General features: G+C 60.6%; 96 protein-coding genes and 1 tRNA gene (2 of these 97 only partly in view). 55 read left to right on the plus strand and 42 right to left on the minus strand.

All coding sequences use genetic code 11. The annotated features are described in order from the left end of the window. From AC1UK9_RS25710 to AC1UK9_RS25765, 12 genes are all read left to right on the plus strand, one after another. Nucleotides 1-1,342, plus strand: partial view of a bifunctional diguanylate cyclase/phosphodiesterase gene (locus AC1UK9_RS25710; protein ID WP_482578718.1) — the 3' portion only. It extends 2,405 nt beyond the left edge of the window; the window shows 1,342 of its 3,747 coding nt (coding positions 2,406-3,747); its start codon lies off the left edge, out of view; its stop codon occupies nucleotides 1,340-1,342. Between the two features lie 15 nt (nucleotides 1,343-1,357). Continuing rightward, nucleotides 1,358-1,434, plus strand: a tRNA-Ile gene (locus AC1UK9_RS25715). A gap of 135 nt (nucleotides 1,435-1,569) precedes the next feature. Continuing rightward, nucleotides 1,570-2,031 carry an Lrp/AsnC family transcriptional regulator gene (locus AC1UK9_RS25720; RefSeq protein ID WP_025108603.1) on the plus strand — a complete coding sequence of 154 codons (462 nt, stop codon included), beginning with the start codon at nucleotides 1,570-1,572 and terminating at the stop codon, nucleotides 2,029-2,031. Nucleotides 2,032-2,724: 693 nt separating this feature from the next. After that, nucleotides 2,725-4,407: a flavin monoamine oxidase family protein gene (locus AC1UK9_RS25725; protein WP_025108602.1), complete on the plus strand. Its 1,683-nt coding sequence runs from the start codon at nucleotides 2,725-2,727 to the stop codon at nucleotides 4,405-4,407. Between the two features lie 12 nt (nucleotides 4,408-4,419). Next, the gene (locus tag AC1UK9_RS25730) at nucleotides 4,420-5,214 is read left to right on the plus strand and encodes a carbon-nitrogen hydrolase family protein (protein WP_482578719.1); all 795 of its coding nucleotides are present in this window, start codon (nucleotides 4,420-4,422) and stop codon (nucleotides 5,212-5,214) included. Between the two features lie 48 nt (nucleotides 5,215-5,262). Further along, nucleotides 5,263-7,680, plus strand: coding sequence for a pyrroloquinoline quinone biosynthesis protein PqqF (gene pqqF, locus AC1UK9_RS25735; protein ID WP_482578720.1), 2,418 nt, complete (start codon nucleotides 5,263-5,265; stop codon nucleotides 7,678-7,680). A gap of 168 nt (nucleotides 7,681-7,848) precedes the next feature. Beyond that, nucleotides 7,849-7,923, plus strand: a complete 75-nt coding sequence (gene pqqA, locus AC1UK9_RS25740) for a pyrroloquinoline quinone precursor peptide PqqA (protein WP_003444522.1) — start codon at nucleotides 7,849-7,851, stop codon at nucleotides 7,921-7,923. Between the two features lie 81 nt (nucleotides 7,924-8,004). Continuing rightward, nucleotides 8,005-8,916, plus strand: coding sequence for a pyrroloquinoline quinone biosynthesis protein PqqB (gene pqqB / locus AC1UK9_RS25745; protein WP_482578721.1), 912 nt, complete (start codon nucleotides 8,005-8,007; stop codon nucleotides 8,914-8,916). A 138-nt stretch (nucleotides 8,917-9,054) separates the two neighbouring features. After that, the gene (gene pqqC / locus AC1UK9_RS25750) at nucleotides 9,055-9,807 is read left to right on the plus strand and encodes a pyrroloquinoline-quinone synthase PqqC (protein WP_025108598.1); all 753 of its coding nucleotides are present in this window, start codon (nucleotides 9,055-9,057) and stop codon (nucleotides 9,805-9,807) included. Next, nucleotides 9,804-10,079 carry a pyrroloquinoline quinone biosynthesis peptide chaperone PqqD gene (gene pqqD, locus AC1UK9_RS25755; protein WP_025108597.1) on the plus strand — a complete coding sequence of 92 codons (276 nt, stop codon included), beginning with the start codon at nucleotides 9,804-9,806 and terminating at the stop codon, nucleotides 10,077-10,079. Before pqqC ends, pqqD begins: the two co-directional genes overlap by 4 nt. Next, nucleotides 10,072-11,211, plus strand: a complete 1,140-nt coding sequence (pqqE, locus tag AC1UK9_RS25760) for a pyrroloquinoline quinone biosynthesis protein PqqE (protein WP_482578722.1) — start codon at nucleotides 10,072-10,074, stop codon at nucleotides 11,209-11,211. Before pqqD ends, pqqE begins: the two co-directional genes overlap by 8 nt. Next, nucleotides 11,177-12,988 carry an alpha/beta hydrolase family protein gene (locus AC1UK9_RS25765; RefSeq protein ID WP_482578723.1) on the plus strand — a complete coding sequence of 604 codons (1,812 nt, stop codon included), beginning with the start codon at nucleotides 11,177-11,179 and terminating at the stop codon, nucleotides 12,986-12,988. Before pqqE ends, AC1UK9_RS25765 begins: the two co-directional genes overlap by 35 nt. Nucleotides 12,989-13,121: 133 nt before the next feature. Here the strand turns inward: AC1UK9_RS25765 and AC1UK9_RS25770 are convergent, their stop codons facing one another. Both AC1UK9_RS25770 and AC1UK9_RS25775 read right to left on the minus strand, forming a co-directional pair. Then, nucleotides 13,122-13,280, minus strand: coding sequence for a YqaE/Pmp3 family membrane protein (locus AC1UK9_RS25770; RefSeq protein WP_003228885.1), 159 nt, complete (start codon nucleotides 13,278-13,280; stop codon nucleotides 13,122-13,124). Nucleotides 13,281-13,476: 196 nt separating this feature from the next. Next, entirely contained in the window at nucleotides 13,477-14,760 is a 1,284-nt protein-coding gene (locus AC1UK9_RS25775; protein WP_025108594.1) for an aspartate aminotransferase family protein, read from the minus strand. A 169-nt stretch (nucleotides 14,761-14,929) separates the two neighbouring features. Between AC1UK9_RS25775 and AC1UK9_RS25780 the strand changes: the two genes are divergently transcribed. Beyond that, a complete protein-coding gene (locus tag AC1UK9_RS25780; RefSeq protein ID WP_025108593.1) occupies nucleotides 14,930-15,844 on the plus strand; it encodes a LysR family transcriptional regulator in 915 nt (304 codons plus the stop codon). A gap of 227 nt (nucleotides 15,845-16,071) precedes the next feature. On the opposite strand, the gene AC1UK9_RS25785 is transcribed toward AC1UK9_RS25780, so the two are convergent. From AC1UK9_RS25785 to bioB, 9 genes are all read right to left on the minus strand, one after another. Next, nucleotides 16,072-17,850 (minus strand): acyl-CoA dehydrogenase C-terminal domain-containing protein, encoded by a 1,779-nt coding sequence (locus AC1UK9_RS25785; protein WP_482578724.1) that lies wholly within the window; start codon nucleotides 17,848-17,850, stop codon nucleotides 16,072-16,074. Nucleotides 17,851-18,049: 199 nt separating this feature from the next. Further along, entirely contained in the window at nucleotides 18,050-19,339 is a 1,290-nt protein-coding gene (locus tag AC1UK9_RS25790) for a GGDEF domain-containing protein (RefSeq protein WP_025108591.1), read from the minus strand. 192 nt (nucleotides 19,340-19,531) lie between these two features. Then, nucleotides 19,532-21,337: a phenylacyl-CoA dehydrogenase gene (locus AC1UK9_RS25795; protein WP_025108590.1), complete on the minus strand. Its 1,806-nt coding sequence runs from the start codon at nucleotides 21,335-21,337 to the stop codon at nucleotides 19,532-19,534. 276 nt (nucleotides 21,338-21,613) lie between these two features. Next, nucleotides 21,614-21,910 (minus strand): hypothetical protein, encoded by a 297-nt coding sequence (locus AC1UK9_RS25800; protein ID WP_003228898.1) that lies wholly within the window; start codon nucleotides 21,908-21,910, stop codon nucleotides 21,614-21,616. Nucleotides 21,911-22,019: 109 nt separating this feature from the next. After that, a complete protein-coding gene (bioD, locus tag AC1UK9_RS25805) occupies nucleotides 22,020-22,700 on the minus strand; it encodes a dethiobiotin synthase (RefSeq protein WP_473013754.1) in 681 nt (226 codons plus the stop codon). Continuing rightward, entirely contained in the window at nucleotides 22,697-23,509 is an 813-nt protein-coding gene (gene bioC / locus AC1UK9_RS25810) for a malonyl-ACP O-methyltransferase BioC (protein ID WP_473013755.1), read from the minus strand. Before bioC ends, bioD begins: the two co-directional genes overlap by 4 nt. After that, the gene (locus AC1UK9_RS25815) at nucleotides 23,502-24,233 is read right to left on the minus strand and encodes an alpha/beta fold hydrolase (RefSeq protein ID WP_482578725.1); all 732 of its coding nucleotides are present in this window, start codon (nucleotides 24,231-24,233) and stop codon (nucleotides 23,502-23,504) included. The genes bioC and AC1UK9_RS25815 overlap by 8 nt, the downstream gene beginning before the upstream one ends. Next, complete coding sequence (gene bioF / locus AC1UK9_RS25820; RefSeq protein WP_482578726.1) at nucleotides 24,226-25,404, minus strand: 8-amino-7-oxononanoate synthase; 1,179 nt, start codon at nucleotides 25,402-25,404, stop codon at nucleotides 24,226-24,228. The genes AC1UK9_RS25815 and bioF overlap by 8 nt, the downstream gene beginning before the upstream one ends. A 173-nt stretch (nucleotides 25,405-25,577) precedes the next feature. Beyond that, nucleotides 25,578-26,633 (minus strand): biotin synthase BioB, encoded by a 1,056-nt coding sequence (bioB, locus tag AC1UK9_RS25825; protein ID WP_482578727.1) that lies wholly within the window; start codon nucleotides 26,631-26,633, stop codon nucleotides 25,578-25,580. 91 nt (nucleotides 26,634-26,724) lie between these two features. Here bioB and AC1UK9_RS25830 point away from each other — a divergent pair, with 91 nt between their 5' ends. The 5 genes from AC1UK9_RS25830 to rarD all read left to right on the plus strand — a co-directional run bounded on the left by AC1UK9_RS25830 (nucleotide 26,725) and on the right by rarD (nucleotide 32,679). Further along, nucleotides 26,725-27,465, plus strand: coding sequence for a phosphoribosyltransferase family protein (locus AC1UK9_RS25830; protein WP_482578728.1), 741 nt, complete (start codon nucleotides 26,725-26,727; stop codon nucleotides 27,463-27,465). Nucleotides 27,466-27,661: 196 nt separating this feature from the next. Further along, entirely contained in the window at nucleotides 27,662-28,426 is a 765-nt protein-coding gene (locus AC1UK9_RS25835; RefSeq protein ID WP_025108583.1) for a TOBE domain-containing protein, read from the plus strand. A gap of 71 nt (nucleotides 28,427-28,497) precedes the next feature. Then, nucleotides 28,498-30,399 (plus strand): PhoX family protein, encoded by a 1,902-nt coding sequence (locus tag AC1UK9_RS25840; RefSeq protein WP_482578729.1) that lies wholly within the window; start codon nucleotides 28,498-28,500, stop codon nucleotides 30,397-30,399. Nucleotides 30,400-30,620: 221 nt separating this feature from the next. Continuing rightward, nucleotides 30,621-31,595, plus strand: a complete 975-nt coding sequence (locus tag AC1UK9_RS25845; protein ID WP_025108581.1) for a serine/threonine protein kinase — start codon at nucleotides 30,621-30,623, stop codon at nucleotides 31,593-31,595. 196 nt (nucleotides 31,596-31,791) lie between these two features. Then, entirely contained in the window at nucleotides 31,792-32,679 is an 888-nt protein-coding gene (gene rarD / locus AC1UK9_RS25850; protein WP_473013761.1) for an EamA family transporter RarD, read from the plus strand. A 223-nt stretch (nucleotides 32,680-32,902) separates the two neighbouring features. Here rarD and AC1UK9_RS25855 read toward each other — a convergent pair whose 3' ends face one another. Further along, nucleotides 32,903-33,421, minus strand: coding sequence for a glycine cleavage system transcriptional repressor (locus AC1UK9_RS25855; RefSeq protein WP_007966538.1), 519 nt, complete (start codon nucleotides 33,419-33,421; stop codon nucleotides 32,903-32,905). Nucleotides 33,422-33,875: 454 nt separating this feature from the next. On the opposite strand from AC1UK9_RS25855, the gene AC1UK9_RS25860 reads away from it, so the two are divergent. Next, nucleotides 33,876-36,053, plus strand: a complete 2,178-nt coding sequence (locus AC1UK9_RS25860) for a malate synthase G (RefSeq protein ID WP_025108579.1) — start codon at nucleotides 33,876-33,878, stop codon at nucleotides 36,051-36,053. A 205-nt stretch (nucleotides 36,054-36,258) separates the two neighbouring features. On the opposite strand, the gene AC1UK9_RS25865 is transcribed toward AC1UK9_RS25860, so the two are convergent. Beyond that, nucleotides 36,259-36,711: a response regulator gene (locus AC1UK9_RS25865; RefSeq protein WP_025108578.1), complete on the minus strand. Its 453-nt coding sequence runs from the start codon at nucleotides 36,709-36,711 to the stop codon at nucleotides 36,259-36,261. 259 nt (nucleotides 36,712-36,970) lie between these two features. Here AC1UK9_RS25865 and AC1UK9_RS25870 point away from each other — a divergent pair, with 259 nt between their 5' ends. From AC1UK9_RS25870 to AC1UK9_RS25905, 8 genes are all read left to right on the plus strand, one after another. Next, nucleotides 36,971-38,905, plus strand: coding sequence for a putative nucleotidyltransferase substrate binding domain-containing protein (locus AC1UK9_RS25870; RefSeq protein ID WP_482578731.1), 1,935 nt, complete (start codon nucleotides 36,971-36,973; stop codon nucleotides 38,903-38,905). After that, a complete protein-coding gene (locus tag AC1UK9_RS25875) occupies nucleotides 38,902-39,609 on the plus strand; it encodes a 3'-5' exonuclease (protein ID WP_482578732.1) in 708 nt (235 codons plus the stop codon). Before AC1UK9_RS25870 ends, AC1UK9_RS25875 begins: the two co-directional genes overlap by 4 nt. A gap of 206 nt (nucleotides 39,610-39,815) precedes the next feature. Further along, complete coding sequence (locus AC1UK9_RS25880) at nucleotides 39,816-40,334, plus strand: RNA polymerase sigma factor (protein WP_045122847.1); 519 nt, start codon at nucleotides 39,816-39,818, stop codon at nucleotides 40,332-40,334. Continuing rightward, on the plus strand, nucleotides 40,331-41,302 hold the full coding sequence (locus AC1UK9_RS25885) for a FecR domain-containing protein (RefSeq protein ID WP_482578734.1): 972 nt from the start codon (nucleotides 40,331-40,333) through the stop codon (nucleotides 41,300-41,302). Before AC1UK9_RS25880 ends, AC1UK9_RS25885 begins: the two co-directional genes overlap by 4 nt. Nucleotides 41,303-41,545: 243 nt before the next feature. Continuing rightward, nucleotides 41,546-43,984, plus strand: coding sequence for a TonB-dependent siderophore receptor (locus AC1UK9_RS25890; RefSeq protein WP_482578735.1), 2,439 nt, complete (start codon nucleotides 41,546-41,548; stop codon nucleotides 43,982-43,984). A gap of 74 nt (nucleotides 43,985-44,058) precedes the next feature. Then, entirely contained in the window at nucleotides 44,059-45,183 is a 1,125-nt protein-coding gene (locus AC1UK9_RS25895) for a PepSY-associated TM helix domain-containing protein (protein ID WP_482578736.1), read from the plus strand. Continuing rightward, nucleotides 45,180-45,359, plus strand: a complete 180-nt coding sequence (locus AC1UK9_RS25900; protein WP_482578737.1) for a hypothetical protein — start codon at nucleotides 45,180-45,182, stop codon at nucleotides 45,357-45,359. The genes AC1UK9_RS25895 and AC1UK9_RS25900 overlap by 4 nt, the downstream gene beginning before the upstream one ends. 175 nt (nucleotides 45,360-45,534) lie before the next feature. Further along, nucleotides 45,535-46,164, plus strand: coding sequence for a glutathione S-transferase (locus tag AC1UK9_RS25905; protein ID WP_025108570.1), 630 nt, complete (start codon nucleotides 45,535-45,537; stop codon nucleotides 46,162-46,164). 205 nt (nucleotides 46,165-46,369) lie between these two features. Here the strand turns inward: AC1UK9_RS25905 and creD are convergent, their stop codons facing one another. Next, on the minus strand, nucleotides 46,370-47,740 hold the full coding sequence (gene creD, locus AC1UK9_RS25910) for a cell envelope integrity protein CreD (RefSeq protein WP_482578738.1): 1,371 nt from the start codon (nucleotides 47,738-47,740) through the stop codon (nucleotides 46,370-46,372). Between the two features lie 139 nt (nucleotides 47,741-47,879). Here creD and AC1UK9_RS25915 point away from each other — a divergent pair, with 139 nt between their 5' ends. Next, a complete protein-coding gene (locus AC1UK9_RS25915; RefSeq protein ID WP_482578739.1) occupies nucleotides 47,880-48,890 on the plus strand; it encodes an acyltransferase family protein in 1,011 nt (336 codons plus the stop codon). A 28-nt stretch (nucleotides 48,891-48,918) separates the two neighbouring features. Here the strand turns inward: AC1UK9_RS25915 and creC are convergent, their stop codons facing one another. The 3 genes from creC to rloA2 all read right to left on the minus strand — a co-directional run bounded on the left by creC (nucleotide 48,919) and on the right by rloA2 (nucleotide 51,589). Continuing rightward, entirely contained in the window at nucleotides 48,919-50,337 is a 1,419-nt protein-coding gene (gene creC / locus AC1UK9_RS25920; RefSeq protein WP_482578740.1) for a two-component system sensor histidine kinase CreC, read from the minus strand. Further along, a complete protein-coding gene (creB, locus tag AC1UK9_RS25925) occupies nucleotides 50,337-51,017 on the minus strand; it encodes a two-component system response regulator CreB (protein WP_025108565.1) in 681 nt (226 codons plus the stop codon). Before creB ends, creC begins: the two co-directional genes overlap by 1 nt. A 68-nt stretch (nucleotides 51,018-51,085) precedes the next feature. Further along, on the minus strand, nucleotides 51,086-51,589 hold the full coding sequence (rloA2, locus tag AC1UK9_RS25930; RefSeq protein ID WP_025108564.1) for a retropepsin-like aspartic peptidase RloA2: 504 nt from the start codon (nucleotides 51,587-51,589) through the stop codon (nucleotides 51,086-51,088). A 310-nt stretch (nucleotides 51,590-51,899) separates the two neighbouring features. Between rloA2 and AC1UK9_RS25935 the strand changes: the two genes are divergently transcribed. Then, nucleotides 51,900-52,787, plus strand: coding sequence for an acyltransferase (locus AC1UK9_RS25935; protein WP_473013773.1), 888 nt, complete (start codon nucleotides 51,900-51,902; stop codon nucleotides 52,785-52,787). 1 nt (nucleotide 52,788) lies between these two features. Here the strand turns inward: AC1UK9_RS25935 and AC1UK9_RS25940 are convergent, their stop codons facing one another. Continuing rightward, entirely contained in the window at nucleotides 52,789-53,346 is a 558-nt protein-coding gene (locus AC1UK9_RS25940; RefSeq protein ID WP_025108562.1) for a DUF2780 domain-containing protein, read from the minus strand. A 147-nt stretch (nucleotides 53,347-53,493) separates the two neighbouring features. Between AC1UK9_RS25940 and AC1UK9_RS25945 the strand changes: the two genes are divergently transcribed. From AC1UK9_RS25945 to AC1UK9_RS25955, 3 genes are all read left to right on the plus strand, one after another. Next, a complete protein-coding gene (locus AC1UK9_RS25945) occupies nucleotides 53,494-54,129 on the plus strand; it encodes an RNA polymerase sigma factor (RefSeq protein ID WP_482578741.1) in 636 nt (211 codons plus the stop codon). Further along, entirely contained in the window at nucleotides 54,126-54,800 is a 675-nt protein-coding gene (locus AC1UK9_RS25950; protein WP_473013775.1) for an anti-sigma factor, read from the plus strand. Before AC1UK9_RS25945 ends, AC1UK9_RS25950 begins: the two co-directional genes overlap by 4 nt. Before the next feature lie 125 nt (nucleotides 54,801-54,925). After that, a complete protein-coding gene (locus AC1UK9_RS25955; RefSeq protein ID WP_473013776.1) occupies nucleotides 54,926-55,267 on the plus strand; it encodes a hypothetical protein in 342 nt (113 codons plus the stop codon). A gap of 63 nt (nucleotides 55,268-55,330) precedes the next feature. On the opposite strand, the gene fdhA is transcribed toward AC1UK9_RS25955, so the two are convergent. The 8 genes from fdhA to AC1UK9_RS25995 form a co-directional block, all read right to left on the minus strand. Then, a complete protein-coding gene (fdhA, locus tag AC1UK9_RS25960; RefSeq protein WP_007962594.1) occupies nucleotides 55,331-56,530 on the minus strand; it encodes a formaldehyde dehydrogenase, glutathione-independent in 1,200 nt (399 codons plus the stop codon). Nucleotides 56,531-56,735: 205 nt separating this feature from the next. Beyond that, a complete protein-coding gene (purU, locus tag AC1UK9_RS25965) occupies nucleotides 56,736-57,593 on the minus strand; it encodes a formyltetrahydrofolate deformylase (RefSeq protein WP_025108559.1) in 858 nt (285 codons plus the stop codon). Between the two features lie 138 nt (nucleotides 57,594-57,731). Then, a complete protein-coding gene (locus tag AC1UK9_RS25970; RefSeq protein ID WP_034155013.1) occupies nucleotides 57,732-58,364 on the minus strand; it encodes a sarcosine oxidase subunit gamma in 633 nt (210 codons plus the stop codon). A gap of 144 nt (nucleotides 58,365-58,508) precedes the next feature. Continuing rightward, on the minus strand, nucleotides 58,509-61,526 hold the full coding sequence (locus AC1UK9_RS25975) for a sarcosine oxidase subunit alpha (protein WP_482578742.1): 3,018 nt from the start codon (nucleotides 61,524-61,526) through the stop codon (nucleotides 58,509-58,511). Then, a complete protein-coding gene (locus AC1UK9_RS25980; protein WP_473013778.1) occupies nucleotides 61,523-61,852 on the minus strand; it encodes a sarcosine oxidase subunit delta in 330 nt (109 codons plus the stop codon). Before AC1UK9_RS25980 ends, AC1UK9_RS25975 begins: the two co-directional genes overlap by 4 nt. Before the next feature lie 14 nt (nucleotides 61,853-61,866). Further along, nucleotides 61,867-63,117, minus strand: coding sequence for a sarcosine oxidase subunit beta (locus AC1UK9_RS25985; protein WP_003206307.1), 1,251 nt, complete (start codon nucleotides 63,115-63,117; stop codon nucleotides 61,867-61,869). A 20-nt stretch (nucleotides 63,118-63,137) separates the two neighbouring features. Further along, nucleotides 63,138-64,391 carry a serine hydroxymethyltransferase gene (glyA, locus tag AC1UK9_RS25990; RefSeq protein WP_482578743.1) on the minus strand — a complete coding sequence of 418 codons (1,254 nt, stop codon included), beginning with the start codon at nucleotides 64,389-64,391 and terminating at the stop codon, nucleotides 63,138-63,140. A 285-nt stretch (nucleotides 64,392-64,676) separates the two neighbouring features. Beyond that, nucleotides 64,677-65,387: a TraX family protein gene (locus AC1UK9_RS25995; protein WP_482578744.1), complete on the minus strand. Its 711-nt coding sequence runs from the start codon at nucleotides 65,385-65,387 to the stop codon at nucleotides 64,677-64,679. Nucleotides 65,388-65,513: 126 nt separating this feature from the next. On the opposite strand from AC1UK9_RS25995, the gene AC1UK9_RS26000 reads away from it, so the two are divergent. The 4 genes from AC1UK9_RS26000 (at nucleotide 65,514) to AC1UK9_RS26015 (ending at nucleotide 69,642) form a co-directional block, all read left to right on the plus strand. Beyond that, nucleotides 65,514-66,554 carry a threonine aldolase family protein gene (locus AC1UK9_RS26000; protein ID WP_025108555.1) on the plus strand — a complete coding sequence of 347 codons (1,041 nt, stop codon included), beginning with the start codon at nucleotides 65,514-65,516 and terminating at the stop codon, nucleotides 66,552-66,554. A 208-nt stretch (nucleotides 66,555-66,762) separates the two neighbouring features. Next, complete coding sequence (locus tag AC1UK9_RS26005; protein ID WP_482578745.1) at nucleotides 66,763-67,587, plus strand: SDR family oxidoreductase; 825 nt, start codon at nucleotides 66,763-66,765, stop codon at nucleotides 67,585-67,587. An 88-nt stretch (nucleotides 67,588-67,675) separates the two neighbouring features. Then, the gene (locus tag AC1UK9_RS26010; protein ID WP_482578746.1) at nucleotides 67,676-68,161 is read left to right on the plus strand and encodes an Hcp family type VI secretion system effector; all 486 of its coding nucleotides are present in this window, start codon (nucleotides 67,676-67,678) and stop codon (nucleotides 68,159-68,161) included. Then, the gene (locus AC1UK9_RS26015; RefSeq protein WP_482578748.1) at nucleotides 68,158-69,642 is read left to right on the plus strand and encodes a hypothetical protein; all 1,485 of its coding nucleotides are present in this window, start codon (nucleotides 68,158-68,160) and stop codon (nucleotides 69,640-69,642) included. Before AC1UK9_RS26010 ends, AC1UK9_RS26015 begins: the two co-directional genes overlap by 4 nt. A 619-nt stretch (nucleotides 69,643-70,261) precedes the next feature. Here the strand turns inward: AC1UK9_RS26015 and gbcB are convergent. Then, nucleotides 70,262-71,362: a glycine-betaine demethylase subunit GbcB gene (gene gbcB, locus AC1UK9_RS26020; protein ID WP_025108553.1), complete on the minus strand. Its 1,101-nt coding sequence runs from the start codon at nucleotides 71,360-71,362 to the stop codon at nucleotides 70,262-70,264. Between the two features lie 283 nt (nucleotides 71,363-71,645). Between gbcB and gbcA the strand changes: the two genes are divergently transcribed. Further along, the gene (gene gbcA / locus AC1UK9_RS26025) at nucleotides 71,646-72,941 is read left to right on the plus strand and encodes a glycine-betaine demethylase subunit GbcA (RefSeq protein WP_025108552.1); all 1,296 of its coding nucleotides are present in this window, start codon (nucleotides 71,646-71,648) and stop codon (nucleotides 72,939-72,941) included. Nucleotides 72,942-73,044: 103 nt separating this feature from the next. Here gbcA and AC1UK9_RS26030 read toward each other — a convergent pair whose 3' ends face one another. The 11 genes from AC1UK9_RS26030 to AC1UK9_RS26080 form a co-directional block, all read right to left on the minus strand. Next, on the minus strand, nucleotides 73,045-74,289 hold the full coding sequence (locus AC1UK9_RS26030; protein ID WP_482578749.1) for a metallophosphoesterase family protein: 1,245 nt from the start codon (nucleotides 74,287-74,289) through the stop codon (nucleotides 73,045-73,047). 25 nt (nucleotides 74,290-74,314) lie between these two features. Further along, nucleotides 74,315-76,183, minus strand: coding sequence for a c-type cytochrome (locus tag AC1UK9_RS26035; RefSeq protein WP_025108550.1), 1,869 nt, complete (start codon nucleotides 76,181-76,183; stop codon nucleotides 74,315-74,317). Between the two features lie 158 nt (nucleotides 76,184-76,341). Continuing rightward, entirely contained in the window at nucleotides 76,342-79,794 is a 3,453-nt protein-coding gene (locus tag AC1UK9_RS26040) for a GMC oxidoreductase (protein WP_482578750.1), read from the minus strand. Nucleotides 79,795-80,739: 945 nt separating this feature from the next. Continuing rightward, the gene (locus AC1UK9_RS26045; RefSeq protein ID WP_482578751.1) at nucleotides 80,740-81,306 is read right to left on the minus strand and encodes a GNAT family N-acetyltransferase; all 567 of its coding nucleotides are present in this window, start codon (nucleotides 81,304-81,306) and stop codon (nucleotides 80,740-80,742) included. Between the two features lie 60 nt (nucleotides 81,307-81,366). Beyond that, entirely contained in the window at nucleotides 81,367-82,290 is a 924-nt protein-coding gene (locus AC1UK9_RS26050; protein WP_482578752.1) for a YncE family protein, read from the minus strand. Between the two features lie 195 nt (nucleotides 82,291-82,485). Continuing rightward, complete coding sequence (gene etfB / locus AC1UK9_RS26055) at nucleotides 82,486-83,256, minus strand: electron transfer flavoprotein subunit beta (protein ID WP_482578753.1); 771 nt, start codon at nucleotides 83,254-83,256, stop codon at nucleotides 82,486-82,488. Nucleotides 83,257-83,271: 15 nt separating this feature from the next. Further along, the gene (gene etfA / locus AC1UK9_RS26060; protein ID WP_482578754.1) at nucleotides 83,272-84,492 is read right to left on the minus strand and encodes an electron transfer flavoprotein subunit alpha; all 1,221 of its coding nucleotides are present in this window, start codon (nucleotides 84,490-84,492) and stop codon (nucleotides 83,272-83,274) included. After that, nucleotides 84,492-86,441, minus strand: coding sequence for a dimethylglycine demethylation protein DgcB (gene dgcB / locus AC1UK9_RS26065; protein WP_473013787.1), 1,950 nt, complete (start codon nucleotides 86,439-86,441; stop codon nucleotides 84,492-84,494). The genes etfA and dgcB overlap by 1 nt, the downstream gene beginning before the upstream one ends. A 154-nt stretch (nucleotides 86,442-86,595) precedes the next feature. Then, nucleotides 86,596-88,656: a dimethylglycine demethylation protein DgcA gene (gene dgcA / locus AC1UK9_RS26070; protein ID WP_025108545.1), complete on the minus strand. Its 2,061-nt coding sequence runs from the start codon at nucleotides 88,654-88,656 to the stop codon at nucleotides 86,596-86,598. 15 nt (nucleotides 88,657-88,671) lie between these two features. Then, complete coding sequence (locus tag AC1UK9_RS26075; RefSeq protein ID WP_008083165.1) at nucleotides 88,672-89,202, minus strand: DUF5943 domain-containing protein; 531 nt, start codon at nucleotides 89,200-89,202, stop codon at nucleotides 88,672-88,674. A gap of 106 nt (nucleotides 89,203-89,308) precedes the next feature. Next, nucleotides 89,309-90,286, minus strand: coding sequence for a dipeptidase (locus AC1UK9_RS26080; RefSeq protein WP_025108543.1), 978 nt, complete (start codon nucleotides 90,284-90,286; stop codon nucleotides 89,309-89,311). 234 nt (nucleotides 90,287-90,520) lie between these two features. Between AC1UK9_RS26080 and AC1UK9_RS26085 the strand changes: the two genes are divergently transcribed. The 3 genes from AC1UK9_RS26085 to AC1UK9_RS26095 all read left to right on the plus strand — a co-directional run bounded on the left by AC1UK9_RS26085 (nucleotide 90,521) and on the right by AC1UK9_RS26095 (nucleotide 91,795). Continuing rightward, a complete protein-coding gene (locus tag AC1UK9_RS26085) occupies nucleotides 90,521-90,922 on the plus strand; it encodes a lysozyme inhibitor LprI family protein (RefSeq protein ID WP_025108542.1) in 402 nt (133 codons plus the stop codon). A gap of 103 nt (nucleotides 90,923-91,025) precedes the next feature. Then, on the plus strand, nucleotides 91,026-91,349 hold the full coding sequence (locus AC1UK9_RS26090) for a helix-turn-helix domain-containing protein (RefSeq protein WP_482578755.1): 324 nt from the start codon (nucleotides 91,026-91,028) through the stop codon (nucleotides 91,347-91,349). Between the two features lie 29 nt (nucleotides 91,350-91,378). Beyond that, entirely contained in the window at nucleotides 91,379-91,795 is a 417-nt protein-coding gene (locus AC1UK9_RS26095; RefSeq protein WP_473013791.1) for a DUF3010 family protein, read from the plus strand. 139 nt (nucleotides 91,796-91,934) lie between these two features. On the opposite strand, the gene AC1UK9_RS26100 is transcribed toward AC1UK9_RS26095, so the two are convergent. Beyond that, complete coding sequence (locus tag AC1UK9_RS26100) at nucleotides 91,935-92,879, minus strand: GlxA family transcriptional regulator (protein WP_025108540.1); 945 nt, start codon at nucleotides 92,877-92,879, stop codon at nucleotides 91,935-91,937. A gap of 207 nt (nucleotides 92,880-93,086) precedes the next feature. On the opposite strand from AC1UK9_RS26100, the gene AC1UK9_RS26105 reads away from it, so the two are divergent. The 6 genes from AC1UK9_RS26105 to AC1UK9_RS26130 all read left to right on the plus strand — a co-directional run bounded on the left by AC1UK9_RS26105 (nucleotide 93,087) and on the right by AC1UK9_RS26130 (nucleotide 98,526). Next, nucleotides 93,087-94,031 (plus strand): choline ABC transporter substrate-binding protein, encoded by a 945-nt coding sequence (locus tag AC1UK9_RS26105; protein WP_025108539.1) that lies wholly within the window; start codon nucleotides 93,087-93,089, stop codon nucleotides 94,029-94,031. Nucleotides 94,032-94,106: 75 nt separating this feature from the next. Beyond that, nucleotides 94,107-94,994, plus strand: coding sequence for a 3-dehydrocarnitine:acetyl-CoA trimethylamine transferase CdhC (cdhC, locus tag AC1UK9_RS26110; RefSeq protein WP_482578756.1), 888 nt, complete (start codon nucleotides 94,107-94,109; stop codon nucleotides 94,992-94,994). A 139-nt stretch (nucleotides 94,995-95,133) separates the two neighbouring features. After that, nucleotides 95,134-96,099, plus strand: coding sequence for an L-carnitine dehydrogenase (locus tag AC1UK9_RS26115; protein WP_473013794.1), 966 nt, complete (start codon nucleotides 95,134-95,136; stop codon nucleotides 96,097-96,099). Between the two features lie 128 nt (nucleotides 96,100-96,227). After that, a complete protein-coding gene (locus tag AC1UK9_RS26120; RefSeq protein WP_482578757.1) occupies nucleotides 96,228-96,704 on the plus strand; it encodes a thioesterase family protein in 477 nt (158 codons plus the stop codon). 23 nt (nucleotides 96,705-96,727) lie between these two features. After that, nucleotides 96,728-97,891, plus strand: a complete 1,164-nt coding sequence (locus tag AC1UK9_RS26125; protein WP_482578758.1) for a gamma-butyrobetaine dioxygenase — start codon at nucleotides 96,728-96,730, stop codon at nucleotides 97,889-97,891. A gap of 371 nt (nucleotides 97,892-98,262) precedes the next feature. Further along, on the plus strand, nucleotides 98,263-98,526 hold the full coding sequence (locus AC1UK9_RS26130) for a hypothetical protein (RefSeq protein ID WP_007962640.1): 264 nt from the start codon (nucleotides 98,263-98,265) through the stop codon (nucleotides 98,524-98,526). An 87-nt stretch (nucleotides 98,527-98,613) separates the two neighbouring features. On the opposite strand, the gene gbdR is transcribed toward AC1UK9_RS26130, so the two are convergent. Then, nucleotides 98,614-99,717, minus strand: coding sequence for a choline metabolism transcriptional regulator GbdR (gbdR, locus tag AC1UK9_RS26135; RefSeq protein WP_007949927.1), 1,104 nt, complete (start codon nucleotides 99,715-99,717; stop codon nucleotides 98,614-98,616). A 514-nt stretch (nucleotides 99,718-100,231) separates the two neighbouring features. Beyond that, complete coding sequence (locus AC1UK9_RS26140; protein WP_482578759.1) at nucleotides 100,232-101,608, minus strand: L-serine ammonia-lyase; 1,377 nt, start codon at nucleotides 101,606-101,608, stop codon at nucleotides 100,232-100,234. Between the two features lie 434 nt (nucleotides 101,609-102,042). Here AC1UK9_RS26140 and AC1UK9_RS26145 point away from each other — a divergent pair, with 434 nt between their 5' ends. From AC1UK9_RS26145 to choV, 3 genes are all read left to right on the plus strand, one after another. Beyond that, nucleotides 102,043-102,990, plus strand: a complete 948-nt coding sequence (locus tag AC1UK9_RS26145) for a choline ABC transporter substrate-binding protein (protein ID WP_025108533.1) — start codon at nucleotides 102,043-102,045, stop codon at nucleotides 102,988-102,990. A 66-nt stretch (nucleotides 102,991-103,056) separates the two neighbouring features. Then, entirely contained in the window at nucleotides 103,057-103,902 is an 846-nt protein-coding gene (gene choW / locus AC1UK9_RS26150) for a choline ABC transporter permease subunit (protein WP_007962645.1), read from the plus strand. Then, the gene (choV, locus tag AC1UK9_RS26155; protein ID WP_025108532.1) at nucleotides 103,899-105,077 is read left to right on the plus strand and encodes a choline ABC transporter ATP-binding protein; all 1,179 of its coding nucleotides are present in this window, start codon (nucleotides 103,899-103,901) and stop codon (nucleotides 105,075-105,077) included. Before choW ends, choV begins: the two co-directional genes overlap by 4 nt. Before the next feature lie 200 nt (nucleotides 105,078-105,277). On the opposite strand, the gene AC1UK9_RS26160 is transcribed toward choV, so the two are convergent. After that, nucleotides 105,278-107,218, minus strand: coding sequence for a BCCT family transporter (locus tag AC1UK9_RS26160; protein WP_482580527.1), 1,941 nt, complete (start codon nucleotides 107,216-107,218; stop codon nucleotides 105,278-105,280). A 482-nt stretch (nucleotides 107,219-107,700) separates the two neighbouring features. On the opposite strand from AC1UK9_RS26160, the gene betI reads away from it, so the two are divergent. The 6 genes from betI to mdtD form a co-directional block, all read left to right on the plus strand. After that, the gene (betI, locus tag AC1UK9_RS26165; protein WP_025108530.1) at nucleotides 107,701-108,294 is read left to right on the plus strand and encodes a transcriptional regulator BetI; all 594 of its coding nucleotides are present in this window, start codon (nucleotides 107,701-107,703) and stop codon (nucleotides 108,292-108,294) included. A gap of 89 nt (nucleotides 108,295-108,383) precedes the next feature. Then, nucleotides 108,384-109,856 carry a betaine-aldehyde dehydrogenase gene (gene betB / locus AC1UK9_RS26170; protein WP_025108529.1) on the plus strand — a complete coding sequence of 491 codons (1,473 nt, stop codon included), beginning with the start codon at nucleotides 108,384-108,386 and terminating at the stop codon, nucleotides 109,854-109,856. Between the two features lie 153 nt (nucleotides 109,857-110,009). Continuing rightward, nucleotides 110,010-111,713, plus strand: a complete 1,704-nt coding sequence (betA, locus tag AC1UK9_RS26175; RefSeq protein WP_482578760.1) for a choline dehydrogenase — start codon at nucleotides 110,010-110,012, stop codon at nucleotides 111,711-111,713. Nucleotides 111,714-112,035: 322 nt separating this feature from the next. Further along, nucleotides 112,036-113,478, plus strand: coding sequence for a TldD/PmbA family protein (locus AC1UK9_RS26180; RefSeq protein ID WP_025108527.1), 1,443 nt, complete (start codon nucleotides 112,036-112,038; stop codon nucleotides 113,476-113,478). Beyond that, nucleotides 113,478-114,815, plus strand: coding sequence for a TldD/PmbA family protein (locus AC1UK9_RS26185; RefSeq protein ID WP_482578761.1), 1,338 nt, complete (start codon nucleotides 113,478-113,480; stop codon nucleotides 114,813-114,815). The genes AC1UK9_RS26180 and AC1UK9_RS26185 overlap by 1 nt, the downstream gene beginning before the upstream one ends. A gap of 158 nt (nucleotides 114,816-114,973) precedes the next feature. Continuing rightward, nucleotides 114,974-115,343, plus strand: partial view of a multidrug transporter subunit MdtD gene (gene mdtD / locus AC1UK9_RS26190; protein WP_482578762.1) — the 5' end (the start) only. 1,058 nt of this gene lie beyond the right edge of the window; the window shows 370 of its 1,428 coding nt (coding positions 1-370); it begins with the start codon at nucleotides 114,974-114,976; its stop codon lies beyond the right edge, outside the window.

Genomic DNA, 115,343 nt, shown 5'->3' on the forward strand with positions numbered 1-115,343 from the left:
CAAACTCGATTACCAGGCACATCATGACCCGCTCACCGGCCTGCCGAATCGCACCCTGTTTGAAGGTCGTCTGCTCACCGCGCTAAACAGCCAGCAGGAAAATGGCAGTCAGGGCGCTGTGCTGTTCCTTGATCTGGACCGCTTCAAGCACATCAACGACAGCCTCGGCCACCCGGTCGGCGACCTGCTACTCAAGGGCATTGCCGTGCGCTTGAAAGAACAATTGCGCGACATCGATACCGTCGCACGCCTGGGCGGCGATGAATTCATTATCCTGTTGCCGGGCCTGCAACAGGCCAGCGACGCCGACCACATCGCCACCAAACTGCTCAATTGCTTCGGCGCACCGTTCCAGGCCGGCGAACACGAGTTCTTCATCAGCGCCAGCATCGGCACCAGCCTGTATCCACGGGACGGCTGCGACGTCGCCACGCTGGTGAAAAACGCCGACGCGGCGATGTACCGCTCCAAGGCCAAGGGCCGCAACCGCGTCGAAAGCTACACCCGCGACCTCACCGCACAGGCCAGCGAGCGTGTGGCGCTGGAACACGAACTGCGCCGCGCCATCGAACGCGACGAACTGTTCCTCTACTACCAACCGAAGATCAGCCTCGACGACCATCGTCTGGTGGGCGCCGAAGCGCTGATTCGCTGGCGTCACCCGACCTTCGGCGAAGTACCGCCGGAGCACTTCATCCCGCTGGCCGAAGAGAACGGCATGATCCTGCAGATCGGCGACTGGGTGCTCGAAACCGCCTGCCGGCAGATGTTCGAATGGAACCAGATCTACGAAAGCCTCGGCCCGTTGTCAGTCAACCTCGCCGGCGCGCAGCTGCGCCAGCCGAACCTGCTCGGGCGCATCGAACAATTGCTCCGGGAAAACCGTTTGCAGCCGGATTTACTGCAACTGGAAATTACCGAAAACTTCATCATGAGCCAGGCCGAAGAAGCACTGGCGGTGCTGCACCAGCTCAAACACCTGGGTGTACAACTGGCGATCGACGACTTCGGTACCGGCTATTCCTCGCTCAGTTACCTCAAACGCCTGCCACTGGACATCCTCAAGATCGACCAGTCATTCGTCCGCGGCCTGCCCGATGACCCCCACGACGCAGCGATTGTGCGGGCCATCATCGCCCTTGGCCGGAGCATGCAATTCACTGTGATTGCCGAAGGTGTGGAAACCCAGGCCCAACAGCAATTCCTCGCCGCCGAGGGCTGCGAACAGATCCAGGGCTACATCGTCAGCCTGCCGCTGCCGCCAGAAGAATTCGCCGCAACGTTTCTGCGCATTACCGTATCGGATTATTCGGATAGCACAGCCGAGAAACCGTCGCTATAATCCGCGACCTACTGAGGGCCTATAGCTCAGTTGGTTAGAGCAGAGGACTCATAATCCTTTGGTCCACGGTTCAAGTCCGTGTGGGCCCACCAAATTCGAAAGCCGCGCAAATGCGCGGCTTTTTCGTTTCTGCGTTTCATCCCGACTACGATAAGGGGCTTCCATATCCAGCTGGCTGACGCTGTAACATGCTCGCCCAAAGACCCGCGCCCCATGGAGCCCCGCCCTTGCCAGACATCCGCCCGCCCGTGCTCGATGAAATCGACCGCCAATTGATCGCCGCCCTGCAAATCAACGCCCGCGAGAGCGTGGCAATGCTCGCCCGGCAGTTGGGCATTGCGCGCACCACTGTCACATCGCGGCTGGCGCGACTGGAAAAGGCCAAGGTGATCACCGGCTATGGCGTGCGGCTGGGGCAGCGGGTGGTCGATGGCGGGTTGCAGGCGTATGTCGGGATCAAGGTGCAGCCGCGCTCCGGCAAGGAAGTGTTGCGCCGCTTGAGTGCGATGGCGCAGGTCCAGCAGTTGTGTGCGGTGAGTGGCGAATTTGATTACGTGGCGTGGTTGCGCACCGATTCGCCGGAACAGCTGGATCAGTTGCTGGATCAGATTGGCGGGGTGGATGGGGTGGAGAAGACCACTACTTCGATTATTTTGAGTAGCAAGATTGATCGCGGGCAGCCGGTTTAAGTGTTGGTCGTGACATTTCGGTTGGCGGATAGGGCCTCTTCGCGAGCAAGCCCGCTCCCACTTTTGACCGAGTCACGCACAGAATCTGCGCCAGCTACAAATCCACTGTGGGAGCGGGCTTGCTCGCGAAGGCGGTGGATCAGCCACTGTTGATCGCGACTGACGAGAAGCTTTCGCGAGCAAGCCCGCTCCCACTTTTGACCGGGTCACGCACAGAATCTGCGCCAGCTACAAATCCACTGTGGGAGCGGGCTTGCTCGCGAAGGCGGTGGATCAGTCACTGTTGATCGCGACTGACAGAACGCTTTCGCGAGCAAGCCCACTCCCACCTTTGACCAGGTCGTGCACGGAATCTTCGCCAGCCACAGATCCACTGTGGGAGCGGGCTTGCTCGCGAAGGCGGTGGTTCAGTCACTGTTGATGGCGACTGACAGAACGCTTTCGCGAGCAAGCCCGCTCCCACTTTTGACCAGGTCGTGCACAGAATCTGCGCCAGCTACAAATCCACTGTGGGAGCAGGCTCGCGCCTACATTTTGGTCGGTGTGCAGTCATCAATCGTCATATTGATCAGTTAATTGGCAAAACGACGACACTTTGCGTCTTATTAACGTGTTCTACGCTCCCTAGAATGGCTGGCATCTTTTCCTATACTCAGACGCGCATTCGGCGTCGGGTCGCCAGCAAGGTCAGCCATGAACAAGAACAATCGCCATCCTGCAGACGGTAAGAAACCAGTCACCATTTTCGGTCCGGACTTTCCTTTCGCTTTCGACGACTGGATCGAACACCCGGCCGGTCTCGGCAGTATCCCTGAACACCATCACGGCGCTGAAGTGGCGATTGTCGGCGCCGGTATCGCTGGCCTGGTGGCCGCGTACGAACTGATGAAGCTCGGCCTGAAACCGGTGGTTTACGAGGCGTCGAAGCTCGGCGGGCGTTTGCGTTCGCAAGCATTCAACGGCACTGACGGGATCGTCGCGGAACTGGGCGGCATGCGTTTCCCGGTGTCCTCCACCGCCTTCTACCACTACGTCGACAAGCTCGGCCTCGAGACCAAACCTTTCCCGAACCCGCTGACGCCGGCCTCCGGCAGCACCGTGATCGACCTGGAAGGCAAAACCCATTACGCACAAAGCCTGAAGGATCTTCCTGCACTGTTCCAGGAAGTGGCTGACGCCTGGGCGGATGCGCTGGAGGCCGGCTCGCAGTTCGCCGATATCCAGCAAGCAATCCGCGACCGCGATGTGCCACGCCTCAAGGCACTATGGAACAAGCTCGTGCCGCTGTGGGATGACCGCACGTTCTACGACTTCGTTGCCACGTCCGAGGCCTTTGCCAAGCTGTCGTTCCATCACCGCGAAGTGTTTGGTCAGGTCGGTTTCGGCACCGGCGGCTGGGACTCGGACTTCCCCAACTCGATGCTGGAAATCTTCCGCGTGGTGATGACCAACTGCGACGATCACCAGCACTTGGTAGTCGGCGGTGTGGAACAAGTGCCGCAAGGCATCTGGCGGCATGTGCCGGAGCGCTGCGTGCACTGGCCTGAAGGCACCAGCCTGAAATCCCTGCACCGGGGCGCACCGCGTTCCGGCGTGAAGAAAATCGCCCACGCGCCGGACGGCCGTTTCGCCGTCACCGACAACAACGGCGACACCCGCGAATACGCCGCTGTGCTGACTACCTGCCAGAGCTGGCTGCTGACCACCCAGATCGAATGCGATGAAACCCTGTTCTCGCAGAAGATGTGGATGGCGCTGGACCGCACCCGCTACATGCAGTCGTCGAAAACCTTCGTGATGGTCGATCGCCCGTTCTGGAAGGACAAGGACCCGGAAACCGGCCGCGACCTGATGAGCATGACCCTCACCGATCGCCTGACCCGTGGCACCTATCTGTTCGATAACGGCGACGACAAGCCGGGCGTGATCTGCCTGTCGTACTCGTGGATGAGCGACGCGCTGAAGATGCTGCCGCACCCGGTGGAAAAACGCGTAGAGCTGGCGTTGAATGCGCTGAAGAAGATCTACCCGAAAGTCGACATCGCCGCACGGATCATTGGCGATCCGATCACCGTGTCGTGGGAAGCCGACCCGTACTTCCTCGGGGCGTTCAAGGGCGCCCTGCCCGGTCACTATCGCTACAACCAGCGCATGTACGCGCACTTCATGCAGGACGACATGCCAGCCGAGCAGCGCGGGATTTTCATCGCCGGTGACGACGTGTCGTGGACGCCGGCGTGGGTCGAAGGCGCGGTGCAGACTTCGCTCAACGCGGTGTGGGGCATCATGAAGCACTTCGGCGGGTCGACACATAAAGCGAACCCGGGCCCGGGTGATGTGTTCAAAGACATCGGCCCTATCGCCCTGCCCGAGTAAGAGGAATCCCCGATGCGTGTAGCCCTTTACCAATGTCCACCGCTGCCTCTGGACCCCGCCGCCAACCTGCAACGCCTGCACCAAGTGGCGATGGAGGCCAAGGGCGCCGACCTGCTGGTGCTGCCGGAGATGTTTCTGACCGGCTACAACATCGGCGCCGAGGCAGTCAGCACATTGGCCGAGGTCTACAACGGCGAATGGGCGCAACAGATCGGTCGAATTGCCAAAGCCGCCGGACTGGCGATTGCCTACGGTTATCCGGAGCGCACCGCCGACGGGCAGATCTACAACGCCGTGCAGTTGATCGATGCGCACGGTGAGCGCCTGTGCAATTACCGCAAGACGCATCTGTTCGGCGATCTGGATCGCTCAATGTTCAGCCCGGGCGAAGACGATTTTCCGCTGGTCGAGCTCAACGGCTGGAAGCTCGGTTTCCTGATCTGCTACGACCTGGAGTTTCCGGAGAACGCGCGACGTCTGGCGCTGGCCGGCGCCGAGCTGATTCTGGTGCCGACGGCGAACATGATTCCGTTCGATTTTGTCGCCGACGTCACCGTGCGTTCCCGTGCCTTCGAAAACCAGTGCTACGTGGCCTACGCCAACTACTGCGGGCATGAAGGCGAGATCCACTATTGCGGGCAAAGCAGCATCGCCGCGCCGGACGGCAGTCGTATCGCCCAGGCCGGACTTGATGAAGCGCTGATCGTCGGCGAGCTGGATCGTCAGTTGATGGTCGATTCTCGCGCCGCCAATCGCTACCTCAGTGACCGCCGCCCGGAGCTTTACAACGCACTGAACAAGCGCTGACCCCACGCAATCCGCTAGCATTGGCACTTCACTGTTCTGGAAGTGCCCATGCCTGCGCCGACTCACCCCCGCCCTCACACTGAAACCCTGGCCAACGGCTTGCGCGTCACCCTGCGTCATGTGCCTGGTTTGAAGCGCAGTGCCGCCGCGTTGCGGGTGGCTGCCGGTAGTCATGACGTGCCACTGGAGTGGCCGGGACTGGCGCATTTCCTCGAGCATTTACTGTTTCTCGGTACCGAGCGGTTTCCGCCCGATCAGGCCCTGATGGCCTACGTGCAAAGTCATGGCGGCCAGGTGAATGCCAGCACCCGCGAGCGCACGACGGATTTCTTCTTTGAACTGCCGACCTCGGCTTTCGGCGCCGGGCTTGAGCGTCTGTCAGACATGCTCGCCCACCCGCGTATGAATCCGGACGATCAGTTGCGTGAACGCGAAGTACTGGACGCAGAATTTGTCGCGTGGTCGCAGGATCCCACAGCGCAGCAGGCACTTTCCTTGTACGAGGGTTTGCCGGCGACGCACCCGTTGCGTGGCTTTCATGCGGGCAATCGCGACAGCCTGAAGGTTGAGCAACCGGGGTTTCAGCAGGCGTTGAAGGATTTCCATCAGCGCTTCTATCGCAGCGGGCAAATGACCTTGAGTGTGGTCGGGCCGCAAAGCCTTGAAGCGCTGCGCACACTGGCGCAGCAGTTCGCTGCGGCGCTGCCGGTTGGGGATAACGTTTTGCAGGCCGCAACCCAGCCACTGCAAGTAACAAGTTATCAACAGGTCGGTGGGCAGCACTGCAATCTGCTGTTTGCCTTCGAAGCGCTGCCCGACACCTGCGTCGAAGCGCTGGCGTTTCTCTGTCATTGGCTGAACAGCGCCAAACCCGGCGGCCTGCTCGCCTATCTGCGCCAACAACATCTCGCGGACAGCCTGAAAGCTACACCGCTGTACCAGTTTGCAGGGCAAGCCTTGCTGCATCTGCAATTCGCTGCCCCTGCCGAATCGCTGAAGGCTATTGGCCAACAGGTGCTGGATTGGCTGAGCTTCTTCGCCGCACAGCAGGACTGGGCAGCGCTGCGCGAGGAGTACGCCAACCTGCTGGAGCGTCAGCAGCACGTCAGTGGCGCACTGCAACTGGCGCGCCTCGACAGCGAACAGCTCGAACACGGCTTGTCGGAAAACGGCGTCGTCGCCCTCAAGCAGATCCTGCGCGACATGGGTGTTGTGGATAACTTCAGCGCGCACTGGCATCTGCCTGCCGCCAATCCCTTCCTCGGATCGAGCGAACCACTGGCCAATGCCGGGCTGATTCGCGGTCAAACCAGCGCCCATCGAGGCCTGCGCACATTTGCCCAGGATCGCTCACGCAGCCGCCGCGAACGCTCGCCGATGCAGTTCACCCAGACCTCGGCGGATACCGCTGATGAAGGGGCGATTTACCTGCGCTGGCAGTTGGAAGCGGCGGCAACGACCGACCTGCACGGCAAGCTGCAACGCAGTCTGCGGGAAATCCGGGAGGACGCACGCCAAGCCGGGGTCGAGTTGTCGCTCAGTGCCAGCGGCACGCAATGGCTGCTGAAACTGACTGGGCTGCAAGAACCGATGCCCAGCGTCCTGGAACATGCGCTGAAATGTCTGGCGCAAGTCGATGCCGATTCTCCGAGCGCAGAGCCAGAAGCAGCGTTGATACCGATCCGCCAGTTGCTCAAGGCCTTGCCGGAACATTGCCTGCCAGCGGCGGTGCAATCGGACGACGCCCAACAGCTGTGGACAACTTCTCGCTGGGACGGACTGGCTCTGGGCCTTAGCGCACAGACGCAATCCGCCATGGGCCTGGCCCTGAGCCGCATTCCCGGCATCCCGGACAAGCAAATCCCGGTATCGCCCGCCAGCAATGCTCGACACGTATGGAGCCACATCGACACAGCCTCCAGCGAACATGCGTTGCTGCTGTTCTGCCCGACCGCGAGCCGCGAGATCGCCGACGAGGCCGCCTGGCGATTGCTCTCGCAGCTGTGCCAGACCCCGTTCTATCAGCGCCTGCGGGTCGAATTGCAGTTGGGTTATGCGGTGTTCAGCGCCTTGCGGCAGATACACGGCCAGACTGGATTGCTGTTTGGTGTGCAATCGCCCGATGTCGCGCCAGTGGTGTTGCTCGACGCTATCCAGCAGTTTCTCGCCAGCATTACGGGGCTGATCGAACGTCTGGATGACCACAGTTTCAAGCAACTGCGCCAGTCACTTGCAGAACAATTCAACGAGAACAATCTGTCCGCCAGGGATGCCGCCGATTTGCTGTGGCAGGCCAGACTCGCAGGCCACTCGTCGGATTATCTGGCGCAACTGGTCGCAGCCATCGCCCAACTGGAACGTCCGGCACTGCTGGCGGCAGTACAACGCTTGATCGGCGCCGAGGGCGGCTGGCACTGTCTGGCCAGCAGCGCGTCACCGGGCGCACCGTGGCAAGCGGCAAAATGATCATTACTCAGGCTGCAAGGAGCTTTCTCAAAGATTCACGGGCAATCACCTGGAAATTTTGAGTAACATAGCAGCCTAACTATTTGGAACATCCCTGCGCTGCCGTGGACTATAACTATGGACAGCGCTATCCCATCCACCGCATCACCCACTTGAAGGAGTCACCTCATGGCTTGGACCAAACCGGCTTACACCGACCTGCGTATCGGCTTCGAAGTCACCATGTACTTCGCCAGCCGCTGAGTTCTGCCTACGCAGACTTGCAGTGCAACGCCTCGGCTCGCCGGGGCGTTTTATTTTCAGCGTTGAAAGATGGGAGCGTTCATGTTCGTCCAGATTCTGGGTTCGGCCGCCGGTGGCGGTTTTCCGCAGTGGAACTGCAACTGCGTCAATTGCGCAGGCTTTCGCGACGGCAGCCTGAATGCCAAGGCCCGCACCCAGTCGTCCATCGCGATTTCCGACGACGGCGTGAACTGGGTGCTGTGCAACGCTTCACCGGACATCCGCGCGCAACTGCAGAGCTTCGCCCCGATGCAACCGGGCCGCGCCCTGCGTGACACCGGTATCAGCGCGATCATTCTGATGGACAGCCAGATCGACCACACCACTGGCCTGCTCAGCCTGCGCGAAGGCTGCCCGCATCAGGTCTGGTGCACGGACATGGTTCACGAAGACCTGAGCACCGGTTTCCCGCTGTTCAAGATGCTCACCCACTGGAACGGCGGGCTGGACTGGAACCGCATCGAACTCGACCAAAGCTTCACCGTCGCCGCCTGCCCTAACCTGCGCTTCACTCCGCTGCCACTGCGCAGCGCCGCGCCGCCCTACTCGCCGCACCGCTTCGACCCGCACCCGGGCGACAACATCGGCCTGATCGTCGAAGACCTGAAGACGGGCGGCAAGCTGTTTTATGCGCCGGGTCTGGGCAAGGTTGATGCGCCGCTGCTGGAGATCATGGCTGGCAGCGATTGCCTGCTGGTGGACGGCACGCTCTGGGACGACGATGAAATGCAGCGCCGTGGCGTCGGCACCCGCACCGGTCGCGAGATGGGCCACCTGGCGCAGAACGGCCCCGGCGGCATGCTCGAAGTGCTGGAGCAATTACCCAAGCAGCGCAAAGTGCTTATCCACATCAACAACACCAACCCGATTCTCGATGAAGATTCGGCGGAGCGTGCGGAGCTGGCGCGGCGTAATGTTGAAGTGGCGTATGACGGCATGAGCATTGTGTTGTAAGCCTTTGAGACCGCTGCGCGGTCTATCGCGAGCAGGCTCACTCCTACATTGGACGCGATCACCTGTAGGAGTGAGCCGGCTCGCGATGAGGCCCGACCAGACAACACTGAATCCAACGGTTGTTCCCGGAGAACAGACATGACTGACACGCCAATGTCCCCCACCGAATTCGAAGCAGCCCTGCGTGCCAAAGGCGCCTATTACCACATCTACCACCCCTATCATGTGGCGATGTATGAAGGCCGGGCCACCCGCGAACAGATTCAGGGCTGGGTCGCCAACCGCTTCTACTATCAGGTGAACATCCCCCTGAAAGACGCGGCGATTCTCGCCAATTGCCCGGATCGCGAGATCCGTCGCGAGTGGATTCAACGCCTGCTCGATCACGACGGCGCCCCCGGTGAAGACGGTGGTATCGAAGCCTGGCTGCGCCTCGGTCAAGCGGTCGGCCTCGACCCGGATCAACTGCGCTCTCAGGAGCTGGTATTGCCCGGCGTGCGTTTTGCCGTCGATGCCTACGTCAACTTCGCCCGCCGGGCCAGTTGGCAGGAAGCCGCCAGCAGCTCGCTGACCGAGTTGTTCGCGCCGCAGATCCACCAGTCGCGTCTCGACAGCTGGCCGCAGCATTACCCGTGGATCGACCCGGCCGGTTACGAGTACTTCCGCACCCGCCTCGGTCAGGCACGGCGTGATGTCGAGCATGGGCTGGCGATCACGCTCGAGCACTACAAGACCCGCGAAGGCCAGGAGCGCATGCTGGAAATTCTCCAGTTCAAACTGGACATTCTTTGGAGCATGCTCGATGCCATGAGCATGGCCTACGAACTGAACCGCCCGCCGTATCACAGCGTCACCGCACAACGGGTCTGGCACAAAGGAATCACCCTATGAGTTTCGATCGCAGCAAGACACCGACCTGGCGTCCCGGCTACCGCTTCCAGTACGAACCGGCGCAAAAAGGTCACGTGCTGCTCTACCCCGAGGGCATGATCAAGCTCAACGACAGCGCCGCGCTGATCGGTGGATTGATCGACGGTGAACGCGATGTCGCAGCGATCATCGCCAAACTCGATGAGCAGTTCCCCGGCGTGCCCGAGCTCGGTGACGACATCGAGCAATTCATGGAGGTTGCCCGTGCACAGCACTGGATCACCCTTGACTGATCTGCCGCCCAAGCCTGACGTCGGCCTGCCGCTGTGGCTGCTCGCCGAGCTGACCTACCGCTGCCCGCTGCAGTGCCCGTACTGCTCCAATCCGCTGGATTTCGCCGAGCAGGGCAAAGAGCTGAGCACCGAGCAGTGGATCAAGGTCTTCCGCGAAGCGCGGGAGATGGGCGCGGCGCAACTGGGCTTTTCCGGTGGCGAGCCGCTGGTGCGCCAGGACCTTGCCGATCTGATCCGTGAAGCGCGGCAGTTGGGTTTCTACACCAACCTGATCACCTCTGGCATCGGCTTGACCGAGCAGAAAATCAGCGACTTCAAGAAGGCTGGGCTCGATCACATCCAGATCAGCTTCCAGGCCAGTGACGAGCAAGTGAACAACCTGCTCGCCGGCTCGAAAAAGGCTTTTGCACAGAAGCTGGAAATGGCCCGGGCGGTGAAGGCCCACGGCTATCCGATGGTGCTGAACTTCGTCACCCATCGGCACAACATCGACAAGATCGACCGCATCATCGAGCTGTGCATCGCGCTTGAGGCCGACTTCGTCGAACTCGCCACCTGCCAGTTCTACGGCTGGGCGCAGCTCAACCGGGTCGGCCTGTTGCCGACCAAGGAACAACTGGTGCGCGCCGAACGCATCACCAACGAATACCGCGCCAAACTGGAAGCCGAAGGGCATCCGTGCAAGCTGATTTTCGTCACCCCGGACTACTACGAAGAACGCCCGAAAGCCTGCATGAACGGCTGGGGCAGCATCTTTCTGACGGTCACCCCGGACGGCACAGCCCTGCCCTGCCATGGTGCCCGACAATTGCCGGTGCAATTTCCCAATGTGCGCGATCACAGCATGCAGCACATCTGGTACGACTCGTTCGGCTTCAATCGCTTTCGCGGTTACGACTGGATGCCCGAGCCGTGCCGTTCCTGTGACGAGAAAGAAAAAGACTTCGGCGGCTGCCGCTGCCAGGCGTTCATGCTCACGGGTGACGCGAGCAATGCCGACCCGGTGTGCAGCAAATCCGAACATCACGGCGTGATTCTCAAGGCCCGCGAAGAAGCCGAGCACGCCACCCAAACCATCGAACAACTGGCCTTCCGCAATGAACGAAACTCACGCCTCATCGCCAAGGGCTGAGCCTTTCAGCGCCTCGCAAGCCGTCGCCGCCGGAATGGATTTCGCCGAACTGCAACTCGGTGCCAAGGGTTTGTTCTGGAATGAATATCGCCCGGAAGATGCCGCGTGCAGGATCTGGCAGTGGCGCGACGGCGTGGCGAAATGTCTGACGCCTGCGGGTTTCAGCGTGCGTAGCCGGGTGTACGAATATGGCGGTGGCGCGTTTGGTCTGACGCCGAACGGGGTGGTTTTCGTCAATGAGGCAGACCAGCAGCTGTATCGGCAAACACTGGAAGGCGCGCCTCAAGCGCTGACATCCGGCGAGTGCCGTTATGGCGATCTGCACGTTGCCGACGGGCAGGTGCTGGCGGTCGAGGAACTGCGCGACCAACACCGGCTCGTAGCGATTGATCTGGCTGAGGGAACCCGGTATTTGCTGGCAGAAGGCGCGGATTTTTACGCTGCGCCGATCATCAGCGCCGACGGTTCGCGACTGGCCTGGATCGAGTGGAGCCGGCCGCATCAGCCGTGGACCTCAACGCGGCTGATGGTGGCTGAGCGCCTGACTGACGGTGCATTCAGTTCCCCGCGATGCGTGGCGGGTGCCGAGATTGAAGAGTCCATTCAGCAACCGCGATTCGATGGCGAAAATCGCCTGTATTGCCTGACCGATCGCGGTGGATTCTGGCAGCCATGGGTTGAAACCTCCGACGGTTTGAGACCATTGCCAGCCGCGCAGGCCGATCATGCGCCCGCGCCGTGGCAACTGGGCGGCTGCACCTGGCTGCCTGTCGAGGATTTGTTTTTGGCTAGCTGGAGCGAAGGCGGTTTTGGCCGGCTGCTGCTCGGCAATGAAGACTTCACCGGCGCTTACAGCCGCTTCCGCCATCTGGCGCTGGATCAGCAATTCATCTACTGCATTGCCGCCTCGCCGATCAGCCCTTCGGCGGTCATCGCGATTGATCGCGCTACTCGCGAAGTCAACGTACTGGCCGGCGGCGTGGCGCCACTGCCCGCCGAACGCATCAGCCGTCCGCAAACGCTGCGCTATCCGAGCGGCTCGGGCGAGGCCCACGGCTTCTTCTATCCGGCGATGAACGACGAAGCCAGACCACCGCTGGTGGTGTTCATCCACGGCGGCCCGACTTCGGCTTGCTATCCGATGCTCGACCCGCGCATTCAATACTGGACGCAACGCGGTTTCGCCGTCGCCGACCTCAACTACCGTGGCAGCAGCGGTTATGGCCGCGAATATCGCCAGGCCCTGCACCTGAGCTGGGGCGACGTGGATGTCGAGGACGCCTGCGCGGTGGTGGCGTATCTGGCGGAACACGGCTTGATCGATGGCGAGCGCGCCTTCATCCGCGGCGGCAGCGCCGGGGGTTACACCACGTTGTGCGCGTTGGCGTTCCAGCAGGTGTTCCGCGCGGGCGCGAGCTTGTATGGCGTCAGCGACCCGGTGGCACTGGCCCGCGCGACACACAAGTTCGAAGGCGATTACCTCGACTGGCTCATCGGCGATCCCGAGCAGGACGCCGAGCGCTACGCCGTCCGCACGCCTTTGCTGCACGCGAGCAAGATTGGTGTGCCGGTGATTTTCTTTCAGGGCGAACTGGACGCCGTCGTCGTGCCGCAGCAGACCCGCGACATGGTCACGGCACTGGAGCGCAACGGCATTGCGGTCGAGGCGCATTATTACGCTGATGAGCGCCACGGCTTTCGCCGTGCAGTGAATCAGGCGCATGCGCTGGAGCAGGAGTGGACGTTTTATCGGCGGGTGATGGGGTTGGCGGACTGAGCACCGCATTTACTATTCGGAATTGCGGTGTCCCAATCGCGAGCAGGCTCACTCCTACAGGATTTGTGAACGACACCGATCCTCTGTAGGAGTGAGCCTGCTCGCGATGGCTTTGTATCAGACGCCGCAATGCTCAACGCTTGGCGATGATGTACACCGCATGCACGATCCCGGGAATGTAGCCACACAGCGTCAGCAGAATGTTCAACCAGAACGCCCCGCCAAACCCGACCTGCAGAAACACACCCAGTGGCGGCAACAGAATGGCGATGATGATACGAATGAAGTCCATGGGTCAGCTCCTGATTGGGGGTTGGCTCACTTGAGCCATACAAGCTAATCGACCCGTGCCGTTCGTCAGGGTTCAGTGCCGTTGCTATTTGATCGCCACTACCCAGGACAAAAAAACGCCCCACGTCAAAAGAATCAGGCGTGAGGCGTGCGTTATACCGCGAGACGGTTCTTGAAATCAGGTGGGAAACTTCGGATCAGACGGCAATCCCTTTGCGACACTGCAATTGCGCGGTGCGCACCCGCGAGAAGGCGCGGGTCAGGCGCAGGAGCATCTCGTCGATATTGGCCTTGCTGACGGTGAGCGCCGGCGTGAAGCGCAGGCAATTGGCTTGTGGCGCGTTGAGCAGCAGGCCTTCATGCAAGGCTGCATGGACCACGGCATCGGCAGAATCTTCGGACAGGCTCAGGCCCCAGAACAACCCTTGCCCACGCAACTCGCCATGGCCGTAACGGTGTGCCAACCTCGCGAGGCCTTCGCGCAGGTACTGGCCATGGTCGTTGACTTGCTGCAGAAACGCCCGGTCCTGCACGCTGTCGAGCACCACCAGACCGGCCGCAGTCATCAGGGCGTTGCCGTGATGGGTGCCACCCAGTTCGCCTGCCTCGAAACAGCAAGCCTTGCCCCGCGCCAGCAGCGCCGCCAGCGGCACGCCACCACCGAGACCCTTGCCGAGCACGACGATGTCCGCGCGGACGCCGTAGGACTGTTCGGCGAGCAAGGTGCCACAGCGACCGATACCGGTCTGTACTTCGTCGAGAATCAGCAGAATGCCCAGTTCGTGGCACAGCCGCTCAACGCCTTTGAGGTAATGCTCGGTGGCCGCAATCACCCCGGCATCGCTCTGGATCGGTTCGAGCATGATTGCCACGGTTTGCGCATCGACAGCCGCATGCAGCGCCGGCAAGTCGTTGAATGGCACCCGATCGAAACCCGGCAACAGCGGAGCAAAGCGGTTGTGCAGGTTGCAACTGTCCGACGCCGAAATCGTTGCCAGACTGCGCCCGTGACAGCCTTGCTTCGCCACGATGATCCGCGACGCGCCGCCACGATGCAGCTGGCCCCATTTGCGTGCCAGTTTGATCGCCGCCTCGCAGGCCTCACTGCCGCTGTTGAGCAAATAGGCCTGATCGCTTGAGGTGCTGGCACACAAACGCTCGGAGAGGCTGAGCATGCCGCGATTGTGCAGATTGAAACCGGGATTGATCAGCGCCTGAGCCTGGCTGGCAATGGCTTTGACCAGTGCCGAAGGACTGTGCCCCAGACTGTTGGCGCCGCCGGCCTGAGCGAAGTCCAGATAGGCGCGGTCATTGCTGTCCCACAGCCACGAGCCCTGGCCGCGCACGAATACCTGCTGCGGGCGTTCGACGCTGGGCATCAGGCGTTCGGCATTCAGGCTCTCGCCTGCATCGGGTGGGTTGGCCTCGAACGCAAGGTCATCAAGACTTGGCGTCTGACGCCGCAAACTGAACAGATTCATTGAAAAAAACCTCGTTCAAGGTTTTTTGAACTGCCTATGTAAACACTCTCGAAGCAAACGCTATTCATCGCGCTCTCTGGCCCTGTAAGCCTTGTGATTGCGGTTAGACTAGGCTTACAGAGGGCTTCGGGCCATTTCGATTTACCAGCATTTTCGATAAGCATTACTTATGGATTTCAAACAACTGCGTTATTTCGTCGCGGTCTACGAAGAAGGTCATGTCGGCCGGGCTGCCGAGCGTCTGTCGATCTCGCAACCGGCGCTGTCACAGCAGATCCGCCAGCTCGAACAGAACCTCGATGTCACCCTGTTCGAACGCAGCAGCAAACGCCTGCTGCCGACCCTGGCTGCACACACGTTGTACAACCACGCCCTGCCGCTGCTCGATGGACTGCAACGGGCGCGTGAGGCGCTGGGCAACTTCAAGGGCCAGGCGGTGCGCACCTTGGCGATTGGTGTGCTGCAAACCGTACACACCAGCCTCGTGCCACAAATGCTCGAGCGGGTGCGCAAGGCGCAGCCACATCTGGTGGTGCAGATTTATGAATTGACCGGACTTGAGATCGAACGACGATTGCTCAATGGTTCGCTGGACATCGGCATCAGCTATCTGCCACCCCGACAGCCCGGGCTGCATGGCGTGATGCTGTACGAAGATGAGCTGACGCTGGTGATCCCGGCAGATCATCCATTGCGTGAGTTCAAGAAGGTCTCGATGCGTCAGGCCGCCGAGTTGCCGATGTTATTGCTGGGTGAAGAGTTCCAGATCCGGCAGATCTGGCAGGCGCAACTGAGCAGCCTCGGCCGTCGTCCGCAGGTGCAGGCCGAGCTGAACAATATGGTGGGGATTCTCGACAGTTTGCCGCACACCAAGCTGGCGACGGTGCTGCCAGGGCGCTCGCAAAAAGAATACGACGATCAGGATCTTCTGTGGAAGCCACTGAGTGAGCCACGAGTGCCGCTGAAGGTTGGCCTGGTGTGTCGCGACGTGCAACGCCAGCAGGCCTCTTTGGCGCTGCTACGGACATTGCTGGAGGAGGTGATGGAACGTGAAGTGAAACCGGCGCTGGATCCCCTGGCCTGAACACTTTTCTTCAGGCAAAAGAAAACCCCGCCGAAGCGGGGCTTTGCAGACTGTTTCCCTGACATCCATTTCACTCCGCCACCCTGGCAGAATCCTACGTGTCCGTGTTGTTGCTTTGCGCTTCCTGCGCGACGTCCATGAGTTGTAGATTAGCTGTGGATCCAATCTACGCCTATGGGAGAACAGCAGCACGTCATGTAAGAAAATGCTTACATGACGTTACATCATCAGAACTGCTCAGCGCTCAGCAGGAACAGCGATTCGCTGCCAGCCTTCACCGACGCGCTCAACGAGTGAATACGCGGCAGCAGACGGGCGAAATAGAACCGTGCGGTGCCCAGCTTGCTGGCGTAAAAATCGTCCTGCGCTTCCTTGCCCAGCGAAGCTTTGGCCATCAGTGCCCACATGTAGGCGTAGGAAACGTAGCCAAACGCTTGCAGATATTCGACCGAGGCCGCGCCGATTTCGTTCGGATTGGTCTTCGCCCGATCCAGCAGCCACGCAGTCAGCTCGTCAAGCGTGCCGACGGCATCGTTCAACGGCTTGGTGAATTCGCCCAGGTCAGCGCTGGCCGTCGCGGTGAAGTGGCGAATCTCGTCAGCGAACAGCTTGTAGAACGCGCCGCCACTGCCCACGATCTTGCGCCCGACCAGGTCCAGCGCCTGAATGCCGTTGGTGCCTTCGTAGATCTGGGTGATGCGCACGTCACGCACCAGTTGCTCCTGGCCCCACTCGCGGATGTAACCATGACCGCCGAAAATCTGCTGGCCGTGAACGGTGGTTTCCAGGCCCAGGTCGGTGAGGAACGCCTTGGCCACCGGAGTCAGTAAGGCCACCAGATCTTCCGCACGTTTGCGGGTCGTGGCGTCTTCACTGAACTTGGCGGTATCGAGCTGCATCGCCACGTAGGTGGAGAATGCACGGCCACCTTCGTTCGACGCTTTCATGGTCAGCAGCATGCGACGCACGTCCGGGTGGACGATGATCGGGTCAGCGACCTTGTCCTTGTTCTGCGCGCCGGTCGGCGAACGGCTCTGCAGACGATCGCGGGCGTATTCAACGGCGTTCTGATAGGAACGCTCGCCGCTCGCCAGGCCTTGAATGCCGACGCCCAGACGCTCGTAGTTCATCATGGTGAACATCGCCGCCAGGCCCTTGTTCGACTCGCCGACCAGATAACCCACAGCTTCGTCGAAGTTCATCACGCAGGTCGCGGACGCCTGGATGCCCATCTTGTGTTCGATCGAACCGCAGGTCGCCGGGTTGCGCGCGCCCAGGCTGCCATCGGCATTGACCATGAACTTGGGCACCAAAAACAGTGAAATGCCTTTCGGGCCGGCTGGTGCGTCCGGCAGTTTCGCCAGCACCAGGTGAATGATGTTTTCGGTCAGATCGTGTTCACCGCCGGTGATGAAGATCTTGGTGCCGCTGACCTTGTAGGAACCGTCGGCCTGAGGTTCGGCCTTGGTGCGGATGATGCCCAGGTCGGTGCCGGCGTGCGGCTCGGTCAGGCACATGGAGCCGGCCCAGATCCCGGCGTACATATTCGGCAGGTACGCCGCTTTCAGCTCTTCGCTGGCGTGGGCGTTGATCGACAGGCAGGCACCGGCGGTCAGCATCGGGTACAGACCGAAGGACAGGCTGGCGGAGTTGACCATCTCTTCGACTTGCGCCGAAACGGCTTTGGGCATGCCCATGCCGCCGTAGGCCGGATCGCCACCGACGCCAACCCAGCCGCCTTCGGCGTAAGTCTGATAAGCCTGTGGGAAACCGGCCGGCGTGGTGACGGCGCCGTCCTTCCAGTGGCAACCTTCTTCGTCAGCTGCACGGCTCAGCGGCGCGATGCTTTTGCTGGTGACCTTGCCGGCCTCTTCGAGAATGGCCTCTACGGTTTGGGCATCGACGGTCTCGGCCAATGCCGGCAGTTCGGCCCAGAGTTTGGCGACTTCGAATACTTCATTGAGGACGAAGCGCATATCGCGCAGCGGCGCTTTGTAGTCAGCCATGGCAAACCTCGCAAGATCTAAACAGGTGATTCGTGGAAGAGTGTTTTCGTTGAGGCCGAGTGTACCTCAACAACTTTTGTGACACATAGGGTCAGGCAGTGACTGTTTTGTTATTTTTGGTCACCAACAGTTCAACTAAAAACAAAGCCCGCAATCAGCGGGCTTATTAGTGAAGAGCGGCCATTGAGCAGAGCGCAGTTCAGCCTGCCGCAGCGTCCATGCGTACCGCACCGCGACGGTTCTGACCGAATGCCATCACGCAGTTTCGGCCCGCACCCTTGGCGCTGTAGAGGGCCTGGTCGGCGGATTTGAGCACTTCTTCGGGGGTGCGCTGCTCAAGGCGTTCAGCGACGCCGATACTGACCGTGACCGACACACTGGACGCGCCGGAACCTGATCGCCGCTGCCGTCCTTGCTGATCATCCTGTGGACGGTTTTCCTGATTGCGCAGCTGAATGTTGTAGGAGGCAATCGACTCGCGAATCACTTCCAGGTGCGGCATGCACTCCTCAAGGGTTTTGCCTGCAAACACCAGGGCAAACTCCTCACCGCCATAGCGATACGCCCTACCGCCACCGCTGATTTTCGACAGCTTGCTGGCGACCAGCCGCAGCACCTGGTCACCCACATCGTGACCGTGGGTATCGTTGAATTTCTTGAAATGATCGACATCGCTCATCGCCAGCACATAGTTGCGCCCCAGACGCTGCATGCGCTCATTCAGCGCGCGACGTCCCGGCAACCCGGTGAGCTCGTCGCGGAAGGCCATTTGATAAGCCTCGTGCGCCACGGCAGCGGCAATCATGAGCATCACCTGGCTGCACATGATGTTCAGGGTAAACGGCAGGATGAAGGTTTTCGGCAGCATCCAGAACACGCCGAGCAACCCGACCAGTTGCGCCGCATGCAGCGGGCGCGGATTGCGCCAGTATTGCCAGGCCAGCAGCAGGAACGCCGAGAGGAACACCGGATAGGACATCTGGATCAGGCTCATCCAGGCGCCGTGCAGCGCAGGCCAGCGGATCTCCGAGAGCCACATCAGCAGCGCCTGCGGATAACTCTGCTCAAGTCCGAGGGCAACACTGCCAAAGGCCAGCAGCACGGCGAAGCGCGCGACCATGTCCTGAAACAGATGGGTACGCTCCTGCCACGCGGCGAACAGCCCGAACAGCAACGGCAGCAGCAGGCAGACCAGATGGAACACCACGGCGGCGTCTTCGCGCACTTTGCCGTTGTCGCGGTAATAGTCGGTCTGGGTGTCGAGCAAAAAGTAGGCGATGTACACCGTGAGCATCAGAAACAGTTCACGTTGACGTCGGTAAACCGCGCAGTAAGCGCCGCCCAACAGCAACACCAGAGTCGGCAGCACGTTGAACAGCGAAGTGAAGAACACATTGAGGTCTTTGACGTACGCAGCCGCCAACCCCGCGAGTAACAACAGCAGTGAAGGTAGAAAATGACTGAAACGTACAGCGGAAGAACGCGGCAAGGGTAAAGCTCCGACCCGTCATATCAAAGAGATGGCATTGTGCCTGCAATGTGGCCAGTTAAGCACACACAATGTGATCCAGATCACACGCAGTCTCTTTAACGGCAGAAAACCCGGGTTTCTGAGCGATTTTGAAACAAAAAAACCGCTACCCCCAAGGGAGCAGCGGTTTTCGTCAGACCGCGTTAAGGCTTAGTAGCCCAGCGCGAAGTCTTCTTCCTTCATGTCCATCAGGTTGTTGGCGCCCGACAGCATGGTGGCCACGTGAGTGCGGGTACGTGGCAGGATGCGCTGGAAGTAGAAGCGCGCGGTTTGCAGCTTGGCAGTGTAGAACGCTGCGTCGCCGGTGCCTTCTGCCAGCTTCTCGGCTGCCAGACGCGCCATGTCGGCCCAGAAGTAGGCCAGGCAGGCGTAACCGGAGTACATCAGGTAGTCCACGGAAGCCGCGCCGACTTCTTCGCGATCTTTCATGGCAGCCATACCGACCTTCATGGTCAGCTCGCCCCACTCTTTGTTCAAGGCCGCCAGCGGTGCGACGAACTCTTTGACGGCTTCGTTGCCTTCGTTGTTCTGGCAGAACTTGTGGACGATCTTGGTGAAGCCTTTGAGAGCCTCGCCTTGAGTCATCAGCACTTTACGGCCCAACAGATCGAGTGCCTGAATGCCGGTGGTGCCTTCGTACAGCATCGAAATGCGGCTGTCGCGAACGTTCTGCTCCATGCCCCACTCGGCGATGAAGCCGTGGCCGCCGTAGATCTGCACGCCGTGGTTGGCGGATTCGAAACCGACTTCGGTCATGAATGCCTTGGCGATTGGCGTCATAAACGCCAGCAGCGCGTCGGCCTTCTTCTTCTCTTCTTCATCGACGCCGTATTTGACGATGTCGACCTGCTTTGCGGTGAAGTACACCATCGCGCGGTTGCCTTCGGCGAATGCCTTCATGGTCAACAGCATGCGGCGCACGTCAGGGTGCACGATGATCGGGTCAGCGGCCTTGTCCGGCGCTTTCGGGCCAGTCAGGGAGCGCATTTGCAGACGGTCGCGAGCGTATTTCAGGCCGCCTTGGAAACCGATTTCGGCGTGGGCCAGACCTTGCAGTGCGGTGCCCAGACGAGCGGTGTTCATAAAGGTGAACATGCAGTTCAGGCCTTTGTTCGCCGGGCCGATCAGGAAACCGGTGGCGCCGTCGAAGTTCATCACGCAGGTGGCGTTGCCGTGGATACCCATCTTGTGTTCCAGCGAACCGCAGCTCACTGCGTTGCGTGCACCGAGGGTGCCATCAGCATTGGGCAGGAACTTTGGAACGATGAACAGGGAAATGCCTTTGGTGCCAGCCGGAGCATCCGGCAGGCGAGCCAGTACGATGTGGACGATGTTGTCGGCCATATCGTGTTCGCCGGCCGAGATGAAAATCTTGGTGCCGGAGACTTTGTAGGAACCATCAGCCTGAGGTTCGGCTTTGGTGCGCAGCATGCCCAGGTCGGTGCCGCAGTGCGGCTCGGTCAGGCACATGGTGCCGGTCCACTCGCCGGAAACCAGCTTGGTCAGGTAAGCGTCCTGCTGCTCAGGGGTACCGTGCTCGGAGATGGTGTTCATCGCGCCGTGCGACAGGCCTGGGTACATGCCCCACGACCAGTTGGCCTCGCCAACCATTTCGCTGACTGCCAGACCCAGCGACTCAGGCAGGCCTTGGCCGCCGTGCTCTACGTCATGCGCCAGGCTTGGCCAGCCGCCTTCGACAAATTGCTTGTACGCCTCTTTGAAGCCAGTCGGGGTTTTCACGCCGGACTCGCTCCAGGTGCAGCCTTCGAGGTCGCCCACGCGGTTCAGCGGTGCCAGTACCTGCTCACAAAACTTGGCGCCTTCTTCGAGAATGGCGTCAACCATGTCCGGCGTTGCGTCGGCGCAAGCCGGAAGGCTCTGATAGTGCGCTTCGTAGCCGAGCAGTTCGTCACGAACGAAGCGAATATCACGCAAGGGGGCCTTGTAGTCAGGCATAGCGATAAACCTCTGCTGATGTAACCGGGAATGAACGACCGTGTTGATTTGTTGTGACGGTCAAACAGTTGTTTGAAACATACGTTTACGCCGAAATCTTGTCAAGCATCGATCTTTTGCCGTTCGTCATCACTGCTTTCAAACCGCCGGACACAGCAAACCGCCATGCACGGCAATGCGTCATGGGCGATAGAAAAGATTAGTTGAGGGAGAAGGACTTACAACGAAAAACGCCGCGACAAGGCGCGGCGTTCAGCAAACAGGAGGCGAGAAAAATCAGGCAAACGTATCGATGATCGTCCCGAGCATTTCATCGGAAGCCTTGGCGACTTTGGTGCCCAGCTCCACTTGGAACTTGCCTTGGGCCATCTCGGCCATGGCGCTGCCCGGATCCATCTGCTGGCTGCGGTCGATACCGCGCAGACGATCCACTTGCGCCTCGGAAGACTGGCTGGTGACCGAACGCTCGATGGTGTTGTTGGCAATCTGGCTGGCGGCCTGATCGACGCGGTTCTGCCCGGTCTGAATGGTGCTCAAACCCGCATAAAAAGCTGTGTTACCGGAGATTTCCATGGGAGTTCTCATCCTTGGGAAGGATCAATGGTTGCCATTGAAGCAGACGCGCCAGAAAAACACTCGTCAAAAATACTGATGGCACAGTGCCTTGTCATAGCCAAAAACATTAATCGAGCAAATCCAGCTGCAAATGATCAGCCACTGCCTCGGCGCTGGGTGACTTCAATTTCGGCACGCGCCCCAGGCACGGTGCCGGTAGCCGTTCGGCCAGCGTCGCCAGATTCTCCTCCAGCCGCGATGTCTTCGGGTCAATGATATTGGCCACCCATCCGGCCAGTTGCAGCCCATCGCGAGCGACCGCCTCCGCCGTCAGCAAGGCATGACTGATGCAGCCCAACCGCACACCCACCACCAGAATCACTGGCAGCTTCAATGCAATCGCCAGGTCCGAGAGATTGGCCTGATCCGCCAACGGTACCCGCCAGCCACCCGCGCCTTCAATAAGGGTGAAGTCGGCATTCATGGCGAGAATCTCGCGCATCGGTGCCAGCAACGATTGCACCGTCAGCGCCACGCCCGCCTCGCGCGCTGCCAGATGCGGAGCGATAGCCGGCTCGAATGCCACCGGATTGACCTGTTGATACGTCAGCGGCACCGAACATTCGGCCAGCAGCGCCAGCGCATCGGCATTGCGCAGCCCCTTGGGCGTCACTTCGCAGCCAGAGGCCACCGGTTTACCCGCCGCCGTACTCAGTCCTGCCGTCCGTGCCGCATGCAGCAACCCGGCAGCCACAGTCGTCTTGCCGACATCAGTGTCAGTCCCGGTGATGAAATAGGCTGCGCTCATAAGGGCTTCTCCAACACGGCGTAAACCACCTGATAGGTCGCCGGCAATCCCTGTGCCTGACGGTACTGCTCATAAGCCTCGACCAGACCGAGAATCCGCGCCCGCCCGGTCAAACCACCCGGCCGACCGGGGTTCAGATTGTGCGCGCCCAGTGCCTTGAGTTCGTGGGTCAGGCTGCGCACATCCGGGTAATGCAGCACATGCGCCTGATTCTGCAGACTCACCGTGCGCAGACCACTGTCCGAGCACAACTGCTGATAACGGGCGAATTCGCGGAAGCGGTTGACGTGCACCAGGCCATCGACCTGACGCCAGCTATCACGCAGTTCGTACAACGTCCCTACACAAAGACTAGCAAACGCAAAAATCCCACCGGGTTTCAGCACGCGAAAAGCCTCACTGAGCACCGACTCGAAGTCCGCACACCACTGCACCGCGAGGCTGGAGAAAATCAGATCACACGTCGCCTCCCGCAGCGGCAGACGCTCGGCATCACCGGCGATGAAATGCTCGGCGCCACCCAACGGCCGCGCGTGTTCGAGCATGCCCTCGGCGATGTCCAGCGCCAGCCCCTGCCCCGCGATAAAATGCTCAGCCAATGCACGAGTGAAATACCCGGTTCCGCAGCCCAGATCCAGCCAACGTGATGGCACCCAACCCGTCGGCAAGCGTTGCAACAACTGCGAACCGACATCACGCTGCAACTCGGCGACGCTGTCGTAACTGGCCGCTGCACGGGAAAAAGAGGCCGCGACCTGGCGCTTGTCGGGCAAGCCGCCGGGCAGCGCAACAACAGACAAATCAGTCATCACCGCACTCATGTAGAAAAGCCTGGATCGCACCCGCCACGCCGTGGGGGTCCTCCAGAAGAAACGCATGACTGGCCTGTTCGATCAGGCCGATTTCGATGTCCGGCAGCAGCGCGAACAATTCACCCGCTGCCTCCGCAGGCACCAATCCGTCCTGCCCGGCGAACAGGTGCAACTGCGGGCCGCGAAAGGCCTGCAGCGCATCCCGCGTGTCCATTTGCGCGAGCAACTGGAGCCCGGCCATCAATACCGCCGGCGCCGTGTTCGGCGCACCGCCGAGCATCAGTCGCGACAAACCGCGCGGGTCTTGCGCACCCTGGGCACACAGCAGCGAGAAACGCTTGAGGGTAGTTTTCGGATCGGCCGTACAGCCGGCGAGAAACGCATCGAACGTCTCGCCCGGCATCGCACTCGGCCACTGCCCGTGGGCAACGAAGGATGGATTGCTCGCCAGCGTCAGCACACCGCAACAACGCTCGCCACGCCGCGCCGCCAATTCACAAGCAAGCATGCCGCCCAGCGACCAGCCACCCAGCCAGGCATCCTGAGGAATACGCTCATCGAGTTCGTCGAGCCATTCCTGCAGATCGCGGGAGTCCAGTTCCGGCAACGGCTCGATCTCGACATGCAGATGCTCGTCGAGCCCCTGCAACGCCGCCGCCAAAGGCTCCAGAGGCGAAACACCGAGCCCCCAGCCGGGCAGCAGAATCAGGCGATTACGCATGGCTTGGCTCCGACGAGAGTTGGGCAAAGCAATCGTCCAGCCCCTCTAACAATAGCTGCACCTGCGCTTCGCTGTGGGCGGCGGTCAGGGTCACGCGAAGACGCGCGCTGCCGGCGGGCACGGTGGGCGGGCGGATTGCGGTGACCATCAAACCGCGTTCGCGCAGCATCTGCGACAGGCGCACGGCGCGACCGGCATCGCCAATCAGGATGGGCTGGATCGGGGTGAAGCTGTCCATCAACTGCAGACCGATTTGCTCAGCGCCATGGCGGAACTGACGGATCAGCGTCTGCAAATGTTCTCGGCGCCAATGTTCCGTGCGCAGCAACTCCAGACTTTTCAGCGTCGCAGAGGCCAGCGCCGGTGGCTGGCTGGTGGTGTAGATGTACGGTCGGGCGAACTGGATCAGGCTTTCGATCAGTTCCTCGCTGCCGGCAACAAATGCGCCCGCGGTGCCGAACGCCTTGCCGAGGGTACCGACCAGCACCGGCACATCGTCCTGGCTCAAGCCGAAATGCTCGACGATTCCGCCGCCATTGGCGCCCAACGGGCCGAAGCCATGAGCATCGTCGACCATCAACCACGCGCCCTTGGCTTTCGCTTCCCGAGCCAATGCCGGTAGGTCGGCAATGTCGCCGTCCATGCTGAACACCCCGTCGGTGACCACCAGCGTGTTGCCGGTGGCTTTCTCCAGGCGCTTGGCCAGGCTGTCGGCGTCATTGTGCAGATACCGATTGAAACGCGCGCCAGACAACAGGCCCGCATCGAGCAGCGAGGCGTGGTTGAGCCGGTCTTCGAGCACGGTATCGCCCTGCCCGACCAGCGCCGTGACCGCGCCGAGATTGGCCATGTAACCGGTGGTGAACAACAGCGCACGCGGTCGGCCCGTGAGATCGGCCAGTGCTTCTTCGAGTGCATGGTGCGGACCGCTGTGGCCGATCACCAGATGCGACGCCCCGCCACCGACGCCCCAGCGACTGGCACCGGCGCGCCAGGCTTCGATTACCTGCGGGTGATTGGCCAGGCCCAGATAGTCGTTGTTGCAGAACGCCAGCAGCGGCTGGCCGTCGACCACCACTTCAGGCCCCTGCGGGGATTCGAGCAGCGGGCGCTGGCGATAGAGGTTTTCGGCACGGCGGGCAGCAAGGCGTGCGGCGAGATCGAAAGACATGCAGGCCTCGAAAGTCAGATCACATGGGCAGAAGGTGCACAGTTAATGTGAGAGCGGGCATGCTCGCGAATACGTACTGACATTCAACAAAAAGGCTGACTGATCCAGCGCATTCGCGAGCAAGCCCGCTCCCACAGGGTGTTGTGTTCCTTCAGTAAAACTCGGGGCGCGCTTCAGACCGCAGCGTTATAGAACTGCTCGCTGCTCTTCTGCTCCACCAGCGCCTGCTCGATCGCGGCCTGATGCACTTCATCGGAATGCTCTTCACGCGCTCCCGGTTGAATGCCCAGGCGGGCGAACAGTTGCATGTCCTTGTCGGCCTGCGGGTTGGCGGTGGTGAGCAGTTTGTCGCCGTAGAAAATCGAGTTGGCACCAGCAAAGAATGCCAGCGCCTGCATCTGCTCATTCATCGCCTCGCGGCCAGCGGACAGACGCACGTGGGATTGCGGCATGAGGATGCGCGCCACCGCCAGCATGCGGATGAAGTCGAACGGATCGACGTCATCAGCGTTTTCCAGCGGCGTGCCAGCGACTTTCACCAGCATGTTGATCGGCACCGATTCCGGATGCTCCGGCAGGTTGGCCAGTTGAATCAGCAGATTGGCGCGGTCATCCAGCGATTCGCCCATGCCGAGGATGCCACCGGAGCAGATTTTCATCCCCGACTCACGTACGTAGGCCAGGGTTTGCAGGCGCTCGCTGTAGGTGCGGGTGGTGATGATGCTGCCGTAGAACTCGGGCGAGGTGTCGAGGTTGTGGTTGTAGTAATCCAGACCGGCCTTGGCCAGCGCCGCCGTCTGCTCCTGGTCGAGACGGCCAAGGGTCATGCAGGTTTCCAGGCCCATGGCCTTCACGCCTTCAACCATCTTCAGCACGTACGGCATGTCTTTGGCCGACGGGTGTTTCCACGCTGCGCCCATGCAGAAACGCGTCGAGCCGATGGCCTTGGCGCGGGCAGCCTCTTCGAGGACCTTCTGCACTTCCATCAGCTTTTCTTTTTCCAGGCCGGTGTTGTAGTGACCGGACTGCGGACAGTATTTGCAATCTTCCGGGCAAGCACCGGTCTTGATCGACAGGAGGGTCGAAACCTGCACACGGTTGGCGTTGAAATGCGCGCGGTGCACCGTCTGTGCCTGGAACAGCAAGTCGTTGAATGGCTGTACGAAGAGGGCTTTGACTTCGGCTAAAGACCAGTCGTGACGCAGGGTGGCAGAGGTGCTGGCGCTCATGGGCAGTTCCTTGGTTATGCTTGGCTGGCGGCTGCGGGAATGGAATACCCACAGGCGCGACACGGATGTTCGGCATATTTAAGGAAGAGCCATGCGCTGTCAACCACGATACGAACAAGAGGTTTACATCTGTTTAAAAAACGCACAATCCTGCTTGCTGTGCGATGAGCCCGCAGAAGCAGAAATGCCAATCTGCGTCGCCTGCGAAACCGAATTGCCCTGGCTCGGCGACCACTGCCAGACCTGCGCCCTGCCATTACCCGGCACTGGCCTGACCTGCGGCGAGTGCCTGCTAGAGCCGCCAGCGTTCGAACAGGTCATTGCGCCGTGGCGTTATGACTTCCCGGTGGACAGCCTGATTACGCGCTTTAAACACAACGCGAAATGGCCGTTTGGTCACCTGCTCGCCGACGTTGCCGGACAATACCTGCAACATCGCTTCGAAGAAGGATTGCCGCGTCCCGACGTGTTGTTGCCGGTGCCGCTGGCAAACAAACGCCTGCGTCAGCGCGGGTTCAATCAGGCGGCGATGTTGGCGCGATGGCTGAGCCAACAGCTCGAGCTGCCTTTTGATGAACATGCCCTGCGGCGGACACACGACACCGATGCCCAGCAGGACCTCGACGCCAAGGCGCGCAAACGCAATTTACGTAACGCCTTCGCCTTGGCGCCCGACGTTGATGTCAACGGTCGGCATGTCGCGTTGATCGATGATGTGCTGACCACCGGTGCAACGGCTCAGGCATTGGCGCGACTGTTGAGGGACGCAGGGGCGGCGAGAGTCGACGTTTACTGCCTGGCCCGCACGCCAAAACCGGGAGATACCCAATAATCTGAAACCATCGCAATTCCCCCCTATGGGAACGGGCTTGCTCGCGAAGAGGCCCGCACAGCCAGAACCTATGGTGACTGACACCCCGCCTTCGTGGGCAACACCGCTCCCACAGGGGAGACAGCGTGTGGCTTGACTCTTAGGGTTCAAACCGCCAACTTCCTATTCCACCGCCACCGCGAAAAAGCGCCCATTCATGTCCCTGCCCTCCCTGTTGTCCCAGCACATCGTCCGTCGTCCGCAGCGCATTGCGTTGCTGCAGCATATTGCCGAGCAGGGCTCGATCACCCGCGCCGCGAAAAGCGCCGGGCTGAGTTACAAGGCGGCCTGGGATGCGATCGATGAGCTGAACAACCTGGCGCAGAAACCGCTGGTGGAGCGCGCCGTCGGTGGCAAGGGCGGTGGTGGCGCCAGGTTGTCCAGCGAAGGCGAACGGGTGCTGCGTCTGTATCAAAAGCTGCAAGCCTTGCAGGCTCAGGTCCTGGAGGCCGCCGAAGACGCCAGCGATCTCGATCTGCTCGGTCGGCTGATGCTGCGCACCAGCGCCCGCAACCAGTTGCACGGCAAGGTCGTGGCCATCGAAGGCGCGGGACGCAATGACTTGATCCGCCTCGAACTGGCCGAAGGCCTGTGCATCGATGCGCAGATCACCCACGACAGCACGGTGCACCTGGAGCTGCAACCGGGCACCGAAGTAGTGGCACTGATCAAGGCCGGCTGGCTTGAATTACTGGCTGCAGATCAAGCCGCAACATCCGGACACAATCTTCTGAACGGCACCATCGAGGCTATTCTCGATGCCGAGGATGGCCCCAGCGAAGTGCGCATCGCCCTGCCCAACGGCCAGACACTCTGCGCTCTGGCAGAGCCGCTGCAGCTTCGCACTCGCGGGCTGAGTGTCGAGCAACCGGTGCAGGTACAGTTCTCGCCGTCCAATGTGCTGATCGGCGCACCGCTGTAACGGACTTTCTGCAACAAAAGCTTCATCGCCCCCCATTAAGGTTGCTGCCAAAACCAAGCAGGGAGCCTGATGTGAGCCTATTAGAAGAAAACCAATCCACTGATCTGGAAAAGATGGTCGGCCTCAGCCGTCGCGGTTTCATCAGCGCCGGCGCGCTCTGCGGCGCGGCCATGTTCCTCGGCGGCAACCTGCTCAGCCGCAGCGTACTGGCCTCAAGCGTCAGCGCCGGCAACAGTCGTCTGCTGGGTTTCGAGAGCATTCCAGCCGCGACCACCGACGTCATCAGCCTGCCGAAGGGCTACCGGTCCTCGGTGTTGATCAGTTGGGGGCAACCGCTGCACAAGAACGGCCCGGCCTTCGACCCGAGCGGCAATGGCACCGCCGCTGCCCAGGAAGTGCAGTTCGGTGACAACAACGACGGCATGAGCCTGTTCGCCTTCCCCGACGACAGAAACCGCGCGTTGATGGCGATCAACAACGAATACACCAACTACCGCTACCTCTATCCGCACGGCGGCATGCCGCAATCGGCCGAAGACGTGCGCAAGGCGCTGGCCTGCGAAGGCGTGTCGGTGATCGAAGTGCAGCGCAAGAACGGCCAGTGGCAGTTCGTCCAGGGCTCGCGTTACAACCGGCGGATTCACGGCAACTCGCCGCTGCGCATCAGCGGCCCGGCCGCCGGCCACGATCTGATGAAAACTGCCGCCGACAAACACGGCAAGAAAGTCCTCGGTACCTTCCAGAACTGCGCCAACGGCAAGACGCCGTGGGGCACTTATCTGACCTGCGAAGAGAACTTCACCGACTGCTTCGGCAGCAGCAACGCCCAGCAGCAGTTCGATCCGGCGCAGAAGCGCTACGGCGTGTCGGCTGCCAGCCGCGAGATCAACTGGCACCCGTTTGACCCGCGTTTCGACATGGCGAAGAACCCCAACGAACTCAACCGTCACGGCTGGGTGGTCGAGATCGACCCGTTCGACCCGCAATCGACCCCGGTCAAACGCACCGCGCTCGGCCGCTTCAAACACGAAAACGCCGCGCTGGCCGAGACCGACGACGGGCGCGCCGTGGTGTACATGGGCGACGACGAGCGTGGCGAGTTCATCTACAAATTCGTCAGCCGCGACCGCATCAACCACCGCAACCCGAAAGCCAACCGCGACATCCTCGACCACGGCACCCTGTACGTGGCGAAGTTTGATAACGGCGACAGCAACCCCGATCACCCGAAAGGCCAGGGCCAGTGGATCGAACTGACCCACGGCAAGAACGGCATCGACGCCAGCAGCGGTTTCGCCGATCAGGCCGAAGTGCTGATCCACGCGCGCCTCGCCGCCAGTGTGGTCGGCGCCACGCGCATGGATCGCCCGGAGTGGATCGTGGTCAGTCCGAAAGACGGCCAGGTTTATTGCACCCTGACCAACAACGCCAAACGCGGCGAGGACGGGCAACCGGTGGGCGGGCCGAATCCGCGCGCGAAGAACGTCTACGGGCAGATCCTGCGCTGGCGCACCGACCGCGACGATCACGCCGCAAAAACCTTCGCCTGGGACCTGTTCGTGGTGGCCGGCAATCCGGGGGTGCATGCCGGCACGCCGAAGGGTGGTTCGTCGAACATCACCGCGCAAAACATGTTCAACAGCCCGGATGGTTTAGGCTTCGACAAGGCCGGACGCCTGTGGATTCTTACCGATGGTGATTCAAGCAACGCCGGGGATTTTGCCGGGATGGGCAACAACCAGATGCTCTGCGCTGACCCCAAGAGCGGTGAAATTCGCCGATTCATGGTCGGGCCGATTGGCTGTGAAGTTACCGGGATCAGCTTCTCGCCGGACCAGAAAACCCTGTTTGTCGGGATTCAGCATCCTGGGGAGAACGGTGGTTCGACCTTCCCTGAGCATCTGCCGAATGGCAAACCGCGGTCTTCGGTGATGGCGATTACCCGCGAGGACGGTGGAATAGTCGGCGCCTGATCCATCGACTTCGCGATCACGTCGAATCGTCACCGCCCCTCCCACAGTGAAACTCCTGCGTGGATACAGTCTTCCACACACCAGAGATCTACTGTGGGAGGGGGTTGCTCCCGAAGGGGCCCTTACCGACCATCCACTGCCCAAGGCAAAACCCTCAACCCCTACAGTCTGCGCTACCATGCTGGGCCGGACGCGGCAGCCTGCCGCGCGCAGGAGTCAGCATGGCCCACCCGTTTGAAACCCTCACACCCGATCTCGTGCTCGATGCCGTCGAAAGCATCGGCTTCCTGAGTGATGCGCGCATCCTCGCGCTCAACAGCTACGAAAACCGCGTCTATCAGGTCGGCATTGAAGACTCTGAACCGCTGATCGCCAAGTTCTACCGCCCGCAGCGCTGGACCAACGAGGCGATCCTCGAAGAGCACCAATTCACTTTCGAGCTGGCCGACGTCGAGATTCCCGTGGTGGCGCCGCTGATCCACAACGGCCAGACCCTGCACGAACACGCTGGTTTCCGTTTCACCCTGTTTCCTCGTCGCGGCGGCCGTGCCCCGGAGCCGGGCAATCTCGATCAGCTGTATCGACTCGGCCAGTTGCTGGGGCGCATTCACGCGGTCGGCGCGACCAAACCGTTCGAACACCGCGAAGCCCTCGCCGTGCAGAACTTCGGCCATGCCTCGCTGAACACCTTGCTCGAAGGCAACTTCATTCCCAAAAGCCTGCTGCCGGCATATGAATCCGTCGCCCGCGATCTGCTTAAACGCGTGGAAGATGCCTACGCCAACACGCCGCACCAGAACATCCGCATGCACGGCGACTGCCACCCCGGCAACATGATGTGCCGCGACGAGATGTTTCACATCGTCGACCTCGACGACTGCCGCATGGGCCCGGCGGTGCAGGACATCTGGATGATGCTGGCCGGCGACCGTCAGGAATGCCTGGGGCAGCTGTCCGAACTGATGGACGGCTACAACGAATTCCACGACTTCGATCCACGCGAACTGGCGCTGATCGAGCCACTGCGCGCCCTGCGCCTGATGCATTACAGCGCCTGGCTGGCCAGGCGCTGGGACGACCCGGCGTTCCCGCACAGCTTCCCGTGGTTCGGTACGGAACGTTATTGGGGCGATCAGGTACTGGCGTTGCGCGAACAGCTGTCGGCGCTCAACGAAGAACCCCTGAAACTCTTCTGATGACCCACAAATCCATGTGGGAGGGGGCTTGCTCCCGAAGACGGACTGACATTCAACATAAATGTTGGCTGACATACCGCCTTCGGGAGCAAGCCCCCTCCCACAATTTTGTCCTGTGTTCACAAATTCAAAACTCATTTGCCAACAAATCTCCTTACAATCCCTGCTTTGTCAGCTGTCTGAGCAAGGATTCTGCATGCAAGCCGCCAACCCGCGCCGCGGGTACATTCTGGGCCTGAGTGCCTACATCATCTGGGGTCTGTTCCCGATCTACTTCAAAGCCATTGCCGAAGTCCCGGCTGTCGAGATCATCATTCATCGGGTGCTGTGGTCGGCGCTGTTCGGCGCCTTGCTGTTGATGGTGTGGAAGCACCCCGGCTGGTTGCGCGAGTTGCTCGACAACCCCAAGCGCCTGGCGATCCTGGCCCTGAGCGGCACCCTGATCGCGGCCAACTGGCTGACCTACGTGTGGTCGGTGAACAACGGGCGCATGCTCGAAGCGAGCCTCGGTTACTACATCAACCCGCTGGTCAACGTGCTGTTGGGGATGTTGATTCTCGGTGAGCGTTTGCGACGCATGCAGTGGGTCGCCGTGGGGCTGGCAGCCATCGGCGTGGCGCAGCAGGTATGGCAGGTCGGCAGTCTGCCGTGGGTGTCGCTGGTGCTGGCGCTGACCTTTGGTTTTTACGGGCTGATCCGTAAACAGGCGCCGGTCAAAGCCTTGCCCGGACTGGTGGTGGAAACCTGGATGCTGGTGCCGATTGCTCTGGCCTGGCTGTTGTTCAACCCGACTGCGACCAGTGCACAACCGGCGTTCTGGAGCACTTCCCAAGCCTGGTGGCTGGTGGCGGCCGGCCCGGTGACGCTGGTGCCGCTGGTGTGCTTCAACGCTGCCACCCGACACTTGCCCTACACCACGATCGGCTTCTTGCAGTACTTCGCTCCGACCTTGGTCTTGTTGCAAGCAGTACTGCTGTTCGGCGAGCACATGTCGTCCAGTACCCTGATCGCATTCATCTTCATTTGGGCCGGTCTGGCCGTTTATAGCGTCGATGCGGTGATCAGTTTGCGTCGGCGCAGCTGATCAAAAAACGCACAAAGCTTCGCAGGCCACGGTTCTCCTGGCCTGCAACGTTCCTTCCCAAGGTTATCCACAGCGTGATCCCCGCCGTTTGTGCGCAAGTCACTGAATGCTGGCGGTTTTTTGATCAGTTCCCGGCAAGCCACGGCCAGCCTGGCGTTGCGCCCGGTCTCTACAGGTTATCCACAGGCAGGTGCACGTTAAAACTGGATAACCCGGGCGGCGCTTAAACATCTGTGCGCAACACCAGTTCGACCATCAGATCATCAGCCAGGGTTTCCAGGCGCGATTGCAGCACGTCCAGCGACAAGGTCAGTGGCACCGCCAGAATCGCTTCGGCGTGGAACAACGGCTCGCTGCTCATCGGCGCCGGACGCACTTCAGTCACCAGTCGTTCAAGGTTTACGCCTTGCTCGCTGAGCAAGCGAGTGATGTCGCGCACGATTCCCGGTCGATCATTACCGACCAGCTCCATGGCGATCGGTTTCCAGGTGCAGGATTGCTCGATGCCACTCTCGGCAATCAGTACGCGAATGCCCTGCGCCGACAGCGCCTGTAGGGAATCGACTAATTCGTCGTAAGCCTCCGCCGGTACGCCCACCCGCAGAATCCCCGCGAACTGCCCGGCCATCCGTGACATGCGACTTTCCAGCCAGTTGCCGCCGTGCTCGGCAATGCATTGGGCGATGCGCTCGACCTGCCCGGGCTTGTCCGGCGCAAAGACAGTGAGTACGAGATGGTCCATGGCGCAGCCCTCTTGTCATGACTTTTGTTATAGAAAGGCAAGTATAGGCAAGGGATGAGCGGGTGCCTCAGACGCTCGAAAACACAAATCGTGTACAACTTTTTATATTTAGCTGGAACAATCCGCTGGTTTTTTGAGAACATCCCGTTCCGCGACGTGACCGCAATGCGTCATGAGGTCGCAGAACGACGTAATTAGTCTGATTTTCACAAGCGCAACTCATCATGTAGTATGCCGCAGCGCGCACTACATAACGCTGGATCGATGTCTGCCCAAGGCACGTTCGCAACCTTGAAAGCCCCGTCAGCAAGGCCCCCAAGCCGTTGATTGGTCCCAGCCCAGCCGCCAGCAATGGCATGTACTGGTCGGAAGGTTTGTGGTTTAAATGGCCAGAGGCTTCATTGTTAAATTGAAGAGCTGAAAAGCGAAATAGCTGAGCAGAGTGAGGCAAGCAATGACTGAACACGTTCAAGTCGGTGGCCTGCAGGTCGCCAAAGTCCTGTTCGACTTCGTGAACAACGAAGCCATTCCCGGTACCGGCCTCACCGCCGAAAAATTCTGGGAAGGTGCCGACAAGGTCATTCATGACCTGGCGCCGAAGAACAAAGCCCTACTCGCCAAACGCGATGACTTCCAGGCTCGCCTTGACGCCTGGCATCAGGAGCACGCCGGCCAGGCGCACGACGCTGTGGCCTACAAAGCTTTCCTGCAGGAAATCGGTTATCTGCTGCCAGAAGCGGCTGATTTCCAGGCAACGACGCAAAACGTCGATGACGAAATCGCCCGTACCGCCGGCCCGCAACTCGTGGTGCCGGTGATGAACGCCCGCTTCGCCCTCAATGCCTCGAACGCCCGCTGGGGTTCGCTGTACGACGCACTCTACGGCACCGACGCGATCAGCGAAGACGGTGGCGCGGAAAAAGGCAAAGGCTACAACAAGGTGCGTGGCGACAAGGTTATCGCCTTCGCCCGTGCGTTCCTCGACGAGGCCGCGCCATTGGCCGCCGGCTCACACGTCGATTCCACCGCTTACAAGATCGTTGACGGCAAACTGCTGGTCTCCCTCAAGGGCGGCAGCAACAGTGGCCTGCGCAACGACGCGCAACTGATCGGCTTCCAGGGCGACGCCAATGCGCCAATCGCGATCCTGTTGAAACACAACGGTCTGCACTTCGAAATCCAGGTCGACGCCAGCACCCCGGTTGGCCAGACTGACGCTGCCGGCGTCAAAGACATCCTGATGGAAGCGGCGCTGACCACCATCATGGACTGCGAAGACTCCGTGGCCGCCGTCGATGCCGACGACAAAGTGGTGATCTATCGCAACTGGCTCGGCCTGATGAAGGGCGACCTGGCGGAATCCGTGTCCAAGGGCGGCCAGACCTTCACCCGCACCATGAACCCGGATCGCACTTACACCGCGCCGAACGGCGGCGAAGTGACACTGCACGGCCGTTCGCTGTTGTTCGTGCGTAACGTCGGTCACCTGATGACCATCGACGCGATTCTCGACAAAGACGGTAACGAAGTGCCGGAAGGCATCCTCGACGGTCTGGTGACTTGCCTCGCGGCGATGCACAACCTCAACGGCAACACCTCGCGTCGCAACACTCGCACCGGCTCGGTCTACATCGTCAAACCGAAGATGCACGGCCCGGAAGAAGCCGCGTTCACCAACGAGCTGTTCGGTCGCATCGAGGACGTGCTGGGCTTGAAGCGCAACACGCTGAAAGTCGGGATCATGGACGAGGAGCGCCGCACCACGGTCAACCTCAAGGCGTGCATCAAGGCTGCCAGCGAGCGCGTGGTGTTCATCAACACCGGTTTCCTCGACCGCACCGGCGACGAAATCCACACCTCCATGGAAGCCGGCCCGATGGTGCGCAAGGCCGACATGAAGGCCGAAAAGTGGATCGGCGCCTACGAAAACTGGAACGTCGATATCGGTCTGAGCACCGGCCTGCAAGGTCGTGCGCAAATCGGTAAAGGCATGTGGGCGATGCCGGACCTGATGGCGGCAATGCTTGAGCAGAAAATCGCTCACCCACTGGCCGGCGCCAACACCGCCTGGGTTCCGTCGCCAACCGCCGCTGCGCTGCACGCGCTGCACTACCACAAGGTCGACGTGTTCGCCCGTCAGGCCGAGCTGGCCAAACGTGCCCGCGCTTCGGTGGACGACATCCTGACCATCCCGCTGGCGGTCAACCCAAGCTGGACACCTGAGCAGATCAAGAACGAACTGGACAACAACGCCCAGGGCATTCTCGGTTACGTGGTGCGCTGGATCGACCAGGGCGTGGGTTGCTCGAAGGTGCCGGACATCAACGACGTCGGCCTGATGGAAGACCGTGCAACGCTGCGTATCTCCAGCCAGCACATCGCCAACTGGCTGCGCCACGGTATCGTGACTGAAGCGCAAGTGATGGAAAGCCTCAAGCGCATGGCGCCGGTGGTTGACCGTCAGAACGCCAACGACCCGCTGTACCGTCCGCTGGCACCGAACTTCGACAGCAACATCGCCTTCCAGGCGGCGGTCGAACTGGTGATCGAAGGCACCAAACAGCCAAACGGCTACACCGAGCCAGTGCTGCACCGTCGTCGTCGCGAGTTCAAGAAGGCCAACGGCCTGTAACCTGCGCTGATAGCCGGACATGAAAAAGCCCTGATCTTTCGATCAGGGCTTTTTGTTGGCCGATTAAAATCTTGCTACCACTGGTGAACCATTGTGGGAGCGGGCTTGCTCGCGAAGGCGGTGGGACAGTCACCATGGGTGTTGAATGTTACTGCGCATTCGCGAGCAAGCCCGCCCCCACAGAGGGGTCGGTGTTGCTTGAGCGTCAGGGTTCGATGCCCAGTTCGTGTTTGACCAGACCAAGCAACTTCGCCGTATCAATTGGCTTGAGCAGAAAATCCACCACGCTCAGGTGCATCGCCGCAATGGCGTCTTTCACATCCGCGTCACCCGAGACAATGATGATCGGCATCGCCGCCCGCACCGATTCACGTACCTGGCGGATCAGGTCGAGGCCATCGACCTTACCCTCGCCCATGCGCAGGTCAGTGATGACCAGCCCGATCGAAGGTTTGTCGTCGAGCATTTTCAACGCAGTTTCGCCGCTGGCCGCGGTCATGCAACGAATGCCATCCAACGCGAGAATCTCCGACAAAAGCTCCCGGGCGTCCTTGTCGTCATCGACGATCAATACACGCTGCGGCGGCAGATCGGGTTCGAGCATGACAGCGCTAAGCGCTTCACGCTCGGCGTCGCTCAAAATATCGTGGTCGGACATGGCGTTCTCTACGTTTTCAAATCAATCACCTGGCACAGTCGTCAGACATCGCTAAGCAGAGCTTCAATGTGCACTTCGTCGGATTTTTTTCCAAGAGGCTGACGGCAGAATTTCCGACTGTTTTTGTAGGGATCTTCCCAAATGTGCCGAACGGCAGCGCAAACCTAGACTTACGTCCAATGGGCACCCCGCACGCAGGGGCCGACCATGGCTGCAACGATCCGACAACAACAATTCAAAAAAGACTGCGGTAATGGTTATGAGTAAAGCGGACGCCTTCACCCAGGCAGGGAAAACCGCGGTGTTGCAGAACATTCAGGGCACCCTGCAATTCCTCCAGCGCTTCCCGCCCTTCAATCAGATGGAACACGCCCACCTGGCTTATCTGGTGGAACAATGTCAGCTGCGATTCTACGGCCAGGGCGAAAGCATCATCAAGCCCGCCGACGGGCCGGTCGAACACTTCTATATCGTCAAACAGGGCCGCGTGGTTGGCGAACGTCAGCACATCACCAAGCCAGGCACCGAAACCACCTTCGAGATCACCACCGGGGAATGCTTCCCGTTGGCCGCGCTGATTGGCGAGCGGGCGACCCGTACCGAGCATCTGGCGAGCGAAGACAGCTTCTGCCTGCAACTGAACAAACCGGCGTTCATCAAACTGTTCGCCCTGTCCAACAGCTTTCGCGATTTCGCCTTGCGCGGGGTCAGCAGTCTGCTCGATCGGGTCAACCAGCAAGTCCAGCAAAAAGCCGTGGAAACCCTCGGCACCCAGTATTCGCTCAACACTCGCCTTGGCGAATTGGCGATGCGTCATCCGGTGACCTGCAGCCCCGAAACGCCACTGCGTGAAGCGGTGAAGCTGATGCACGAGCAACAGGTCGGCAGCATCGTCGCGGTGGATGATCACAAGGCGCCGTTGGGGATTTTCACCCTGCGCGACCTGCGCGAAGTGGTTGCCAATGGCAACGGTGATTTCAGCGAAGCCATCGACCGGCACATGACCCGCGCACCGTTTTTCCTCTCGCCGGATCACAGCGCTTTCGATGCCGCGATTGCCATGACTGAACGGCACATTGCCCACGTCTGCCTGGTGAAAGAACAACGCCTGTGCGGGGTGGTGTCCGAGCGCGATCTGTTTTCCCTGCAACGGGTCGACCTGGTGCATCTGGCCCGCACCATCCGCAGTGCCCAGCGCGTGGAGCAACTGGTGAGCCTGCGCGGCGAGATCGGCCAACTGGTCGAGCGCATGCTGGCTCACGGTGCGTCTTCGACGCAGATCACGCACATCATCACCCTGCTCAACGACCACACGGTGTGTCGGGTGATCGAACTGACCCTCGCCGAAAAAGGCGACCCCGGCGTGCCGTTCAGTTGGTTGTGCTTCGGCAGCGAGGGCCGACGCGAGCAGACCCTGCATACCGATCAGGACAACGGCATTTTGTTCGAAGCGCGGGACGCGGCGCATGCGGCGGAGATTCGCGGCAAACTGTTGCCGATCGCCCAGCAGATCAACCACAGTCTGGCGCAGTGCGGTTTCAGCCTGTGCAAAGGCAACATCATGGCCGGCAACCCCGAGCTGTGCCTGTCTCGGGCGGAATGGGCGCGGCGCTTTGCGGCGTTCATCCGCGAGGCCACACCGGAGAACCTGCTCGGCTCGAGCATCTACTTCGACCTGCGGGTGGTCTGGGGCGACGAGAAAGGTTGTGCGCAACTGCGCCGGGGGATTCTCGATCAGGTCGGCGACAACCGTTTGTTCCAGCGCATGATGGCCGAGAACGCCCTGCGCAATCGGCCGCCCGTGGGGCGCTTTCGCGAATTTGTGCTGGCGCGCAAGAACGGCGAGAAAGCCACCCTCGACCTCAAGGTTCAAGGCCTGACGCCGTTCGTTGACGGCGCACGCCTGTTGGCCCTGGCGCATGGCATCGAAACCAACAACACTCTGGAGCGTTTGCGTCAGCTGGTAGAAAAAGACGTCATCGAACGGCTCGACGGCGCGGCGTACGAAGAGGCTTACCACTTCATCCAGCAGACGCGGATGCAGCAACACCAGATCCAGACCCGTGAGAACCTGCCCTGGTCGAACCGGGTCGATCCGGACAGCCTCAATCATCTGGACCGACGCATCCTGCGTGAATCCCTGCGCCAGGCCCAGCGTCTGCAAAGCAGCCTGGCCTTGCGGTATCAGCTATGAGCCTGTTCTCGTGGCTGCGACCGGCCAGTCCTCTGCTGTCGGCAGACCTGCAACAGCGTCTGGCACAGCTGCCAGCGATCAGCGAACTGCGCGAATGCAGCCTGCGCCAACAGCGTTGGGTGGTGCTCGATCTGGAAACCACCGGTCTGAACCTGAACAAGGATCGCGTGCTGTCGATCGGCGCCGTGGTCATCGAAGACGGCGCGATCGACTTCAGCCAGCAGTTCGAACGCACTCTGCAATGTCGGGAGCTGAAGCTCGGCCCGAGCGTGTTGATTCATGGCCTGGGGCCGAATGCGATTGCCGCCGGCAGCGACCCGGCCGAGGCGTTGCTGGAGCTCCTGGAATTCATCGGCGACAGCCCGGTGCTGGCGTTTCATGCCCCCTTCGATCAGCACATGCTCGGGCGCGCGCTGAAGGAGCACTTGGGCTACAAGCGGCAAAATGTGTTTCTGGATGTCGCGGACATGGCGCCGCTGCTGTGCCCGCAGGCGAATATCCGCGAGGCCGGGCTGGATGAGTGGATCGACTGGTTCAAGCTTGAAGTGTTCGAGCGCCACAACGCGAGTGCCGACGCGTTGGCCACCGCAGAGCTGGCGTTGATTCTGTTCAGCCGGGCGCGGCAGCAGCAGATCCATAGCCCGTTGAATCTGCTGCAGCGTTTGAGTCAGTGGAAACGTCGACAGCAGGCGCCGTCCTTCTAGTTCATCATGCCTGTACTGGCCTCTTCGCGAGCAAGCCCGCTCCCACACTGGAATGCATTCCCTCTGTGGGAGCGGGCTTGCTCGCGAAGAACGATGATGCGGTTTTACTGATACCACCCGACCAGTGGCCAATTGCTAACCATTCCCACCTCTGCGAGAATCGCGAACAATTCTCGTTGGTTAACATTTCCCAATCGGTGCGTCTGGTGTCGTCAGTCCCAAGCCCTCACAGTGAACTCGTCGGTGCGTTGTATCGCGACCATCGCGGTTGGCTGCTGAGCTGGTTGCGGCGCAACGTGGCTTGCCCGCAGCGAGCCGAAGACCTCAGCCAGGACACCTTCGTGCGTCTGCTCGGCCGCGATGAACTGCTGACGCCACGCGAACCCCGGGCGTTTCTGGTGGCGATCGCCAAAGGTCTGTTGTTCGACTACTTCCGCCGCGCCGCGCTGGAACAGGCCTACCTCGCCGAATTGATGCTGATCCCCGAAGGCGAACAACCTTCGGTGGAAGAACAGCAACTGATCCTCGAAGACCTCAAGGCTATCGACCGTCTGCTCGGCAAACTCTCGACCAAGGCCCGCGCCGCTTTCCTTTATAACCGCCTCGACGGCCTCGGCCATGCCGAGATCGCCGAGAAGCTCGGCGTCTCGGTGCCGCGTGTGCGGCAATACCTCGCACAGGGGATTCGCCAGTGCTACATCGCCCTGTACGGTGAGCCGACATGAGCCCGGCCAGCTCCAAACCGGTCTCGGCCCAGGTGCTGGATGCGGCGATCGCCTGGCAGTTATCGCTGGATTCCGGCAGTCCCCTGGAGCGTGAAGAGTTCGCCAAGTGGCATGCAGCCCATGAAGAGCACGCTCGGGCCTGGCGCCAGTTGGGCATGCTCGATCAGCGTTTCAGCGTGGCCAACGGTCCGGCTCGCAGCGCGTTGTTGCAATCACGCGAAGGCATTCGCCGCCGGGTGCGCAAGCTGGGCAGTGGTCTGGCGAGCATTGTCGCGGTGGTCGGTCTGGCACTGCTGGTCGGTGATCGTTACGTGCCGCTGGATTACTGGCTCGCCGATCAACGCACGGCAACCGGCGAGCAGCGCACGGTGCGTCTGGCCGACGGCACCCTGCTCAACCTCAACACCCACAGTGCGGTGGATGTGCGCTTCGATGCCAGGCAACGGCTGATCGTCCTGCAGGAAGGCGAGATTCTGGTAGAGACCGGCCATGGCGATGCGCGGCCCTTCATCGTCCAAACGCGCGAAGGCAGCATGCGTGCGCTGGGCACGCGGTTTCTGGTCAAGCGCGAGGAGCAAGGTACGCGCCTGAGCGTGTTGCAGTCGGCCGTGGCGGCGCATCCGCAAAGCCACCCCGAAGAGCAGATCCTGCGCGAAGGCCAGCAAGTGTTGATTCGCGACGACGGTCTCGATGCAGTCGCCACTCTCACCCCCGGCGCCGATGCCTGGACCCGCGGCATGCTGGTGGTGGATAACGCGCGACTGGAAGACCTGCTGCATGAACTCGGACGTTATCGCCGCGGGTATCTGGGCGTAACGCCGGAAGTGGCTGACTTGCGCATCACCGGCAGCTTCCCGCTGCACGACACCGACAAGGCCTTGAGCGCCCTGCTGCCGACCTTGCCGGTGCAGATCGAGCAGCACACGCCGTATTGGGTCACGGTGGCGAAGGCTGATACCAAGCCTTAAAAATTCGTTGTCCGGGAAACAGCTATCGCGAGCAGGCTCACTCCCACATTGGAATGCACTCCACTGTGGGAGCGGGCTTGCTCGCGAATGGGCCATTGGCATCACCTTGGAAAAGGGTTTGCCGAATACTTGCGCAGTCCCACTCCCCCGTTAATCGAAATTATTTTCATCCAGCCCTATCACTTTTCAATTCTCGTCCGGCACACAGGCAATTGAGAAATATTTCCATTCAGGAGCCTTCGCATGTCCCGTTCGCTAGACACCTTGTTGCGCCCCAGTCTGCTGGCTGCGGCCATCGCTTTCGGCGCACCGCTGATCAGCAGCCCGTTGCTCGCCGCTGAGCAGGCTTCCAGCGTGCGCGCCTACAACTTGCCGGCAGCGCCACTGTCGACCACGCTGAACCAGATCGCCAGCCAGGGCGGCCTCGCGCTGTCGCTGAGCCCGTCGCTGGCAGCCGGCAAGACCTCGGCGCCGGTCAACGGCCAGTACGACGCCGCCGGAGCTCTGCGCGCGGCGCTGCAAGGCACCGGCCTGCAACTGGAACAAAGCAGCACCGGCACCTACACCCTGGTCGCCGTGCCGGAAGGGACACTGGCGCTGCCGGAAACTGCAGTGATCGGCGTGGAAAATCTTGAAAGCGCCTGGGGCCCGGTCGAAGGCTACACCGCCACCCGCACCGCCGCCGGCACCAAGACCGACACCGCGCTGGTCGAAGCACCGCGCTCGATCTCCGTCGCGACCCGCCAGCAAATGGACGACCGCAGCGTGCACAGCCTCGATGACGCCGTGCGCTACATGCCGGGCATCACCGCCAGCAGCTACGGCAGCGACACCCGCGCCGACTGGCTGCGCGTGCGTGGCTTCGAGCCAACTCAGTTCCTCGATGGCCTGCCGCTGCCAAAAGGCGTGTACGCCAACCCGAAACAGGAAACCTGGAACCTCGACCGCCTCGCCCTGCTGCGCGGTCCGGCCTCGTCGGTGTACGGCCAGACCCCACCGGGCGGCCTGCTGGACATGGTCAGCCGGCGTCCGAGCAGCGACGCCAGCAGTGAAATCCAGTTGCAGTACGGCAGCGACAACCATCGCCAGATCAACTTCGCCAGCACCGGCAAGCTCGACGACGCCGGCCAGTTTCTCTACGGCCTCAGCGGTGTGGTGCGTGACAGCGACACACAGATCGATCACATCGAGAACAAGCGCTACAACATTGCGCCGAGCCTGACCTGGAACATCGACGACGACACCAGGCTCACCCTGCTGAGTCAGTTCACCCGCGACGATACCGGCGTTACCAGCCAGTTCTACCCGATCCAGGGCACCAAGATCGACATGCCGTTCGGCAAGATTTCCCATCACAAGAATCTGGGTGATCCTGACTACGACTACTACGACCGCACCTACTACGCGCTCGGCTATGCCTTTGAGCATCGCCTCAACGACGTCTGGCAGTTCAAGCAGAACCTGCGTTACACCAAGTCGGACCTGTCGTTCCAGACCGTGACCGTGAACAGCTACAACACCCAGTACGCAGGCTACACGGTTGACGATCAGGGCAACGTCGGTCGCGGCACCACCAACGTCGATGAGGACATCAGCCAGTTCGCCGTGGACAACAACTTCCAGGCCGACTTCGCCACCGGCGACATCCGCCATACGCTGTTGCTCGGCCTGGATCATCAGCGCAGCAACACCCAATACACGTCGATCTTCGGTACTGCGCCGGACATCAACGTCAACAACCCGATCTACGGCCAGCCGATCACCCGGCCGCCACGCTCCAGCGCGTTTTACGATTACGACCAGAAGACCTACCAGACCGGTCTGTACGTGCAGGACCAAATGGCCCTCGATCAATGGCGCCTGACATTGGGCGGTCGTGAAGACTGGGTACACACCAGCACCAAGTTCATCAACAAGGGCGATGCCACCAACACCCAGCGCGACAAAGCCTTCAGCGGCAACGCGGCACTCAGCTATGTGTTCGACTCGGGCTTCGTTCCGTACCTGTCGTACGCCGAATCCTTCCAGCCAACCAGCGGTGCCGATTCCACCTCCACCGGTTCGCTCAAACCGACCGAAGGCAAACAATGGGAGCTGGGCATCAAGTACCAGCCACCGGGCAGCAAGACCCTGCTCAGCGCAGCGGTGTATGACCTGACTCAGAAGAACGTCTCGGTCAACAACATCGTCAACAACGTGACCATCACCACCCAGGCCGGCGAAGTGAAAGTCAAAGGCCTGGAACTGGAAGCGGTCTCCGACGTTACCGATAACCTGAAAGTCATCGCCGCCTACACCCTGGCCAAGTCCGAAATACAAAATGGCGTGGACAAGGGCAATCGCCTGCAACTGATGCCCAACCAGCAAGCTTCGCTGTGGACCGACTACACCTGGCACAGCGGCATGCTCGACGGTTTCGGTGTTGGTGGTGGCGTGCGTTACACCGGCAACACTTATGGCGACAAGGCCAACACCTGGCTGGGCAAGGCCGATGCCTACACCGTGTTCGACGCCTCCGTGCACTACGACCTCGGCCGCCTCGACAACAGCATGAAAGGTGCCTCGGTCGCGATCAACGCCACCAACCTGTTCGACAAGGATTACATCTCCACCTGCGACGGCTACTACTGCTACTACGGCGACCAGCGCAGCGTCGTCGCCAGCGCGACTTACAAGTGGTAAGGGCGTGAGCTGAAACCGGTCCTGTCACCAAGCCGTCCTCCGTGGACGGCTTCGGTGTTTTTGAAGGTCATGAAATGAAAAGTAAAACAATTCGCCGCTGGTCGTTCATCCACACCTGGACCAGCCTGATCTGCACCGTGTTTTTGCTGCTGTTGGCATTGACCGGCCTGCCGCTGATCTTCCATCACGAGATCGAGCACCTGCTCGGCGATGCGCCGGTACTGCGCGAGATGCCAGCTGACACGCCGCACCTGAACCTGGCGCAACTGGTGGAGGCGGCAGAAAAACATCGTCCCGGCGAAGTGGTGCAGTACTTCGGTTTCGAAGACGACGAACCCGACGCCGTACTGACGATCATGGCAAAAACCGCCGGCACCGAACCGAACTCCTCACACACCTTCATGCTCGACGCGCGTACCGGTGAAGCACTGGAAACGCCTTCGGCCAACGGCGGCCTGATGCTATTCATCCTGCGCCTGCACGTGGACATGTTTGCCGGGCTGCCGGGCAAATTGCTGCTGGCCTTCATGGGCTTGCTGTTTGTGGTCGCGATTATTTCGGGGACGGTGTTGTACCTGCCGTTCATGCGCCGCTTGCCGTTCGGCACCGTGCGCCAGGACAAGTCCACCCGCCTGCGCTGGCTCGACCTGCATAACCTGATTGGCGTCGTCACGCTGACCTGGGCGCTGGTGGTCGGTGTGACCGGGGTGATCAGCGCCTGCGCCGATCTGATCATCGCCGCGTGGCGCAATGATTCGCTGACCGCCATGGTCGCGCCCTACCGCGACGCGCCAGCGCTCACCCAACTGGCCCCGGCCACCCGCCTGCTGGACATCGCCCGGGACGTGGCACCGGGGATGAACCCGGACTTCATCGCGTTTCCCGGCACACGGTTCTCCAGCGAGCACCATTACGCCGTGTTCATGAAAGGCGGCACGCACCTGACCTCGCACCTGCTGACGCCGGTATTGATTGACGCCAGCACTCTGCACGTCACCGCTGTGGCCGAGCGGCCGTGGTACATGGACGCCATGGGCATGTCGCAGCCGTTGCACTTCGGTGACTACGGTGGCATGCCGATGAAAATCCTCTGGGCGGCCCTCGATGTGCTGACCATCATCGTGCTCGGCAGTGGCGTGTACCTCTGGGTCGTACGGCGCAAAGCGGCAAAACCGCTGCCGGTGGAGGCTGCTGCATGAAGCCGCGTCAGTCGAATTTCTGGAAGGTCTTCAGTACGCCGCTGGTGATTGCGCTGTTGAGTGCAGCGGGTTTGTTTTCGGCGCTGCTGGGGGACGGAATCTGGGACGCGTTGAGCTGGGTCGGGTTGGGTGTCCCGGCATTTCTGGCCATAAGAGGCTTGTTGCGGCGCGGGTGATTTCTGTTTTGCCTGACAGGCTCGCACCCACATTGGATTGGGTTCGTTCACAAATCCCTGTGGAAGCGAGCCTGCTCGCGAAGGCGGCCTGATGAACACCACCAAATCCCTCGCCAGCCGCCCTGTATCTGACTAGGCTAACCTCCTGCTCTTCGATGACCACCGAGGTTTGCCAATGTCCGCCCCCAGCATGACCCTGTTTCACAACACGCTCTCCCCGTTCGTGCGCAAAGTGATGGTGCTGTTACACGAGACCGGCCAGCAGGATCGCGTCGCCCTGCAAGACTGCGTGCTCAGCCCGGTCAGTCCGGATCCGGCGCTCAACGCCGACAACCCGCTGGGCAAGATCCCGGCCCTGCGCCTGGCCGATGGCAGCGTCATCCATGACAGCCGCGTGATCCTCGAATACCTCGACCAGCAGCACGTCGGCAATCCGCTGATCCCCCGCGAAGGCTCGGCCCGCTGGCGGCGCCTGACCCTGGCCTCGATGGCCGACGGGATCATGGACGCCTCGGTAGCGGTGCGCTACGAACTGGTGCTGCGCGCCCCGGAAAAACACTGGGACGAATGGCTCGATGCCCAGCGCGACAAGATCCGTCGCGCCCTGGCCTTTCTGGAAAGCGACGCCATCGCCGAGCTGACCAGCCATTTCGATGTGGCGGCGATCAGCGTGGCCTGCGCGTTGGGATACATCGATCTGCGCCATCCGGACCTGGACTGGCGCACCGCCAATCCGCAATTGGCCAACTGGTATTTCGAAGTGAGCCAGCGGCCGTCCATGGTCGCCACAATGCCCAAGCCTTAAATCGGCGGCGCCAGTTCTGGCCCCTTCACGAGCAATCCCGTTCCCACATTTTTATGTATGACAGAGAAATCTGACCCAGCACAATTCCTGTGGGAGCGGGCTTGCTCGCGAATGCACTCACTCGCTTCTACAGGCAGAAACCCGATAATCCGCGTCACCAACTCATCCTTCCAGCGCTGATCCTCGCGCAGACCCAACGACCCGCTCATTGCATCGCCCCCACATCAAACTCCAGTGGTTTGGCCGATTTCTGCCCGATCCCGTACCAATCCAGTTTGCGCGTCAGCACCATGAACACCCCGAGCAAACCGAACAGCAGCAACGAACCCATCAGCAGCGCGTAATCCTCAGCGCTCAGTAGCCCATACAGCAGGCCATACAACGCCGCCAACCCGGCAGAAAAACTCAAACCGTGGCGCACGCTGTGCAGCACGTGGCACACGTAAAACCCGATCAGCAACACACAGCCACTGGCTGACAGCAGATACGCCAGGGCAAAGCCGATGTGTTCCGACAACGACAGCAACAACAGGTAGAAAAACGCCAACGCAACACCGACCAGCGCGTATTGCACCGGGTGCACCGCAAGGCTCTTGAGCACTTCGAACAGGAAGAAACCGGCGAACGTCAGGACGATGAACAGCAGCGCATATTTGATCGCCCGATCACTCTTCAGGTACTGATCCACCGGGTCGATGAAGCTCACACCAAAGCTACGCCCGCTGAACGCCTCACAGTCCTTGCCCACGACGCAGCGGTTCATCGCCTCTTGCAGGTTGGTGGAGAAAAACGAGGTCTGCCAATCGGCGCTGAAACCCTGATCACTGATCTCGCGCTTGGCTGGCAGGAAGTTGCCGATGAAACTGGGGTGCGGCCAGTTGGCGGCAAGACTGACGTGGCTGGTCTTGCCCACCGGCAATACTTGCAACGTACCGGTGCCTTGCAGACGCAAATCGAAACCGAAGCCCAACTCCGTGGTTTTGCTGGTGTCCAGTATCGGCAGCGTGACTCGCACACCTTCGCCGAGCCATCCCACCTGGGTGCCGGGCACAAAGTCCAGGCGCTGGCCGTCGAGCTCCAGTTTCAGCGCATTTTCGATGCCGCGAATGTCGCTGATGCCCACCGCCAGAAACGGCGCATCAAACTGGTAATCGGCAAAGTCTTCCTTGATGCCCAACTGCGCCGGCAACGAGAAATGCCCGGTGATGCGATTGTCGGCATGGAACAACCGCGCCTCGTAAATACCGCGATTGCGCAGCTCGGTCTGCACCTGGCCGTCGAGCTCGAAGCGCTCCGGCAAGAAGTACAACCGCCCACGCTCTTCGCCGAGTTCTTGATAGCGCTGATTGGTTTTCTCGTTGGTCTTCCAGGTGCGCACTACCTTGCGATACGGCACCACCATGACCGGCCCGCTCAGTTGCTGGCTGTAGCTGGAACTGCGGGCGATGTCTTCCAGCACGCCGTCGCGCAATTGCTGGCGGTCGTCGATGATGCCGTCGATCATCAGCAGTGGTATCAGCAACAGCAGGATCAGCAGGGCAATGGCCCCCAGTTTTATGGTCAGACTTCGATTCATGAGAACGCTCCCTTGTTGGAATGGAGCGAGTCTGAGAGCGTTGTGTGTTCCTGATATGGAGGTCGTGTGGGTTTTGTGTGGAAATACCTGTACAACGCTTCCTCACAAATCCGGCAATGTTGAAGATAAGGACAGTACGTTGCGTAACAACTCTTTTGATTTGATCAGGCACTTTGCAGCACTAATGGTGCTGGTAAGTCATCACTTTGCGCTCTGGGGACTGCCGGAGCCAGGCATTGCCGGCTTCAGCTCACTGGGGGGAATCGCCGTGACTGCGTTCTTTGCGATCTCCGGCCTGCTGATTACCCGCAGCTTCGTCAACTGCGCAAGCTTTACCGACTATCTGACCAAACGCGTGGCCCGCATATTTCCGGCATTGATCCTCTGCGCGTTCGCGATGACTTACATCGCCGGCGCCCTGTTTGCCGAGGGTTATGTCACCGGCTCAAATGCCGCGATCGACTTTCTGCGTATCTCGGTTTTCGGTCGGGCCAATATCGAACCCATTACCAATGGTTTTATTTTCAGCGAGTCCTTCAACGGCAGTCTCTGGACATTGAAGATCGAATTCGGCTTTTACCTGCTGCTGGCGGCCGCTCTCGGCCTGTATCGAAAAGCGCTGGTGCCGTGGATTCTGCTGGCGGTGTTTGCCTTGGCAACCTATATCCTGGGCAATGAAGTATCCGGCGCGCAGGCACAAAAACTGGCGACATACAGCAGTGCCGGCATCGCCTTTTTTGCCGGCTCGGTGATTGCCTTTCACAAACAGCATTTCAGCGATCGCCGCATCCTGGCGATCACGCTGGCGGTGAGCCTCGGATTGATTTACCTCAGCGTCGGCACCCCATTGGCCGCAGTGCTTGCCACGTTGGGATGTTGCCTCGCCACCCTGAGCCTGGGCCTGCTTTACGTCGACAAAAGTATCCGGGGTCGCTTTGATATTTCTTACGGGATTTATCTTTATGCATTCCCGGTACAGCAACTGGTCATCAACAAGACATCCCTGACCTTCGTACCGTCCATGCTCGTATCTGCGCTGATCGTGATCGCTCTGGCTATCGTCTCCTGGCGCCTGGTCGAGCAACCGGCATTGCGTTTTGCCCATCGGGCGAAGCGCCCGCGTACTGAGTCGGTATCGTCTCAACCCTGAGCTTGTGCGTGAGCCTGCCCGCGACGCATCAGGGCAGGCTCAGCACCACCAGTACTCCGCCCGAAACGTTGCTGATCGACAGCTGACCGCCATGTAATTGGGCGACTTCTGCGACAAAGTTCAGCCCCAGCCCGGTGCTTTTGCGGCCGCTGTCCGGGCGCGGCAACGAGTAGAAGCGCTCACACAAACGCGGTAAAGCGTACTCGGGAATCGGCGCAGCCTCATTGAACAGGTGGAACTCGACCTGCTCCCCGACACGTTCGGCACTCAAGCGCAGCCTCCCTGAAATCGGGGTGAAATCGAGCGCATTCTCCAGCAGATTGCCCAGCGCCTGACGCAGCAGAAACTGCTCGCCGATCAGCAACAGATCCGGTGCAATCGTCTGCTCGATCTTGAGCCGTCGACCTTCGATTCGCGCTGCCTGCGCCCGCAACAATTCGTCGAGCAACGCTGCCAGCGGCACCGCTACCCGCTCCTCCAGCCCCTGACGCTGCTCCACCTGCGCCAGGTTCAGCAGCCGCTCGATCAACTGTTGCATCCGCGCGCTTTCACTGTCGATGTTGCCGACAAAGCGCAGGCGCTGGATGGGGGGCATGTCACCCTGCAACAACTCTGCCGCACCGCGAATCGCCGCCAGCGGACTTTTCAATTCGTGGGTCAGGGTGTGCACGTAGCGTTCCACGTAAGCCTTGCCCTCCAGCTGGGTGCGCATCTGCTCCACCGCCGTGGCCAGTTGTTCCAGCTCACCGCCACGGTAATGCGGCACCTCGACCCGCCGCCCCTCACTCACGGCCTGGGCGTACCCGGTCAAGCGGTGCAGCGCGCGACTCAGCCACCATGACAACAAGGCGCCGAACAGCAAACCCAGGCCGATCAGCCCGGCGCCATAGAACAGCAAGCGCCGCTCGGTACGATCGACATAAGGCTGCAATGAGCTGTTGGGCTTGGCCACGGTGACCACGCCGATGATTTTGCCGTTATCGCGAATCGGCGCGCCGACGTGCATTACCGAAGAGTTTGCATCGTTGGGATCGCTGCGGCTCGACCGCGCACCGTACTCGCCACGCAAGGTCAGGTAGACGTCGTTCCAGCGCGAATAATCCTGACCGACCGCCACCCCGCTGGAATCCAGCACCACAATACCGTTGGCATCGGTGACGTAGATGCGGTGGTTGACCTGGTTTTTCGGCAAGCCCCAGATCGTCGCCTGCGGCTGACGCTCGCCATAGGCACGCAGCAATTCGGGCCAGCGGTTCTCGCTGAGCGTTCCGGCCTTGAAATCATCACGCAGGATTTCCGCCATCAGATTGGCCGTGTCGACCAGGGTTTCTTCGGTGGACTGGCGCACACCGGGGCGGATTTCCTCCATCACCGTATTGAGCACGAAGTAACCGGTCAGGCCGACAAACAGCACATACACCAGAAAAATCCGCAGCCCCAGCGACATCAGCTGTGCCCCGGGCTGTAGCTGTAACCGAGGCCGCGATGGGTCTGGATCGGCTCGGCGTCGGCACGCACCAGACGCAGTTTGGCGCGCACGCTTTTGATATGGCTGTCGATGCTGCGCTCGTAACCGGCGTCCGCCGCCACGCCCAGCGCATCGAGCAACTGCTCGCGGCTGAACACTCGCTGCGGTTGTTCGAGCAGGCACTGCAACAGACGGAATTCGTGGCGGGTCAGGCTCAGTGGCTGCCCCCGATAGCTGATCAGCACACGCTCGGGATCGATGCGAAACACCGCCGAAGTGGCCTCCACCGCAGGACGCGGCGCCATGCGCTTGAGAATCGCCCGGACCCGCGCCGCGACTTCCCGCGGGCTGAACGGCTTGACCACGTAGTCGTCGGCACCGATCTCCAGCCCCACCACGCGGTCGATCTCGGCGTCCCGGGCACTGAGGAACAGCACCGGCACTTCGCTGAAGCGCCGCAGCTGTTTGCAGGTTTCGAAACCGCTGATGTCCGGCAGACCGATATCGAGAATGATCAGATCGGCCGGCGTCTGCCGTTGATGCTCCAGCGCCGCCGCGCCGAGGCTCAGCCACGTGGTAGTGAACCCCTCGCCCTGCAGGGCAAAAATCAGCGTGTCGGCAATCGCCGCTTCGTCTTCGACAATCAGGATATGAGGCATGGCATCCGAGCCCATGGGTAAAGTGCGGGAACGGTGCCCCAAGCCCGACGTTACGTCAATGAGACCACTTAGCAGTCCGGCTTGTCGGCGGTAAAGCGCCGCGCCGGGTTCACGGCCGCGCCGAACTCGCGCAGGGCCTTGGCACCGATCAGCAACGGGTAGTTGAAGTTGCTGCGGTCGGTCAGGTTGACCTCGACGGTACGCTTGACGTTGCCCAGGCACAGTTCCAGATCGACTACCGGGCGCTTGGCGACTTCAGTGGCATCGCTGTCGTCCTCCTCATCTGCGCGGCTCTTGATCTTGCTGATCCGCGCGACCTTGTGTTCATAGACCTTGTTGCTGGCGTCCTTGGTGCCGAGGCGAAAGCGCACCCAGTTCTCGCCGTCGCGGGTGAAGGTCTCGATGTCCTTGGCCGACAGCGAGGCGGTCAGCGCGCCGGTGTCCATCTTGGCCTTGAGCACCTCGCCGCCGATTTCCGGCAGCGCGATGTATTCATAACGCCCGTACAGGGTCGGCTCGGCGGCCATGACCGGCAGGGCAACGAGGGCAAACAGTGCAAGGAGGGATTTCACGTAGAGGGCTTCCTTGAAAAATGAGGGCGTCAGACGCGAGATTTTAGACAGCAGGCGGGCAATTGGTTCGCCTCAAGTCCGCCTTCGCGAGCAAGCCCGCTCCCACATTGGATCTACTGTGTACATGCTGTCTTCAGCACACCACCAATCCCCTGTGGGAGCGGGCTTGCTCGCGAAGAGGCCAGCACATTCAACACAACTTCCGAGCAAAGCATACCGGCCCGAAAGTGAAACATTCGTCACCCCCGATTTGGCCTGTCGCCCGAAGCCACTTATCATGGCGCGCCCATCCGCCTTCATAGAGTTGCTTATGCGCCGCCTGCTCACCGGCTGTTTCGTCACCCTGCTGCTGTTGCTCAACACCCTGATCCTGATCGGGCCGTTGATGGTCTTTGCTCTGCTCAAGCTGGTCGCGCCCGGGCGCTGGCGTGATTATGCGTCGTGGGCGGTGATGTGGATCGCCGAGACCTGGGCCGAGATCGACAAGCTGATCTTTCGCCTGTGCATCCCCACTCAATGGGACATTCGCGGCGGCGAAGACCTGCGCGGTGACACCTCGTATCTGGTAGTCAGCAACCACCAGTCGTGGGTCGACATTCCGGCGCTGATCCAGGCCCTCAACCGGCGCACGCCGTTCTTCAAGTTCTTCCTCAAGAAAGAGCTGATCTGGGTGCCATTCCTGGGGCTGGCGTGGTGGGCGCTGGATTATCCGTTCATGAAGCGTTACACCAAGGCGTTCCTGGCCAAACATCCGGAGTTGGCGGGCAAGGATCTGGAAATCACCAGACAGGCCTGCGAGTTGTTCAAGCGTCAGCCGGTGACCGTGGTCAATTATCTGGAAGGCACCCGCTACACCGCAGCGAAAAGCGCGCAGCAGCAGTCGCCGTTCAAGCACCTGCTCAAGCCCAAGGCAGGCGGCGTGGCGTTTGTCCTCGCGGCGATGGGTGAACAACTGGATGCAATTCTCGATGTCACCGTGGTTTATCCACAGCAGAAGATTCCAGGATTCTGGGATTTGATCAGCGGCAACGTGCCGCGGGTGATCATCGACATCAAGACCCGCGAACTCGACCCGGCGCTGGCGCAGGGCGACTACGAGAATGATCCGGTGTTTCGCGAGAAGGTCCAGAGCTGGGTCAACCAACTCTGGACCGAGAAGGATCAGCGCATCGCCGAATTACGCGGCGAGCGCGCCTGAATCAGCTACCGGTGCCGGCGCCCCAGATGCTGCCCAGGCTTTGCAGCAGCGGGCCGCCGACGCCTTGATCACCCAGATACTTGAGGAGCACCGGAGCAAACTGGCCAACCATGCCGCTGTCCATGCCCAATGCGCCAAAGGCATTGTTCAGGTCACTGGTGTTCTTGACGTTGCCCAGTGCGTTTTCCAGACCGGCTGACTTGCCCGACGAGCCCAGCAAGCCGCTCAATGCCGCCATGTTGCCGCTACCGCCCGACAGTTTGTCGATGCCCGGCACTTCTTTGGCCAACTGCGAATAATCGGTGCTGCTCAATTGGTTCTTGGCCAGGCCAAGCATGGCGCTGGTGCCCCCGACGGCTTGCTGAGGCGTAACCCCCAGACCGGTGACAGCTTGCAGCAGACCGGCGGTTTCCGAGGTCGGCGCGGCGGCAGTGGCGGCGTTGCCGCCCTGCATGCTTGCAGCAGCCTTGGTCACATCGTCCAGGCTGAAACCGGCGAACACCGGGCTGGCCGCAAGGGTCATCAGCGAAGCCATTGCAATACCGCGTGAAATCTTCATTCAGACATCCTCTTGCGCTGTGAAACCACCCTTCAATGGGCGGCGAAACTGCCGGTTTGACCGGTTATGCGGCGGCATGTTCCTCGCCCGCGCATCCATTTTCAGCATAGCCACGTATATAAATCGTGAAACCCTGGAATGGCCGCGATGAATGGCACAAGCGCTTTTGCTGAACTAGCCTGTGAACAGTCCGAGATCAGTCCTCGTCGACCGCCCTTTGCCTGGAGAGACGTCATTTCCATCGCCGACACCGATCAGTTGCGACAGCTGTTGGCCCAGTGCTCACTGGGTGATCGTCGCGCCTTCGAAACGCTGTACCGCAGCGTCGGCCCGCGCCTGCACGGCGTAGCCTTACGCTTCATGGGCCGTGCGGATCTGGCCGAAGAGGTCTTGCAGGAAAGCTTCGTGCGCATCTGGAACAACGCTTCGCGCTACGAAGCCCATTTGTCGGCGCCGCTGACCTGGATGATCAACATCACCCGCCATCAAGCCATCGATCAATTGCGCAAACTTCGCGAGCGGCCGCTGACCGATGTCGAACAGGACGCCCTCGCGGACGAAAGCCCTTCGGCGCATGAACTGTTGAACAGCAGCCGTGAAGCCAGCGCCCTGCACCGCTGCCTGGACACCCTCGAGGGCCAGCAGCGCCAGTCGATCACCGTCGCCTACTTTCAGGGCCTGTCGTGCTCGGAACTGGCCGAACACCTGGCCGCACCACTGGGTTCGGTGAAGTCATGGATTCGTCGGGGCATGGAGCGTCTGCGCAGGTGCCTTGAATCATGAACTACCAGACCCCGGCCCTGCGCCGCGCCCTCGCTGCCGATTACGCCATCGGCCTGATGTCTTCGGCGGCGCGGCGGCGCTTCGAACAATTGCTGCTGGACGACGCGGCCCTGCGAACCGAGCTGGCGCAATGGCAGGAAAGCCTCGCCAGCCTGACCGACGTGGTGCCGGAACAGCCGGTACCCGATCGCGTGTGGCAACGCATTACCGCGCGGATCGAGCCGCAAGTGCTGCACGTCCCGCAAAAACGCCCGTTCTGGAACTGGCTGCGGGTCAGCGTCGCGGCCTGTTCGATCGTCGTGCTGGTGTTCCTCGGCTCGCTGTACAACCGCGACGACGCCCGCTATCGCGCCACCCTGCTGACCGCCGACGCGCAACCGGCGCTGAAGGTCGAGGCGCATGCGGACTATCTGCAAGTGGAGCCGCTGACATTGGCGGCGGTTGGACCTGATCGCAGCCTGGAACTGTGGGCAATCCCGGCCGATGGCAAACCGATCTCGCTCGGTGTGATCCCGGCAGGCGGCAAAGGCAAGGTTGAGCTGAGCGAGGCGCAGAAAGTGTTGATCGGCAAGCCGATTGCGCTGGCGGTCAGTCTGGAGCCGAAGGGTGGTTCGCCGACCGGACAGCCGACGGGCCCAGTCCTTTATCAGGGTGCTTTGGCTGCACTGTGATCAAGTTATGAGTACAAAGTCTTTTTATCGCGAGGAGATATAACAACCTGTCAAACCTGACAGTAGTGCGAATAGGGTTAACTTCCCATGCTGGGCACTCCAAACAAACATACAGGAGTGTGGAAATGAACAAGTCGATCGCAATGGCGCTTTTTATCATTGGCGCAGCTACTACGAACGCTTACGCAGCCGGTGTCGAAAGCTGTCCTCCGGTCAATACCATCAAATCATCGGCCTATACGGACAGCAGCGTTCCAAAGCCGAACAACACCGGTTTCAAATACACCGCCAGTTTCGAAGGCAAAACATGGACCGGCGAAACTCTGTCAACCCGAGACGACTTCTTGGCACCGAAATACGAACTGAAAGCAGAAAGCCTAGACGGCTCGATCTGTAGTTATGGTGGGAAAAAGATCGTTGAAAACGGCGAGAATTCCACTCCATATCTGAAACTCAAATCCAATTGAATTTGACGCTTTCAGCGGCAGGCATCACATAAAAAGGGCGACCCGTGGGTCGCCCTTTTTTACTTACGCCGCACTGAACAACCGATGCGGATCAATCACAAACTTCTTCGGCACGCCAGCATCGAACTCGCCGTAACCTTCCGGCGCCTGATCAAGGCTGATGACCTGCACGCCCACCACTTCGGCAATGTTGATGCGGTCCCACATGATGGCCTGCATCAGCTGGCGGTTGTACTTCATCACCGGGGTCTGGCCGGTGTGGAAGCTGTGGGATTTAGCCCAACCGAGGCCGAAGCGAATGCTCAGGCTGCCCATTTTTGCGGCGGCGTCCACGGCGCCCGGGTCCTCGGTCACGTACAGCCCCGGGATACCGATCTTGCCCGCCACACGCACCACGCCCATCAGCGAGTTGAGCACGGTGGCCGGGGCTTCTGATTTCACTCCGTCATGACCATGGCCACGGGCTTCGAAGCCCACGCAATCCACCGCGCAATCAACTTCCGGCTCGCCCAGCAGGGCGGCGATCTGTTCATGCAACGGCGTGTCCTTGGACAGGTCGACCACTTCAAAACCCTGAGCCTTGGCGTGCGCCAGGCGGATGGTGTTGACGTCACCGATGATCACCACCGCAGCGCCCAGCAGACGCGCCGAAGCAGCAGCGGCCAGACCGACCGGGCCGGCGCCCGCAATGTAAACGGTGCTGCCCGGGCCAACGCCCGCAGTGACCGCGCCGTGATAACCGGTCGGCAGGATGTCGGAGAGGCAGGTCAGGTCACGGATTTTCTCCATGGCCTTGTCGCGGTCCGGCAGTTTCAGCAGGTTGAAGTCAGCGTACGGCACCAGCACGTATTCGGCCTGGCCGCCGGTCCAGTCGCCCATGTCGACGTAACCGTAGGCACCGCCGGCACGGGCCGGGTTGACGGTCAGGCAGACACCGGTGTGCTGCTCCTTGCAGGAACGGCAGCGCCCGCAAGCCACGTTGAACGGTACGGAGACCAGGTCGCCGATTTTCAGGTTCTCGACGTCGGAACCCTTTTCGATCACTTCGCCGGTGATTTCATGGCCCAGCACCAGACCGGTCTGCGCCGTGGTACGGCCACGCACCATGTGCTGGTCGGAGCCACAAATGTTGGTGGACACCACACGCAGGATGACACCGTGCTCGATCTTCCTGCCGCGCGGGTCCTGCATTTTCGGATAGTCGATTTTCTGTACTTCGACCTTGCCAGCGCCGAGATACACCACACCACGATTGCCAGACATGCTTTCACCTCGCTGTTGTTTTTATGGAACCGCGTTGCCCAGGCAGGCAGCGCGTTAAGTGCTCGGGTTTTGCTTGTTGGTTTTGCGTTGTCAATTATGGCCCCTTCGCGAGCAAGCCCGCTCCCACAGGGGATTTGTGTTGAAACAAAGATCTCTGTCATACCTGAGATCAAACTGTGGGAGCGAGCCTGCTCGCGAAAGCGATCTAAAGAACGACCGTGCGATTGGCGTTGAGAAACACCCTCCGCTCAATGTGATACCCAACGGCCCGGGCCAGGGTCAGGCCTTCAATATCGCGCCCCTTGGCAATCAGATCCTCGGGGTAATGACTGTGATCCACCGCCTCGACGCCCTGGGCAATAATCGGCCCTTCATCGAGATCGTTGTTGATGTAATGCGCCGTGGCGCCCACCAGTTTCACGCCTTTGTTGTAGGCCTGGTGATACGGCTTGGCCCCCTTGAACCCCGGCAGCAACGAGTGGTGAATGTTGATCGCCTTGCCGTCGAGCTTGCGGCACAACTCCGGCGACAGCACCTGCATGTAGCGGGCAAGAATCACCAGCTCAGCGCCGGAGTCCTCGATCACCTGCCACACCTGACGCTCCTGCGACGGCTTGTCGTTGGGGTCGAGGGGGAAGTGGTAGTAGGGAATCTGGTGCCAGTCGGCCAGCGGCTTGAGGTCCGGGTGATTGGACACCACCGCCGCCACGTCCATCGACAACTGGCCGATGCGCTGGCGATAGAGCAAATCGTTGAGGCAGTGATCGGCCTTGGAGACCATGATCACCACTTTCGGCCGATAGTTCGGCGCGGTCAGTTCGAAGATCATGCCGAAGGCCTGTCCGCGTTCGGCCAAGCCTGCACGGAAGGATTGTTCGTCGAAGCCGTCAGGCTGACGGAACTCCACGCGAATGAAGAAGCGGCCCGAGAGCCGGTCATCGAACGAGTGGTGCTCGGTGACGTAGCAACCCTGCTCGAACAGAAAACGCGTCACCGCGTCCACGGTGCCGAGGACGCTGGGGCAGTCGGCGGTCAGAATCCATGTGTCTGGGGCGCGGCTCATGGTGCGGTGACTCCTGTTCTGTGTTCGGGGTGTCAGGGGGATTTTTTCCCCTCACCCTAGCCCCCTTGGGGGAGAGGGTTGGGGTGAGGGGGCAAAATTCTCAGGCCCTACACGCAAGCTAGCTCGACGCAATTCACCTCAAGCCTGGACGCTAAGCCCGTATTCGGCGGACGCATCCTGCAGCCACAGCCACCAGTAATCCGAGAAGCTGCGACGAATCAGCAATTCCCAGGTGTCTTCCGCCGTATGGCGAATCATCAGCTGCGACTTGGCGAACACCGTGCCGACCGCTTTGCCAACCGGGAAGTTATTCGGGTGCACGTCGTAGCTGGTGGATTTCATCAGCACCTGACGCACGTTCGGCCCGCTCAGTTCGAGCACTTGCTGGCCGCCGCTGACGTTGACGATCGCGATGTGCAGATCGCCCAGCGCTTCACGCAGTTTCTGCTCGGCGGCGAACTCTTCACCGCTCGGCACGATCAGCAGCCACTCGTCCGGGCCCATCCATTGCAGGCTGGTTTCGCCTTTGACGATCACGCTCAGCGCGCCGGGCAACTCAATGCCCAGGGCCTTGTGCACGCCAGCGGCGAAGGCGGCATCGTGGCCATCGCCACGAATGGTCAGGTGACCGAGGAGTTTCTTTTCACGCACGATCACGCCGGCGTTCTTGCGTCCCTTGCCGACCAGGCTGGCGAGGTCGGCATGGTGCAGCGACGATTCGGCACGGGCACCGGTGGTCGGGCGTTGTTGGTACACGTTGGCTGTGGTCATAAAGCACCTTTGCTGAATTCTGTTGGTTCCTGCGGTGGCGGCTCTACCGCTTTCGCGAGCAGGCTCGCTCCCACAGGGGAACGCGGTCGAATGTGGGAGCGAGCCTGCTCGCGAATAGCCGCCCGCCCACAGTTCTTGAGGCCATCAAATGTTCTGCCGATCACCCTTCGGATCGAAGAACACCGAAGAAACAATCTCCGCCTCGATCACGCTGCCATCGGCCAGCGGTGCAAACACCCGCTCGCCCATGCGCTTCAGACCGCCCTTGACCACCCCCATGGCAAACGAATAACCGAGGGAGTTGTGCGCGTAACTGGAGGTGACGTGGCCGACCATGGTCATCGGGATCGCCTGCTTGGTGTTGAACACCAGTTGCGCACCTTCCGGCAGCCACACGTTCGGATCGATCGGCTTCAAGCCCACCAGTTGTTTACGCTGATCACGCACACAGTCTTCACGGTTCATGCCGCGCTGGCCGATCCACGAGAACGGTTTGGTGCGCCCCACACACCAGCCCATGTTCAGATCGTCCGGGGTCATCGAGCCGTCAGTGTCCTGACCGACGATGATGAAACCCTTCTCGGCGCGCAGCACGTGCATGGTTTCGGTGCCATATGGCGTCAGGTTGAAGGCCTTCCCTGCCTCAACAATCTTCTCCAACACACCCATCGCGTAGTCGGCCTGCACGTTGACTTCGTACGACAGCTCACCGGTGAACGAGATGCGGAACACCCGCGCCGGCACACCGCCGACCAGACCTTCTTTCCAGGTCATGAACGGGAAGGCTTCGTTGCTCAGGTCGATATCCGTCACAGCGCTGAGCAGCTTGCGGCTGTTCGGGCCGGACAGGGTCATGGTTGCCCAGTGGTCGGTGACAGAGGTGAAGTACACCTTCATGTCCGGCCATTCGGTCTGGTGGTACAGCTCCAGCCATTGCAGTACGCGGGCCGCGCCGCCGGTGGTGGTGGTCATGACGAAATGGTTGTCGGCCAGGCACGCCGTCACACCGTCATCGAAGACCATGCCGTCTTCTTTGCACATCAGGCCATAGCGGGCCTTGCCCACGTCGAGCTTGGTCCAGGCGTTGGTGTACACGCGGTTAAGGAACTCGCGGGCATCCGGGCCTTGAATGTCGATCTTGCCCAGGGTCGAGGCGTCGAGCAGGCCGACGCTGTCGCGCACAGCCTTGCATTCGCGCTTGACTGCTGCATGCAGGTCTTCGCCGTTTTTCGGGAAGTACCAAGGACGCTTCCACTGACCGACGTCTTCGAATTCGGCGCCGTTCTTCACATGCCAGGCATGCAGCGCGGTGTGACGCACCGGTTCGAAGATGTGCCCGCAATGACGCCCGGCCACAGCGCCGAAGGTCACCGGCGTGTAGTTCGGGCGGAACATTGTGGTGCCCATCTGCGGGATGGTCACGTTCAGCGAACGGGCGGCAATCGCCAGGCCGTTGACGTTGCCGAGCTTGCCCTGATCGGTGCCGAAGCCCAGCGCGGTGTAACGTTTGACGTGTTCGACCGACTCGAAACCTTCGCGGGTCGCCAGTTCGATGGCGGCGGCGGTGACGTCGTTCTGCAGGTCGACGAATTGTTTCGGCGCACGCGAGGTGCCCTTCTCATGCGGTACCTGGAACAGCGCCAGGGTCGCTTCTTCGAGACGGCTCAGCGCTTTGGGCAGCGTACCTTCAACCACACCGAAACCGGCTTCACTGGCAGCGCGTGCGCCACCTTCGAAACCATCGGCCAGCGAATCACCGAGGCCGTAAACGCCATTGATGCCGCCGACACACACGCGCTTCTGCGGTGCTTCGCCCGGTACGAAACCGAGGATGTCTTCACGCCAGGTCGGCTTGCCGCCGAGGTGCGATGCCAAGTGAACGACCGGGCTGTAACCACCGGAACTGGCGATCACGTCGCAGTCGAGCCACTCGCCCGGACTGGTCACGGCATGTGCTTTGACATCAATTGCGGCGACGCGGGCAGCGGTAACGCGTTTGCTGCCACGGGCTTCGATCACGGCGCTGCCGGTGAGGATGCGGATACCTTTGGCGCGGGCTTCTTCCACCAGCGCACCACGCGGGTTGCTGCGCGCATCAGCGATGGCCACCACTTGCAGACTGGCGTCGAGCCAATCGAGTGCCACGCGGTAGGCGTGATCGTTGTTGGTGGTCAGCACCAGTTTCTTGCCCGGTGCCACGCCGTAGCGGCGTACGTAAGTCGAGACCGCACCGGCGAGCATGTTGCCCGGCACGTCGTTGTTGCCGTAGACCAGCGGACGTTCGTGCGCACCGGTCGCCAACACCACACGCTTGGCGCGAACGCGGTGGATGCGCTGACGCACCTGGCCGATTGGCGCGCGGTCACCGAGGTGATCGGTGAGGCGTTCGTGAATGGTCAGGAAGTTATGGTCGTGGTAGCCGTTGACCGTGGCGCGCGGCAACAGCAGCACGTCCGGGGTGTTCTTCAATTCAGCGATGACGCTGGCAACCCACTCCACCGCCGGCTTGCCGTCGAGGCTTTCGCGGGAATCAAGCAGACTGCCGCCGAACTCCTCTTGCTCATCGGCAAGAATCACCCGGGCACCGCTGCGCGCAGCGGCCAAGGCAGCCGCCAGACCGGCAGGGCCGGCGCCGACGATCAGCACGTCGCAGTGCTGGTTCATGTAGTCGTAGGTGTCCGGATCGACTTCGGTCGGCGAGCGGCCCAGGCCGGCAGCTTTACGAATGTACTTCTCGTAAGTCATCCAGAACGATTGCGGGTACATGAAGGTTTTGTAGTAGAAACCCGGTGGCATCAGCTTGCCGCCGACCTTGCCGAGAATGCCCATCATGTCGTTGTTGACGCTCGGCCAGCCGTTGGTGCTGGTGGCGACCAGGCCTTGATACAGCGCCTGTTGCGTGGCGCGCACGTTGGGAATCTGCGTGGCTTCGGTCGCACCGATCTGCAGCACCGCGTTCGGCTCTTCGGCACCGGCGGCGAAGATCCCGCGAGGACGCGAATACTTGAAGCTGCGGCCAATGATGTCGACGCCGTTGGCGATCAGCGCCGAGGCCAACGAATCGCCCTCGAAGCCTTTGTAGTTCTGACCGTTGAAGGTGAAGCTCAGCACTTTGTTGCGGTCGATCCGTCCACCGTTGGACAGGCGATTGGTCTGGCTCATACCTTCTCTCCCAGCGCCGGCGTGGCTGTTTTCGCAGTGTCAGCCTTGTCGGTGAATTGCGGCTTGGTGCCGATCTTGTAGGTTTCGAGAATCTCGTAGGTCACGGTGTCGCGGGTGACGTTGAAGTACTGGCGGCAACCGGCGACGTGATCCCACAGCTCGTGGTGCAGACCGCGCGGGTTGTCGCGGAAAAACATGTAGTCGCCCCACTCTTCATCAGTGCAGGCGCCAGGATCGAGCGGGCGCGGAATGTGCGCCTGACCGGATGCGTGGAATTCCTCTTCGGAGCGCAGTTCGCCGCAGTGAGGACAGAAGATATGCAACATGGGGATTTCTCCTGTTAGTGGGCGACGGCAGCAGCGCCGTGTTCGTCGATGAGTGCGCCGTTGTGGAAACGGTCGATGGAGAACGGTGCAGCCAATGGGTGCATTTCACCCTTGGCCAGGCTTGCGGCAAACACGTTGCCCGAGCCAGGTGTGGCCTTGAAGCCACCGGTGCCCCAACCGCAGTTGAAGAACATGTTCGGTACCGGGGTTTTCGAAATGATCGGGCAAGCGTCCGGGGTGGTGTCGACGATGCCGCCCCACTGGCGGTTCATGCGTACGCGCGACAGCACCGGGAACATCTCGACGATGGCCTGGATGGTGTGCTCGATCACCGGGTACGAACCGCGCTGGCCGTAGCCGTTGTAGCCGTCGATACCGGCGCCGATCACCAGGTCGCCCTTGTCGGACTGGCTGATGTAACCGTGCACGGCGTTGGACATGATCACGCTGTCGATAATCGGTTTGATCGGCTCGGACACCAGCGCCTGCAGCGGGTGGGATTCGATCGGCAGACGGAAACCGGCGAGTTTGGCCATGTGCCCGGAGTTACCGGCGGTGACCACGCCGACGCGCTTGGCGCCGATGAAACCCTTGTTGGTCTCAACACCGATGCACACACCGTTTTCCTTACGGAAACCGATCACTTCGGTCTGCTGGATCAAGTCCACGCCCAAGGCGTCGGCGGCACGGGCAAAGCCCCAGGCCACGGCATCGTGACGAGCGACCCCGCCGCGACGCTGAACGGTTGCGCCCATCACCGGGTAACGGGTGTTTTTCGAGCAGTCGAGGTACGGAATTTCGTCAGCCACTTGCTTGGCATTGAGCAGCTCGCCGTCGACGCCGTTGAGGCGGTTGGCGCTGACCCGACGCTCGGAATCACGGATGTCCTGCAGGGTGTGGCACAGGTTGTAGACGCCGCGCTGGGAGAACATCACGTTGTAGTTCAGGTCCTGGGACAGGCCTTCCCACAGTTTCATCGCGTGTTCGTAGAGGTGCGCCGACTCGTCCCACAGGTAGTTGGAACGCACGATGGTGGTATTGCGCGCGGTGTTGCCGCCGCCCAGCCAGCCTTTCTCGACCACGGCCACGTTGGTGATGCCGTGTTCCTTGGCCAGGTAGTAGGCGGTCGCCAGACCGTGCCCGCCACCGCCGACGATGACCACGTCGTAGACCTTCTTCGGCGTGGGCGTGCGCCACATGCGCTGCCAGTTTTCGTGGTGGCTGAGGGAGTGTTTGAAGAGGCCGAAGCCCGAATAGCGTTGCATAGTCATTTACTCCAAACCGCTCAGCGATAAACCGGGTAGTCGGCGCACAGTGCCGCGACGTTCTTGGCCACATTCGCTTCAACGTCGGCGTCACCGAGGTTGTCGAGGATGTCGCAGATCCAGCCGGCCAGCACTTCGCACTGGGCAACCTTGAAGCCACGCGTGGTGACTGCCGGGGTGCCGATGCGCAGGCCCGAGGTCACGAACGGCGACTGCGGGTCGTTCGGCACAGCGTTCTTGTTGACGGTGATGTGCGCACGGCCAAGGGCGGCGTCTGCATCTTTACCGGTCAGGCCCTGACGGATCAGGCTGACCAGGAACAGGTGGTTGTCGGTACCGCCGGACACTACATCGTAGCCACGTTTGATAAACACGCTGGCCATGGCCTGGGCGTTGTCGATCACTTGTTGCTGATAAGCCTTGAAGCCTGGCTCCAGCGCTTCCTTGAAGCACACCGCTTTACCGGCGATGACGTGCATCAGCGGGCCGCCCTGAGCGCCGGGGAATACCGCCGCATTGAGCTTCTTCTCGATCTCTTCGTTGGACTTGGCCAGGATCAGCCCGCCACGCGGACCGCGCAGGGTCTTGTGAGTCGTGGTGGTGACCACGTCGGCGTACGGCAGCGGGTTCGGGTACAGACCGGCGGCCACCAGACCGGCCACGTGGGCCATGTCGACGAACAGCAATGCGCCAACCTTGTCGGCGATCTGCCGGAAGCGCGGGAAGTCCAGGGTCTTGGAGTAGGCGGAGAAACCGGCGACGATCATCTTCGGCTTGCACTCGACGGCCAGACGCTCGACTTCGTCGTAATCGATCAAACCGGTGTCGGTGTTGATGCCGTACTGCACCGCGTTGTACAGCTTGCCCGAGGACGACACTTTGGCGCCGTGGGTCAGGTGACCGCCGTGGGCCAGGCTCATGCCGAGGATGGTGTCGCCCGGCTGGATCAGCGCCAGGTACACGGCACTGTTGGCCGACGAACCGGAGTGCGGCTGGACGTTGGCGTAATCGGCGCCGAACAGCTGCTTGGCGCGTTCGATGGCCAGCGCTTCGACTTTATCCACATGCTCGCAGCCGCCGTAGTAGCGCTTGCCCGGATAACCTTCGGCGTATTTGTTGGTCAGGCCGCTGCCTTGCGCTTCCATGACGCGTTTGCTGGTGTAGTTTTCCGACGCGATCAGCTCGATGTGATCTTCCTGACGTTGCTCCTCGGCATTCATCGCCGCCAGCAGTGCATCGTCGTAACCCTGGATCTGGTCTTGCTTGCTGAACATCGCGTCTCTCCCGGCGGCGTCGGTGCGCCATTTTGTCTTGGTCAGGCCGCGGTCTTGCGACAGTGCCCTTTGATGCGATGGTATGACCGGCGCAGACAGCTCAAATGCCTACGGACGCCACGCAAAGGTGCGTTTACGACATGGTTCGAAATGGCTTGCCCGACACATTCATCGAATCGGCGCAGATCCCCTGTGGGAGCGGGCTTGCTCGCGAAGGCGGATTGTCATTCACCCTCTCCGTTGACTGAACCACCGCTTTCGCGAGCAAGCCCGCTCCCACAGGGGTTATGTGAAGAGCTGGCGGAGGGCGAGCAGCAAGAGGAAATGCACGGGATAGAGTGCGTAGGCCCAACGGCGCATGGGCGGCGGATGGAGAGACCTGGCGTGTCGCAACAAGAACAGCCCGAGCATTGGCGCAATCAGACATGCCGCGATGCCGAACACCGCCACGTAGTTGCCGAACTGCGCCGCCTCATACAGCACCTGCCACTGATTGCCCGCCAGACACACCAGCCCCGGCAGCAGACTGAAATACCAGCGCCGACCAATCACCAGCAGCAACGCCAGCGGCAACAGCACACCCGACACGCCGAACATCAGCCACTGCGAAAACAGCGCCGCCAGCACCAAGGCACCGACGCCCAACAGTCGCGACAGCAGCGTGCGATCCTGCCAGCCCCGCGCCACCAGCAACCCCAGCGCCAGCGTGGGCATCACGTTCAAGGTGTCGGGATCAGGAATGTACCAGCGGTAGGGAATCTCGCTGACTGCACTGAACAGCAGCAGCCAGACCAGATAGCGCCATTGCGTTTTCTGCGCGCCGGCACGCGAGAGATTCGCCGCCATCGCCAGACAGAACCACGGGAAGGCCATCCGCCCCGGAACATACAGCCAATCGGCGCTGATCCCGACATATCGCAGGTGATCGAGCAGCATGCTCAACAACGCCAGCCACTTGAGCAAATCCAGCGCGCCGTCGCGTTTAGTCACGTGCATAATCGGGTCGCCTACTGGTAATTTTCTGACAGCGACATCCCGTGTGCTCCCCGGAAGATCTTCGGTAAAGTGCGCACCATCATTGACCACGAGCCTTCACAAGAGTCTCGACCACGGAAGCCGGCCATGACCGACAAGAGCCAACAATTCGCCAGCGACAACTACTCCGGTATCTGCCCTGAAGCCTGGGCTGCCATGGAACAGGCCAACCACGGCCACCAGCGCGCCTATGGTGACGATGAGTGGACCGCACGCGCGTCCGATCATTTCCGCAAACTGTTCGAAACCGACTGCGAGGTGTTCTTCGCCTTCAACGGCACCGCCGCCAACTCGCTGGCGCTGTCGTCGCTGTGCCAGAGTTACCACAGCGTGATCTGCTCGGAAACCGCCCACGTCGAAACCGACGAATGCGGCGCGCCGGAATTCTTCTCCAACGGCTCTAAACTGCTGATCGCCGGCACTGAAAACGGCAAGATCACCCCGCAGTCGATCCGTGAAGTCGCGCTCAAGCGCCAGGACATCCACTATCCCAAACCACGCGTTGTAACGCTGACCCAGGCCACTGAAGTCGGCAGCGTCTACACCCCGGAAGAAGTCCGCGCCATCAGCGCCACCTGCAAGGAACTGGGCCTGCACCTGCACATGGACGGCGCGCGTTTCTCCAACGCCTGCGCCTTCCTCGGCTGCTCGCCGGCCGACCTGACCTGGAAGGCCGGCGTCGATGTGCTGTGCTTCGGCGGCACGAAAAACGGCATGGCGGTGGGTGAGGCCATTCTGTTCTTCAACCACAAACTGGCTGAAGACTTCGACTACCGCTGCAAGCAGGCCGGACAACTGGCGTCGAAAATGCGCTTCCTGTCGGCGCCATGGGTCGGCATTCTCGAAAACGACGCCTGGCTCAAATACGCCCGTCACGCCAACCACTGCGCGCAACTGCTGGCCGAGCTGGTCAGCGACATTCCGGGCGTCGAACTGATGTTCCCGGTGCAGGCCAACGGCGTGTTCCTGCAACTGTCGGAGCCGGCCATCGCCGCCCTGACCGCGAAGCAGTGGCGCTTCTACACCTTCATCGGCAAGGGCGGCGCACGCTTCATGTGCTCGTGGGACACCGAAGAAGAACGCGTGCGCGAACTGGCCCGCGACATCCGCGAAGTCATGTCCGCCTGATAGCTCCCCTCCCCTGCGGGAGCGAGCCTGCTCGCGAAGAGGCCGGCGCATCCGACATAGAACTCGGCTGACAGACCGCTTTCGCGAGCAGGCTCGCTCCCACAAAAGCTCGCCCAATCCAATCGCCCCTCCTCGTTCGCACCTGAAGACTTCGTCTACATTGTCTGTCGAGCCCTCCGCTCACATAACAATAAGCAGGAGCATCGGCATGTCGTTACAAGGCAAAACCCTGTTCATCACCGGCGCCAGCCGTGGCATTGGCCGTGAGATTGCGCTGCGGGCCGCAAAGGACGGGGCCAATATCGTCATCGCCGCCAAGAGCGCCGAACCCCACGCCAAATTACCCGGCACCATCCACAGCGTCGCCGCCGAAGTCGAAGCGGCGGGCGGCACAGCGTTGGCATTGCAACTGGATGTGCGTGATGAAGACGCCGTGCGCCAGGCACTCGCGCAAGCCAACGAACACTTCGGCGGTATCGACGCATTGGTGAACAACGCCGGAGCGATCAAGCTCACCGGCGTGCAACACATCGAACTCAAGCGTTTCGACCTGATGCACCAGATCAACACCCGCGCGGTGCTGCTGTGCAGCCAGGCCGCCCTGCCCTATCTGAAGAAATCCGCCGGGCACATCCTCAACCTGTCGCCGCCGCTGAATCTGGCGAGCAAGTGGTTCGCGCAGTACAGCCCGTATACGGTGACCAAGTACGGCATGAGCATGCTGACGGTGGGCATGAGCGAGGAATTCGCCAGTTACGGGATCAGCGTCAACTCACTGTGGCCGCAGACGATGATTGCCACGGCGGCGATCGAGTTTCAGCTGGGCAATCGCGATTCATTCAAGCATGCACGTTCGCCTTCGATCATGGCGGACGCGGCGCATGTGATTTTGACTAGCCGCCAACGGCGGATCACCGGGCGGTTGCTTATCGACGAAGAAATTTTGCGCGAGCACGGCGTGACTGAATTCGATCACTACCGCTTTGAACCGGGCAGCACTGCAACCCTGATGCCCGACTTGTTTATCGACTGAAATTTTCAGAATCGGACTACGCACCGGCCTACATAAAACCCGCAAACCCCGCCATAGACTGCCGGTTCCCCTTCCAAGGAACGCAGCTATGGCGAACCCCGGTTACATGACCATTACCGGCAAGACTCAGGGACTGATTTCAGCGGGATGCTCAACTGCGGAGTCCATCGGCAACAAGTTTCAAGCTGCCCATACCGATGAAATCATGGTGCTGTCGTACAGCCACAACATGAACAACACCGAGAACAGCAGCAGGTCGACACATGCCCCGATCATCATTACCAAAAGTATCGACAAGTCTTCGCCACTGTTGGCGCAGGCGCTCTCCAACCGGGAAGAAATAAGCTGCACGATCAACTTCTATCGAACTTCACCGCAAGGTCAGCAGGAAAAATACTATTCCGTCGCCCTTGATGGCGCCGTGTTGGCCGATCTGTCACAGGATATGCCGCACGTGATCCTGCACAACGACGCTGAGCCTCAGGAACACGTTTCCATCCGTTACCGCGGCATCAGCTGGGTGCATCACAGCGCCGGCACCACCGGGTATTCCTCGTGGGGCGATCAAGGTTGATCGATCCACGTCATGGCCTTGGCGACGTTCAGCACGCCGCCGGTAACCTGCTCGGACAAGCATTGACCATGAGCGCTCGCTATCTGACGTTCGGCATCGCGCGCGTACAGTTCAATCAGGAGGTCGCGCGCTTTGCCAAACGCATCGTCGATGAGGTCGCCAGCGGCCGATTGCCCCCGGAGCAAGGCCTGCACGCGCTCGCGCAGGAGCAGAACAGCCTCCTCAACCAATCCAGAACTCTTAACCTGAGCGCCCGTAACGTCATGACCGAAACGGTCAAACGGCGTCCGTTGTCGATGCTGAGCCAATCTGCCTCACACTCCGATCCGGATCGCCTGCTGCGGGCTGTTCATCAACAGAATGGGCAAGTGTCGAAGCTCACCAGCGCGAACACGCCTCATGCCCCCTCTCCCCAGCCCGTCAACGACCTGAAGTTTTTCCCCAGCGAACACTGGCCGCAAATGCGCGCAGCCCCGCAAGAGCCGGGCTTCTACATCGTGCCGAAAAGTATTTCTGCGGAACAACTGGAAGTCCGACTGTTCCCGTCGCCCCAACCAGACGTCATCGCCCGATTCAGAAGCCTGAATCCAAATCTGGATCAAGTGAAAGCCGGGTCGATGATCGTTCTGAGTGACCCGAACAATCAGCAATGTACATATGAAGAATCACTGCTGATGGAAACCGCACAAATCGTCAGAACGGCGCTGGAACCGTTGACGGCGGAGGAAGCGGACTTCATGGCGCAGCACTATGGCGTTATTCAGGGCGCGCTCTCAGTTGAATCGAAAGTGATAGGCGTCGTCACGGCCATGGCGGCCAATCATCTGGATGACATAAAAACTGTTCTTGAGGGCATTGAAAACCTGCATACCCACACCCTCGATGCCAATGGCAGCCTGAACTCAAAGGAGTTTAAAAAACAACGTGCAGAGCTGCTTAAAAAACTGGATCGCCAACTCACTAACATCACCAACAAAACCATCGGCCTCCCAGATCACCCGAACCTCAAAAAAGCCCTTGGCATTGATCACCCTCACCTTGTGCACCGCTGGATAAAAGCCGGCGGTATCGGTCAAAACCCGGGTTATGCCACTCACATTCGAGCAGTCACCCAAGCATCGCAATACGTCAAATATGGCGGCTGGATCGGTACAGCAGTGGGCGGCGGCGCCTCGGCCTTGAAGGTGCAGGATGTTTGCCTGCATGGGAATACCGAGCCGTGTGAAAAGGTGAAATTCACTGAGACCGGAAGCTTTATGGGTGGGATGGCTGGGGGAGCAATCAGCAGTCGCATTCTGACTGCATCGGTAGCAGCGAAAATCTGTGTGGGAATAGGTGTTCCGACAGGAGGAGTTGGCACTCTCGTCTGCGGTGCAGTAGCGGTGGGCGTCGGATCCCTTGCAGGGGCAATAATAGGTGAAACATTGGGTGAAGATGCTGCCGAGATAATTTTCAAGACACTAGGTGAGTCGCCTGATTAGACATTTGCCTGGAACAGAAACAGCTAAAACTTCAAGCAACGCCAAATAGCGCTTTCCTTATGAAACCACGAACAAAGATATGCAAAAAATGCAGCGCAAAAAACAAAAAAACAATCTCCACATGCCATACCTGTGGCTGCCGGTTTGAAAAGCATGCGCCGAAGCGGAGAAGATGGTTTGCGCTTACACCAAGAAGGCGGGGACTTCTAATATGTGACATTACGACACTGGGCTTATTCATTATTGCCGCTCGGGCGATTTACAAACAAAGCATTCAATTCCCTTACAGAATTCAGAGAAAAACCCAGTGGTACGAATTCAATGGACTGGAAATAGCCGCTCCCTTGTCAGCAATGTTTATGCTAGCGATTTTAATGATGACCTTTTCAATCGTTATTGGAGACCAAGGTAAACGTTTCAATTCAAAGCCATTTGACAGGGTGTTGATTTACAGCTCTATCACAACTCCACTGCTTTATTTCGGCGCGTCTTTTTTTGGACACCCCGTCCGGTAGCGCGGGTGCTTATAACCGGAAGAGCCTTCATACAAATGCAACAGCGATAAACAATTGCCATGACTTGTCAGTCATGGCAGATAGTGAACCTTTACATTTCTTTATTAAAACTCAATCCGCACATCCCCCTTCGGCACACTGCAGCACGACAAGATAAACCCTTCAGCCTCGTCGTCCTCGGTAATCCCGCCGTTGTGCTCCATCTCCACTTCGCCGCCCAGCTTCAGTACCTTGCACGTCCCGCAAATCCCCATGCCGCAGGCTTTCGGAATCATCAGGCCGAGCTTGGCAGCCGCCGCATGCACGGTCTCGCCCGGGGCTACGCGGATGCTCTTGCCGGACGCGGTGAATTCGACCTGATGCAGATCCGCCGCATCGATTTCCGGGGCATCGGCTGCCTGCTCGGCCTGCTCCACCGCATCGGCACGGGCTTCCGGTGGCGTAGCACCGAAAGATTCCTCGTGGTAACGGCTCATGTCGTAACCGGCGACTTCCAGCAGGCGCTTGACCGCGTTCATGTACGGCGTCGGGCCGCAGCAGAACACTTCGCGCTCAAGGAAGTCGGGCACCATCAGTTCGAGCATCTTGTGATTGAGGTAGCCACGATAGCCGGCCCACGGCTCACCCAGCCCGTGTTTCTCGCAGATCAGGTGCAGGCTGAAGTTGTCGATCCGCGACGCCATGTGTTCCAGCTCGCGGTGGTAAATGATGTCTTTCGGCGAGCGCGCGCTGTGGATAAAGGTCATGTCGACGTTGGCGTTGGTGTCGTAGAACCAGCGCGCCATCGACATGCACGGGGTGATCCCCACGCCGCCGCTCAGATAAAGCACTTTCGGGCTCGGGAAGTCGATGGCGTTGAACAGTCCTACCGGCCCGTGCACCGCCAGTTCCTGCCCTTCATGAAGGGTGTCGTGCAGCCAGTTGGACACCTTGCCGCCCGGCACACGCTTGATGGTCACCGAAAAGCTGTACGGCACCGACGGCGAACTGGAAATCGTGTACGAGCGCATGATCGGCTGGCCTTCGATTTCCAGCTCCAGGGTCACGAACTGGCCGGGCTTGAAGAAGAACAGGATCGGCTGATCCGCCATGAAGCAGAAGGTGCGCACGTCCCAGGTTTCCTGGATGACTTTGACGCAACGGACGATGTGTCGGCCATTGGCCCAGGTCTGGGTGGTGACCGGATTCAGGAAGCTGTTGGACATGCTGTTCTCCACGGCCGACTGTCGGCCTTCATGTGGCGATTCTGCGTATAGCGCAGACCGCCCGTTTACCTATCCGCGACATCGGCATACTTATCGCGACCAGCCCCCAACCACCGGGGGTTGCGCGTCGGGAACAGATTGCACCATGTCGCCCATGGATAAGGTTCCGGGCAGCGCCGGCCCCACACTCGCCCCACACCAAGACAGATTCTTTACACCTTGCGTAGCACAACCGTATTAGCCACTTTCGCCGGCCACGCAGATGGCCATGAGGATCACATCGATGGACGTCACCGCAAAAATCAGCCTGGGCGATCCGCTGGAACCCGCACGCAAGGCCACCGCACAAATGCTCCAGGAGCGCGAGCGCACCTTTTCGCTGCCGCAACCGTTCTACAGCGACGAGCGGCTGTTCGATATCGACATGCAGGAGATCTTCCAGAAAGAATGGCTGATCGCCGGCATGACCTGCGAGATCCCGGCCAAAGGCAACTACCTGACGCTGCAGATCGGCAAGAACCCGATCATCGTGATCCGTGGTGCCGAAGGCGTGGTGCATGCGTTTCACAACGTCTGCCGGCACCGCGGTTCGCGCCTGTGCACCAGCGACAAGGGCAAGGTCGCCAAACTGGTCTGCCACTACCACCAGTGGACGTACGAGCTGGACGGTCGCCTGCTGTTCGCCGGCACCGAAATGGGCGCCGACTTCGACATGAAGCAGTACGGCCTCAAACCAGTGAACGTGAAGACCGCCGGCGGCTACATCTTCATCAGCCTGGCGGAAAATCCGCCGGCCATCGATGACTTCCTGTCGACGCTGAACCACTACATGGAACCGTACGATATGGAGAACACCAAGGTGGCGATCACCACCACCTTGATGGAAAAGGCCAACTGGAAACTGGTGCTGGAAAACAACCGCGAGTGCTACCACTGCAACGCGTCGCACCCGGAACTGCTGAAAACCCTGCTGGAGTGGGACGACGTCACCGACCCGCGCGCCGATCAGGCATTCAAGGATCACGTCGCCGCCTCTGCTGCCGCCTGGGAAGCCGAGAAGATCCCTTACGCCCACGCCAGTTTCGGCCTGCGTAACCGCATCGTGCGCATGCCGCTGCTCAAGGGCACCGTGTCGATGACCCTCGATGGCAAACAGGGCTGCGCGAAACTGATGGGCCGCATCAAGAATCCGGACCTCGGCTCGATGCGCATCCTGCACCTGCCACACTCGTGGAACCACTGCATGGGCGACCACATCATTGTCTTCACCGTGTGGCCGATCAGCGCCCAGGAAACCATGGTCACCACCAAATGGCTGGTGCACAAGGACGCGGTCGAAGGCGTGGACTACGACGTCGAGCGCATGCGTCAGGTGTGGGATGCGACCAACGATCAGGACCGTCGTCTGGCTGAAGAGAACCAGCGTGGGATCAACTCGACGGCTTACCAGCCGGGGCCGTACTCCAAGACCTATGAGTTTGGCGTGGTCAACTTCGTCGACTGGTACAGCGAGCGTCTGTTGAGCAACCTTGGGGCCGAGCCTGCGCCGTACCTCAAAGGCGTGCCGGTCCAGGGCTAAAAGCAAAGGCAAAAAGCTTCGCGAGCAGGCTCGCTCCTACAGGGGAACGCATTCCAACTGTAGGAGTGAGCCTGCTCGCGATGGCGTCCTCACATTCACCCAATTATTTGGATGACCACCTCACACTGCCATCCTCGCCAATAAACTCCTCAAAAATCTCCTCCCCCACCAACCTGATTTTCGCGTACCCGTTCAACACCCGCAGCGGATAGTCTGGGTCTTTTGCATCCTGAGTCTCCGAAAACAGCACCCGCGAATGCCCGTTCAGCTCGCTGGTGGTGCCATAGGGAATCGCTCCGTGCCCGGCGCAGCGCGCGTGCAAACCGCCCTGGGTCGCGTAGACGATGCCGTTGTGCAGATGTCCCCAGTACCAGTAATCCGGCTCGCGCCCCAATGCATCGCACACCGGTTGGTACAGCGCGGTCTTGTTGTGTCCGGTGATATCGAAGCCCTGATGGTGGCTCAGCACCATGAGTTTCTTGCGTTTCGGCAAGCCTTTCATCCACTCGATCTGCGGCTTGTTCAGCGTACCGTCCATGTACAGATTCATGACATCCGAGGCGTACGCCGTGTCCAGTCCGACAATCAGCCAGTCGTCGTTGATCAGGGCAAAGTAGCTGGTGCCCTGCTGCCCCGGAAAACGCGCGGCCAGCTCCTTGAAATAACCGTGGGCGCCGCTGTACATCTCGTGATTGGAATTGAGGGTGAACGAACCGTGGGTGCCCATCGGCCAGCCGGCCATGTCGGTGTCTTCCTGAGAATGCGTACCGGCGTAATAGACATCCCCCAGGTGAATGGTGAAATCGGCGTTGGCCAGCTGCATCTGGTTGGCCACCGACACCGCCGGCGCATGGCTGTTGAACGGCCCCGTGCCCCAGTCCCCGGCAATCGCCAGCGTCACGTCGCGATCCATTTGCACCAGCGCCGGGTCAGTACCGAAGGTCGCGTGATGACGCAGGTTTTCGATCCACTTGAGCAGTGCTTCGCTCCACAGCAGATCCAGCAGTTCCCACTTGCGACATCCCAACAGCGTGCCGTCCTTGAGCACTTTGGTTTGCAGTTGGTCGGGTGATTGCGGCAAGGGGGTCGCGTTGCCGATCCGCAGGATCGACAAACCGTGGGACAACTCCCACGGCACGGCCGGCTCGTCGTCCGGCAACTCGCCGTACTTGAGCACGTACTGCGCCTGATCGTGACCGCGCTGGAGCAACTTGATGATGGCCTGAAACTCCTCGGGTTCCAGTTCGCTGATGAGCTTCATCCAGGCCATTTCCACACGCGTGAACAGACCGTGCAGACGTACTTTGACCTTGTCGATTTCATGCTTGAGATGAGCGACTGCTGACATGACGAAATCCTCTATCCGTAAGGGCTCACAGGGTTTTCATGAATTCGATCAGCGCACGCTTGTCGTCGTCCGACAGCTGCGTGCCATACAAGTGACCGGTGTTGTGGTTGCCCTCCAGCCGGGTGTCGTAGTTGAAGTCCGCCGAGGCCTTGGCCTGGGCACCCGTGGTGACGAACCCGACGTTGACCGGGTCGTACACGTCGGAGCCGGTGATGAACACGACCGGACGTTTTTCCGGCGGTTGCAGCAGGTCCCACAAAGTCGGCACCGAACCGTTGTGCAGGTAAGGCGCACGCAACCAGACGCCGTCAGTCGGCGTGTTGCTGTAGCTCTGGGTCTTGCGATACGCACCGAAGTCGAACGGCGGTTTCTTGAAGGTATGGAACGCCGCCACCAGACCGGTGGTGAACGAGTCCAACCGATGTGGATCAGTGCCCAGTTGATCGATGTGGGTGGTGACCTGCCCGGTATCGGCACGCCCGAAGTCGTGACAAGCGGCGCAATTGGCCTCCCAGATCGGTTTGCCCTGGGCGACTTTGGCCTGATCCAGTGCCCACGGCCACGCCGGTGCCTTGTGCCCGAGCAGCCAGTTGGTCACGCGGTTGAAACTGGGCGGGAGCACCGATTCCGGTGTTGCGCCCACGGCCATGGCGGCGGCGTAGTTGCGTTCATGGATTTTGTTGTTATTGCCGTCCCAGTGCAGGTACATCGATTCCCGCGGTTTCTGGTTCCACACTTGCGGCAGGTCGACAGTGCCGATGGTCGAGTCATCCGGGAAGCCGAACACCACCATTTTCGTCGGGTTGAAGGTGTCGGTGCGCCCCGGCCCCTGTTGCGGCCGCAGCTTCTGCCAGGCGTAGGCCTGCTTCTGCTTGAGCAAGGCGCTTTTCGCCATCGGGATGATCAGGTAACGGTTGTAGAGTTTCTCGAAGAAGCCCAGCTGGAATTTGCTGTTGATCGCCGCCATCACCGCGTCGGTGGTGAATTTCGGATCGCTGGCGCAATCGTAGGCGTACCACTGGAAGGCCTGCAGTTGCAGGGTGTTGGCCGGCGCGCTCGGCACGTTGACCGCGACGTCGCTGGCACTGGCGCGGTAGGAACCGGTGTGGCACAGCGCGCAGTTCGGCTCTACCGTCGGGTAGCCGATCTGCCGCTTGGCCATGCCGATCGGCAGGTCCTTGCCGTTCTCATAGAGGAAGCCGAAGACTTCCCAGCCGCCGGGCTTGGGCATTTTTTCCGGGCACATCTGCGGCAGCACGGCAAACAGGTAATACGGGATTCGCGCTTCGATGCCCAGGCCGATGGCGGCGTATTTGTAGTGATCCTCGTCCGAGGCGTATTCCTGCTCCGGCACCACCCGCAGCATCTGGTACCAGGTCTCGTAACCGATGAAACCGAGCACTGCCAGCACCACCAGTGTTCCGACCTTGAAGCCGTGGCTCTGCCATTGCCGCTTCCACGCCGCGCGCCATTCACGCCAGCCATCGCACAGCAGCGCCCATGGCCGGTTCTGCGGCGTGGTGCCGAGGTACAGCAAAATGCCGAGGATCAGAAAGAAGCTCAGATCGCCCATCAGCATCGGTACGAACACCGAGCCCTGGATGCTGGTATTGATCAGGTAGATCCAGAACACCACAGCAATCAGCCGTGTCAGTACGCACAGCCAGGAATGCACCACATAGCGCGGCGCGTTGAAGCCCGACGGCATGTAAAACACGCTGATGCCCACCAGCAGCATCCCGGCGTTTTCCAGCCATGGATCGGAAAGTTGCGGCGGCAGACCGACCACCGATGTCAGCAACCCCGGCGCAAACAGCGCAGGGATCGCGAACACCATGTTCATCGCAATGCCGATCCAGATGAAGCGTTGAAACCAGCGAATACAGGTATCCATGTCATCCATTTCCTTGTGCAGACCCAAGAGATACATCGCCAGACACAGCGCTTTCGCGAGCAAGCCCGCTCCCAGACTGGATTGGGGATCTCCCACCGACTGACACAAAAAACCTGTGGGAGCGAGCTTGCTCGCGAAGCGGTCGACTCGGTCCGACGTCAACCGAGGGCAGTTTTCTCCAGGTGCTCAAGGATGATCGGATACACATCCACCACCGCATTCTTGCCGAACATGCAGTCGATGTGGCCATAGCCTGGCACCACATGCCGGCTGTAGCGCTCCGGCCCGTGGACTTCGCACACTCGCTGGTAGGTTTTCAGCGTACTTTCAGGCAGATAACACTGGTTCTCCGCGCCGCTGATGAAACAGATCGGCATGCTCAGCCGATCGAAGTGCGGCATGTACACATCGTTGCCTTTGAAATCCACCAGATGCCCTTTGCGCACGATCAGTGCCAGGTGCTCGAAGGTCTCGATGTTCGACTCGCCGAACAACTCATGCAGGTTGTCGTGCAGGGTTTCGTTGAGGGTGTCGTGGCGATACAGCGAGGCGTACATGAAGGTAATGCGGTGGCACACCGGATTGGTGCAATAACCCTGCGCCTCGATCCGTGCGTAGCCGTTGAGGGCCTTGTCGTAGAGCCGGTTGAACCAGTTCTCCTTGCTGTCGGCATAGGCGGTCATCGACTTGATACCGATTGCATCGAGCATCCCCGGCAGGTGCAGACCGGCCTTAAGTCCCGTCGCAGTGGCGACCACGGTGTCAGCGGCAATCTGCGAGCAGACCACCGAACGCACACCTTGCAGCCCCGCCAGCATCGACATGAAGAACGTCGTCGCGCCGTAGCAGTGCACCACGCACTGCACATCTTTGGCGTGAGTCGCTTGCTGAATTTGCGCGATGGCAGCCTTGAAGTCGTACTGGGCGATCTGGTCGCCGTTCCATTCCTTCTTGCTCGCCGGCAACAGAATGCTCACACGGAAATCCAGCAACCACACGTCGTAATCGTGCTTGCACAGGTACTCCAGCAGGTTGGTCTGGATGGTGTCGGTAGAAAAGATGTTCGAACCCACACCCAGGCCATGCACCAGCATCACCGGGCCTTTGCTGCCGGCCTGATAACGGGTCAGGCGCAGCTCGACGCCATCCTCGGTGGGGAAGAAATGCACCACTGGGGTGGGCGCATCCAGCGGCCGTTTCAGCCGTGGCGGCGCATCGGGGTTGAAGTAGATATCGCCAGCGAAGACCCCGCCGTAACTTTCCCAGAGAATCCCGGCGAAGAACTTGCCGAACCGCGCCAGCCCTTCGATGCGCTCACGCTCGTTACGCGCATTGAGCACTTTCATGGTGGTCATCTGCTTGGCGAAATCGGTCGGATGAATGTGCATCACCCCGGAGCCGATCACCTCGCCCGACTTGTCCGGCCCGCGATACAGCGTCACATAGAGGGTGCTGGTGTCGTGCCAGATGTTCAGCACGCCGTTGTCTTCCGGCACGGTTTTGAAGGCGCTGAAGAAATAGTCGTTGCCGTCCTCGGCGGTCAGTTTCATGTCGTACTTCATGTGCCGCGTATCGACCTGCTGCTCGAATTGCTCGAACAGGTTGAACACGCCATTGCTGGCCGTCAGTGGCTGTGGTGACAGCGCCGGGGCGATCACTGTGCCGACGATGGTCGCGGCGTGTTCCGGCTCCTTGATCATCCGGTTGAGGTCGTTGGCGGTAATGGTCAGGGTGAAGTCGATCGGCGAATTGTCCGCCTCGCCGCGTTTGGCTGCCGCTTCGTAGACTTTCAGGTCGGTGCTTTGCGCGGCAGTGAACGCCCGGGAGAAATAGCCCTTCATGGTTTCGGTGAACTGCACCCCGAGGGTCGGCGGCGCCACTTGTTTGCGCGGTGCCGAGGGCAGCGTGTAGTCGATGTGCCAACCGCGGTCGGCGGCCAGCAGGCCCATGTTGCGCTCGCTCACAGCGGAGATGGTCAGCAACGGATTGACCGCCAGCGACGTCGGGATCACCGCGCCGTCGGTCACGTACAGGCTGGCGTAGACATCCGTGCCGGCAGCGCCGCTGAACACCTGGCCCTTGTGATTGACCACGCCTTGCGCAGCGTCTTCGCCCATCACGCAACCGCCCAGCGGATGCACCGAAACAATGCTGTGCTTGAGCAATTGGGTCCAGATCGGATTCTCCACCCAGACCCCGCCCAATGCCTTGGTGCTCTGATACAGGCGTTCGTTGCCGAGCTTGAAGTTTTCCTGCTCGCCGACACCCGGCCAGTCGATGCGCAACTGGTCTTTGTTGTCGAGAATCATCCGGCCCTGGCCGCTGTCGTGGCTCATGATCAGGTAGGTCTGCATGTTGTGCAGCGCGCCGTGATACGGGCCGCGCAGGAAGCTTTCGGCTTCGCGCTCCTTGTAGCCGAGCTTGCCGCTGAAACTGTCATCGGTGGCCTTGCCGATCATCTCGGCGAACCCGGCCATGGCCGGCACCATCGGCCGGCCGAGAGCGCCAGGAATCGAACCTTCCTCGATGACCATGCGGCTGCGCCAGTCACCTTCGGTGCGCATGTCGATGACCGAGGTGATGCACGGGCCGACCGGTTGCAGTTCCTTGGCCGAATGCGCGCCGAAGCCGATGCCGTTGATGGTCTGCTCGCAGTTGTGGCCGAAGCCGAGGATGTCCCCGTTGCCGCTCATGTTCTCGCCTAGCTGGCCAGACATCACCAGGCCCTTGTCCCGCGAGCGCAGGAGAATTTCGGTAGAGCCGAGGGTGCCGGCGGAGACCACGACGATGTCGGCCTTCACAAACAGCGTCGGCGCCGAGAACATCTCACGCCCACTGTCCAGATACTGGAAGTGCACGATCCAGCCATCACCATCACGCTCCAGGTAACGCACCTCGGCCTGGCAGAAAATCTCCGCGCCGTGGTTCCAGGCGTCCGGCAGATAGTTCATCAACGTGGTGTTCTTGGCCTTGTTGTTACAGCCCGAGACGCAGTCGCCGCACTGGTTGCACGGCAGCTGCTCGACGCCGACATGGTTGAGGTTGTTCGGCAGCCTGTCGAAGGTCACGTTGATCGGCGGCTTGTAGAAATGCGCGCCCTGCTTGAGGTAGTCCGCGGACTTTTTGTTGGCGTCGAGCTTGGGCAGGTTCGGCGCGTTGTTCGGATAGGGATTGGGTTTGAGCATTTCCCGGGCGCGGGCGTAACCGTCCTTGAGCAGCGTATCGCGGTGTTCACGCACCGCCTGCGGCCAGCGCGGGTCATCGAACACCCCGGGTTCCGGCTCCAGGGCAACGTTGGCATTGATCAGCGAGGTGCCGCCGAGGCCGCAACCGACCACCACGTTCTGCTGGGCGTTGACGTGCAGATCGAACAGCCCGGTGCGCGAGCCGATATGGCCGTCCGGGTCGTGAACCTGTAGCTCTTCGGTCGCGGCAATCATGGTGTTGGGGTATTCACCGGGCTGGATTTCCCGCCCGCGTTCAAGCAGGCACACCTGCTTGCCGGCTCGGGACAGGCGCGACGCAGCAATGCCGCCGCCATAACCGGAGCCGATGACGATCACGTCATAGTGTTCCTTGATCTCGCTGATGGGCGTTGCGATGCGTGTCATGAAGGTGTTCCTCTCTCAGGCAGATGGGGCAACTCTGCGGTTGCCTGCAATCAATGGACGAACGGGCACCTGGCCTCCGGGACGAGCCCGGCGACAGCACAGCGGTTGCAGCAGAGGTCGCTACAGACGAGCGTGTTGATTGGCGGCACGACGTAACGTGCGCTTGCGTGGCGAGGGGGGATGGCGGTGTGGGCGGCTATCCATCATGCGTTCTCCCAGAACCTGATGTGGATAAGTAACGGCTGTCCTTGTGCCATTGCAGTGAAGACAGCGCAGGAATCGAAGTCAAGGCAACGGTTTAGAACTGTATGAAATCTGATCAATTGCCGTTTGGACTATGACTGGCGGGGCCTGCGGGGTTCGACGAACAAGTTATCCACATAGCCACCCACAGCAAATGGGGGTAACTGTGCATGACTGCAAAAATAACTCGCTGATTTGTGAAGAAAAATCGTGACTTATCCAGAAGGACGGTTTGCGAGGCGCATTGGCTGTTTTTTGATCATTTGTTTGTAAGCCACGGTTTACATGACCTGTAGCGGATGGCGAACACGTTATCCACAGAAGCGCCAACAGAGATCGGGGGTAACTTTGCCTTGTCTGTGGAAAAACCCTCAAGGCTGTGAAAAATCAGGGTTCCCAAGACAACTCGTCGAACAAAAGCGCAGATTGAGCAATTATTGACCAACACTCTGTAAGCCACGTTTTATATGGCTCGCAGCGGATAGCGAACATCTTATCCACAGAAGCGCCAACAGAGATTGGGGGCAACTTATGCCGTTATCCTGAGGAAAAACCTCGGAAAAACCGCAACTTAGGCTGATTGTTTTTTGATCTGCGGGCTGTAAGCCACGATTAACGTGACTTGCAGTGAGGCGCGAACACCTTATCCACAGACTGACCAACAGGGATTGTGCGTAAACCGTCGTCAGTGGATAACCGGACTCAGGCGCGATGCATCAAATAGGCCTCACCCGTCACCCGGATCATCGGATGCGGTATCACCTGACAGGTCTTGATGATGCCGAAGCCATGTCGCTCATAGAAGCGCCGCGCACCGGTATTAGCGGCGTAGTCGATCAGGCTCAAGCCTTTGAGCGCGAGCTGATCTGCGCGGGCCTGGGCATGCTGGAGGAACTGCACGCCCAACCCTTGATTGCGCCAGCCTTCGTGCAGCGCGAGGCTGGAGATGTACAGCGTGTCCGCCACTTCCATGTCGGCGTAAGGTGCCAGCACGGGGTCGGTAGGCGGTGTCGGGTCCGGATCTTCGCGCATGACGTAGCTGTGCATCATGCCGACGACGCGGCCCTCGGCTTCGGCGATCAGGCAATTCTGCCAGGAAAAATCGACATCTTCGCGGGCATAGCGCCGCTCACCGACATCGAGCAGCGCCTCGCCCGGCTCCGCCAACTGACTCCAGATGTAATCCGAGGCCCCCTCCGAGGAAATCTGAAACAAACGCGCAATATCGCGCGCATCCGTGCGCCGGGCCGGTCGAAACTCAACGGTCATTCACTTGACTCCTTATGGCTTGAGCATTGTTTTAATCCGCGTTTGAAACCATCATGACAACTACGTCCGCAGCCTTAACGGAAAAATCGAAATACCGCCAAATTCCACAGAATAAAGAAATTGCTTCGTATAGTTGGTAGCAAGTGCTTTGGATGAAATGTTGATGTTTTCTACAACAATTCCGGTCTTCGCGTTGACGATTGATATTCCCGAGGGAAAAACTATTGAAGCATAGAACAATGTGCCTGACTCGTTGAATACGATGGATCTTGAATTCGCAACAGGGTGTCGAACCACCACATTTTGAGTCAATGCGTCAAAGACGGAAATCTCCTCACCCCCACCTACATATACCAATGCTCTAGCCGAGTCCATGGCAATTACCGCAGGCCATCGAGTTTCCAAAACAGGAGTGACAACAGAGGTATTGAGATCAACCGCTGTAACGCTACTCTCATTGTAAGTCGCAACAAATACCCTTGATCCGCCCGGGCGGACCACTAGATCTGTAACACCTGGCCCAACAACCTTCTTTTCAATCTCATCCGTGAGAGTGTTTATAACGTACAAGCTTTCAAATGGTTCTCCCCGGGCGGCAGAGTCCTTCGAATAGTCCGCAACACCGACATAAAAAAATGTCTCGTCCGGGCTGAAAGCCAAACCACGCGGACCTGGAAGCCCATTAATGTGTTGAACGCTGTAGTCAGCGGTATCCACATGGAAAACCGACGTTTCAGTGCATCCGTAGAGGCGAGACTCGTCTTTATTCAGAACCAGACTTTCAGGAAAGTCTCCCACTTCAACAGACCTGATGAGCGACTTTGATTCAAGATCGACAACATCCAGACTCTTGTAGGACCAATTAGCAACGTAAGCAATAGACCCGCTTTTATTGACGACAATATCCTGAGGATTCCCCTCTAAAGGGATATCTACCGCCTGCGAGCTGTTTTTTGACAATGATTCAGCATTCAAATTAATCATATCCATGCTCTCTGGGTCGCTCGGCAACTATTGCCGCGCCATCAACCAGATAGCACCATTTTCCTCTGCTCATTCCTACTGTCAGATCTGACAGGAAATAAAACAGAATAGATATGCTTGAGTAAATTTTAATAGCTAAATCTGCTTATGACTTTTACATTCCTTAAATAAAGTCGAATCGTAAAACGTGGTTAATCAACGAATCACACCTTCCTCGATCAACAGTTTAAGAATGGCCTCGGCACCCGCCTGCGCAGTCAAGCCCTTCAATACTTGTCCACCGCCACCACTCGCTTTAGCCGTAGCGGCCTTCATCCGGTCCGCACCGCTCTTGGCTTTGATCACTTTCAACCGTTTAGGCCGTGGCTTGGCCGGTTGCAGGTTGGCGACAGCGAGAAGTTCATCGTCAACAACCTCAACGTCATCCGCCTCCAGCACCGCACGACGCGCCGGGCCATAGGCACTCTGCCGGGGCTTGGGTGCGGCGTTATCCACCGTCGCCAGGAAAGGCAGCTTCACCTTCAACCGCCGCCGCTGCCCGCGCGGCAAGGCTTGCAGCACCAGCGCCGAACCGTCGTTGATCGACTCGACCTGCGCCAGCCCCACCACCAGCGGCCAGCCCAGCCCTTCGGCGAGCAGAAACGGCAGCATGCCCGAGCCTTCGCCGGTTTCCGCCTGACTGCCGGTCAGCACCACCTGTGCACCGGCCTCACGCAGATAGGCAGTCAGCGCCGGCAAGGCATCGGCGCCAGCCGGTTGCTCCAGCACATGCATCTGTTCCAGGCCCATGCCCAGATAGGCACGCAGCGCCGGCTCGGCGACATCGCCGGCATGCAGCACTTGCAGGTTATCCCCCGCCAGCTGCAGGCCCAGCTCAACGGCACGCGCGTCCTGTTCGGCGCGGCGTGGCCGGCCCGAGGTCGGGTGGGCGCCGATGGAAACCAGGCTGATGACATTGGTGTTCATAACTGTGTCCTTCCCTTAAGCCGCATCGCGCTTGGCGTCGTTGCGGTAAGCCGCCACCGCCGCGATCAAGGCTTGAAGAATCTCCGCGCTCTCGCCGATCACCGACAGGTCGGCGCGTTTGATCATGTCGCAACCCGGGTCGAGGTTGATCGCCACCACCTTGTCGCAGGCACCGATGCCCTGCAGGTGCTGGATCGCCCCGGAGATACCCACAGCCACGTAGACCCGCGCAGTAACCCAGGTGCCGGACGCGCCGACCTGGCGATCACGGGCCATGAAGCCATCGTCCACCGCCACCCGCGAGGCGCCTTCGGTGGCGCCAAGCGCCGCAGCCGTTTCATGAAACAACGGCCAGTCCTTGACCCCGTTGCCGCCGGAGAAAATGAATTCGGCTTCGGCCATTGGAATCGCCGCCGGGTCCACCGCCACCGCACCGAGATCCTCAATCCGCGACAAGCTGCGCGCCACCGTTGTGGATAACTCCACCGAGAGGGCTTCGTGACGGGTTTCGCTGACCGGTTCTGCGCATTCGGCCGAGGCCAGAATCAAGCGCGCGACCGGGCGTGCCAGGTCTTGCAGGCCCGCACCGGCGCGGCCGATGCATTCCTGATCCTTGACCTGCCAGACCCGCGTCGCCGGGCGTTCGCCCAATGCAGCAGCAAAGCGTCGACCCAGTTCGCCGCCACCGCTGCGGCTGTCCGGCAGCAACCAGTGGCGCGGATTGAATTGGTTATCCACAGCCCGCAGGCCCTGCACCCGTTGCTCCGGTGCATAACCGCTGAACTCATCGCCTTCCAGCACCAGCAAACGATCAACGCCAGCCGTGGCAAAAGCGGTCTCCTTGTGCTCGCCGAATACCACGGCCAGCACTGCGCCGTCCCGGCCAGCCAGTTGATGAGCGAGGCCCAGCAGGTCGCGGTCATGGCTGCTCAGGCGGCCACCGACCATGTCCGGCACCACGCTGATGTAGAACGCCGGGGCGGGCACCTGATGCAACGGCAATTGCACCTCAACCGTGGCCGAGCGTTTGACCGCCCCGCCCTGTTGTGCGCCGCTGCGGTCGATCCGTTTGATGCCGTTGGGGCCGATGAAACCGATGCCGTGCAGGTTCTTGCGGATGATGCCGTTGGGGCCCATCCAGCTGTGCTGCGCCGGTTGCATGGCCGCGTGCAGCGGGTGCAGACGGTTACGGGCAATCCATTCGGCGCGTGGATCGCGGCGGATAATGTCGCTCATCAGTGGGCCTCCGCAGGTTCACGTTTGGCCGGGGCGGCAGGCTTGTTCGGCGCGGCGTCTTCGAGCAGCGCGTCGGCCACCAGTTCGGCGATGTCCTTGATCAGCGGGCGTGGTTCGACCACACCTTCAAGCATCGCCGTGCACTGTGGACAACCCACGGCCACCAGCTCGGCACCGGTCTCGCGGATGTCCTCCATGCGCATATCGGGTATCCGCTGCTTGCCCGGAATGTCGGTGATCGGCGCACCGCCACCGCCGCCGCAGCAGCGCGAACGGAAGCCGGAACGCTGCATCTCCTTGACCTCGATGCCGAGGGCACGCAGCACTTCACGCGGCGCCTCGTACTCGCCGTTGTAACGGCCGAGGTAGCACGGGTCGTGATAGGTCACGCTGTTGCCTTTGTGCTGACCGAGGTTCAGCGCGCCTGCCTGAATGATTTCCGCCATGTAGGTGCTGTGGTGCTGCACCAGGTAGTTACCGTCGAAAGCGCCGTACTCGTTTTTCAGCACATGGAAGCTGTGCGGATCGCAGGTGACGATGCGGTTGAAGCTGTATTTGGCCAGGGTCTGAATATTGCGTTTGGCGAGTACCTGGAAGGTCGCTTCGTCGCCCAGACGACGGGCTACATCACCGCTGTCGCGTTCTTCCAGGCCGAGTACGGCGAAGTCGACTTTGGCCGCTTTCAGCACTTTGACGAACGCGCGCAAGGTGCGCTGGTTGCGCATGTCGAACGCCCCGTCGCCGACCCAGAACAGCACGTCGGTGGACTTCTTCTCACTCAGCAGAGTGAGGTTCAGATCCGCTGCCCAGTTCATCCGCCCACCCGGGGCGAAACCGCCAGGGTTGTCGGTGGCGATCAGGTTTTCCAGAACCTCGGCGCCCTTGTTCGGGGTCGCGCCTTTTTCCAGAGTCAGATGGCGGCGCATGTCGACGATGGCGTCGACGTGCTCGATCATCATCGGGCATTCCTCAACGCAGGCGCGGCAGGTGGTGCACGACCACAGGGTCTCGGCATCGACCAGACCGTTAACGATCGGTTGGTGCGGGTTGCCGCTGTGCTCGCCCACAGGTTTGCCCGGATAAGGGCTACCCGCAAACTTGGCATCGGTGCCGCCAGCGAGGCCGACAACCATGTCCTGAATCAGCTTTTTCGGGTTCAGTGGCTGACCGGCGGCGAAGGCCGGGCACGCGGCCTCGCATTTACCGCACTGCACGCAGGCGTCGAAACCGAGCAGTTGGTTCCAGGTGAAATCCTTGGGTTTCTCAACGCCCAGCGGTGCACTTGGATCATTCAGATCCAGCGGTTTCAAACCGGTCGAACGGCCGCCGCCAAAGCGCTCGGCGCGACGGTGCCAGGCCAGGTGCAGGGCACCGGCGAAGGCGTGCTTCATCGGCCCGCCCCAGGTCATGCCGAAAAACAGTTCCGACACGCCCCACAACACACCGATGCCAAGAATGACCGCGAGCAGCCAGCCGCCGAAGTTCTCCGGGAGGATCCCGGCCACCGGCAGGGTCACCAGAAAGAACGAGGCAGAGAACGCCAGCAGGCTTTTCGGCAGGCGCATCCAAGGGCCTTTCGACAGGCGCGCTGGCGGGTTGAGCCGGCGCCGATACACGAAGATCGCGCCGACGAACATCACTGCCGTCATCAGAAGCAACGCATAACCGAGGACACGGTTATGCAGGCCGAACCCGTGCACCAGAATCGCCAGCACAATCGACGCCACCGCACCGCCCGCCGTGGCGACGTGGGTGTTGGCAATGTATTTGTCGCGCGCCACCACGTGGTGCAGATCGACCATATAACGCTTGGGCATGGCGAACAGGCCGCCGATCAGGTCGACCTTCGAGGCCCGGCCCCGACGCCACATGGCCACCCGCCGCAACGCGCCCAGCACCGCAAGGGCCAGGGCGGCGAACAACAGGATTGGAAGAAGGGTGTTCAACATGGTGAAGCTCCCACCAGTACAGCCTGGAGAAACACGGTCTGCATTACTGTGGGAGCGGGCTTGCTCGCGAAAGCGCTGGATCAGTCAGCTCATGCAGAGCTGACAGAATGCATTCGCGGGCAAGCCCGCTCCCACAGGGGTCATGTGCAAGTCCTTAGAAATCCTTGCACAACCGCAACGCGTCATAGATCGCCGCATGGGTATTACGCTGCGCCACGCAATCGCCGATGCGGAACAGCAAGTAGCCGTCACCGGTGGTGCTCAACGAAGGCTGCGGTTTGATCGCGAACAAGGCATCGATGTCGATCTGGCCCTTGTTGCGCGAACCGTCCTTGAGCCCGTAATACAGTTCTTCGTCCGGACGCACGCCGTTTTCCACCACCACCTGATCGACCACCCGCTCCTCTTTGGCGCCGGTGTATTCGTTCTCCAGCACCGCCACCAGTTTGTCGCCTTCGCGGTAAACCTTCTCCAGCATCATGTCGCCGGTCATGATCACTTCTTTCGGGTACATGCTGCGGTAGTAGGTCGGGAACGACGTGCCGCCAATGGCCACGCCCGGCTTGATGTCGTCGGTGACGATCTCGACCTGGCTGCCCTTATCGGCGAGGAAGTCGGCGACCGACATCCCGGTGAACTCGCAGATGGTGTCGTAGACCAGCACGTTCTTGCCCGGCGCGACCTTGCCGTCGAGCACGTCCCAGCTGCTGACCACCAGCCCTTCGGCGGCGCCCCAGTGTTCGTTCTGCTCAAGGAACGGATGACCGCCCACCGCCAGCACGACCACGTCCGGACGCAGATCGAGAATGGTCGCCGCATCGGCGGCAGTCCCCAGACGCAGGTCGACTTTCAGCCGCGCCAGCTCCAGCTGGAACCAGCGGGTGATACCGGCGATCTGGTCACGTTGCGGCGCTTTCGATGCGGTGGTGATCTGCCCGCCGATGAATTCCTTCTTCTCGAACAGGGTCACGTCGTGGCCACGTTCGGCTGCCACGCGTGCGGCTTCCATCCCGGCCGGGCCGGCACCGACCACCACGACCTTGCGTTTCGGCCCGGTGGATTTCTCGATGATGTGCGGTACGCCCATGTATTCACGGGAGGTCGCGGCGTTCTGGATGCACAGCACATCCAGCCCCTGGTACTGCCGGTCGATGCAATAGTTGGCGCCGACGCACTGCTTGATCTGATCGACCTGGCCCATCTTGATCTTGGCGATCAAGTGCGGGTCGGCAATGTGCGCGCGGGTCATGCCGACCATGTCGACGTAACCGCCTTCGAGAATGCGCGTGGCCTGATTCGGATCCTTGATGTTCTGCGCGTGCAGAACCGGTGCCTTCACGACCTCTTTGATACCGGCCGCCAAGTGCAGAAACGGCTCCGGTGGATAACTCATGTTGGGGATAACGTTGGCCAAGGTGTTGTGGGTGTCGCAACCCGAACCGACCACGCCGATGAAATCGAGCATGCCGGTGTCGTCGTAATACTTGGCGATCTGCTTCATGTCCTCGTGGGACAGGCCGTCCGGGTGGAATTCGTCACCGCACAGACGGATGCCGACGCAGAAATCGTCGCCGACTTCCTTGCGCACCGCCTTGAGCACTTCGAGGCCGAAACGCATGCGGTTCTCGAAGCTGCCACCCCACTCGTCGGTACGCTTGTTGACCCGAGGGCTCCAGAACTGGTCGATCATGTGCTGGTGCACGGCGGACAGTTCGACACCGTCCAGTCCGCCGGCCTTGGCCCGCGCGGCCGCAGTGGCGTAGTTGCCGATCACCCGCCAGATCTCTTCCGGCTCGATGGTTTTGCAGGTTGCGCGGTGCACCGGCTCGCGGATGCCCGAAGGCGACAACAGGGTCGGCCAGTGCTCGCCATCCCAGCGCGAGCGGCGGCCCATGTGGGTAATCTGGATCATGATCTTGGCGCCATGCTTGTGCATGGCGTCAGCCAGATTCTGGAAGTGCGGAATGATCCGGTCGTCCGCCAGGTTCACCGATTTCCACCAGCCTTGCGGACTGTCGATGGCCACGCTGGAAGAACCGCCGCAAATCGCCAGGCCGATACCGCCCTTGGCTTTCTCTTCGTAATATTTGACGTAGCGGTCGGTGGTCATGCCGCCGTCAGTCGCGTAGACCTCGGCGTGCGCGGTGCTGAGCACGCGGTTGCGGATGGTCAGTTTGCCGATCTGGATCGGCTGGAACATTGCTTCGAAAGCCATGGCGGGTTCCTCGACTTACAACGGCTTGACGGTGAACAAGCCGTCGTCGTGGCCTTCTTCAGAGCCACCGTAAACTTGCTCGGCAACTGTGCGAATCTTGCTGCCGCGCGCCTCAAGAATCTGATCCATCGCACCGGCAAACCAGCCGGTGAACATGTAGTCGACCTTGCGCCCGACCTTGCCGTAGACGTAGACGAACGCCGAGTGTTCGAGCTTGACGCTGGCGGTGCCTTTGTCGAGGTCGATGTCCTGGATCTTGAACAGGCCCCAACCGCGTTGCGACAGGCGCTTCATGTAGTGCTCGAATACCGCGACGCCTTCCAGGCCGTGGCATTCAGCTTCTTTTTCGCACCAGTGCCAGGCGGATTTGTAGCCGGCCTTGTAGAGGATCTCGGCGTAGGCTTCAGCGCCCAGCACTTCCTCGATGCCCATGTGGTTGTTGACGAAGAAATGCCGTGGCACGTACAGCATCGGCAGGGCGTCGGAGGTCCAGACACCGGTCTCGCTGTCGACTTCGATTGGCAATTGCGGGGCGATCTTGGCCATGGAAACTTAACTCCAGAAAATTTTAGATTCAGTGTTGGCCGCGGCCCTCACCCCAGCCCTCTGCCAGAGGGAGAGGGAGCAGATCGGCGGCGGTCTTGAGAAAGCGTTACTCGCCCCAGACGTCTTTGAGAACGTTCACCCAGTTTTCGCCCATGATCTTGCGCACTACGCGCTCGCAATGGCCGCGCTTGAGCAGGGTTTCGGTCAGGTTCGGGAATTCGCCGACGGTGCGGATGCCCAGCGGGTTGATGATCTTGCCGAAGCTGGTCAGACGACGGGCGTAGCCCTTGTCGTGGGTCAGGTATTCGAAGAAGTCCTGGCCGTGCCCCTGGGTGAAGTCGGTGCCGATGCCGATGGCGTCTTCGCCGACAATGTTCATGGTGTATTCGATGGCTTCGGCGTAGTCGTCGATGGTCGAATCAATACCCTTGGCGAGGAACGGCGCGAACATGGTCACGCCGACGAAACCGCCGTGGTCGGCAATGAACTTCAGTTCTGCATCGGACTTGTTGCGCGGGTGTTCTTTCAGGCCCGACGGCAGGCAGTGGGAATAGCAGACCGGTTTTTTCGATTCGAGGATGACTTCCTCGGAAGTCTTGGAGCCGACGTGGGACAGGTCGCACATGACGCCGACGCGGTTCATCTCGGCAACGATTTCGCGACCGAAGCCCGACAGCCCGCCGTCTCGCTCGTAGCAACCGGTGCCGACGAGGTTCTGGGTGTTGTAGCACATCTGCACGATGCCGACGCCGAGCTGTTTGAACACCTCGACATAGCCGATCTGGTCTTCAAACGCGTGGGCGTTCTGGAAGCCGAAGAGGATGCCGGTCTTGCCCTGCTCCTTGGCGCGACGGATGTCGGCGGTGGTGCGTACGGGCATCACCAGGTCGCTGTTTTCGCGGATCAGCTTCTGGCTGGCGGCAATATTGTTCACGGTCGCCTGAAAGCCTTCCCAAACCGAGACAGTGCAGTTGGCTGCCGTCAGACCGCCCTTGCGCATGTCTTCGAACAGCTCGCGGTTCCATTTGGCAATGATCAGACCGTCGATAACGATGCTGTCGGCGTGTAATTCGGCTGGGCTCATCAGGCGTCCCCTTATTGGCGATTCATGCGCCGAATCGTCTGCCGGCGCTTTGGGGCCAGCATATGCCTCGGTGCCGGGGCGACCGGGTGCAAAAACGACAGGGGAATTGCCGAAAGCGTCAATCCGCGACAAAGGGTCGCCAGACGCTCCGATCAGCTACCTGTTCAAGCCCGCGCGCTTGAGCCAGAATCTTGCGCATCTTGGATACACCACTGGATTAGAGCGGCGACATCAATGAAATCGATCTTCCTGGCTTTGGCACTGATTGCGACCGGCGTACACGCCGCCGAAGAGTCCGACAACAACCCGTGCGACGCAGTCGAAAACGACGTCCAGACCCTGGAATGTTCGACCTACAGCCGCACCACCGCCGAAGACCTGCTCAAGGACAACTACGCCAGCCTCAACGAGCGCATGCAGGCCACCTACGGCAAGAACGCGACGCAACTGGCCGACATCACCGCCAAACTCAAAACCGCCCAGCAACAATGGCTGAAAACCCGCGACGCCGATTGCGCGGTGGAAGCGTTCCCCGCCACCGAAGGCAGCAAGGCGTTCAAGATCGCGCAGAATGACTGTGTTGCCCGGATGAGTGACGAACGGTCGGAGTTTTTGGAGTCAATTGGGCAGGAGTGATTTTGGAAGTTCGGCAACATGCCGACAAACGTTGTTGATTGGCCGACTGGAAAATATAAATAAAAATTGGAAAATCTTATAAAAGACTTATATTTCCAACGCCATGAATCAATCTGCCGACATCCAAATCATCAACGATGCCGAGGGCAACCCCGCCTTCGTAGTCATTCCCTACGCTCAATACCTCGCACAGAAAATGCAGCCCGATCTGATCCCGCATGAGGTGGTCAGTCGAATGGTCGACGGGGCGACACCGATCCGTGCCTGGCGCGAGCACTTGAACCTGACTCAGGAAGAAGTGGCGAAGCGCATGGGCATATCACAACCTGCGTTTGCTCAACAGGAATCGGTTGCCAAGCCACGCAAGGCAACCCGCGAGAAAATTGCAGCAGCGTTCGGCATCACGGCCAATCAGCTTGAGTTGTAGGCTGCCCTCTTCCATTCAAAGGAATTCCCATGAACATCTGCGGCATCGAAATCAAAGGCAGCGAAGCGATCATCGCCGTGGCCGCTCTCGACGGTTCGGCCCTGAGCCATGTGGCGCTCAGTACAAAGAAAATCGCCCTCGACGATGACGATGAGGCGGCCAACGTCAAACGCTTTGCGGCGCAGATCGCTTCGTTTGTGCGCGAGCATTCGATTGACCGGATTGCGATCAAGAAGCGCAGCAAGAAGGGTGAGTTTGCCGGTGGGCCGACGACGTTCAAGATCGAAGGTGTGTTTCAGTTGCTGGACGGGTGTGAGGTGACGCTGTTGTCGCCGCAGACGATCAATGCGCAAGCCAAGAAGCACAATTTCGAACTGCCGGGGACGCTGAACAAATATCAGCATGAGGCGTACAAGGCGGCGTGTTCGGCGCTGGTGAAGAAGTAAGCCGATCGTCCAGACACAGAAGATCAAAATGTGGGAGCGGGCTTGCTCGCGAATGCGGTGGATCAGTCAACTCATGTTTCGACTGACACCCCGCATTCGCGAGCAAGCCCGCTCCCACATTTGGTTTTGCGTACCCCCATCAGGCTTGGGCGGTACGCCGGTCTTCGCGGGGGCAGCGGGCGAACTTCGCTCGATAACTACGGGTGAAGTACGACGGCGATTCAAACCCGCAGGCGATGCTGACTTCGAGCACGCTCATGTCGGTCTGGCGCAAGAGTTGCCGCGCCTTTTCCAACCTTAACCGCAGATAAAAATTGCTCGGTGTATCGTTCAGGTGCAACCGAAACAGGCGCTCCAGCTGTCGCCGCGTCACCTTGATCGACTCCGCCAGTTGTAACGTGGTCAGCGGTGGCTCGCTGTGTTGTTCCATCTCGCCAATCACCTGCACCAGCTTCTTGTTGCTGATGCCGTAGCGCGTGGCGACCTCCATGCGCTGGTGGTCCTTGCGCGGGCGGATCCGTCCCAATACAAACTGCTCGCTGACCTGAATCGCCAGTTGCGGGCCGTGGGCCTGGGCGATCAGATCGAGCATCAAATCGATGGACGCTGTGCCGCCCGCCGAGGTGATGCGCCGGCGGTCGATCTCGAACAGTTCCTGGGTCACGCTGAGCTGTGGATAAGACTCCTTGAACGCATCGATGGCTTCCCAGTGCAGGGTCAGGCGATGGCCGTCGAGCAGGCCCGCTTCAGCGAGCACGAAGCTGCCGGTATCGATGGCGCCGAGGGTCACGCCTTCGTTGTCCAGCCGCCGCAGCCAGTGCTCCAGGGTTGGCGTGGCGAATTTCAGCGGCTCGAACCCCGCCACCACCAGCAGCGTCGCGCCTTTCTTCAGCGGCTCAAGCGCCGCGTCGGCGTTGACCGACATGCCATTGCTCGCCAGCACCGCCCCGCCATCGGCGCTAAGCACGTGCCAGCGATACAGTTCGCCACGAAAGCGGTTGGCCACCCGCAGCGGTTCGATCGCAGAGATAAAGCCGATGGCGGAGAACCCCGGCATCAGCAGAAAGTAGAAATCCTGGGACATGTGCGCACTCGATTCGCGGGTAACGAGAGGGAGGGGAGCGTGGATCGTTGATACGCCGATTGTCGTCAGCGTTCAAGCGCACAGGTCGCTACAGTGCAAGAGCCGGTCGCCGCAGTGCGCTTTCAAGGGCCTGCAGCTGCGTAACTTGGCATCACCGGCGCGTCAGACGCCGGGAACCACAATAAACGACCTGCCGAGGAACCCGACATGAAACGACTGATCAGCAGCTGTGTTCTTGCACTCAGCGGTACCGCTTTCTTGAGCGCCAGCGTCATGGCGGCCGAACCCGCATCGTGCCAGAACGTACGCATGGGCGTCGTGAACTGGACCGACGTGATCGCCACCAGTGCCATGACCCAGGTCCTGCTCGACGGCCTCGGCTACAACACCAAACAAACCAGCGCCTCCCAGCAAATCATCTTCGCCGGGATCCGTGATCAGCGGCTGGACCTGTTCCTCGGTTACTGGAACCCGCTGATGACCCAGACCATCACCCCGTTCGTCGACGCCAACCAGGTCAAGGTTCTGCCGGCCCCGAGCCTGAAGGACGCCCGCGCGACCCTCGCCGTGCCGACCTATCTGGCCGACAAGGGCCTGAAGACTTTCGCCGACATCGCCAAATTCGACAAGGAACTGGGCGGCAAGATTTACGGCATCGAGCCGGGTTCGGGCGCCAATACGCAGATCAAGGCAATGATCGCCAAGAACCAGTTCGGCCTCGGCAAATTCCAGCTGGTCGAGTCCAGCGAAGCCGGGATGCTCGCCGCCGTCGACCGCGCGGTGCGCCGCAAGGAGGCCGTGGTGTTCTTCGGCTGGGCGCCGCACCCGATGAACGTCAACGTGAAAATGACGTACCTCACCGGCAGCGACGACGCCCTCGGCCCGAACGAAGGCATGGCCACCGTATGGACCGTCACCGCGCCGAAATATGCCGACCAGTGCCCGAACGTCGGCCGCCTGCTGAGCAACCTGACGTTCACCGCCGAAGACGAGAGCCGCATGATGCAACCGCTGCTCGATCACAAGGACGCCTTCGAATCGGCCAGGCAATGGCTCAAGGATCACCCCGAAGACAAGCAGCGCTGGCTCGACGGTGTGACCACCTTCGACGGCAAACCGGCCGCTGAAAACCTGCAACTGACCAGTAAATAACCCACCCCGAATCAACCCTTCGCAGCCCGCAACAGGGCTGCGAACAGACCCCTCACGCCTGAAGGAAACCGCACCATGAACCACGACGTCATCATCACCTGCGCACTCACCGGTGCTGGCGACACGACCGCCAAGAGCCCGCACGTGCCGGTCACCCCGAAACAGATCGCAGCGGCTGCAGTAGAAGCAGCCAAGGCCGGCGCCACCGTCGTGCACTGCCATGTACGCGACCCGCAGACCGGCAAGTTCAGCCGTGACGTGGCGCTGTACCGCGAAGTGATGGAGCGCATCCGCGAGGCCGACGTCGACATCATCGTCAACCTCACCGCCGGCATGGGCGGCGACCTGGAAATCGGCGCCGGCGAGAACCCGATGGAATTCGGCCCGAACACCGACCTGGTCGGCCCGCTGACCCGCCTGGCTCACGTTGAACAACTGCTGCCGGAAATCTGCACCCTCGATTGCGGCACCCTGAACTTCGGCGACGGCGACACGATTTACGTCTCCACTCCGGCGCAGCTGCGCGCCGGCGCCAAGCGCATCACCGAGCTGGGCGTGAAGGCCGAGCTGGAAATTTTCGACACCGGTCATCTGTGGTTCGCCAAGCAGATGATCAAGGAAGGCTTGCTCGACAACCCGCTGTTCCAGCTGTGCCTGGGCATCCCGTGGGGCGCGCCGGCCGATACGACCACCATGAAAGCCATGGTCGATAACCTGCCCGCCGACGCGGTGTGGGCCGGATTTGGCATCGGCCGCATGCAGATGCCGATGGCCGCGCAAGCGGTGCTGCTCGGCGGCAACGTGCGGGTCGGGCTGGAAGACAACCTGTGGCTGGACAAGGGCGTGCTGGCAACCAACGGCCAGTTGGTCGAGCGCGCTACCGAGATCCTCAGCCGCCTCGGCGCCCGCGTGCTGACCCCGGCCGAGGGCCGCAAGAAGATGGGCCTGACCCCGCGCGGCTGAACAATCACTCATTTGCCCCTGTGGGAGCGGGCTTGCTCGCGAAGGCGCTGGCTCTGCTCATAAAGATGCGTCGGATGTTCCGGCCTCTTCGCGAGCAAGCCCGCCCCACAGGGTTCTGCGAACTTTTCAGGACATGACCATGAGCTTTATCACCGACATCAAAACTTTCGCCGCCCTCGGCAGCGGTGTCATCGGCAGCGGCTGGGTCGCGCGTGCCCTCGCCCATGGCCTCGACGTGGTGGCCTGGGACCCGGCGCCTGGCGCTGAAGCCGCGCTGCGCAAACGCGTGGCGAATGCCTGGGGCGCGCTGGAGAAAAACGGTCTGGCGCCCGGCGCCTCGCAGGATCGTCTGCGCTTTGTCGCGACCATCGAGGAATGCGTGCGCGATGCCGACTTCATCCAGGAAAGCGCCCCGGAACGCCTTGAGCTGAAACTCGATCTGCACAGCAAGATCAGCGCGGCGGCCAAACCCGATGCGCTGATCGGTTCGAGTACTTCCGGCCTGTTGCCGAGCGAGTTCTACGAGAGCTCGACGCATCCTGAGCGGTGCGTGGTCGGCCACCCGTTCAATCCGGTTTACCTGTTGCCGCTGGTGGAAGTGGTGGGTGGCAAGAACACCGCACCCGAAGCTGTGCAAGCGGCGATGAAAGTCTACGAATCCCTCGGCATGCGCCCGCTGCACGTGCGCAAGGAAGTGCCGGGGTTCATCGCTGACCGCTTGCTCGAAGCGCTGTGGCGTGAGGCGCTGCACCTGGTCAACGACGGCGTGGCGACTACTGGCGAGATTGATGATGCGATCCGTTTTGGCGCCGGTCTGCGCTGGTCGTTCATGGGCACTTTCCTGACGTATACGCTGGCCGGTGGCGATGCCGGGATGCGTCACTTCATGTCGCAGTTCGGCCCGGCATTGCAGTTGCCATGGACGTATCTGCCGGCGCCGGAACTGACCGAGAAGCTGATTGACGATGTGGTCGATGGCACCAGCGACCAGCTCGGCCGCCACAGCATTTCGGCGCTGGAGCGCTATCGTGATGATTGCCTGCTGGCGGTGCTGGAGGCGGTGAAAACCACCAAGGAAAAGCACGGGATGAGTTTCAGCGAGTAATCCTTGCTCAGCAGCTCCGGCCCCTTCGCGAGCAAGCCCGCTCCCACAGTTGAAATGCATTCCAATGTGGGAGCGAGCCTGCTCGCGAAGACGGCAGCCCAGCCACCATCAATGTTGGATCTGAAACCATGCCCAGCCTCACCACCTACCAGACCCGCATCATCCCCGACTGGGTCGACTACAACGGCCATCTGCGCGACGCCTTCTACCTGCTGATTTTCAGCTACGCCACCGACGCCCTGATGGATCGCCTCGGCATGGACAGCAACAACCGCGAAGCCAGCGGCCATTCGCTGTTCACCCTTGAACTGCACCTCAATTACCTGCACGAAGTGAAGCTCGACGCCGAGGTCGAAGTGCGCACGCAGATCATCGGCCACGACAGTAAACGCCTGCACCTCTATCACAGCCTGCACTTGCTCGATGACTACAAGGAACTGGCCGGCAACGAACAGATGTTGCTGCACGTCGACCTCGCCGGCCCACGTTCGGCGCCATTCACTCCGGACACCCTGAGCCGTCTGCAAGCCATCGTCGCCGAACAAGTCGACTTGCCCGCCCCGGTTCACATCGGCCGCGTCATTGCCCTGCCACCCGCCCGGTAATCCCTCCAACGCAAGGAACCGCCATGAACACCGCTGCCGCTGTTGCCGATTTCCGTACTTATCCGTTGATCAGCGCGCTGAGCGGCGTGCAGAGTCTGGCGGATCGCGTTTCGATTGCCTGGGCCGATGGCCGCACCAGCCCGTTCCACCACGTCTGGCTGCGGGATAACTGCCCGTGCCAACAGTGCGTCTACAACGTCACTCGCGAGCAGGTGTTCGAGATCGTCGATGCCGTACCGGATCTCGCCCCCGCCAGTGCCCAGATCGACAGCGACGGCTGCCTGCGCGTCGACTGGCAGGACGGCCACCGCAGCCGCTTCGACCCCGGCTGGTTACGTGCCCACGCCTACGACGACGCCTCCCGGGCCGAGCGCCTGAGCGCCAAGCCCAAGGCGTATTTGTGGCGCAGCGATTTGCAGTTGCCAGTGTTCGACTACGCCGCGCTGATGGATGACAACGGCGCCCTGTTGCAATGGCTGATCGCGGTGCGCGACATCGGCCTGACCCAGGTGCGCGGCGTACCTGCCGAACCGGGTTCGCTGAAGCTGATCGCCCAGCGCATTTCGTTCATCCGCGAGAGCAACTTCGGCGTGCTGTTCAACGTACAGTCCAAGGCCGATGCCGACAGCAACGCCTACACCGCTTTCAACCTGCCGCTGCACACGGATCTGCCGACCCGCGAGTTGCAACCGGGGCTGCAATTTCTGCATTGCCTGGTGAATGACGCCGAAGGTGGCGAGAGTATTTTTGTCGATGGCTTCGCGATTGCCGATGCGTTGCGTCAGGAAGACCCGGAGCTGTTTCAGGCGCTGTGCGAAATCCCCGTGGAATTCCGCAACAAGGATCGCCACAGCGACTATCGCTGCCTGGCGCCGATCATTGCGCTGGATGCGTCAGGGCGAGTGGCAGAGATTCGCATGGCGAACTTTCTGCGCGGGGCGTTCGATACCTCCGTGGAGCAGATGCCGCTGCTGTATCGCGCCTATCGACGCTTGATCGCGATGACCCGCGAACCACGCTTTCGCCTGATGCAGCGGCTCAATCCGGGCGAGCTGTGGTGCTTCGATAATCGCCGCACATTGCATGCGCGCAATGCGTTTGACCCGGCCACCGGGGCGCGGCATTTCCAGGGCTGCTACATCGACCGGGATGAGTTGTTGTCGCGGATTCTGGTGTTGCAAAGGTAAACCGCGTCATCGTTCATCGCGAGCAGGCTCGCTCCCACATGAATGAACGCGGTCACCTGTGGGAGCGAGCCTGCTCGCGAAAGCGCCAGATCCAACAACCCGGCTCTTTCGGATTCACAATCAAAAAAAGCCCCGATACAAGCCGTGACAGGATCGGGGCAGAGGGTACTGTTGAGGAGCTGCCAGTCGAGGGTGACCAAACCGTCGTGTAGCGAGCTGAGCCCAGTGTGCCCACTCCCCTTTGCACCGAGTTAGCCGAAAACGACCTGTTCATAGCCGTCGCGGCCACTGCGACAAATCGCCCTTGCCGTCACTGCGCATGCCTACCAGAATCGAGCCACGACCTCCGTTACCGAAGAAGGATTCGCGCCATGATGTACGCCGATTTGATAGATCAGGAAGACCTGTTGGGCCAGCTCAAGGCATTGGGTTTTCAAGTGCCGAGCGGTTCAACCGCCGAGCAGGCCTGTGAGTGTGCGGTGCGCGGTCTGGATAATGTTCGTGCGTTTGAACTGCGCAAAATGGTCAAGGACATGTACACCAGCGGCGCCAGTATTCAGCCTGCGGTTCGTCAGGCGATCGACAAACAGTTGCTGCCGGCGTTGGCGGATTACCAGCAAAGCCACAGCGCCTGAAAAATCCATTCGCGAGCAGGCTCGCTCCCACATTGGAATGCATTCGTATGTGGGAGCGAGCCTGCTCGCGAAGAACGATGACGCGACCTACAGCCTTACGCTGGCAAACGTCGACTCATTACGCGCCTGACTCAACGCCGACATCGGCCCCGACAGCGGCGACATCACGATCGCCTGCGGCAGCGGCAGCATCGCCACTTGCTGCGTGGTGTTGGAGCCTACGCGCTCGTCACGCGGCGGAATGCCGAAGTATTCGCGGTAGCACTTGGAGAAGTGCGGCGTCGACACGAAACCACACACCGATGCGACTTCGATGATCGACATCGGCGTCTGCTTGAGCAGTTGCCGCGCACGAATCAAGCGCAGCTTCAGGTAGTAGCGCGACGGCGAGCAGTGCAGGTATTTCTGGAACAGCCGCTCCAGCTGTCGACGCGACACGGCGACGTACACCGCCAGTTCGTCGAGGTCGATCGGCTCTTCGAGGTTGGCTTCCATCAGCGCAACGATTTCCTGCAGCTTCGGCTGATTGGTGCCGAGCATGTGCTTGAGCGGCACGCGCTGGTGATCCTGCTCGTTGCGGATGCGTTCGTAGACAAACATTTCCGAGATCGCGGCGGACAGTTCGCGGCCATGATCGCGGCTGATCAGGTGCAGCATCATGTCCAGTGGCGCGGTGCCGCCGGAGCTGGTGAAACGGTTACGGTCGAGGGTGAACAGGCGCGTACTCATCGCCACACGCGGGAAAGCTTCCTGCATCGCCGCCAGACATTCCCAGTGCACGCTGCAATCAAAACCGTCGAGCAGGCCGGCGCAGGCCAGTGCCCAACTGCCGGTGCACACGGCGCCGAGACGCTTGGACTGACGCGCCTGGCTTTGCAGCCATGAAACGTGCTCACGGGTCACGGTGCGTTGAATACCAATGCCGCCGCAGACGATCACGGTGTCCAGGGGCGGGGCTTTGTGCATGGAGGCATCGGGAGTGATTTGCAGACCGTCACTGGCCCACACCTGGCCGCCATCGACGGTGAGGGTGCTCCAGCGATACAGCTCACGACCGGACAATTGGTTGGCCATGCGTAGAGGTTCTACTGCGGAGGCCAGAGAAATAAGCGTGAAATTGTCCAGCAGCAGAAAGCCGATGGATTGAGGCGCACGGTTCTGGGGTTGGGCCCCGGAGTTGAACGACGTCATCGCGGTATCTCCTCACACAAAGCGGGTGATGGCCTCAGGCGGAGGCTCTTGTTATTGCCGCGTTCTCGCGTGGGAGACGGGCTTTGTTATGACAGAGCAATTGCCATGCCTAAAATTGAATGGCTGTTCAATAACTCCTGAAAACGACGTCGCGACGCGTCTATACGAGCCGTCCGACGAAAGGTAGTCAGAAGTGCCATCAGCGGCGCTGAAAGCCCTGCCCCGTTGCCTGTGAGCAGATCGGTAGCACTTGTGGGAACGGGCTTGCGCACGGTTGTTTCAGAGTGTCACCGCAGGCACGGGTGACGGACGGTAGGTGGTGAGAATGGCGCACTGCGGGTGGGAAAGACTCTTACCTGATTGCGACGCGCTAAAAGGTGGCGTGATTTGATTACCGTGTTCACTTGGTGAGCAGTTTTGACTGGTCTTGCGCTATCGCGAGCAGGCTCACTCCTACAGGGGAACGCATTCCAAATGTAGGAGTGAGCCTGCTCGCGATGGAGACGACTCGGTTTCAACACTCAACCGCACTGACCGCCAAGCCACCGCGCGAAGTCTCTTTATATTTGTCGTGCATATCGGCACCGGTATCGCGCATGGTGCGGATCACCCGGTCCAGCGAAATGAAGTGCTGACCATCGCCACGCAAGGCCATCTGCGCCGCGTTGATCGCCTTCACCGCGGCAATCGCGTTGCGCTCGATGCACGGCACCTGCACCAGGCCGCCGACCGGATCGCAGGTCAGGCCGAGGTTATGTTCCAGGCCGATTTCCGCCGCGTTGCACAGTTGCTCCGGCGACGCGCCGAGAATCTCCGCCAACCCTGCGGCCGCCATCGCGCAGGCCGAACCGACCTCACCCTGGCAGCCCACTTCAGCACCGGAGATCGAAGCATTCTTCTTGCACAGAATGCCCACCGCTGCCGCGCCCAGAAAGTAGTCGACCACGTTGGCGTCGGTGACCGCTTCGCTGAACTTCATGAAGTAGTGCAACACCGCCGGGATGATCCCTGCCGCACCGTTGGTCGGTGCCGTGACCATGCGCCCGCCCGCCGCGTTCTCTTCATTCACCGCGAGGGCAAACAGGTTGACCCACTCCATCGCACTGAGGGTCGAGCCGATCACGTTGGGTTTGTTCAACTCCTGCAGACTGCGATGCAACCTGGCCGCACGCCGGCGCACGTTCAGGCCGCCGGGAAGGATGCCTTCGTGCTTGAGGCCCTGCTCGACGCAATCCTGCATCGCCCGCCACAGCTTCATCAGCCCGGCACGGATTTCCTCTTCACTGCGCCAGACCTTTTCATTGGCCATCATCAATTCGGCGACGCGCAGGTTGTTCCGTTTACACAGCTCCAGCAGTTCCACCGCACTGGAAAAGTCATAAGGCAATTCGGTGCGATCGAGATCGACCACGCCACTGGACGCCTGCGCCTGATCCACCACAAAACCGCCACCGACCGAATAGTAGGTGTCGTGATGAATGTCGCCGTGATCGCCTTCGGCAATCAGGGTCATGGCGTTGGGATGGAACGGCAGGTTTTCGTCGATCAGGCGCATGTCGCGCGCCCAGACAAACGGCACAGACAGGCGGCCGTCCAACAGCAGGGTGTGGGTTTCACGCAAGGCCTGAATCCGCGGGCCGATCTGCGACGGGTCGATTGCGTCCGGCCACTCGCCCATCAGGCCCATGATCACCGCATTGTCGCTGCCGTGACCGATACCGGTAGCCGACAGCGAGCCGAACAATTGCACTTCTATGCGACGCACCTGTTCGAGCAGGTGCCTGTCGCGCAGCGATTCGACAAACAGAGCGGCGGCGCGCATCGGGCCGACGGTGTGGGAACTGGACGGGCCGATGCCGATTTTGAACAGGTCGAAAACGCTGATAGCCATTGCTGCAGAGCTCCTGAGGATGCCGTTCCCGGGCTTTAAGCGCCCGCTGGCGGAGCTGCTACGCTCAAGCTGCGATCCGCCGGAATGCCCGCATCATCAGGCTTTTGTCAGGTCGCCCGGCGTCTGACACCGACGCACTCATGCCCACCAGCGCCGCGCCGTTTTCGCCCCGGTTTTTCGCCGTTTTTATGCAGTCCAGATGGCCGATCGGGGCAGAAAAAAGCTGTAAACGACGTCACTGACACTAGATACGACCATCCCTGTACTGGATACGACGCACCCTGTAGGCGTCAGATTTTCACTGGTACATGATCGTTATGACTCGATTGCAAGGCGCCGTGGTAGAGCTGTCTCCAGAACGCCATCCAACCGCAACCTATAAGTGCGGTGGTCCAGTCGGAACACTGCCAAAAAAAACACCAAGGAGTCCATCCATGAAAGGTTCCCCGTCGTTGTTGTTGGCCGCCATGCTGAGTCTGCCGTTACTGGCTCAAGCTGCAGAACCCGCTCAGTGCAGTACCGTGAACTTCTCCGATGTCGGCTGGACCGACATCACTGCTACCACCGCCACCACCTCGGTGGTACTCGACGCCCTCGGCTACAAGACCAAGACCACCATGATTTCCGTGCCCGTGACCTACAAGTCGCTGGCCGACGGCAAGAACATGGACGTGTTCCTCGGTAACTGGATGCCGACCATGGAAAACGACATCAAGGCTTACCGCGATGCCGGCACCGTCGAAGTGGTGCGCACCAACCTCAAGGGTGCCAAGTACACCCTCGCCGTACCGCAAGCCCTGTACGACAAGGGGCTGCATGACTTCGCCGACATCGCCAAATTCAAGAAAGAGCTCGACGGCAAGATCTACGGCATCGAGCCTGGCAACGACGGCAACCGTCTGATCCAGAGCATGATCGACAAGGACGCCTTCGGTCTGAAAACCGCCGGCTTCAAAGTCGTCGAATCGTCCGAGGCGGGGATGCTCTCGCAGGTCGACCGTGCGCAGAAACGCGACACCGCCGTGGTCTTCCTCGGCTGGGCGCCGCACCCGATGAACAAGCGCTTCAAGATTCAATACCTGACCGGCGGCGATGACTTCTTCGGCCCCGATTTCGGTGCTGCGACCGTGGCGACCAACACTCGCAAGGGTTACGTCGCCGAATGCAGCAACGTCGGTCAGTTGCTGAAGAACCTGGAGTTCACCGTCGACATGGAAAGCACCCTGATGGGCAACATCCTGGACGACAAGATGAAGCCTGAAGCGGCGGCCAAGGCCTGGCTGAAAAAGAATCCACAGGTGCTGGATACCTGGCTCGCTGGCGTGACCACCATTGACGGTAAACCTGGCCTGGAGGCCGTGAAAGCCAAGCTCGCACAGTAATTGCCTTACGCCGGGCGAGTTCGCTCGCCCGGGCTGTTTATTCCTTGCATGCGGACGTTCACTACCATGCTGATTGATCAGAAAATCCCTTTAGGCCAGTACATCGCGGGCTTCGTTGAATGGTTGACGCAACACGGCGCCAGCACCTTCGACGCAATCGCCGTGACACTGGAAACGATGATCCACGGCGTGACGTTTGCGCTCACCTGGTTCAACCCTTTCGTCTTGATCGGCCTCATTGCCCTGCTCGCGCATTTCATCCAGCGCAAATGGGGGCTGACTGTTTTTGTGATTGCCTCGTTTCTGCTGATCCTCAACCTGGGGTACTGGCAGGAAACCATGGAAACCCTCGCCCAGGTCATGTTCGCGACCCTGGTCTGCGTGGTCATCGGCGTGCCGTTGGGCATCGTCGCCGCGCACAAGCCGATGTTCTACACTTTAATGCGTCCGGTACTCGATCTGATGCAGACCGTACCGACCTTCGTTTACCTCATTCCTACCCTGACCCTCTTCGGGCTGGGTGTGGTGCCGGGCCTGATCTCCACGGTGGTGTTCGCCATCGCTGCGCCGATCCGCCTGACCTACCTGGGCATCCGCGATGTCCCGCAAGAACTGATGGACGCCGGCAAGGCCTTCGGCTGCTCGCGTCGCCAATTGCTCTCACGGATCGAACTGCCTCACGCCATGCCGAGCATCGCTGCCGGCATCACCCAGTGCATCATGCTGTCGCTGTCGATGGTGGTGATCGCGGCACTGGTGGGCGCCGACGGACTCGGCAAACCGGTGGTCAACGCACTGAACACTGCTGATATCGCCCTGGGCTTCGAAGCGGGCCTGGCGATCGTACTGCTGGCGATCATGCTCGACCGTATCTGCAAACAACCCGACGCCAAAGTAGGGGGTGACGCATGAGCATAATTCGCTTCGAAGACGTCGACGTAATCTTCTCCAAGGATCCACGCGAGGCACTCAAGCTGCTGGATCAGGGCATGACCCGCAACGAGATCCTGAAAAAGACCGGGCAGATCGTCGGCGTGGAAAAGGCCAGCCTGGATATCAACAAAGGCGAGATCTGCGTGCTGATGGGCCTGTCCGGCTCCGGCAAGTCGAGCCTGCTGCGCTGCATCAACGGCCTCAACACCGTGAGTCGCGGCAAGCTGTTCGTCGAGCATGAAGGCAAGCAGATCGACATCGCCTCCTGCACCCCGGCCGAACTGAAGATGATGCGCACCAAACGCATCGCCATGGTGTTTCAGAAGTTCGCCCTGATGCCGTGGCTGACGGTGCGCGAAAACATCAGTTTCGGTCTGGAAATGCAGGGCCGCCCTGAGAAAGAACGCCGCAAGCTGGTCGACGACAAGCTCGAACTGGTCGGCCTGACCCAATGGCGCAACAAGAAGCCCGATGAACTCTCCGGCGGCATGCAGCAGCGTGTGGGCCTGGCCCGGGCGCTGGCGATGGACGCCGACATTCTGTTGATGGACGAACCGTTCTCGGCCCTCGACCCGCTGATCCGCCAGGGCCTGCAGGACGAACTGCTGGAGCTGCAACGCAAGCTGAGCAAGACCATCGTGTTCGTCAGTCACGACCTCGACGAGGCGCTCAAATTGGGTAGCCGCATCGCGATCATGAAGGACGGCCGGATCATCCAGTACAGCGTGCCGGAAGAGATCGTGCTGAACCCGGCGGACGACTATGTGCGCACCTTCGTCGCCCACACCAACCCGCTCAACGTACTCTGCGGCCGCAGCCTGATGCGCACACTGGACAACTGCAAACGCATCAACGGTTCGGTGTGTCTGGATCCGGGTGGCGACTCGTGGCTGGACCTGGCTGAAGGCAACACCATCAAGGGTGCACGGCAGAACGGTTCGGTGCTGAACCTGCAGAACTGGGCACCGGGGCAAGCGGTGGAAGGGCTGGAGCGTAAACCGACTCTGGTGGACTCGAACATCGGCATGCGTGACGCGTTGCAGATTCGCTACCAGACCGGCAACAAACTGGTGCTGCACGACAACAATCATGTGGTGGGGATCTTGGGCGACAGCGAGCTGTATCACGCGTTGCTGGGCAAGAACCTGGGGTAAGAACCCCAGATACAAAAACGCCGCGAGAGGATCGCGGCGTTTTTGTTTATCGGGATATCGGGGCAAGCAGCTTTGCGGCTGAGGCCCCCTTCGCGAGCAAGCCCGCTCCCACCTTGGAATGCATTTCAACTGTGGGAGCGGGCTTGCTCGCGAAGAAGGCGGCGCGGTGCTTCAGACAGAAACACCGCACCACCTACAACTCAGCTGTAAACCCGGCCAAGGAGCTGCCGATGGCTTTCAAACTGATCGAGCACATCGCGAGTGATCTGATCCTGCGTGAAGCCCATCAGGTCGTAATCCTGGCTGCCGTTGTGCAGGTACACCTCGGCGCGGTAGTAACGCTGACGCGCTTCATCGGACTGGGCCGATTCGGTCGGGGTCGCCAGGTAGCCGTCCAGGCTGACTTCGTAGACGAAAGGGTTGCCCTCTTCCATCTCGACGCGCACGCCCATGCAGCGTTTGGATTTACCCAGCAACGTTTGCACTTCCAGACCCTGCGCACGCATCTGCGCCGTCGCATCTTCCAGCGCCGGGCTGACTTGCTTGTCCATGAAACGCTGCACCACCGATTGGCTCGGTTGCAGATCCAGCTGAGTCAGGCGCTCACTGAAGCCACGACGACCGCGTTCAGCCAGTTGCGCCTGCTCCTGTTCGATCTGCACGTCCTGGCGCATCGCCTTGTGCAGGCCGAACATGAAGAACACCAACACCACCGAGAACGGCAGACCGGCCAGCACCACCATGGTTTGCATGGCTTCGAAGTTACCGGCAAACAGCAGACCGATGGTCACCAGCGTGATCACCACCGACCAGAAGATCCGCAGCCAGTGCGGCGCATCTTCGTCAACGTTGCCGCCCTTGCAGGACAGATTCGCCATCATCACCGCGCCGGAGTCGGCCGGGGTCAGGAACAGCACGAAGCCAACAAAGATCGACACACCGATGACGACTTTCGACGCCGGGTAGTGTTCAAGCAATTGATAAATCGCCATCGACGGCTGTTCCAGCGCCGTCTTGCCAAGCTCCACCGCCCCCTGGTTCATCACCAGATCCAGTGCCGAGTTACCGAAGATCGACAGCCAGGCCAACGTGAAGCCCAGCGGAATCAGCAGCACGCCAGCGACCAGTTCACGCACGGTACGACCACGGGAAATACGCGCGATGAACATGCCTACGAATGGTGCCCAGGAAATCCACCACGCCCAGTAGAACAGAGTCCACAGGCCCAGCCAGCGATCCGACTTGGCGCTGTCGCCTTCATAGACGTACAGATCGAATGTCTTCAGTACCACGCCATTGAGGTAGTCGCCGATGTTCTGCACGAAGCCGTTGAGCAGGTGCAGGGTCGGACCGAACAGCAGCACGAAAATCAACAGACCGCTGAAGAGTACGATGTTCAGGTTGGACAGACGACGGATGCCGTTTTCCACACCGGACACCGCAGCGATGGTCGCTACAGTGCTCATCACGATGATCACGATCAGCAGGTTGGTGTTGCTGTGTTCCATGCCGAACAGGTTTTCCAGGCCCGAGGACACTTGCAGCGAGCCGATCCCCAGGTTGGTCACCAGACCCAGCAGGGTCACGAACATGCCGAAGCCGTCCACTGCGTGACCGGCAGCGCCTTTGACCCAACGCTCGCCAACCAGCGGATACAGCGCCGAACGCAGTGCCAGCGGTTGGTTGTGACGATAGGCAAAGTACGCAACAGCCAGGCCGACCAGCGCGTAGATCGCCCAGCCGTGCAGGCCCCAGTGCAGGAATGTCAGCTGCACCGCCTGACGCGCGGCCATGTTGGTGGCCGATGCGCCTTCCGGCGGATTGAAGTAGTGGTCCAGTGGCTCGGAGGCACCGAAGTACAGCAGCGAAATACCGATACCCGACGAGAACAGCATCCCCGCCCAGGCACCGTAACTGAAATCCGGGGTGTCATCCTTGCTGCCCAGTTTGAGTTTGCCGTACGAGGAAAACGCCAGGCCGACGACAAATACCAGGTAGGCGGCAATCACCACCATGTAGTACCAGCCGAAGCTGCGCGACAACCAGGCCTGAGCGATACCCAACAGTCTGCCGGCCTCTTGCGGGGCGATAATCAGAATGGCGGTCAACAACAGAATCAGCGCGGTAGAGGTGTAAAACACCCAACCGTTGACCGTCACCTTCTCGGGCGGGGTCTTTATAAGCGAGGCAGAACTCATGGCACAAATGCTCCAGGCAGTGCGAGAGAAGAACACAAGGCAACACGGAACCCGACCAATCGGTTAGTTGGCAGCCGACCGGCGGGTGATATAAAGACACCCCGAAAAAAGCCCGAACCTGCCGAAATGGCGCTACGAATCGCATTCGTGGCCGAGGTCCGGACGTTCATCCGAAACCTGGCCCTGAGCGTCTTGCCCATTCAACACGTCCATCGAACCGCGAACCGCGCCATGCCCCACGCAGGTTTCAAGCATTTTCGGATGTCGGTTTATCGCCATTTACATGTAGGAAATATCTGTAAGCAGCGACGATTTGTCGCAGATCTTATTCTTTGTTGATTGAACGTTCAATCAAAACAAAATAGACTGGCCCTCAATCCGACAGCCGTTTTTCGTCTGCCGGAAGGCCTAAGGAGATGTGCAAGATGCCCAAGGTCGGTATGCAACCCATCCGCCGCCAACAATTGATCGAAGCCACGCTGCAAGCGGTCGATCAGGTCGGTATGGGGGACGCCAGCATTGCGCTGATCGCCCGTTTGGCCGGTGTCTCGAATGGCATCATCAGTCATTACTTTCAGGACAAGAACGGCCTGATTGCCGCCACGATGCGGTATCTGATGAACGTCCTCAGCGAGAACGTCACCGCGCGCCGTCAGGCGCTGGCAGACAGCAGCCCACGGGCGCATCTGCAGGTGATCATCGAAGGCAACTTCGACGCCAGCCAGGTCAATGGCCCGGCAATGAAAACCTGGCTGGCCTTCTGGGCCACCAGCATGCACCAGCCGTCTTTGCACAGGTTGCAGCGGATCAACGATCACCGTCTGTATTCCAACCTGTGCTGCGAGTTCCGCCGTGTGTTGCCGCTCGAAGATGCGCGCAGCGCAGCGCGTGGACTGGCAGCGTTGATTGACGGCTTGTGGTTGCGCGGCGCGCTGTCGGGAGACGCTTTCGACACCGCGCAGGCGCAACAGATCGCTTACGAATACATGGATTTCCAATTGGCCAAGCAGGTGAGCTAGAGCACACAGAAAACGCTCGGCCCCTGAACCGCCACCGCAGCACCACCGCGGTGGTCAACGCCAACCACTAATGCACTTGCGAGGACACTATGGCCCGTTTCGAACTGCAAAAACTTTACATCGATGGCGCGTACTCCGACGCTGGCAGCGATGCCACCTTCGAAGCCATCAACCCGGCGAACGGTGAAGTCCTCGCCCAAGTGCAACGTGCGACCAAGGAAGACGTCGAGCGTGCTGTGGTCAGCGCTGAAAAAGGCCAGAAAATCTGGGCTGCGATGACCGCCATGGAGCGTTCGCGCATCCTGCGTCGCGCCGTCGATATCCTGCGCGAGCGCAACGATGAACTGGCTGCTCTGGAAACCCTGGACACCGGTAAAGCCTTCTCCGAAACCAAATACGTCGACATCGTTACCGGCGCCGACGTGCTGGAATACTACGCAGGCCTGGTGCCAGCGATCGAAGGCGAGCAGATCCCGCTGCGTGATACCGCTTTCGTCTACACCCGTCGCGAGCCGCTGGGCGTGGTTGCCGGTATCGGCGCATGGAACTACCCGATCCAGATCGCGCTGTGGAAATCCGCGCCAGCCCTGGCCGCCGGTAACGCGATGATCTTCAAGCCAAGCGAAGTCACCTCGCTGACCACCCTGAAACTGGCCGAGATCTACACCGAAGCCGGCGTGCCAAACGGCGTGTTCAACGTGCTGACCGGCAGCGGCCGTGAAGTCGGCACTTGGCTGACCGAGCACCCGCGCATCGAAAAAATCTCCTTCACCGGCGGCACCGACACCGGCAAGAAGGTCATGGCCAGCGCTTCGGCCTCGTCGCTCAAAGACGTGACCATGGAACTGGGCGGCAAGTCCCCGCTGATCATCTGCGACGACGCCGATCTGGATCGCGCCGCCGACACCGCGATGATGGCCAACTTCTACAGCTCCGGTCAGGTCTGCACCAACGGTACTCGCGTGTTCGTACCGAGCCACCTGAAAGCCGCTTTCGAAGCCAAGATCGTCGAGCGCGTAGCGCGCATCCGCATCGGCAACCCGGAAGACGAAAACACCAACTTCGGCCCGCTGGTCAGCTTCCCGCACATGGAAAGCGTGCTGGGTTACATCGCCAAGGGTAAAGAAGAAGGTGCTCGCGTGCTGTGCGGCGGCGAGCGTCTGACCGACGGCGAATTCGCCAAAGGCGCATTTGTGGCTCCGACCGTGTTCACCGACTGCACCGACGACATGACTATCGTCCGTGAAGAAATCTTTGGCCCGGTCATGGCGATCCTCTCCTACGAGACCGAAGAAGAAGTGATCCGTCGTGCCAACGACACCGACTTCGGCCTGGCCGCCGGTATCGTCACCAAAGACCTGAACCGCGCGCACCGCGTGATTCATCAACTGGAAGCCGGTATCTGCTGGATCAACGCCTGGGGCGAGTCCGACGCAAAAATGCCGGTGGGCGGTTACAAACAGTCGGGCGTGGGCCGTGAGAACGGCATCAGCTCGCTGAACAACTTCACCCGCATCAAATCGGTACAGGTCGAGCTGGGCGATTACGTCTCGGTGTTCTAAGACCCGGGTTTTGTATTGCTCGCGAGGCCGCCTTCGCGAGCAAGCCCGCTCCCACATTGAAATAATGTCTCCTGTGGGAGCGAGCCTGCTCGCGAATCGAGTGCAAAGCACTCGGCAGGCCTGACCTGACCACATCTAAAGAGGGTGCATTCAATGTCCCAAGAATTCGATTACATCATCATCGGTGCCGGCTCGGCCGGTAACACCCTGGCGACCCGTCTGACTGAAGATGAAGGCGTCACCGTTCTGCTGCTCGAAGCAGGCGGCCCGGACTACCGCTTCGACTTCCGCACACAAATGCCGGCCGCATTGGCGTTCCCGCTGCAGGGTCGTCGCTACAACTGGGCGTACGAAACCGATCCGGAGCCGCACATGGACGGTCGCCGGATGGAATGCGGTCGCGGCAAAGGCCTCGGCGGTTCCTCGCTGATCAACGGCATGTGCTACATCCGCGGCAACGCGATGGACTACGACGGCTGGGCAAAACTGCCAGGTCTGGAAGACTGGTCGTACCTCGACTGCCTGCCGTACTTCCGCAAAGCGGAAACCCGCGACATCGGCCCGAACGACTACCACGGTGGCGACGGTCCGGTCAGCGTGACCACGCCGAAGGCTGGCAACAACCCGCTGTTCCACGCCATGGTTGAAGCCGGCGTGCAGGCCGGTTACCCGCGTACCGAAGACTTGAACGGCTACCAGCAGGAAGGTTTCGGCCCGATGGACCGCACCGTGACGCCCAAAGGCCGTCGTGCTTCCACCGCCCGTGGCTACCTCGACACCGCCAAGAAGCGTTCGACCCTGACCATCGTCACTCACGCCCTGACCGACAAGATTTTGTTCGAAGGCAAGCGTGCCGTCGGCGTGCGTTACCTGGTCGGCTCGGCGGAAGAGCGCGTTGAAGTCAAAGCGCGCAAAGAAGTGCTGCTGTGCTCCGGCGCCATCGCTTCGCCGCAAATTCTGCAACGCTCCGGCGTAGGCCCGGCGAAACTGCTGGAAAGCCTCGACATCCCGGTGGTTCACGACCTGCCAGGCGTTGGTGAAAACCTGCAGGACCACCTTGAGCTGTACCTGCAATACGCGTGCACCCAGCCCGTTTCGCTGTACCCGTCGCTGCTCTGGTACAACCAGCCGGCCATCGGTGCCGAGTGGCTGTTCAACGGCACCGGCATCGGCGCCAGCAACCAGTTCGAAGCCGGCGGTTTCATCCGTACGCGTGAAGAGTTCGAATGGCCGAACATCCAGTACCACTTCCTGCCGGTCGCGATTAACTACAACGGCAGCAACGGTGTGAAAGAGCACGGTTTCCAGGCGCACATGGGTTCCATGCGTTCGCCAAGCCGTGGTCGCATCCAGGCCAAGTCGAAAGACCCGCGCCAGCACCCGAGCATCCTGTTCAACTACATGGCCACCGAGCAGGACTGGCAGGAATTCCGTGACGGCATCCGCCTGACTCGCGAAATCATGCAACAGCCGGCACTGGACGCCTTCCGTGGCCGCGAAATCAGCCCGGGCATCGAAGTGCAAACCGATGAACAGCTGGACAAGTTCATCCGCGAGCACGCCGAAACCGCGTTCCACCCGTCCTGCTCGTGCAAGATGGGCACCGACGACATGGCGGTAGTGGATGGCGAAGGCCGCGTGCACGGCATGCAAAGCCTGCGTGTGGTCGATGCCTCTATCATGCCGATCATCACCACCGGCAACCTCAACGCGCCAACGATCATGATCGCCGAGAAAATCGCCGACAAGATCCGTGGCCGCAAGCCACTGCCGCGTAGCAACGCTGCCTATTACGTCGCTGGCGGTGCGCCGGTGAAGGGCAAGCCAATGCGTGATATCACGCCTGTTGCTCAGTAATTCAGCAACACCGCGTCAAGGCTGCTCGCGAGCAGGCCCTTGAGTAATACCGAGGCGCGGCCTTCGCGAGCAGGCTCGCTCCCACATTGGTTTTTGGGTGCTCACAGATTTTGTGTTCACTGGAGATCCATTGTGGGAGCGAGCCTGCTCGCGAAGGGGCCTCACATTCAGCACAAATCCCTCTGCTTCAAGTAAATCCTCCTACACCCCCTCTTCACTTGATCCTACCCCCACGCAGGCCTACTCTAGTCCTCGCGCAATCGTTTCACCCCTCCCCGCCGAATCGCCTCACCCCGCAACTCCATAACAAGGAGGTTCCCGAATGTTCGATTTCCACCCCCAGCTCAAGCAGCGCTTCGCTGCCTTGCGCACGGGCGCCGAGTTTTTTTCCCTGCGGTATGTACGCGAGTCCGGCCAGTACCTGTCGGTGCGCAAGAACGTCGCCGAGCCGCCGAGCCTGAGCCGTGACGAAGGCGCGATGCTCACCGTGCGGGTCAACGGTGTCGAGGCTTACGCCGCCACCAACGACCTGTCGCAGCAAGGCCTGCAAACCGCCCTTGAACGCGCCGAACAGCAGGCCCGGCGACTCAAGCCACACGCCTTGCTCGACCTGCGTGATCAGCCGGTGTCGAGCGACCGCGCTGATTACTTTTCGCCCAATTTTGCGCAACCCTTCCCGTCCCTGAGCGAATGCTTCGAGCTGCTCGGCGCGGAGTCCGCCTCGGTGCCAAAGGATGAGCGCCTGGTGAATTGGGAAGCGAGCATCGGCATCACTCACGTCGAGCAGATCTACCTGAGCAGCGCCGGCGCCGAATTGCGCCAGGCCCAGCGCTTCGTCTACCCGGGTCTCGACGTCACTGCCTACGACGGCAACGACAGCCAGACCCGCAGCCTCGGCCGCGAGAACTTCGGCCAGCAGGGTGGCGCGGACGTGATCAGCCGTTGCGGCCTGGTCGGCGCCGGCCCGCAGGTGGCCGATCAGGCTCTGCAACTGCTGCTCGCACCGAACACCCCGCAAGGTCCGCGCGACCTGTTGCTGATGCCTGACCAGATGATGCTGCAGATCCACGAGTCCATCGGGCACCCGCTGGAGCTCGACCGCATCCTCGGTGACGAGCGTAATTACGCCGGCACCAGCTTCGTCAAAACCAGCGACTTCGGCAGCCTGCAATACGGCTCGAAGCTGCTCAACGTGACCTTCGATCCAGACATTCCCGAAGAGCTGGCGAGTTACGGCCACGATGACGACGGTACAAAAGCCAGCAAGCAGTTCCTGATTCGCGAAGGCTTGCTGCTGCGGCCATTGGGCGGCGCGCTGTCGCAGTTCCGCGCCGGTCTCGACGGTGTTGCCAACAGTCGCGCCTGTGGCTGGAACCGGCCGCCGATCGACCGCATGGCCAACCTCAACATCGAGCCGGGCGATCAGTCGCTGACGCAACTGATCAGCGGCATCGAGCACGGCATTCTGATGAGCACCAACCGCTCGTGGTCGATTGACGATGCACGCAACAAATTCCAGTTCGGTTGCGAGTGGGGTCAGTTGATCGAGAACGGTGAACTTAAAGGTGTGGTGAAAAATCCGAACTACCGGGGCATTTCCGCGCACTTCTGGAAGAGTCTGCGCGCGGTCGGCGATGCCGGCACCCGTATGGTGCTGGGCACGCCAAACTGCGGCAAGGGCGAGCCGAACCAGGTGATCCGCGTCGGCCACGCTTCGCCGGCCTGCGTATTCAGCAACGTTGATGTGTTTGGGGGAGACGCCTGATGAGCATTTCGAAGAGTCAGTCCGACGCCTTCAAGGTCATGGTCAATTGGCTGCGCGACAGTGTGCGCGAGCCGGAACAATTCACCCTCAGCTATGCCGCCGAATCCTCGGCATTCGTGCGGTTCAACCACGCCAAGGTGCGTCAGGCCGGTCAGGTGCAACAGGCCGATGTCGGGCTGAAGCTGATCAATGACGGCCGCCACGCCGACCTGCACATCACCCTCTCCGGTGATCAGGAAGCCGACCTGCAACGCCTCGCCGAAGGCCTGCAACAACTGCGCGAAACCTTGCCGCTGTTGCCGCAGGATCCGTACCTGCTGCTCAACCACAACGGCTGGCAGAGCAACAACGTGCAGGAACATCCGCTGCCGGACACCGAACAGGTGGTCGAGGAGATCTGCGCCGCCGCTGAAGGTCTGGATCTGGTCGGCTTCTATGCCGCTGGCCCGATCAGCCGTGGATTCGCCAGCTCTTCGGGGGCGTTTGGCTGGCATCAGGCCAACAGCTTCAACTTCGACTTCAGCCTGTTCCACGAGAACGGCGAAGCAGTAAAAGCCAGCTATGCCGGCCACGAATGGAGCAGCGAAGGCTTCGCCCGCCGCTTCCAGCAGGCGCGCGAGCAACTGGCGTTTCTCGGTCGTCCACTGCGCACGCTGGCACCGGGGCAATACCGGGCGTATCTGGCCCCGGCCGCGCTGGAAGAAATCATGGGCATGCTGAGCTGGGGCGGGTTCTCCGCGCAGTCGATCGCCAGCAAGAGCAGCCCGCTGCAGAAACTGTATGTCGGCGATCAGGCGTTCAGTCCGCTGGTTTCGCTGGATGAGCAAGTCAGCGGCTCGCTGAGCCCGGCGTTTTCCGGCGAAGGGTATCCGCGCAGCGATCTGCGCCTGGTCATCGAAGGCAAAGCCGGCGATCAACTGGTCGGCTCACGCAGTGCCGCCGAATACGGCCTGACCGCCAACGGCGCCAGCGGTGGCGAATCGCCGAGCGCGCTGAGCATGGCGGCCGGGAGTCTGTCGCAGGCCGATATTCTCAAGCAGCTGGGCACCGGGCTGTACATCAGCAACCTGTGGTACCTGAACTTCTCCGATCAGCCGGCAGCACGCCTGACCGGCATGACCCGGTTTGCAACGTTCTGGGTCGAGAACGGCGAGATTCAGGCGCCGGTCAGCACCATGCGTTTTGACGACAGCGCCTACAGCCTGCTGGGTTCGCAGCTGGAAGCACTGACCGCCGAACGCGAGTTGCTGTTGTCGGCGAGCACGTACAGCCAGCGCAATACCTCGTCGGCATTGTTGCCGGGGGCGCTGGTGAGCCGTTTGACCTTGACCCTGTAAGACCAGGATCTCCAGAACACTGGAGATCTACTGTGGGAGCGGGCTTGCTCGCGAAGGCGTCGTGTCAGTCACCAACAACATCGACTGATTCACCGCATTCGCGAGCAAGCCCGCTCCCACCAAAAGCCTGTGCATTAACCCCAAACACAAGAGGTTCCATGCCCACTCGCCCGCCTCTCGACGCCATCACCGCCCGCTGGTTGCCGTGGGTCGTCGCCATCGCTTTCTTCATGCAGTCCCTCGACGGGACCATCCTCAACACCGCCCTGCCGGCCATGGCCCGGGATCTGGCCGAAAACCCGTTGCGCATGCAAGGCGTAGTCATCGCCTACATGCTCACCGTGGCGCTGCTGATTCCGGCCTCGGGCTGGATCGCCGACCGCTTCGGCACCAAGAAGATCTTCTTCGGCGCGATCCTGCTGTTCAGTTTCGGCTCGCTGCTCTGCGCCTTGTCCAGCAGCCTGACCATGCTGGTCGGCGCGCGGGTGATTCAAGGCCTGGGCGGTGCGCTGATGCTGCCGGTCGGAC

This window comes from Pseudomonas sp. AK-TSAG1-1 (assembly GCF_056821665.1).

Excerpts from the sequence above, each read along its gene's own strand:
- AC1UK9_RS25830 (WP_482578728.1), top strand. The coding sequence starts at position 26,725 with ATGCGCTGTCAACCACGATACGAACAAGAGGTTTACATCTGTTTAAAA.
- etfA (WP_482578754.1), bottom strand. The coding sequence starts at position 84,492 with ATGAGCGACATTATCCGCCGCGATCCACGCGCCGAATGGATTGCCCGT.
- AC1UK9_RS26035 (WP_025108550.1), bottom strand. The coding sequence starts at position 76,183 with ATGGATACCTGTATTCGCTGGTTTCAACGCTTCATCTGGATCGGCATT.
- bioB (WP_482578727.1), bottom strand. The coding sequence starts at position 26,633 with ATGAGCGCCAGCACCTCTGCCACCCTGCGTCACGACTGGTCTTTAGCC.
- AC1UK9_RS26120 (WP_482578757.1), top strand. The coding sequence starts at position 96,228 with ATGCCCAGCCTCACCACCTACCAGACCCGCATCATCCCCGACTGGGTC.
- AC1UK9_RS26005 (WP_482578745.1), top strand. The coding sequence starts at position 66,763 with ATGTCGTTACAAGGCAAAACCCTGTTCATCACCGGCGCCAGCCGTGGC.
- AC1UK9_RS25950 (WP_473013775.1), top strand. The coding sequence starts at position 54,126 with ATGAACTACCAGACCCCGGCCCTGCGCCGCGCCCTCGCTGCCGATTAC.
- AC1UK9_RS25970 (WP_034155013.1), bottom strand. The coding sequence starts at position 58,364 with ATGACCACAGCCAACGTGTACCAACAACGCCCGACCACCGGTGCCCGT.
- AC1UK9_RS25835 (WP_025108583.1), top strand. The coding sequence starts at position 27,662 with ATGTCCCTGCCCTCCCTGTTGTCCCAGCACATCGTCCGTCGTCCGCAG.
- AC1UK9_RS26075 (WP_008083165.1), bottom strand. The coding sequence starts at position 89,202 with ATGGCCAAGATCGCCCCGCAATTGCCAATCGAAGTCGACAGCGAGACC.
- AC1UK9_RS26085 (WP_025108542.1), top strand. The coding sequence starts at position 90,521 with ATGAAATCGATCTTCCTGGCTTTGGCACTGATTGCGACCGGCGTACAC.
- AC1UK9_RS25795 (WP_025108590.1), bottom strand. The coding sequence starts at position 21,337 with ATGCCTGACTACAAGGCCCCCTTGCGTGATATTCGCTTCGTTCGTGAC.
- AC1UK9_RS25725 (WP_025108602.1), top strand. The coding sequence starts at position 2,725 with ATGAACAAGAACAATCGCCATCCTGCAGACGGTAAGAAACCAGTCACC.
- AC1UK9_RS25875 (WP_482578732.1), top strand. The coding sequence starts at position 38,902 with ATGAGCCTGTTCTCGTGGCTGCGACCGGCCAGTCCTCTGCTGTCGGCA.
- AC1UK9_RS25945 (WP_482578741.1), top strand. The coding sequence starts at position 53,494 with ATGAATGGCACAAGCGCTTTTGCTGAACTAGCCTGTGAACAGTCCGAG.
- AC1UK9_RS26040 (WP_482578750.1), bottom strand. The coding sequence starts at position 79,794 with ATGACACGCATCGCAACGCCCATCAGCGAGATCAAGGAACACTATGAC.
- AC1UK9_RS26100 (WP_025108540.1), bottom strand. The coding sequence starts at position 92,879 with ATGTCCCAGGATTTCTACTTTCTGCTGATGCCGGGGTTCTCCGCCATC.
- choW (WP_007962645.1), top strand. The coding sequence starts at position 103,057 with ATGCTGATTGATCAGAAAATCCCTTTAGGCCAGTACATCGCGGGCTTC.
- creB (WP_025108565.1), bottom strand. The coding sequence starts at position 51,017 with ATGCCTCATATCCTGATTGTCGAAGACGAAGCGGCGATTGCCGACACG.
- pqqF (WP_482578720.1), top strand. The coding sequence starts at position 5,263 with ATGCCTGCGCCGACTCACCCCCGCCCTCACACTGAAACCCTGGCCAAC.
- AC1UK9_RS25870 (WP_482578731.1), top strand. The coding sequence starts at position 36,971 with ATGAGTAAAGCGGACGCCTTCACCCAGGCAGGGAAAACCGCGGTGTTG.
- creD (WP_482578738.1), bottom strand. The coding sequence starts at position 47,740 with ATGAATCGAAGTCTGACCATAAAACTGGGGGCCATTGCCCTGCTGATC.
- AC1UK9_RS26000 (WP_025108555.1), top strand. The coding sequence starts at position 65,514 with ATGACCGACAAGAGCCAACAATTCGCCAGCGACAACTACTCCGGTATC.
- AC1UK9_RS25775 (WP_025108594.1), bottom strand. The coding sequence starts at position 14,760 with ATGAATCTGTTCAGTTTGCGGCGTCAGACGCCAAGTCTTGATGACCTT.
- betA (WP_482578760.1), top strand. The coding sequence starts at position 110,010 with ATGTCCCAAGAATTCGATTACATCATCATCGGTGCCGGCTCGGCCGGT.
- fdhA (WP_007962594.1), bottom strand. The coding sequence starts at position 56,530 with ATGTCTGGCAATCGTGGTGTGGTGTATCTCGGCGCTGGCAAGGTCGAA.
- AC1UK9_RS25905 (WP_025108570.1), top strand. The coding sequence starts at position 45,535 with ATGTCCGCCCCCAGCATGACCCTGTTTCACAACACGCTCTCCCCGTTC.
- AC1UK9_RS25730 (WP_482578719.1), top strand. The coding sequence starts at position 4,420 with ATGCGTGTAGCCCTTTACCAATGTCCACCGCTGCCTCTGGACCCCGCC.
- dgcB (WP_473013787.1), bottom strand. The coding sequence starts at position 86,441 with ATGTTGAACACCCTTCTTCCAATCCTGTTGTTCGCCGCCCTGGCCCTT.
- AC1UK9_RS25975 (WP_482578742.1), bottom strand. The coding sequence starts at position 61,526 with ATGAGCCAGACCAATCGCCTGTCCAACGGTGGACGGATCGACCGCAAC.
- AC1UK9_RS25765 (WP_482578723.1), top strand. The coding sequence starts at position 11,177 with ATGAACGAAACTCACGCCTCATCGCCAAGGGCTGAGCCTTTCAGCGCC.
- betB (WP_025108529.1), top strand. The coding sequence starts at position 108,384 with ATGGCCCGTTTCGAACTGCAAAAACTTTACATCGATGGCGCGTACTCC.
- AC1UK9_RS25985 (WP_003206307.1), bottom strand. The coding sequence starts at position 63,117 with ATGCAACGCTATTCGGGCTTCGGCCTCTTCAAACACTCCCTCAGCCAC.
- AC1UK9_RS25885 (WP_482578734.1), top strand. The coding sequence starts at position 40,331 with ATGAGCCCGGCCAGCTCCAAACCGGTCTCGGCCCAGGTGCTGGATGCG.
- choV (WP_025108532.1), top strand. The coding sequence starts at position 103,899 with ATGAGCATAATTCGCTTCGAAGACGTCGACGTAATCTTCTCCAAGGAT.
- AC1UK9_RS26050 (WP_482578752.1), bottom strand. The coding sequence starts at position 82,290 with ATGATTAATTTGAATGCTGAATCATTGTCAAAAAACAGCTCGCAGGCG.
- AC1UK9_RS26125 (WP_482578758.1), top strand. The coding sequence starts at position 96,728 with ATGAACACCGCTGCCGCTGTTGCCGATTTCCGTACTTATCCGTTGATC.
- etfB (WP_482578753.1), bottom strand. The coding sequence starts at position 83,256 with ATGAACACCAATGTCATCAGCCTGGTTTCCATCGGCGCCCACCCGACC.
- AC1UK9_RS26130 (WP_007962640.1), top strand. The coding sequence starts at position 98,263 with ATGATGTACGCCGATTTGATAGATCAGGAAGACCTGTTGGGCCAGCTC.
- AC1UK9_RS25890 (WP_482578735.1), top strand. The coding sequence starts at position 41,546 with ATGTCCCGTTCGCTAGACACCTTGTTGCGCCCCAGTCTGCTGGCTGCG.
- AC1UK9_RS25770 (WP_003228885.1), bottom strand. The coding sequence starts at position 13,280 with ATGGACTTCATTCGTATCATCATCGCCATTCTGTTGCCGCCACTGGGT.
- pqqD (WP_025108597.1), top strand. The coding sequence starts at position 9,804 with ATGAGTTTCGATCGCAGCAAGACACCGACCTGGCGTCCCGGCTACCGC.
- AC1UK9_RS25935 (WP_473013773.1), top strand. The coding sequence starts at position 51,900 with ATGCGCCGCCTGCTCACCGGCTGTTTCGTCACCCTGCTGCTGTTGCTC.
- AC1UK9_RS26140 (WP_482578759.1), bottom strand. The coding sequence starts at position 101,608 with ATGGCTATCAGCGTTTTCGACCTGTTCAAAATCGGCATCGGCCCGTCC.
- AC1UK9_RS25780 (WP_025108593.1), top strand. The coding sequence starts at position 14,930 with ATGGATTTCAAACAACTGCGTTATTTCGTCGCGGTCTACGAAGAAGGT.
- glyA (WP_482578743.1), bottom strand. The coding sequence starts at position 64,391 with ATGTTCAGCAAGCAAGACCAGATCCAGGGTTACGACGATGCACTGCTG.
- purU (WP_025108559.1), bottom strand. The coding sequence starts at position 57,593 with ATGAGCCGCGCCCCAGACACATGGATTCTGACCGCCGACTGCCCCAGC.
- AC1UK9_RS25955 (WP_473013776.1), top strand. The coding sequence starts at position 54,926 with ATGAACAAGTCGATCGCAATGGCGCTTTTTATCATTGGCGCAGCTACT.
- AC1UK9_RS26045 (WP_482578751.1), bottom strand. The coding sequence starts at position 81,306 with ATGACCGTTGAGTTTCGACCGGCCCGGCGCACGGATGCGCGCGATATT.
- pqqB (WP_482578721.1), top strand. The coding sequence starts at position 8,005 with ATGTTCGTCCAGATTCTGGGTTCGGCCGCCGGTGGCGGTTTTCCGCAG.
- AC1UK9_RS26115 (WP_473013794.1), top strand. The coding sequence starts at position 95,134 with ATGAGCTTTATCACCGACATCAAAACTTTCGCCGCCCTCGGCAGCGGT.
- rarD (WP_473013761.1), top strand. The coding sequence starts at position 31,792 with ATGCAAGCCGCCAACCCGCGCCGCGGGTACATTCTGGGCCTGAGTGCC.
- AC1UK9_RS25980 (WP_473013778.1), bottom strand. The coding sequence starts at position 61,852 with ATGTTGCATATCTTCTGTCCTCACTGCGGCGAACTGCGCTCCGAAGAG.
- AC1UK9_RS26105 (WP_025108539.1), top strand. The coding sequence starts at position 93,087 with ATGAAACGACTGATCAGCAGCTGTGTTCTTGCACTCAGCGGTACCGCT.
- AC1UK9_RS25815 (WP_482578725.1), bottom strand. The coding sequence starts at position 24,233 with ATGCGTAATCGCCTGATTCTGCTGCCCGGCTGGGGGCTCGGTGTTTCG.
- betI (WP_025108530.1), top strand. The coding sequence starts at position 107,701 with ATGCCCAAGGTCGGTATGCAACCCATCCGCCGCCAACAATTGATCGAA.
- gbdR (WP_007949927.1), bottom strand. The coding sequence starts at position 99,717 with ATGACGTCGTTCAACTCCGGGGCCCAACCCCAGAACCGTGCGCCTCAA.
- AC1UK9_RS25900 (WP_482578737.1), top strand. The coding sequence starts at position 45,180 with ATGAAGCCGCGTCAGTCGAATTTCTGGAAGGTCTTCAGTACGCCGCTG.
- AC1UK9_RS26010 (WP_482578746.1), top strand. The coding sequence starts at position 67,676 with ATGGCGAACCCCGGTTACATGACCATTACCGGCAAGACTCAGGGACTG.
- bioC (WP_473013755.1), bottom strand. The coding sequence starts at position 23,509 with ATGACTGATTTGTCTGTTGTTGCGCTGCCCGGCGGCTTGCCCGACAAG.
- AC1UK9_RS26145 (WP_025108533.1), top strand. The coding sequence starts at position 102,043 with ATGAAAGGTTCCCCGTCGTTGTTGTTGGCCGCCATGCTGAGTCTGCCG.
- AC1UK9_RS25800 (WP_003228898.1), bottom strand. The coding sequence starts at position 21,910 with ATGGAAATCTCCGGTAACACAGCTTTTTATGCGGGTTTGAGCACCATT.
- bioD (WP_473013754.1), bottom strand. The coding sequence starts at position 22,700 with ATGAGCGCAGCCTATTTCATCACCGGGACTGACACTGATGTCGGCAAG.
- AC1UK9_RS25995 (WP_482578744.1), bottom strand. The coding sequence starts at position 65,387 with ATGCACGTGACTAAACGCGACGGCGCGCTGGATTTGCTCAAGTGGCTG.
- AC1UK9_RS25895 (WP_482578736.1), top strand. The coding sequence starts at position 44,059 with ATGAAAAGTAAAACAATTCGCCGCTGGTCGTTCATCCACACCTGGACC.
- AC1UK9_RS26080 (WP_025108543.1), bottom strand. The coding sequence starts at position 90,286 with ATGAGCCCAGCCGAATTACACGCCGACAGCATCGTTATCGACGGTCTG.
- gbcB (WP_025108553.1), bottom strand. The coding sequence starts at position 71,362 with ATGTCCAACAGCTTCCTGAATCCGGTCACCACCCAGACCTGGGCCAAT.
- AC1UK9_RS25845 (WP_025108581.1), top strand. The coding sequence starts at position 30,621 with ATGGCCCACCCGTTTGAAACCCTCACACCCGATCTCGTGCTCGATGCC.
- AC1UK9_RS25940 (WP_025108562.1), bottom strand. The coding sequence starts at position 53,346 with ATGAAGATTTCACGCGGTATTGCAATGGCTTCGCTGATGACCCTTGCG.
- AC1UK9_RS25785 (WP_482578724.1), bottom strand. The coding sequence starts at position 17,850 with ATGGCTGACTACAAAGCGCCGCTGCGCGATATGCGCTTCGTCCTCAAT.
- AC1UK9_RS25865 (WP_025108578.1), bottom strand. The coding sequence starts at position 36,711 with ATGTCCGACCACGATATTTTGAGCGACGCCGAGCGTGAAGCGCTTAGC.
- AC1UK9_RS26180 (WP_025108527.1), top strand. The coding sequence starts at position 112,036 with ATGTTCGATTTCCACCCCCAGCTCAAGCAGCGCTTCGCTGCCTTGCGC.
- AC1UK9_RS26185 (WP_482578761.1), top strand. The coding sequence starts at position 113,478 with ATGAGCATTTCGAAGAGTCAGTCCGACGCCTTCAAGGTCATGGTCAAT.
- AC1UK9_RS25860 (WP_025108579.1), top strand. The coding sequence starts at position 33,876 with ATGACTGAACACGTTCAAGTCGGTGGCCTGCAGGTCGCCAAAGTCCTG.
- creC (WP_482578740.1), bottom strand. The coding sequence starts at position 50,337 with ATGTCGCTGGGGCTGCGGATTTTTCTGGTGTATGTGCTGTTTGTCGGC.
- cdhC (WP_482578756.1), top strand. The coding sequence starts at position 94,107 with ATGAACCACGACGTCATCATCACCTGCGCACTCACCGGTGCTGGCGAC.
- gbcA (WP_025108552.1), top strand. The coding sequence starts at position 71,646 with ATGGACGTCACCGCAAAAATCAGCCTGGGCGATCCGCTGGAACCCGCA.
- AC1UK9_RS26095 (WP_473013791.1), top strand. The coding sequence starts at position 91,379 with ATGAACATCTGCGGCATCGAAATCAAAGGCAGCGAAGCGATCATCGCC.
- AC1UK9_RS26090 (WP_482578755.1), top strand. The coding sequence starts at position 91,026 with ATGAATCAATCTGCCGACATCCAAATCATCAACGATGCCGAGGGCAAC.
- dgcA (WP_025108545.1), bottom strand. The coding sequence starts at position 88,656 with ATGGCTTTCGAAGCAATGTTCCAGCCGATCCAGATCGGCAAACTGACC.
- pqqC (WP_025108598.1), top strand. The coding sequence starts at position 9,055 with ATGACTGACACGCCAATGTCCCCCACCGAATTCGAAGCAGCCCTGCGT.
- bioF (WP_482578726.1), bottom strand. The coding sequence starts at position 25,404 with ATGTCTTTCGATCTCGCCGCACGCCTTGCTGCCCGCCGTGCCGAAAAC.
- AC1UK9_RS25855 (WP_007966538.1), bottom strand. The coding sequence starts at position 33,421 with ATGGACCATCTCGTACTCACTGTCTTTGCGCCGGACAAGCCCGGGCAG.
- AC1UK9_RS26030 (WP_482578749.1), bottom strand. The coding sequence starts at position 74,289 with ATGTCAGCAGTCGCTCATCTCAAGCATGAAATCGACAAGGTCAAAGTA.